Raw genomic sequence first — 82,473 nt, forward strand, 5'->3', positions numbered from 1 at the left:
CATTCCCACGCGGGAGCGTGGGAACGAGAAAATAATGAGATGATATTACGCTCCATCTCATCGTTAACCGAGTCTGATACTTCTTAACGGTCTGCGGCTCGAAAGAGCCGTTGCGATCACGGGGCGTGTCTAGTTCGAACGAGCCTGAAGCGGTTTTGATGGTTTTCTGAGAGACACCGTTTTTGCGGTTAGGCTAACCCTCTTTGGTCAGGTGTTCATCCATCTCAGCGGCCACAGCAGCTTCGGTGATCTGTTTAATCAACGGCGTTAGCAGTCCATCTTTCCCGTTGAGGTCTTGTCCAGATTGCAGTGCCTTAGCAAAAGCTTGAATATCAATTTCGTATTTGTCGGACATTGAGTATCACTCCCTGTTGAGGGTTAACTATAGGAGTGACACAGACTTTTGAACACTACCAAAGTGTTAGGTAAGCCATATTTTGTGAGGTGGGTACAAGAAGTGGGCTAGAACACAAGGAGCGAATTGGGTTGGTGGGGTGAAGTGCGCGATTAGAACGACTTTAGTATGTCCGTTTTAGCGGCGATAGTCAGCGTAAATGGCTTCATTGCGTGTCTTCGGCATCGATTTCTTGGATAAAGTTATCGATGTCATACTCAGCATCGCCACTTTGTTCGCCCTCTACGAGAAGTTGACGCAGTGTATGCAGTTTTGTCTCTTGGTTTTCGAGTAAACGCAGTGCGGCGCGAACGACTTCACTTGTCGAGCTGTAACGCCCCGTTTCGATTTGGCTAGCGATAAAGCCATCGAAGTGTTCACCTAAGGTAATACTTGTATTCTTTGCCATGGTTAGAACTCGTTGATACCAATATATACCTAATTATGGTACTTGGCGTGCGTGAAGGCAAGATGACGGCCATGGGCGATAAAACCTATGCGACGAGCAATGTGCGCGAGCTCTATCTCGCGCACTGCGGAGGCTGGGGTGTTGCTGTATCCGTCGCGAAGCCGGTCAGTGCGATTGCGCTGAATGCGTTGTCGCAGAGCGCGTTGCTTTTGTAGCTTGGTGCGTCGGCTGTGAGCGTTGTTGGTTGCGGTGGATTTGATATTGCTGCCATGCAAAGGTCACTACAAAGCAGCCGGTGAGCAGCAATACAATGGTCGGGCCGGGTGCGCTGTCAAGGTAAAACGACAAGGTCACGCCGCCCACGGCGGTGACTAAAGCGATGGCACAGGCAATCCATAACATGCGGCTAAATTGTTTGCTGAGCATAAAGGCGGTGACGCCCGGTGCAATCAACATCGCCACCACTAAGATGATCCCCACTGCATGTAAGCCGGCAACAATAGTGGCAATCATTACCGAGAGCAGGAGCCAGTGAAGCTTTTGTACGGGGAGCCCGAGCACGCTAGCTTGTGCGGGGTCGAACGAGAGCAGCATTAAATCTCGCCCTTTAAGGAGTACCAGCGCAAGCACGACTAAGCCAGTGATCGCGGCGGTGAGCAGTTGTTGGTGGTTAATTCCCAACAGGTTGCCAAATAGAATATGATCAAGGTGCAAATCAGACGGGAACTGGCCTTGCAAAATCAGCCCCAGCGCGAAAAAGCCAGAAAACACAATTCCCAGTAAGGTGTCCTCTTTCACACGGCTATTTTGCTTGAGCCAATGCACACTGGTGGCGCATGCGGAGCCCGCGGCAAAGGCGCCGACAATCAGCGGCAGGCCAAATAAGTTTGCTAGCACCAACCCCGGCAGCACCGCGTGTGCCACGGCATCGCCAATTAATGACCAGCCTTTTAACACCAAATAGCAAGAAAGCAGCGCACAAGGCAGCGCGACCAAGACGGCCATCAGCAAAGCATCTTGCATAAAAGTCAGTTGATACGGATTCATTGCAGTGCCTCCTGACGTTTGGCGCGCCGCGCGAGGATCCCGTGTTTGGGGCCAAACACAAAGGCGGCTAAGAAGAGTCCCACTTGGGCCAGCACAATCAGTGCGCCGGCGTTAAGGTTGGCGAAATAGCTGATGTACACCCCAAATAGTGAGGTGAATGTACCGATGACACCGCTCAGTACCAACACGGGCCCGAAGCGATCACTCAATAAATAGGCGGTGGCGCCGGGGGCGATCACTAAGCAAATCACCAAAAAGGCACCGACACTTTTAAGTGCCGCCATGGTGCAAGCGCTGAGCAGCGCAAAAAACAGCACTTTGAGCCCCACTACGGGTAAACCAATGCAGCGGGCGTGACTTTCATCAAAAAAGGTCAGCATAAAATCACGCCATTTCACCGCGAGTACGGTGAGGCTCACCAAGGCAATGATCAGCATTTGCACCGCATCGAGCGGGGCAATGGCGAGCAAGTTGCCCAGCATAATTTGTTGAATATCGACTGCGACGGGCGAAATCGAGACTAAAAAGAGCCCGAAGGCGAAAAAGCTCGAGAAAATTAAACCGATGATCGCATCTTGTTTGATGTGGCTACGTTGATGCAAAAACAGCATCACGCTCGCGGCCATGCCGCCGGCAACAAAGGCGCCGAGTGAAAAGGGTAAGCCCAGCATATAAGCGCCGGCAACGCCCGGTACAATCGCATGAGAGAGGGCATCGCCCATTAGCGACCAGCCTTTAAGCATCAAGAAGGCGGAGAGCAAGCCGCACACGCCACCAATCAAGGTAGTGACCAGCAATGCTTTTTGCATGTATTGATAGGCGAGGGGATCGAGTAAGCTCATTCGCGCCGCTCCTGCGCGCTTTGTTCGCGCTTGCCATACACCACCAAAGGTCGTTCATCGTCGGAAATAACCGACAGTTCGCGCGGGTCGGCGTCTTGGTGGAGCTGATCGCTAGGCATGACATACTGGCGCAGTTTGCCGCCAAAAATGGCACTCAGGTTCTCGGTGGTAAAAACATGCTCGGTGTGTCCGCCTGCCACCACCGCGCGATTGACCAACACGGTACGATCGCAAAAGTCGGGCACGGTGCCAAGGTTATGAGTGGCAATTAAAATGGTTTTGCCTTCGTCTTTGAGCTCGAGCAGCAAACGCATAATCGACTCTTCACTGGTGACATCTACGCCAGTAAAAGGCTCATCCAGTAAAATCAGCGGGCTGTGCTGAGCCAGCGCACGGGCGAGGAAAACGCGCTTTTTCTGTCCGCCGGACAGTTCACCAATTTGCCGCTGGCGAAAGGCTGTCATACCAACCCGGGCTAAGGCCTCATCCACCGCTTGATGATCCGCCGCTTTGGGGCGACGCATAAACGACATCTTGCCGTAGCGGCCCATCATCACCACGTCTTCCACTAACACCGGGAACGACCAATCAATCTCTTCCGATTGAGGCACATAAGCGACCAAGCCTGCTTTTTGCGCTTGCTTGATTGGTGTGCCGTTGACTGCAATGCTGCCACTGCCGGGATTCACAAACCCCATGATCGCTTTAAACAAGGTGGATTTGCCGCTGCCATTGGCACCGACTAGGGCAGTAATGGTTTGCGCGGGCAGCGAGAAGCTGGCGTGTTCAAGGGCACACAGGCCGTTTCGATACACGACACGCACCTCGTTGACATCTAACACACTGGGCGTGCCGTCGGTTAAATCATAGTGCGTCATGGCGTAACCCCGCTAACACGGTTTCTGTGGTAACTGTCAGTAAGGATAGATAGTCAGGCACGGGTCCGTCAGCGCTGCTGAGCGAATCGACATATAAAATGCCGCCATAGTGTGCGTCGGTTTCTGCGGCGACTTGTTTGGCGGGCGCATCAGACACGGTACTTTCGGAGAAGACAGCGCGCACTTGGTGTTCTCGCACGGTATCAATCAGCGCACGAACTTGTTGCGGTGTGCCCTGGCGCTCGGCGTTAATCGGCCATAAATAGGCTTCGTTGAGGTTTAAATCACGCGCGAGATAAGAAAAAGCGCCTTCGCTGCTTACTAGCCAACGCTGGGATTCGGGGACAGCGGATAAGGTATCTTGCGCACGCGCGAACACGGCTTGAATTTGCGCCTTGTAGGCTTTGGCATTGGCTTGGTAGTGCGTTTGGTTGGCAGGGTCGTACTTAGTCAGGGCTTGCTCGATGTTATCAACGTATCGCATGGCATCGGAAGGCGACATCCACGCGTGGGGGTTGGGCTTGCCACGATATGGGCCCGAGGCAATCACAATCGGCTCCACCCCGTCAGATAAGATCACATTCGGCACCTTATCAATGTGCTGGAAAAAACGTTCGAACCAGCGCTCTAAGCCTAACCCGTTCCACATCACCACATCCGCACCTTGCGCACGCAGAATATCTCCCGGAGTGGGTTGGTAATTGTGGATCTCCGCGCCGGGTTTAGTGAGAGACACTACCTCGGCATGCTCGCCCGCTACGTTGGCGGCCATATCAGCCAAAATGGTAAAGCTGGTCACCACTTTTAGCTTGTCCGCGTGTTTTAATTGGTCGGCGTGCGCCATCGGAGAGAGCAAGAGCGCCGCAATAATTAGCAGGTGTTTTCTCATAAGCGTTAATCTCGTTCATTATGCGTGTGACTACGGCGTGAGGTCGCCAGCCGATCATACGTTAAAGATAACGGTTATGATAATCATTCTCAAGTAGGTGTTGAAAAAAAGGCGCCGATAGCGCCCATTCATTGCGGCAATCAATCATTGCCACCGCCCATATGGGGTTGCTGACAGTGAGCATGCGCACTCAATCACGAATGGTGTCGTGCCTGGCCCACTCCATTATAGTCCAATCTTTTTCTTGCGCATGCAGGCTTAAGTGTGGGTCGGGGTTGACGGCAAATGCGTTATCAACTTGCTCAAGCAATGGGACATCCCAGTGCGAATCACTGTAGCCGTAGGTATGGCCCACGGTATCATGGCGGTCAGATAGCCATGCCTGCATATAGTCATGCTTACCACGAAAATCGCGCACACAATGAGAAATGGAGCCGGTATACACACCGTTTATGGTTTCTAGCTCAATCGCAATCACGGTGTCGAGCTTGAGTAGTTCGCCAATCGGTCTTGCCAAGTGCGCGGCGGTATTAGACACCAGCACACAGTGGTCACCACGGTTGCGATGCCACTCAATCCGCTCTAATGCTTGGGGCACCACGACCGGTGCGACCTGTCTATCGATAAAATCAGTGACCCAGCGCTCGACAGTTTGGGTCGATTGCCCCTTCACTGGCGTGAGCTGAACGTGCATGTATTGCTCAAGGTTAATCCGCGCTTTTTTGAAATCGAGATAAGCTTGCCGTTCTTGTTCAACCACATTGTGTGGGGCGAGATCGCGCTGGCGAAGATACTCAAGCCACGCTTGCTTGGTGTCAGTGGCGATAAGGGTTTCGTCGAGATCGAAAAATGCGATGTTGATAGGTGCCGTCATAGCTACTTGCTGATTGTTTTTCATGCCGTCCATCCTAGCCAACAACTATGACGATTGGGTTTCACTCTGCAGTGGTATCGTCTGGTAAGATCAGCCCGTATTTCTTTTTCAAATCGTCAAATGTGCCATTTTGTTTGATTATTTCTAATCCGCGATTAAACGCTTGGATGTATTTGCTGGCGTTGGGGTTGGCTTTGGCGGCAGTGACATGGATGTGCTTTTTGATCATCGGCGTGGGTGAAAAGTGAAAATCATCAGCGTCGAGGTTTAACGGTTTGAGCTCTTGTAGCATCACAAAGCGATTGCCAATCGCAATATCAATACGATCGGCGGCGAGCATTTGTAAGCTCGACATCAGCGATGTTGTTTCCACTCGCTGAAAATATTCTGCGTCTAAAAACCATTGATCATAGCCGTAGTCACGTACACTGGCGATCCGTTTTCCCGTGAGGCTTTTAGGGCCGTTATAATCAAAAATTGTATCTTTTCGCATCATAATATCGATATTGGTTGCGAAATAGGGATCACTGTAAACGAGATATTCACTGCGTGCGTCGGTGTACCAGGTGGTGGTAATTAAGTCGATGCGTGCGTTTCTGACTTCGTGTAAGCCGCGCGCCCAAGGGAAGAGTAGAAATTCGATATCGTAGCCTTGCGTATGGAGTGCCGCGGTGACAATTTCAACAGAAAAGCCCGGTCTTGCATTATCGCGGGTGACGTAAGGTGGCCAGGCGTCGTTCACTGCGGTAATGATTTTAATCTTGCCATACGCAGAGAGAGTGAAGATACAGAGAGCAAAAACGAGGAAAAAACGCTTAAAAAAGGTGGGCCTCATAGACAGTCATCCTTATCGAACAATGGATATCATCGCCAGACCAAGGCGTCGCTTTTCATGAGTATAGTGAATGTTTTAGTGGTCGATAAAAAACACCCCAGCAGATGCCGGGGCGTTTGTATTCGGATGGTGAGAGACTCGCCGCTTATTGACGGATACCTTCGACGTGAAGCTCCATATCAACATAGGTGGCAGGGCCCATGGTAGGAATCCCGAAGTCTTCTAGCTCCAGGCGGGTGTTACCCATAAAGCCTGCGCGGTAGTTGCCCCAGGGATCCTCACCGTGACCAACCAGCTCTGCGTCGATTTCAATCGGCTTGGTTTGACCATGCAAGGTGAGATCGCCTGCAATGGTCATCGAGCCGTCGCCGTTGTCGGTGACCTTGGTGCTTTCAAAGGATGCTTGGCCATATTCGCCCACATCCAGGAAATCACCGCTACGAATGTGCTTATCACGCTCGGCGTGGTTAGAATCGACACTGGTGGTATCAATAGTGACAGAGACACTGGATGCGCCAATGTTGTCTGGGTCGAATTCAAACTGGCCGTCGAACTGATTAAAGCGACCTTTGATAAAGCTGTAACCTAGGTGTGGCACTTTGAAGTTGACCGAGGCGTGTGCGCCCTTGGTGTCAATCATATAAGTGTCTGCCAGTGCAGGCCCAGATAAGAGTGTCGCGGCGCTCATTCCCATGGCTAACATGAGTTTTTTCATTTCGAGTTTCCTCCGATCATCTTCCGTAACGTGTTGTCTTTATCAATAAAGTGGTGTTTAAGTGCCATGACTGCATGGCCAGCGGCCAACACAATCAAGGTAATGGCAACGTAGTAATGTACATCCCCAGCAATGTCTGACTGATTGGGGAAAAGCTCACCGGCGCTTGGCACGGTAAACCAGGTGAATACATCGATGCCTCGTCCATCTGATGTTGAGATCAGATAGCCGGAGACAAATAAAATAGCGAGCAACAAATAAATAGTATGATGCCCAGCCGTTGCCGCTTTACGCTCCCACGCTTTGCCCTCGACCGCCGGCATGGTGTGTGTCGCTTTCCACACGAGCCTAAACAAGGTGGCAAGGGCGAGCAATAACCCGATTGATTTATGCCAATGCGGCGCCGTCTGGTACCAACTACTGTAATAGCTGAGATCGACCATCCAGAGACCAACAGCGAAAAGGCCGATAATCACAATCGTTGATAGCCAGTGTAGCGTACGCATCACCAGATCGTAGCCCGTTTTCGTTGTCATCGTTGCTGCTCCTATTCACTATGCCAACACAGTATATAGGGTGAATGGTAATTCAGAACCGTTTCCCCTTGAACAAGATGTTCGAATAATTCTAACGAACTCTTGACTGAGTTAGGACTCGTCGGCGGTCCAGCTTAAACTGAGTGAAACAGAATCGGCGAACCGGAGTGCGTGGGGTTTATCAATGGTGACTTGCGCATAACGCACCCAATGATGATCACGCGCAATGTCTAGCACGCCTGCCACAAGCTTCTCCAGCAATAAAAAACGACCATTTTCGACATAATCGATGATTGCTTTGGTGATCACTTTATAGTTGAGCGCATCATCCACGTTGTCTTCTTCACAGGCTTTGTGGCCGGGATAGTGGATCTCAACATTGATCACTACATCTTGCTTCTTCTCTTGCTCGTCAGGATTAAAACCAATGTAAGTACGCAGGCGCAGGTTCGTTACTTTAATAACAGCGTCGTTCATAATCTTTCCCTGGTCACAAAATTAAATGAGATGGCGTCCGCCATCCAACTTGATAGACTGGCCAGTCATATGCTGACTGGCGAGAATAAATTCGCAGGCATTCACTACCTCTTGTTCACCCGGTACAGTGCCTAAAATCGATTTACGACGAGCTTTGTCACGATAGGCGTCATCATCTCCCTCGTTAAACATAATCAACGCAGGTGAAATGCTGTTTACCTTGATATGTGGCGCTAGCTTTTGGGCGAACGAGAGTGTGAGATTTTCTAACGCGGCTTTGCTAGTCGCGTAGGCAGTATGTTTTGCGCTGCCCTTTTGTGCGACATAGTCGGTAAGGTGAATAATATCGCCCTGCTGCATCCAGCGCGACGCAGCCATATTTATGAGATAAGGTGTTTTGGCATGAATTTGCATCATGTTATCGAATAACGTGGCAATATCTTGGCTTTGCGTTTCGCTATCCCACGACGATGCGTTGTGTATCACGGTATCAAAGGTCGGGTGCATCGCATCGAGCGACGTGATAAATGCGTAAACGCCCTCATCAGAGGAAAAGTTCGCTTGCAGGCAGTGTGCGCCGCGCGCCCGTAAGTCAGCTACTTGAGGGCGCTCGGTACGATAAGATAACGTTACCTGGTGACCCTGATTGAGAAAGTGGCAGGCCAGTGCATAGCCGATACGCTGCCCGGCGCCGGTGATCAAGAAATGCTTTTTTGTCACGGAGTTTCCTTTCTGTTTATGAGTGTCATCAACAACACGGAGCAACCGATCTATTACGTTTCAAAAACTTATCGCGATCAAAGATAGCGTGATCTTCCGAGAAACGATAGCCTTTACATGGTTAAGTCGCTGATTTCGTGCCACAAGCAACAAAACGTTGGCGTAAATTTGTATAACAAGGGTGAGGTCAAAGATGGACATTTGCCAATGGGCACAACAAAGCGAGGCTGAGCGTGCGTACCACGATAGCGAGTGGGGCGTGCCAACGTTTGATGATCAAGCGATCTTTGAGTTTATTTGTTTAGAGGGCGCACAAGCAGGACTGAGTTGGCGTCTCATCCTACAAAAGCGTGCGGCTTATCGTGCCGCGTTCTCCGATTTCGACTTCTATCAACTCGCCAACGTGGCCGAGCCGAACATCGCGGCGATCATGGCCAACCACGAGATTGTCCGCAATCGCTTGAAAGTGGCCTCTGTGTTTACCAATGCTAAGGCGGCGATGACGCTGGTGGAAGAGTATGGATCCTTGGCGAAGGCACTGTGGCAGTTTACCGGCGGTGTACCGATTGTGAATCAGCACCAATCGGATGCCGATGTGGCGACCGCGACCGACGAGTCCCGCGCTATGAGTCGCTTTTTGAAAAAGCGCGGGTTTAAATTTGTGGGCGAGACGATTTGCTATTCGCTGATGCAAGCGCTTGGTATGGTCAATGATCATGTCGTCACGTGTCCGCGCTACCAACCCTGTTGCGAACTGGCTAACTCGGTAAAAGCTTCGCCTCAGAAATAACGGCGGAATTGCCAGAAGCGCGCTTGCCAATAGGGATTATCCAATCGTGACACTGTCACGCCTTTTGAGGCGGACGCATGCATAAACCGCTGTCCACCTAGAAAGATGCCGACATGGCGAAGGCCAGGGCGAATATGAAAAAACACCAGATCGCCTTGGCGTGCAGATTGATAGTCAATGGCATAGCCGGTTTTTGCTTGGCCGTGGGTGGTGCGCGGTAGTGGTGTGGCGAGCGCGTCTTGATAGACGCGTTGCGTATACGCTGAGCAATCGATGCCTTGGCGTGAGGTGCCTCCCCAACGATAAGGTGTGCCTTGCCACTGTCGATAAAGTTGAGTGAGTGCCTGGTCTAGCGCGTGATCGCTAATTGTTTTGTCCGAACTGGGCATGTCAGCTGTCGTTGCGGCGTCACGCTGCGTCGCACAGCCTGCCAGAAAAACGGTAAAAACAAATATCACTAACCAATGTTTCATACACTGCCCTTAATGCAGTTACGCCCGGCCTCTTTGGCTTTGTACAAGGCTTTATCTGCCAACTGTAATACCTCGTCGGGGGTGTCGGCTTGCGAGGCATCAGCATAGCCAATGCTGACAGTTATATTGACCGGTTTGTTTTGGCTTGCATGTCCGCGCTTTTGCCGGCCTTGTTTGTCATCATGGGGACGAGACGTATCACGTAGAACCAAGGGGTAATTGGCGATATCCTCACGCAGGGCGTCAAGAAACGGTAGGCAGTGCTCGGTGGTTTTTCCTTTAAACAACAAGGTAAATTCTTCACCGCCGTAACGAAAGGCACTGGCGCCTCCTTCACAATGTGCCATATGTTTGGCGACGAGCTTAAGGACATCATCGCCTGTTTCGTGACCGTATTTATCATTAAATTTTTTAAAGTGGTCAACGTCGAGCATCGCGAGGGTATATTGGCGGCCCAGATGTTTGAGCTCGTCTTCAAGTGCGCGACGCCCCGCAATTTCGGTAAGCCCATCAATAAAGGCCAGTTGGTGGCTGAGCGATACCTGGTTGGCAATCAATAACACACCTGCCAACGAAAATATCAGCGAAGAGATAAAAGGCACATTAAAAAACACCAAGGTTGTGACACCGCATAACACGCTGACAAAAGCAGCATGATCCTCAATGCTATTTTTGCGCAACAGTCGAATGATACTGACACAGACCAAAATAGAAAGCAGCACGATCAGCAGCAGTGGCATGGGGCTCACTGACGTTATTCTGACTAATACCGGGTGTTGATGGAGAGAGATAGACAGCTCACCGAATTGCTGCACGAGAAGCGCACACCAGCCGATTTCCATACCAATGGCGAGGAAAAAGAACAGGCCAAATCGAGAGGTGAGTTTTTGATCGCGCACGATGATCATATACAGCAAGTTAATCGGTAGCGCGACCGTGAGCAGCAAGTACTCCATATAGGTCGTGCCATGGTTGAGTGGCGATTGTAGTCGCGTGAGGATCACTGTGTATCCCACTAATAAGATCACCACCATCATACCGACGCGGGCGCTTTTGAATAAGTGGCTTAAAAGGAGCGCGGTGAATAACAGAAAATACGGCGCTGCGTAAATTAAGTTGTAATAGGGAGCTAGCGAGGCAATCAAGGGTTGATAGCTCGCGGCAAGCAGCAGCAGTAAAACAATGGGCGTCCCCATACGGACCACGGATGAACGCAAAAATCCCATGAAACCTCTTATTGGGTTGAGGTAACACCATTAACGTACCACGGATAGCTGCTTAGGGAGTGGCCTGACGCTGAGAATGTGATAACTGTAATGGTCTAGCGAGTCAGTTTATTTTAATGATTAGACTATCATTTTGGGGGCAAAAAGAAAGCCAAGCGATGCTTGGCTTTCTGCGGACATTTTGCACGACGGGCGCGGTTAGAGTGAGAACAGGTCTATTCGCTCTGTGACGCCTCAGGCAGGGTAAATACTTGGGTCGGTTTGGCCACAATCGAGCGTGTTGTCTCTTTAATATCGGCAATTACCACTTCTAGGCTATCACCGAGCTTGAACTCAACATTATCGTCGATAGTCACTGTGCCCGTCTCTTTATCACAAGCAATCCGCGTTTTGTTATCCATAATCAACGACGATGGAATAAAGGCAGGCGCGCCATTTTCCAGCAAGCGTACACGCATTCCGGCTCGGTTGATGTCAAAAATCTCCGCGGTGTAGCGGGTTTGCGCTTCCACTTCTGGCTTGAGCAAGCGGGTATAGAGCCAATCAGCGACATCGCGCTCGGCCATCCGGTGATGCTTACGATGACCGGCAAGCTCTTCACCCACGGTATCGGCCGGGGCATTGGCCTCTGTTTCGCCGCGAATAATCGCTTTGAGCAAACGGTGGTTGATCATATCGCCGTATTTACGAATAGGTGATGTCCACGTGGCGTAGACATCTAGGCCCATCGCGTAGTGTGGTGCTGGCTCATGACCAATTTCGCTGTAGGCTTGGAAACGGCGCAAGCGATTATCGAGATAGGTGGTATCTAGGCTGTTTAACCAGCGACGGAGTGCGCTGAAGCCTTCGACGGTGGCTAGGCTTTCGCTGTCCGCCTCGCCGTCGTGCGCTTTCACCAGCTCGACCACGTCGTCGAGCTTTTCACTATTAAAGCCGGCGTGTGTGTTAAAGATACCAAATCCGAATGCGTCACGAAGCTTGCGGCCTGCGCAGATGTTGGCGCTGATCATCGACTCTTCCACGATCCGATTGGCAATGCGGCGCTGATCGGTGTGGATGGCAATCACATCGTTGTCTTCGCTGAGCTCAAAGCGATAATCAGGACGGTCGGGGAAGGTCACCGCATGCGTCTCACGCCACTCAATGCGAGCAAGTGCAAACTGGTGAAGCTGATGAATTTGGTCGGCGATGGCCGGTGTTTCTGGTTGCCATGCAGCCTGTTCGCCTTGTTCGATATAGTCAGATACCTTGTCGTAGGCCAGCTGGCCATGTGACTGAATCCAAGCCGAGAAGAACTCTGCGTCATCGGCAATGGTACCATCGGCAGCGATATTGAAGGTACAGCAAAGCGCCGGACGCTTTTCGTTGGCTCGCAGTGAACATAAGTCATCACTCAGATCACGCGGCAGCATTGGTATATTGCGCCCAGGCAAGTAAATCGTGAACCCGCGGTCACGCGCGACTTTATCAAGCGCCTCATCGGCATCAATGTATGCCGTTGGATCAGCAATGGCCACTGTCATGGTAGAGCCACCTTGCGAGTTAGCTTTCACATACAGGGCATCATCCATGTCTTTGGTGGATTCACTGTCGATGGTCACAAACGGTAAATCAGTCAGGTCGCGACGTTCGAGTCCTTGCTCCAGCAGTGGCCACTCATCTTTTGGGGCCGGCTCTTGGTTGGGCAAGTTATGTTTTGCCAGCGTGACCCACCAAGGCGCAATTTTATCGTCCGCATCAGTGATTTTTTCACTGACCTGGCACATAAAGTTGTCATCGCCTTTCAGTGGATGGCGGATGAGGGACGCGACGACCCAGTCACCTTCTTTCAAGTTGTCTTGCGACAAGCCACGCTGGGTCTTTGCGCGCAGGGCGTCTTTCATTTGCGGGTGATCGGGAACCACGTTGAGACGATTACGGATCCACTGCACACGGCCAATAAAGCGATCTAAGCTGGCTTCTACCAGCGTATCCGGCTCAGCCACTTCGCGGTCTTTCTCGGTGCGAACAAAGGCTTCAACACGGTCACCGTGGAGCACTTTCTTCATATAAGGAGGCGGAATGAAAAGGCTGGTCTTGTCATCAACTTCGAGGAAGCCGAAGCCTTTTTCGGTGGCTTTTACCTGGCCTTCTTTTTTCGGCAAGGTTTCTTGGATTTGTTGCTTTAGCTGTGCTAGCAGGGGATTGTCTTGAAACATAACTCGGGTCTCGATAAACGGATCGCCACACTATACGGATTCACTGTTTCAAAACCAACCCGTGACACTAAAATCCTGTGACTCGATTTAAACGTATGGAAAGTGCGGAGAATGACCGCGACCTTTGTTGCCTCTATGTACAAATTGCTATAAACCTGCTCACATGCCGCAAATTTTGTGAACTTGTTCAACTTTTTCTGGCTTTTTTAGTGTAAATAGCGCAGAATGCACATCCTTAATGACCGAGGCCCATGGCGCTGGTGACTGACACTGTATGACAGACAGTGTTGCATGGTTGAGCAGAACGCTTGAGGGGCCCCGTTTCGCTACACTCTATAGATTGGGATCCCAATGCAAGAATCTGTAACCAAATTTCGCCAGTTAGATCTGGCCGACACCCTTTTGTCTGCGCTTGACTCAATGGGCTTTGAAACCCCCACACCTATCCAAGCCGCTTCTATCCCTGTACTCCTCGAAGGCCGTGATGCGCTCGGTAAAGCACAAACCGGTACGGGTAAAACCGCTGCATTCTCGCTGCCGCTGTTGAACAAAGTCGACTTAAGCCAGCGTAAGCCACAAGCTATCGTTATGGCACCAACGCGTGAGCTTGCCATCCAAGTCGCGGCGGAAATGAAGACGCTGGCACAAAACATCAAAGGCTTAAAAGTCCTTGAGATTTACGGCGGTGCGTCGATTGTTGACCAAATGAAAGCGCTGAAAAGCGGCGCGCATATCGTGGTCGGTACGCCAGGACGTGTGAAAGACTTGATCAACCGCGATCGCTTGAAACTCGACGAAGTGCATACCTTTATCCTCGACGAAGCGGATGAAATGCTCAAGATGGGCTTTGTGGACGATGTTACCTGGATCATGGAGCAAGCGCCTGAGAGTGCACAGCGCATCCTGTTCTCGGCAACCATGCCGCCTATCGTTAAACAAATCGTTGATCGCTTCTTGCGTGAGCCGGCGCGTATCGACGTCGCGGGTAGCAACCGTACGGTTGAGAAGGTTGAGCAGCAGTTCTGGGTGGTTAAAGGTGTTGAAAAAGACGAAGCGATGAGCCGTCTGCTAGAAACGCAAGACACTGATGCGTCTATCGTCTTTGTGCGCACCCGCCAAGACACCGAGCGTCTTGCTGACTGGTTGTCAGCGCGTGGTTTTAAATCGGCGGCACTGCACGGGGATATTCCACAGTCACTGCGTGAGCGCACGGTTGATCACTTAAAGCGTGGCGTGATTGATATTTTGGTCGCGACTGACGTCGTGGCACGTGGCCTTGATGTACCGCGCATCACTCACGTATTTAACTATGATATTCCGTTTGATGCTGAATCTTACATTCACCGTATTGGTCGTACTGGCCGTGCTGGCCGCGCGGGTAAAGCGATTCTGTTGGTGCGCCCTAACCAAATGCGCATGCTGCGCACGGTTGAGCGTGTCACGCAGACCAAGATGGAAGAAATTCAGCTGCCAAACCGCGATAAAGTGGCGGAAGCACGTGTCGCTCAGCTAGCCGGTGAGTTGGCTGAAAAGAAAGATGGCGATGCCATGGCACCTTTCGTTGAGCTGATTGAGCAACTGCAAAACGATATCGACGTGGATGCAACCACCTTGGCAGCGATGCTGTTACAACGCCAGCAAGGCAAGCGTCCATTGTTCTACAAGGGCCCAGACCCGATGATTGCAGCGATGGAGCGTGAGAAACAACGCCGTGAACGTCGTCGTGACGATCGTCAAAATGGCACTGACCGTCGTGACACCAACCCAGCTGATTGGGATACGTACCAATTGGACGTGGGTCGTGAGCAAGGTGTTCAGGTTAAAGATATTGTGGGTGCTATCGCGAATGAACTTGGCCTAAACAAGCAAAACATTGGTGCGATCAAACTGGCCCCGGCACATACGTTTGTACAGTTGCCGAAAACCATGCCGAAAGACGTGTTTGCACAGTTGCAAAAGCTGCGTATTCGCCAAAAAGAGACCAACGCACAGCGTGTTGAAGGTCAGATCATGCGCGAGCGTCGTGGTGGTGACCGCAATGGTGGCGGTCGTGGCCGTAATGAGCGTGGCCGTGGCGAACGTCGTTTCAACCGCGACCGCGGCAACGAGCGTCGTGGTGGCTCTGCGCGCGGCGAACGTCGTCAAGCACAGTAAAATTAGGAAGCCGGGCAGTGAAGCCCGGCTTTTTTGTAACGTGTCTGCGATGTAATGCCTTGTATGCAGGGTATTAACGACGTAGATATGAGGTCTTTAATCCACCATGACATTCAGGAATAAGACCGATATAGTTAAACGGTGAGGTGATAAGCGTCACGCCACTGTTTGTCGCTACGCGTGGTGGCGATGGATCGATAAACCACGAGCGTGTTAATGATGAGTTGCCTCTGTCATGATTAACTTTAAAAATACCCTGCGTCTGCTTGGCATGCCTATTTTATGGATGGGTGTTGTCCAATTTGTTTTTGGACTCTTATCGCTTTTTATTTTCCGCGATGGTGTCTCAACCGACTTCTTTTACCCTTCCTTGCTAATGATGATTTCATCATTGGCCATCTCGTGGCTTTTTCGGCAAAGCAAACTCAATCAGGTCACCTTTCGCGATGCCTTACTGTTTTCGACGCTGACCTGGATATTGGTGGGGTTGCTGGGTGGTATTCCGATAGAGTTGGTCACTGGGGTTAACTTTACTGATGCCACGTTTGAGTCGATCAGTGCCTTGAGTACGGCAGGGGCCACCATTTTAAGTGGCTTGGACAATATGCCTGCTTCGTTCTTGCTCTACCGCCAATTTTTGCAATGGATGGGGGGGCTTGGCGTGGTGATCTTCGTGGTCGCGGTATTGCCAATGCTCAACGTGGGTGGCATGCGGCTATTAAAAGCGGAAACGCCCGGGCCAATCAAAGACGAAAAACTCTCCCCCCGCATTTCAAAAACAGCCCACTATTTGTGGGGGGTATATGTGGTGATCACCATCGCATGTGCGCTGGCCTATTATGTGGCCGGGATGAGCGCGTACGATGCGATTGCACATAGCTTTTCTACCGTCTCAACGGGGGGGTTTTCTACCCACGATGCCAGCATGTGGTATTTTCAAAGCCACCTTATTTTAATGATTTCTAATGTGTTTATGCTGCTGGGCGCGATCAATTTTGGTTTGCATTTTCGTATTTTCCGTCTCGGTTGGCGCGGTTTAAAACTGTATATCGATGATGAAGAGTCACGGGTATTTTTGATTGTGGTGGCGTGTCTCTCCCTAGTGCTGGGTTTTTACCTTTATGGTGAAGCGCGTTATGAATCGCTCTGGGTATCACTAAGCTTTGCGGCGTTCCATGTGGTCTCTTTTATTACCAGTACCGGGTTTGGGGCCGCGGATCTTAGCTCGTGGCCAGCGGCAACCGCCTTATTCTTGGTGTTTTGTGCCTATCTTGGCGGCTGCTCGGGGTCTACTGCCGGCGGCAATAAAATGATCCGTGATATTGTCACTTTTAAAATCATTCGTCGCCAATTACACCAACTGGTACACCCCTCGGCCGTGATCCCGATTCGTTATCAAGACAAGGTGGTCTCGAGCGATGTGACTCAAGCGGTGATGGCATTTATGTCGCTGGCAGCGCTGACTACCGGTGTGTTTACCCTATTAATGATGATGACCGGGCTCGATTTTTGGTCGGCATTTACTGCCGTGGTCGCTTGTATCAATGTGCTTGGGCCAGGTTTTGGTGAAGTAGGCAGTAACTTCCAACCAGTGACAGATACGGGCATTTGGATCCTAAATATTGCCATGATCTTAGGGCGTTTGGAGTATTTCACCGTATTGGCGCTGTTTATGCCGCACTTTTGGCGTTGGTAATTAGACCAACAAGCAGAGCCCCATGTATCGCCGGATCGCAGGGGGCGGTGATCACGTTTTCCACCGCACGGGGTGATGTCCAATCTTTGGAGTAGGTGGCGGCTTGCCGTGCCAGATGAGGCAGTGTCGTGGCGCTAATGTCACTTTGTTCGGGAACATGCGTTTGTTGGCTCAATGGATTCGCCGTGTCGGCCACAACAGGATGCATGCCGTTCTCCAACCAATGAGCCAGCTCTGGCGTCCGATAGACGGGCCAGCGATCAGGGTCACGATCGAAAAAGTGTTGGCGAATGGTTTGGTATTGTTGGGCAAACGTCGTGGTTAACGCGTGTGTTGGAAAAGAACGAGACATAGGTACAACCCTCGCCAATAGGAAGCAGGCAGTCATGTACTGCCTAATCGGGTGAACGTCAGCCATAGTCGGCTTGTGTCGTGCTGAGCCGAGTTTTGCTTGGTACGGGATATGGCGCCGCGGCCTTGCAACGCCAATCCCGCTGAGATACAGGGCTTTGCTGACTTATTGCAATTTAAAGTTGTGAACCATGCGGTCTAACTCTTCGTTCGAGTGAGTCAGCGACTTGGTGGCCGCGGTGGTTTGATTGCCACTGTCTACCAGCTTATTCACCATATCCCGAATCGACAGCATGTTTTTGCTCAGCTCTTCGGCGACAGAGCTTTGTTGCTCGGTGGCCGTGGCGATTTGGGTGCTCACATCGTCGATTTCCGTGACAGACGAACTCATGATGGTCAAGCTGTTAGACACTTCAGAGGTTTTGTCTGCCGTGGTCTGACACTGCTCTTTGGTTTTCTCCATGGCTTCGACCACACTCGAGGTGCCATCGAGTAACGCGGTAAGCATTTCGGAAATTTCCGTGGTGCTGCTTTGCGTGCGAGCGGCGAGGGCTCGCACTTCATCGGCAACCACCGCAAAACCTCGGCCTTGCTCGCCAGCGCGCGCCGCTTCAATGGCCGCGTTGAGCGCCAGCAAATTCGTTTGTTCGGAAATTTCGCCAATTACCGTCAGCACGTCACTAATCCGATTCGCATCTTTGTTCATGCTGGTGATTCGGCCAGACATTTCTTCCACTTCATCAACCAATGCACTGACCGTGACGACAGCGTTATCAACCACTTTGAGTGACTGGTTGGCCTCTTTACTGGCTGAGGCGGTGATGCTGTTTGACTGAGAAACGTTTTCTGCAATGTTTCGCGCGCTCTCACTCATTTGAGTGATAGCGGTGACCACTTGCTCGGTTTCAGAGGAGTGCGCGTCGAGCACAGATTCGTTTTCGCTGGTCGTTTGGGAAAGCTGACTGATATTGGCGGAGATCGCCTGACTCGACTCGGCGACGCTCAATATCATGCCTTGTAAGTTCTCGACAAAGCGGTTGAAGCCGTCACTGATTTGCGCCAAATCATCATTGCCGTTCACGTCAAGGCGAGCGGTGAGATCCCCTTCGCCGCGCGACAGATCCAATACCGCTTCTTTGAGTTTGAGTAAGGGGCGATACGAAAACTGAATTATCGCATAAATGGCACCCAGACTGGCGATAAGGAGGACAACACCGGTGCCAATCGATTCGAATTGGGCATCGCGAACTCCCGCCAAGGCGGTTTGTTGGTCGACAAAGACCATCAGCGTCCAATATCTGTCTTCGGTTAAATTCACGCGTTGGAAATAGCCATCAAACTGAATGCCTAAATAGGGGAACGTGAGGTGACCTTGCTCGCTACTGCGGAACATGCTTTCCATCTGTGCAAAGTTCGCGCTTACCTGCGAGGGGGTCTTGCCGATATCATTAGGATCATCACTCGCGAAAAACACGGCGTTTTGATCCGCCAGTGTAGCCGCGCCCCCTGCAAAGCGCATCTCACTGACTTGTGTGATGACATCTTCTAACGGAATATCACCAAGCAGCGCGCCGATAAACTGGCCGTTTTCAAACACTGGTGCCACGGCGCTGATCACTTTTTCACCGGTGACCTTGTCCGTGTAAATGTCAGTCAAGTGAATGGACTGATCGGATTTAACCGTGCGGTACCAGTCTCGGTCTCGGAAGTTATATTCATTGGTGGTCACACCATTACCATTGTGATTAGACATGTACGACGTACCGTTTTCGTAGGTCATGATCACATTGGCAATACCGGCGGTGTCCGCGAGCATACGGACTTGTGCGACATTCTCAGGCTCGGTCAAATTTCTCGAGAAGTGCCCGGCACCTTGCTCTACCGCAGTGAGCTGAGACTGAACTAATTGCTCTAATTCAAGCACATGGTGATCAACCTTGTTTTTCGTTTGTTCGACCAAGGCACTGACCATTTTGTCACGTAATGACATTGCATTGATCGAACCGAGAACCACCAGCGAGAGGGTGACGAGCAGCCCGACCCCCAAAATAATGCGTGATTTAAACCCTAAGGTCATGACAATTACCCCTTACTGAGCGCGTGTTTGCCTGTCTAAAAAGTAAGGGTGATTCCTGTGCTTGGTGTGCGTGTATTGTCCGCTTTTTTATGCGGTTTTTTGTTGCCCAACCAGGAGTCACCCAGCCAACGCTTATTTGAAATTAGTGCTTATATTGCCTTTGTGCCAAATAAAAAAAGAAATTTTTGATAAGAATAACAATAGAGGGAGGGGGCGGTTTTTGCTAGTTGATCGATGAAAAGTGTATAACAATTTGGTGCTGTTTTGATGAAGGAATTATTAGGCAATAAAGACAGAGATTCGGGTTTTAAACGCCGTGTAAGAGGCTTACTGATATAAGTGCTTTATTTTCAGCACCTATCAGCAGCGAGTAAGGTAAAACCAAACAGTGGTGAGGGGTTGAGACGTATGAAAGCTTGGCGTAATGATGTCGGCAATAAAAACCGTGTGGCGTACGCTGACTGACAGGTGCCAGCACCGATGCGAAGGTGCTGGTAAAACCTTATTCGGAGGAAGCGGTCTCAGGGATGATAAAGGCGTCAGGTTGTGCACGGTATTTTTCTACACTGGCGAGATACACCTCGCGCTGCCAATCGACTAAGGCGCTGGCTTCCTGCTGGTAAAGGGTTTGTGGCGCTTGGTTATTCACTACCTTCCATACGGCGTAGGCAGCTTGTTTATCGAGTTCAATTTTTTGTTTCTCGTCGGCAGGTAAATTCGCCAAGTTGACGTCCATAGCACATCTCTTATCTGATCAGGGCTCTTGGATCCTAACCGAGCTGCTCGATTCCAGCAAGATTTACTCGCCGTTTACCCCGTGCTGACATTGTGGCGTACTGGGTTGCTAGGCTAGTGGCTTTTAAACGATAGCCAGTGGACACCGTGATGACGTTTAATGATCAAGACAGACAGGCTTTGTACGAGACATGGATGTCTTATAAAGCGAAAGCTCGGATTACCCAGATAGAAATGGCGAAAAAGCTTGAGATCAGCCACCTTAGCTTTTCGCGGTGCATTCACGGCGATGCCGTCCTTGACAGCCGGTTTGTGTTTGCGTTTTGTCAGGCGATGGGCGTTGAACCGAACAAGGTTCTCCCCAGCTTACGCGACCGCGAACAGGTCGAGCAAGACGTGCTCGTGACCAGTAAAGTGATCGTCGATGGGGCGATTGAAGCCGTGCATTATGAGGGCAGTACGGTGATTATCGAGTATCGCAAACCGCTTGCCCCTTCAGCCAGTACGGCGCTTGAACGGGTTTCGTGAGCGGCGAGGCGGGTCAGTAGGGCAAGGGTCTGGTCGATTTCCCAGCTCTAACATAATGATTTCGCGCTCAGTGTCCGTCATTTTTCCCCAGCGAACAATTTCGTCAAGCGTGCGCTTGCAACCGAGGCAAATGTCTTCTTCACGCCGACAGTGACCAATGCAAGGTGTTAACACGCGACCTCCTCAAAACGACCAAACTAGCAGACAGACAGCTGATAGGCTGCCTGTCTGACACGAACATGACGCGTTAGTATAGCGAGTTTGCTATCGCGTCACCATGCCACGTACCTGCTCGGCCCGTTCATCGTCTGTTGCCTCATCAGGCGCGGGAGTCAGTAATGCTTTTTGACAAGCAGAACGCGCGGCGAGCTTGTCTAGCCACGCTTGTAGCGCGTCTAACCCGCTAACATCGACACCGCTCCATTCATGGATCCTCGCCCACGGCCACGTGGCCATATCAGCAATGGTATAGCTCTCTCCTGCCAAGTAAGGGTGCTGTTGCAGTTGCTTATCGACCACTTCAAGCAGGCGGCGCCCCTCTTTTTGATAGCGTTCAATCGCAGCGGGGATCGTCTCTGGGAAATAGCGATAGAAGACATTGGCTTGCCCCATCATTGGCCCCACGCCTCCCATTTGGAACATCAGCCACTGAATTGTCTGTGAGCGCGCCTTGGGATCGCTGGGTAAGAATTGCCCCGTTTTTTCGGCGAGATAAAGTAAAATTGCTCCGGACTCAAAGACAGGAAAGTCGCCATTGGCTCTATCGACAATCGCGGGAATACGACCGTTGGGGTTGATGGCTAAAAAATCGGGCTGTTTTTGCTCATTGGCCATGAGATCAACGCTGTGGAGTTGATAATCCAGCCCCATTTCTTCTAGCGCAATCGCCACTTTTTGCCCGTTAGGTGTCGCAGCAGAATAAAATTCAATCATATTGGCTCCTTGCTCGGGGGTGTCACGCGGTGAGTGATCCCGTAAAAAACCGGCCCCTTACCAATCCGGGGCTCCACTAATCAGTATTGGGGCCAATGTGGTTGAGATCAATCATCGTGTGAGCACCTGGCTATTTGACCACACTAGTGACAGTGTCACGCCATCTTGTTGCGGCCGATTCTCAGCTATTAGTGTCGCTTGGTGAAAATCGGCAATCAGTCGCGCAATATACAAGCCAAGGCCGAGATGCGGTTTATCGCTGCCATGACCGTCGGGGCGAACGCTGACCATTGAACTGAATAACTGCTCACGCATGTGCTCGGGAAGTAAAGGGCCGCAGTTGCTTACTGTCATGGCTGACTGATGGGCATCTTGTGACAGCGTCAGTGAGATAGGCGCTGTCCCATCATCAAATTCCACGGCGTTGGACACAAGCTTGTCTAGCAACTGCGCAAGGTAGTCGGGAACCCCCAATACTTCAACAGCATGATCGGGCAGCCGTAAGATGAACACCTTATCAGGGTATGCGCATTCGTAGCCTTGGGTACAGCCTTCTAGTAGGGCATTGAGATCCACTGTCTCCTTGTCAGCGTTATCAAAGCTCTGCTCTAGGCGGGTGGCCTCGGTTAACGTCGATAAAATCCCCGCGAGGCGCTGAACCCCATCTTGCGCGCGATTAATGTAGGTTAAATGCTCTGGGTTTTCCTGGGTGTAGGCCATGTTCTCAAGCGAGGATCGCACCACGGCAATCGGCGTGCGTAGCTCGTGGGATAACCGCGAACTCATGGCTTCCAAGTAGTGATTATACCCGGCAATTCGGCTGACCATGTCGGCCATGGTGCGTGACAGCCGGCCAATCTCGTCATGGCTATGCGTGGTGGTTATGGCGCCGGTGACTCGGCCTTGGCTATCGATAGCGTGGTCGGCCTCGTGTTGGAGGCGGCGTAAGCGCTTGGCGATATGGGATCCAAATAACAGCAGCAACAGCACTCCGGTACAAATCACTGCCAGCATGACGGAAAACAGGGTTTCCAATGCGTCATTACGTAAACTGCGAATGCCGTTGGTGGTCTCTTCGACGATCACCGCACCGGCGACACGGTCGTCGAGCCAGATAGGATAGGCGGCCGATAAGATCATCGCTTGGTTATCGTCCGAGCTGCGCCAACCCGCATAGGGCCGTCCTTGCAACGCTTGCTGTGCCTGCACGCCTTGGTAAATAGAGGCTTGCTGCATGGCGTCGATGAAGTGATCGGGTGGCGTCACGAGCAAGCGGTCATACCAGGGGCGCAGTAGTGTGTCGGTTATCCAGGGGATCAACCCCTCTGGTTGGTCTGAAGGCGACTGAGGCTGCCAAACGCCATTGGAGGTTTGAATATCGCCATCTTTGGCGAGCACGCGACTGTGTTTGTCGACGACCCAAACGCGCGAGGCGTCGTTATTCATTCGCTCAATCAGAGATTGGATAGCGGCCGAGGGCATCATAAAGCTGCCCAGAGTGGTGGGCGAGCGCGTTGAAGCACTGCCGATGATGGCGTTAAGTGGCCGCTCGAAACCATTGCCGCGATCATAATAGGCAAGCGCCAGCTGCTGGCCAATCCAATTGGCGGGGAGTTTCACTTCAATGCTGTACCCTTTTTCTGTCGCTTGCCATTTTGCCGCGATGGGCAAGGGCTGAGCGGGGCCTTCCATCGTGATCTCATCAGCCCGCTCCGGTAGCCCATTGGCGAGATGAGTGATATGGGCATTATCGCTGTTGCGGGCTTGGCTGAGCGCGACGCGATAAAACGCCCCTTGAGGGGATGTGAGCGCGATAATCAAGTGATCTTGGCTGGTTATATCTCCCTTTTTCTGAGCTGGGGTTGGCGTCGTATCGGTGACATTGAGACCGAAATAAACAGAATCGGTATTGCTGCCGGTGAGCACTGACAACGCCAATTGGTCACTCTGGTAGGGGACTTGGTTAAAAATCAGGCCATCACGCTGGTAAAGGCGTTGATGATGGCGATCTGGGTGCCAGTCGCTCAAGTCGCCATCCAACCTGATGGGGTGGTTAAGACGAAAAGCGTGGAGATCCTTTCCTGGTTCCAGCTTTGAGGGCGTTTGCCGATAAGCAAAGAGCGCCGGTCGGTCATTCATCCCCATGGCAAAGGCGCGTGCCGTCCCCATCAAGGTTTGCTCTTGCCCTTGTCGTAGTACGGTTTCCATCTCCCACACATATTGGTACCCCAGATAGGGCAACAGCAGCAAAAAGCTCGATAGCACCACTATTTTGGTACGGATCCCAGCCAGGTGTTGCCATACGCGACGCGCAAGCGGGTGTAACTTCGCGATCATTCGGGGGCCTCATCCCAACGGTAGCCCATGCCATAAACGGTACTGATGCAATCAAACTGCTTATCAACCACCATGAATTTCTTACGAATTCGTTTAATGTGTGAGGTGATAGTGCTGTCATCCACCACAGCATGTGCTTCATCCATGAGCGCTTGACGGCTTTTAACATGCCCGGGTCGTTTGACGAGGGCGTGTACCATCCAAAATTCGGTCACGGTGAGATCAATCAGTTGGTCATGCCAATAGACCCGCATCCGGTCCAGGTCGAGGTCAAGAGGGCCACACTGGAGACGCTTATCCGCTTTAGACGGGCTTTGTGCCAATAAGTCTGAGCGACGGAACAAGGCGGCAATACGTGCCATTAAATGCGGCAAAGACACATCCTTGGTGAGGTAATCATCCGCGCCCATCCGCAACCCAACCACGGTATCAATGTCACTGTCGCGCGCGGTGAGGAATATAATCGGCACCGTCGCCGACAAGGCGCGGAGGGATTGGCAAAGGGCAAACCCCCCATCGATTTCATTGCCTAAGCCTATATCAATGATCGCTAGGTCGGGCAATTGCCGCTCAAAGGCCACCTGCGCGCTGGGCCGGTCTTGGTAGGTATGGACTTGGTAACCCTGGCGGCGAATAACATCGGCGTAGTTTTCTCGGATCGCCGCGTCATCTTCCACTATCGCGATGTGTTTCATAACTCTGTCTTCGTATCTTGCGTTGTGATGACTATACCCAAACTGTGTGCAGAGAAAACCCTCTTCGCGCATGAAACGTCAATTGCCATTTTTTTGCCACTATTGATCGCCAGATTGCCATTTTTACTCCCGCAAAATGCCTGATCGGCTTGTTTTAATGTCCTCATCGCCAGCACGGCACAACAACCACACTTTCGAGGACATTATGGATATCAAAAAAGCACTTACACACTCTGTATTCGCCGTTTCAATGTTCGCGGTCGCCACACCACAAGGGATGGCCGCCAGTGAGGTTGAACGCAATAAACAGCCTGAGTTGATCGGGATGGGAAGCGGTGCCATCGCAGGAGCGGTGGTGGCAGGCCCTGTCGGCGCGGTTGCAGGGGCCATTATTGGCACCGTGATGGGACAAAATGCCAGCTATGAAGACTTGGCCGACGAGCAGGGTGAGACGATTCAAACGATCCGAGACGAGAATCAATCACTGAGTCGGATTAGCCAAAAATACAATGAAGCGCAGCTTGAACTCGCGCGTTTGCGCAGTGCGCAGCATCAGGTGGACGATCTTGCCTTGGCGATGAATATTCAGTTTCGCACCAGCTCAGCAGATATCGAGCCGCACTTTATGATCCAGCTCGACGAGCTAGCCGGGTTTATTCAACAAATGCCAAATGCGCAATGGCAACTCGCAGGCTATGCCGACCCAAGAGGGCGTCAAGGCTATAACCAAGCACTGTCGGAACGCCGCGTGCAGGCAGTCAAAGATTATCTCGTCTCGTTAGGTGTGGATCCGCATCAGCTCAACACGGTGGCGTATGGGGACAGTCAGCCACTGGATAATCAAGCGGGAAATGAGGGCTTTTTCTTTGACCGCCGTGTGACGGTAAGCCGTATGGCGGATACGCCAACCGCTCAGCGTTAGTCACCCATCCCCGCGCTTTTTACAACACAACGCCTCATCGGTAGATTGAGCCAGCAGTCTGCGGGTGGGGTAACCCAAACAAGGAAGACGATAATGATAAGACAAGCCATTGATAAAGACATCGATGCCATTAGCCAACTCTGCGCACTTTGCCAGTCAGATAACGTAGACAAGCGTCAGATGCAGCGCCATATCAGGCACTTACTTAATCAAGACTTGGTGTCAGTCAGCGTGGCCGAGCTTTGCGGCTTGGTGGCGGGTGTGGTGGTCTGTCAGGTGATCCCACAATTAGGTTTATCAGGCCACATGGGGCGCATTAGCACCATTATTGTTGACGAACCATTCCGTGATATGACGTTGGGGCGTCAACTGCTCGTCGCTGCCGAGCAGGCGCTGATAGCAAGAGGGTGTGATCACATTGAAGTGGTTCCAAGTTACCACAAGGAAGATGCGCAGAGTTTTTATATGCACTGTGGTTTTCAGCTGACCCCAGAACGGTTGATCAAACCGCTGGCCGCGTGAGCAGATGCTAAGGCAGGGCGGGATCTGTGCTGCTCAGTTCGCTCGAAACAGCGTCGGGCCACTTGCCTGTTGCTTCCCAAGTCAGCAATGCGCGTTTGGCGGTTAATCCCCCTCCATAGCCGACCAACTGTCCTTGGCGGCCAATAATCCGATGACAAGGGATAATAATAGAAATCGGATTTTTGCCATTGGCACTGCCTACAGCTTGGTTGGCTTTTGGATTACCGATCAGATGCGAGATCGCTTGGTAACTGGCCGTTTCACCAAAAGAGATCGATTGCAGTGCCTGCCATACGCGCTGCTGAAAGGCTGTCCCCTGCGGGGCAAGAGGCACCGAGAATAACTGTCGAGTGCCTGCAAAGTATTCATCAAGTTGGTGGCAGGCCAGCTCGAGAATAGCGCCGCTTTCTGGCGAACTGACGTGATCAGTATGATTCGGTGCGCGGTTAGGGAGGTACAGAGCGGTTAATCCCTGGTTATTGGCTAGCAATGTTAATGGCCCCAGAGGGGAAGAGTAGGCTCTCTTGCTCATGGTACCTCCGTGTTCGGCACGTTATTTCTTGTCTTGATTACAATAGGCGCAAGCGGTAAGAAAGGCATTTTCCTGAAATTGCTTTAAGCCTAGCTCTTTTAAGTTTACATCGATGGGATGACGTTTTAGCGTTTGTTTCATCACGTTGGAGGAGAAGACTTCGGCGTCAACGCCTTCGATCAGTTGCAAAACAGCTTCCATTTTAAAGCCCGCACTACTACCTGCAAATTTGCCTTTGGTCTGGCGCTCACGGATAACGATTTTATCCACTTGATAGTCTTCGATGAGCTTGCTCATGGTGCGATGGAAATGTTGAATACTCTCTTGGGCTTCTGGCGAGGGCAGCGTAATTTTCTTGGCTCGACACTCAGGCACCGAAAACAAATGATTGTCACTATCTAGCAAGACCAGGTTCGCTTCATTCGCTTTTAAATCAACCGCGCAAACTCTCATTTTTCTCTCTCTATCTTAAGGCATTGTCACTGAGGGAGGGCAGTATACGCAAAAGCCTTCGCCTCGTCACAGGATTAACGAAATGCATCGACATTGATATCAAGCGCTTTCTCGCTGGTGGCGCGGGCGATACGCAAATCATGGCGCTTATCGAGATCAATATACTCGACGTCGCGAAAATGGTTACTGCGCACGGAGTAGAAGGTTTTCACAACTGGACGCGTGATGTCATCAAGGTTCTCTTGCCACACTAAACCAATACGCCCATCGACAAGTTCCACTAACGAACCAATCGGATAAAAGCCAATACACTGAATAAACGCACGCAACAAAGTGGGATCCAAATGAAACGGAGTCAGTCCCATCATGATTTTAAACGCTTCTGCCGGTGACATGGCTCGCTTATAGCAACGATCGGCGGTGAGCGCATCATAGATATCGACAATGCCACTCATGCGGCCAATCGTATGTATTTCTTCACCTTGTAATCCGTTAGGGTAGCCATTGCCATCAAGCTTTTCATGATGCATCAAGCTTACATCGCGAGCGATTTGTGAGAGGTCAGGGATACTATCCAGTACTGGCTGAGAAAAAACTTGGTGGAGTTTCATGTGGTCGAACTCTTCAGCGGTCAGTTTTCCCGGTTTATTGAGCACGTCATCGGCAACCAGCACTTTACCGATATCGTGCACTAATCCACCGACGGCAAGCTCTTGCAAAGTCGCGTGATCAAACCCCAGATGCCTGCCAAAACTCACCAACAAAAAGGCTACATTGAGCGAGTGCTCCATCAGGTAAGCACTCTTGTCGCGAATACCGCTGATCCAGGCAACGGCGTGCTGTCGTTCAAAGATATTATCAACAATACTGAGCCCTAAATCCTCGATAGGCGTCATATCGATAGGCTTATTGGCGTAGATATCTTTTAATAACCGACAAAGCTGTTGTTTTGAGGCATCGATTAATTCTCGGGCTTTTTCCATATCCGCGCCTGTCGCGGCATACTTCCCTCTGACCAAAGGGCCTTTGTAGTGGATCTCATCCAGGTTTAATAGTTGGTCCGCATCAACCCAAATATGCTTCACCCCACTTTGACGCAGCTTTTCAATCGTTTCAGGTCGACGCACATAGCCAGGTTTTGCCATACGTGTGCGGGAGTGTTCAGTTTCGATGTGTTCAACATACATGCCAAGGGTTAGCTGCTGTATACCAATTTTTTGCAACATCCTAGATTGTCCTTCCTACATAATCATCCCGATATGAATATCGGAAACAGTATTGCTCAAAGGGCGTACCCACGCTATTTAAATGCGGCGAAAATTAAGTTTTTGTGCGCGCAAGATCATCCGCTCTGTAATGCGCTATGTGTGGTATCCTTGTGCGCCTTTTTTTTAATGACGCGAGTAACTATGCAAATCATAGCCAAACATACGGATGAGCGGGTGCTACCGCTGGAAGACAAAGCCATTATCAAGCGAAATGCTGCGCGAGCCATCGCGTTAGATGGTGATGAGATTTTGCTGATGTATACCGCACGCTATGATGATTACTCACTGCCAGGTGGCGGTATGGATGAGGGCGAAACGCCAGAGCAAGCTATGATCCGTGAGTTAGAAGAAGAGACAGGCGCGCAACAGATTCGAGATATTCGCCCGTTTGGCTGTTTTGAAGAGTACCGCCCTTGGTATCGTGATGGTGCGGATGTGATGCATATGCTGTCGTATTGTTTTTACTGCCGCGTTGATCGTGATCTCGGCACACCGACCTTTGAGCACTATGAAATCAATAACGGTATGCGGCCGGTGTGGGTGAGCATTGACCATGCAATTGCGCATAACAAAGCAGTGATGGCGAACAGCGAGAAAGCTGGCCAGTCGTTGGTGCGAGAAACCATGTTGCTTGAAATGATTGCTCAGCAGCGTGAGAACACCCAACAAGCCACGGCGTAATCGACAAGGTATGCTTCATGGACAAAGCGCAACTGATTAAACTGGCCAACATGCCCATGCCGTTTGGCAAGTACGCAGGCCGTGTATTGATTGATCTGCCTGAAGAATATCTATTGTGGTTTCAAAACAAAGCCGAATTTCCGAAAGGCGAGTTAGGAGAACTGATGAAGCTGTGCCTGGCCCTCAAAGTGGAAGGGCTTGAGGAAGTGGTTCACCCTCTCAAGAATCTTCGTCCCGCCCACTAGCGGTCGATGACCCACACCCTGTCGTCGCCGTTGATCTTCTGACTGAGTGCATAAAGAAGTTGTGCGCGGGCGTCGTCACTGGGGGCAATCAGATCATAAATACCACTGACTGCTTGACCGTCTAACACTGTATCGACTCGCATGGCGGCGGCACAGGTTTCCCCGTTTTGAGTGCCGATGCATAGCGTTACCGTGGCGTCGTCAATTTCAACGCCATCTTCAAGCGCAAGCTGGGCAAAGTAAGCGAGCATAGTGGCGCGATCTGATTCTGGCCACTGTTGCGCCTGAAGCTTGGCGTATTGAATCATCAGTGGGTGGTTGTTGACCCAATATAGCGTTAGCGGTTGTTTGTCCGGTACGCTGGGTGGCTCGAAAGGTTGAGGAGGCTGAGCGGCGGCGTAATAGATATCAAAGCCCGCGAGGCTTTCTTGGGTTGGGAATTGCGCTTTTTTTACGTGGCATGCCATCCAGCGTTGTTTAACATCAAAATGGGAAATAATTTCAGACGCGTCCATAAACACCACATGCGATAACAACAATCAACAGGCATCATAACGGAGTGAGCAGAAATAACAATCGCTGCGCGATAGCACCCGACAATAAAGCCTGCCAGAGATCACAGCCCCAATCTGATTGCGTTTAAACTGGGCAGACGGAGCGGCTGTTGTCGCGTAAAATAGGAAGTATCGACAATGACTGATACTGCATTTAGGTTCCCCTTTTATGTCTGGACAGCGGCTACGTGCACAGTTCTCCCGCCTTTATCATCATTTCAATGGTGAAAGCACTGATACAACCTTGCAAGCTGTGGCGGATATTTTGGTCTGTACGCGGCGTAATGCGCGAATGGTGCTCAGCAAGCTAGAAGAGCAAGGGTGGCTGACCTGGCAGCCTTCCGTAGGGCGAGGGAAGCTCTCTCGTTTGGCATTTTTGCGAAGTGAAATGGCACTGCGAGAAGAGCAGGCAGCACATTGGTTGGCGCAGGGCAAAATGGATCAAGCGTTGGCGTGCCTTGATCATGACTCCACCAAGCTCGCCGCCTTAATTCAAAAACAGATGGGGCCGAGCACGCAAAATGGGCGGCAAATTGTTCGCCTGCCCTATTACCGTCAACTCGAGACGCTGGATCCACGCGAACCTTTGCGTCGTTCAGAGCAGCACTTGGTCGGGCAAATTTTTAATGGCTTGGTGCGTTATCGTGGTAGTGAACGTATCGTAACGCCGGACTTAGCCCACCATTGGGAGGCGTTGTCGCCGACTCATTGGCGGTTTTACCTGCGTCCTGGTGTCCGCTTCCATGATGGTCAGCTAATGCGCGAGCAGGATGTGATAGCGAGCCTATCTGCGCTTTCTACGCGGCGTTTTTTTGCTCATCTTTCGCGCGTTGACTCGCCGGGTCCGCGGATGATCGATGTGCACCTTTCGTCCCCCGACCCAAGGTTTGATCACGCGCTTACCTTGCCAGAGGCAGTCATTCGTCCTGCCGATCGCCACCAAGCTCAATCCAGTAGTTATCAACCGATTGGGACGGGCCCTTATCGCGTGGCAGAGAAACAGCCACACCGCTTAGTTCTCGAGGCATTTGATGATTATTTTGGTTATCGTGCCCTGACCGATGAGATCCAGATTATGGTGTTTGATGAGGCGGCAATGTGCTATCTCACTCCCAGTACCTCACTGACGCCGGAGCGATTAGCCAGCCATCAAACGACGTTGAGTCAAAAGTTAGAGATGGATCAGGGGGCCGGTTATTTATTGTTGAATTGTCGCGATGGATTAGCAAAGCAACCCGCATGGCGTGAATACCTACATGCCAAGCTGTCGTCGCTGCAACTACTTCCACGCTTGGCGCATTGTGGCATGGGTGAATACCGATTGTTCAATGCGTATGGACTGATGCCAGGTTGGATGCATCATGGCCTTTCGTCCATGTCACCGGTCGTGCCGTCGCCAACGTCATTGACCGTGGCGTATTTATCTGATCATCCTCTCTACCCCCTTATCGCCAAGGCAATACACGCGCACTTACTTGAGGATGGTATTCAAGTGAAAACCCTGGCATTGTCACCTACCGACTATTTTAGTGGTCAATATGGCCGCAAAATCGATATCTGGTTAGGGGCGATGAGCTTTGGAGAACGCGGACAGGCAGGGTTATTCAACTGGCTGGGGACGCATGATCTGGTATTGAGTGCCTGCACGGATCCCATGCTCAAAACCATTGAAAGTCACACGCAGCGTTGGCGAGACACGCAAGATGATAGCTGTGCTGAGCACCTAGCCCGTTGTCTGGTTGAGCATCAAATGGTGCCGTTGTTTCATATTTGGATGGGTGTCATGGCAACGCCAGATCTCCAAGATGTGGCATCGAATGCAGTGGGGTGGTTTGATTTTAAATCTGTGTGGCACAAACCACATTAAAGACTGTTATTGTCCTCTTCAACACCGAGCGGAAACGTGGCGGTGAGTAAAAGGTATTTGTGCAACGGTAAGCCATCTTTTTTGCGAAAAAAAGGGTGAAAGATACGATATCGCCCCTCAGTTAACCCTAAGGGTGCGATGGTCTCAGCAAGGCTCGATGTCGCGCTGGTCAGGCGTATTCCTTGCGCGCGATAGGCGTCTGCGTGAATAGGCTGGTGTCCCAACCACCATGAAGGAACGGCCTTACTGGCGTTGGTGCGATCAATCCAGTGATCACTGACCACAATCACGCGTCCAGGCTCAGCCGGGTTGGTGATGCCATGATTCAGTAGCCAAGCAACGTCACGCACCAGGGCATCACGACAAGCGTTATTGCCGCTGAGTAGGCGATGGGCGAGTATGTATATCGCGCTGCCATCAAGTTGTAGTTGATAGACGGTTTGGCTATGTGGGCGGGTATCGTCGAGCAAATGAAACGTTGCGGGCTTGTCGTGTGCATCAAGCACTCGCATGAGTCGGCGTGCGAGTGCTTTGCCCATGTGGGGATCACGCATTCCCCGGTTGTGAACCGTCGGATAGTGATGCTCGCACAATTTGACACAATCTTGCTGAAACTGGCGCAGTGCCAGCGAGACCAGATCATCTAACAAAAACCCGTTACTCCTACCAAAAACGTCTTGAACGCGGATGCCACCCTGTTGCGCGGACTCATCAGGGCACACAGCCTAAAGTATGCAGTATATCACTTAAATCGCCCAATAAATCAGGGAGAAACGCTACTTTGTGCGCACTTTCTCATCGCGGGGAGGAGCAGAATGGCGATCGGTACCATGTTGTGACCAATCAAGCGGCATGGTTTGTATGTTTTTGTCTACCCGTATTGGCAGATTATTGCCTCCTTCGGAAGGGACGGGGTGATGCGTTGACCCAGTCACCTTGACGATCACCGACTCATTGCCTTGTTTGGAGACACACCTGAGCCTATTCAATTGCTATCTTATGTTGGCACTAAAATTGCTTTTGTCTGTGTGCATGTCACAGTAATACAACGGAATACCATGAATTTAAACCTTTGGCTTCGTGCAGCAGTCTGGTTGACGGTTGCCTCATTTCCCGTTTCTTCATACGCGGCTGATGGCCTTGCCGCGGGGGTTTTCCTTGGTTCGCCGATGTCGGGCGTGACCTTGAAACAAAACCAATTTAAAATTCAAGCGGGCATCGACAAGGTGGGCGTTGCCGTCGATGGGACTTGGAATTTGGGTGAATGGCTTGGGCGGATGGAATATGCGCCTATGTATGTCTATGCGGGGGGTCAGTGGGTAGATGATTCAACGCACCAGTGGGGACCACGCGCAGGGCTCGGCGTCACGCTTCCGGTGGGTACGGGGGATGTGGAACTGTTCGCCGAGGCGGGCACCACTTGGTATTGGGAGGAAAAAGGCGATATTGAGTTTGAAGGTGCCGCTGGGGCGCGGATTTATTTCTAGCCGACTCTCGTCTGTGATTAATAAAAAGGTTGCATCGCTGGGGTTAGCCTGTGCGATGCTTTGGGCGTTAGCGGTGCCAACAGCGTTTGCCACCCAGTATCCGTTACCCACCGACGGCAGTCGACTGGTTGGCTATCCAGAGGCGCACATCGTCAAAGAGGGCGAGCACTTAGAAGCCATTGCCAAACAATATGATGTGGGGTTTCTAGCGCTTTTAGCGCTCAACCCAGGAATGGATCCCTACTTGCCTGAGCCCGGCGCTTTGGTGCGCTTACCCAATCAGCTCTTGCTGCCCTCACCGCCTCACTCGGGGATCGTGATTAATCTTGCCGAGTTACGCCTTTACTATTTCCCTGAGCCAGCCGCTAGAGCAGGAGGGGAAACAACAGACGCTCAACGTGCTGTTCATGTATTCCCCATCGGGATTGGTAGAGTGGGGCGCGAAACCCCCACCATGAACACCTATATTAGCCAAAAGCGCGAACATCCGACGTGGACGCCACCGCAGAGCATTCGTGAGGAATATAAAAAACAGCGCGGCATCATTTTGCCTGATGTGGTGCCGGCAGGACCAAACAACCCCTTAGGTGAGCATGCGTTAAGGTTGGGCTTCGGTAACGGTGAGTATTTAATTCATGGCACGAATAAGTCGTTTGGTATTGGGCTACGAGTCAGCGCGGGCTGTATCCGACTTCGTCCTGACGATGTGGCATGGCTGTTTGAGCAAGTGGACGTTCACACTCCCGTGAGGGTAATTAATCAACCCGCGAAGCTAAGCGTTGAGCCTGATGGGCGCGTGATGGTAGAAGCCCATCGTCCTTTGTCAAAAAATGAACAAGAGACCAAAGCGCGTTTGTCGATTGAGCCTGATCCTCAGGTGTTAGCGATGTTAGCGCGATTGGAATTGTCACCTCAGCGGTACCGAGCGGCGTTATCGGTTCAGGAAGGCGTGCCGATAGAGATCGCGACACTGACCCCAGCACAGTTGAGAGCCTGGCAACGTCTCGAGCGTGCGGACGTAGATGTCAAGCCAGTGAGGCGAACGGAGGAGTAAACGTCAGATAACAGCATGAAAACGGCGCATGGCGTTGCGCCGTTTTGTTTATTCAATGCGTCGTCGGTGCTTAAGTCGATACGCTACTTGGTATACGACTGCGCCATATTATCAATGCGCTTGTTAGCACGTTTGGCTTCGTCATAGGCCATTTGAGAGGTATCTTTGGTATCACTCACGTCGCTTTTCATCATAGAAACGTCGTTAGAGAGCGCATCGACTTTCGCGGATAAATCATCAACACTTTGTTGTAGTGCGGTGTTGCTAGTACAGCCGACGAGCAACACGGTTGAAGCTATTGCTGCTAGCGCCATTGGACGGATTTTCATAGAGAACCTCGCTATTGTTGTTGGAGATAGCAATCACGTCAAAAGGGTCACGCGCAAGCGCGACTACCTTTTACCATAGGCGGTGATAGGGGATTTTGCTGCTGAATCCTCAACTTGGCGGCCATACCTTGACACAGTTAACATTTAACGCGCTGTTCGACCCATCCATCGAGACACGTTAAAGACTATTCATGGTGATGATTTCCCTCATCGTTATGGTGCTGCATACCATCCATGACTGATTTCACTGGGATCTGCTTGGTCAGTGAATGACCGTCTGCGGTGTTTAAGGTCAACGAAATGTGCTCGCCTACTTTGAGTGGCTGGGTAAGATCAAATAGCATCACATGCAGGCCTCCTGGCTTTAATGTGACTTGCTCGCCTTTAGGTACCAGGATTTGCGCAATTTGTCGCATTTCCATCATGCCATCTACCATGGCATGCTCATGCAACTCTACCCGTTTCGCCGCCGGTGTACTCGCACTCACCACCCGTTTTAGCATCTTGCTTTGATTATCGAGCATCATGAAAGCGGCGCTATTTGGTGCGCCAGGTGCAGTGGCGCGCGCGTAGGCATCATGAATAAAAAACTCGCCATGGGCATGCACCAATGGGGCAACCATAAAAGCGATAGCGGCAATAAAAGATTTGAATGATTTCATTGTTATTCCTTGTTTTGATCAGTCACCCGTTCAATCGCTGCGATCAGCATCTCAGGGTTTAAGGTGTGAGGGACTTTCTCTACGAGTTCACCGTTCGGTGAGAGAAAATAAAAAAAGGAGCTATGGTCAACGGCATAGTCCATGGCGGAGTCTTCCAGCTCGGTGATGCGATATAAAACTCCGTAGCGCTTTGCCAGCTGGGCGATTTGTGCTTCTGAACCACTGACGCCGGTGATGGCCGGATGGAAAAAATGGGCATACTCCGCGGCTTTTTCGCTGGTATCACGCTTTGGGTCGAGAGTGATAAAGACTGGCGACACCGCGTTTCGTGTCGACTCAGGGAGCGATTTTAACGCAGCAGATAGTACGGCGAGCGAGGTGGGACAAACATCAGGACAATGGGTATAACCGAAGTAAACAATGCGCGGACGTGGGTCATCAGTATTGTAAAGGTTAAACGGTTGCCCTTGTGATTGTAATGCACCCGCTTGTGCCTGCTTTTGTGACGTTTGATAGTGATCAAATAGCGCGCGTGCACCCAAGCCAAAACAAACGGCAATAATGGCGACAAGCCAAGCTTTCTTACTCATAGTCGCTCCATGCTTACTTTAATGGGGAATAGCGTGTTTGCATCATCATTAAGTGTAATGGTTCCCGCCCAGGTCATGCTGTCTTCAGTGCAAACGGGCAGCATCAATTGCCCTTGGTAAGTCAGTTTATCGGTTTGTTTAAGCACCAGCCGATATTCCCCCATATTCATTTCGACGCCTTGGAGCTTCACGAGCAAGGTATCCGTGTTAAGCGCCTGGGGGGCGGTTACCGTGAGAGTATTGGCGTGTAGTGGATGAACCATTGGATTGCCTAAGTGGGCTTGATAACCCTTGTATTGGCACGTTTGCTGATTGAGCGAACAGTAGGCGGCTGGCGCGACGGTTGAACTCGAAGCGGTCGAGAAAAAGCCAGATAGCCAAGAGGGAAGAAAAAAAGCTATCACTGCCAGCATTAAGAGACCGACAGTGATAAACAATGGGCGACTCACGGGTGATTGTGAGGGTGATATATGCATTATTTAGTCCTGCTTAGGCGAGAAACGCTCCAGCAATAATACCAGCACAAAGCCACCTATCATGGCAATGATGGCCAAGCTAACTTGTGCCGGGTGTCCCACGATTGCCTCATAAGCACCGGGCAGAAGGTTATCTTGCATCAGAGGCACTTGCTCACCGGATGAGTTGGTACGCCATGTGAGCGTGTGTTTCCACGGCCAGATTTTACCTAGCGTGCCCAACATCAGGCCGGTCAGAAACGCGAGCGTTAGCGCGTAGTAGCGGCGCAGCAGCCATGACAACAGGTGCGAAAAGGTCAATAAGCCAGTCACCGCGCCCACCGCAAATAATCCCAGTAAGCCAAACTGCGTTTGATGAACCGCATCTAGTATCGGACTGTACATCCCCAGCAACAGCAGAATAAAACTGCCAGAGATCCCTGGCAAAATCATAGCGCAAATCGCGATGGCGCCGGCGAGAAAGACGGTGAGCGGCGAGGCGGTGAGCTGCAACGGGTTCGCAATAGTAATCCAATAGGCAAACCCGATCCCTAGCAGTGCGGCGAGAACGGTTTTAGGGCTTATTCTGGGGGCGGGCAATTGTTTGGCAATATGCAACGCTGAAGCGATGATCAAGCCAAAGAAAAACGACCACAGTGGGATCGGGTGATGGGTGAGCATCCAGCTTATCCCTTTGGCCAAACTGGCAATACTGGTCAGAATGCCGGCGAAGAGCACACAAAGAAAGGTGCCGTTGATATGGTGCCAGACGGCCTTGAAACCCTCCTTGTGCCAGAGTGTAAAAAGGCGCGGCGTGATACGCCGAATACTCTCAAGTAACTGCGTGTAGATACCAGTAATAAATGCGATAGTGCCGCCAGAGACACCAGGAACCACATCTGCAGCCCCCATCGCCATGCCTTTGAGGTAAGTTGAGACCAGGTTCTTGATCATAATGCTATTCATCGATAGAAGCCGAAACGCGCATTATACCGAGATAAATGAGCAGCGATAGGTTTAGCTATTTTTCCTTTGCTTAACTGCCCTCTTCATTGAGGTTTTGAAGCGCATCGGCTAATGCGCGAACGCGCTCGTTGGTTTGGTCGACCAGCCGGCGGATCTCTGCTGCAGACTCTCCTGAGCGCTGAGCCAGTTGACGTACTTCATCTGCAACGACGGCAAACCCTCGGCCTGACTCGCCTGCACGTGCAGCCTCGATGGCGGCATTTAACGCGAGAAGGTTGGTTTGATCCGCGAGCCCATTAATAACGCCAATAATCTGCTGAATTTCATTACTGGATGTTTCCACTTTATTCATTTCCTGTTCCGTTACTTCGACGGCTTGGGCTCGATTCGTGACATCGATTCCGTAGGAGACGAGGTATAAAGGATTGCCTTCTGAATCAAAAATCGGGGCAACCACGGTGTCAAAGCGGCGTTCACTGCCATCGGCGGCTTTAAAAGGAAGGACGTCTTTGATCTGAGAGCCCGCAATCACTTTTTGGAAGGTTTGTTCACCCAGCATTGTTTTCAGGTTGTTAGTCGCGATCTGGGCGTTGGTCGAGGTATCAGCGCGTAAACGTGTGAGCATATAGGAGTTAAAGGATTCAGGTGTCCCGTCAAGCCGCCATTGCATAATCCCGTTACTAACACTGATGGCTTCGAAACGTCTTTCTGCTTCCAATGAGCGTTGCTTGGCTTCGGTGATATCGGCTTGAATAGAAATAAAGCTAGATAAGTGCCCGTTGTCATCAAAAATCGGATTGATAGACACAGAAATCCAATAGGCCTCACCCTGTTTGTTATAGTTGAGCAGTTCGTCGTAAAAGGGCTCGCGATTTTTTAGTTTCTGTGAAATTTTTGCGACTGTCTCTGCGTTGGTCCCCGGCCCTTGCAACATGGTGCCTGGCTTTTTACCGCGCATGTCTGACATCGTGTAACCGGTGAGCTTTTCGAACCCTTGGTTTACATAGCGTGTACAGCCGTCGGCATCGGTGATGATGACTGAGTTATCGGTCTCATCCGCTACCATTGACAGCATTTTGAATTCTTCTCGACGCTCTACTTCTTCTGTCACGTCTTTCACAAATGCGGTGTATTGGATTTCGTTGTCGAGTTCTATTTTTGAAATAGAAAAGCTGCCCCAACGGTGCTCACCATTTTTACGCACTACAGGCACTTCTCGCGTTGAACCTACTATTTTATTGATGCCAGTCCGACGGTTTTTATTGACCAGTTCATCGTGCTCATGACGGTGTTGCTCTGGCACCAGCATCTTGACATTGTTTCCTAATATCTCGTCACGTGTGTATCCCCACAAGCGCTCTGCAGAGCGGTTGGCGAAGGTAACAATGTTGTTACCGTCAATGGTCACCACGGCATCTAATGCTTGGTCGAGCGTTTGATTGACTATTTCTTGGGCTTGTTTTTGAGCCGAAATATCGTGCACAAAGGCGGTATAAGTGTACTTGCCCCGATGTTTAATCTGGTTGAGTGAGATATTAACCCAAACGCGTGAGCCGTCTTTTCGTTCGAGCTGGACGTCGCGAGATGTACCCACGATACGATCTTGGTTAGTGGTACGATGATGTTCAATGAAGCTATCATGACTGGCGCGAATTTCGCTTGGAACGAGCATTTTCACGTTATTGCCCATTACTTCATTACGTTGATAACCCCACAGTGATTCCGCAGCGTCGTTGAAGTAGATAACTTGATTTTGCTCATCGATAGTGATGATGGCGTGTATCGACTGATCCAGCGTTTTTTTATAGCGCCCGTCAACGACCAAATCTTTTAACATTAACTTATTCCTTGTTGACCGCTCACTTTCATCGTTAGCGGCCGATTAAGTGTGATTTCGGTTCCAATTGAAGATAAATACCGTACCACATCCTGTACTCGGGTGTTGAGTGAACCGATCAGCATTTATACCAATAGCAATACAAAAACGAGGAAACACTGTCAAAACGTGTTCAAGTACTGATATCACTATGAATAACGCGAGCGCGGAGCAGAAAACTCGTGTATTTAACGGCTTTTTAAAGGAAGGCTAGGTTGATGATGATGGCGTTAAGCCTGTATGTCCGGGCGGCAAGTGGAGTGGGGGAGCCGCACTCCCCCAAATGATGGTTAAGGCTGATGAGGTTTCTCGAACACGGCGACGGACCAAGCGGGTACAGTGATCTTGCCGTTGGTTACGTGAGCGGCCTGTTGGTTATACGCGATCGAGCCGTTGCCCGCATTGGCTTGCAAGCTGTGAAGCTGATAGCCGGTGGCGTCGATGTTGGCAAAGTCATTGACGGCCAGGCTCGAGGCATTGATCGCGACGATAATGCCGTCACGCGTTGCATCCATCGAGCTGTCGTGCAGACTGCCACTGTTATCAAGAAGCATCACAATCAGCCCCGGGATTTGTGAGGCGCCCGTGTTGTGAAAGCTGACACATTGGTTGATCACACTGCCTTGGCCCAGGTTGAACAGCCCTGACGACGTACGCAGCGCCACCAGCTCATTAAAGTAGCTGTCCATGTTGCTGATTGCCTGTGGCGTTGGTTTGGCCTCGCTGTTGTGGTTGGCAATCACGGTTTCAATCGTTGGCCAGTTGTAGCCATCTTTATCTTCACGCGGCAGCCCTTGATCCCACTGCGTGGTTTGTTGGGTAAAGTCGACGTGGTTATACCAATCGCCCGAATCATATGAGTCACGTTGCATGGATTTTGAACGAAGCAGTTCGCTGCCCATGTGGATAAAAGGCACCCCTTGTCCCAACAGAGCGGTTGAGAGTGACACGGCTTGGGCGCGGACGCGTGTTGCGAGCGGCATCGCGTAAGGGAATTTGTATTGATGGTTATCCCACAAGGTTTGGTTGTCGTGCTTGGAGACATAGTTTTGAATCTCCCACGCATCTTGCGCGTAGCCAGCCGGTTGACCGTTGTAATCAACCTCGTCACCGCGCACGACATCACCATTGGCAATTTGTAACTGAAAATCTTTTAAGTTACCCGCCATACCCAAACGGACTAAATCGGCGTTATGCAGGGCGCTGGCTCTTTCCTCGCTGCTTTGCTGTTGCAAATCATTGGGGGCGACCCATTGACCATTACCAAAGCCTTGGTTTTTGCGCAGGTACTCGCCGCCATCGAACGGACCGCCGCCGCGAACCGCATCCCGAAGTCGATCAGAAAACGAGCCAATGCCGGTGCCTGCCAGGTTTGCTTGGGTGGCTTGGACAAACTGGCGACCGTTGGCGACTTCACCGAAGTTCCAACCTTCACCATAGAAATACACATCTGGGTTGATGGCGCGGACAACGGCAAGTGTGTGCTCGATCTGGGCCAGCGGATGATGACCCATTAAATCCCAACGGAAGGCATCGATTTTGTAGTCTTTCACCCAGGTGGCAATTGAGTCATCGATCAGTTTGGCAAACATACGATGCTCAGGCGCTGTATTCGAGCAGCAAGTAGATTGCTCAACGTCACCAGTGACGGGGTTTAGGCGCTGATAATACCAAGGCACGACTTTATCCAGCACAGAATAGGGCCCTAAGCCTGCTTGGTGGGTGTGGTTGTAGACCACGTCCATCACCACATTCATGCCGATATTCTGTTTGATGGCCATGATCATTTTACGAAACTCAAGGATACGCGCGGTGCCTTCAGGTTCGGTGGCATAACTGCCTTCGGGCACAGTGTAATGGAAAGGATCGTAACCCCAGTTAAAGCTGTCGTACTGACGCATCGCCGCCATTACCGTTTGCACATAGGGGGTATCAGCACTGTCTTGGGCGGCTAAATCCGTTAATGCCGCTTGGATGGTTTGATGGTTGTCGCACTCACTGGCCAGCCTCGGGGTATCTTTTAGCGAGGGTGCTTTGTCACATAGCGCGGAGAAGCGGTCGATTAAATCGATACGCTGCGCCGCGTCTTCGTTGATAGAGGCAATATCAAACACGGGGAGTAGATGTAAATGGGTGACCCCGGATTGCGCAAGCGCGGTTAAATGCTTGACCGGCTCAGTGGTGTTTTGTGTAAAAGCTAGGTACTTACCGCGCAGGTTTTGGGGGGTAGATTGATCGAGCGCGGAAAAATCACGCACGTGCGCCTCATAAATCACGCTGTTAGTGGGGTTTTGCTGTGAGTGAGGCGTACTCAGCGTATCCCAACCACTGGGTTTAAGCGCAGGCGCATTTAGATCGACCACCTGTGAATAGCTGGAGTTGGTCGACAAGCTATGTGAGTAAGGATCCGTGACTTCGAGACGCTCGATGCGATGTGTTTCAGGGTGATAAACCGACAGTTGATAACGGTAATAGTCGCCATGATTTAGCGCAGTGGTGGCGACATGCCAGCTTCCTGACTCGGCGTCGAAGTCCATTTTAATCGGCGTTTTGCGCTGCTTTGGCCCGTTTTTTTCGCTCGCCGATTGATAGGGCACCAGCGAGACTTGCTGTGCGGTAGGGGCCCAAAGACGAAACTCAGTGTGTCCAGTGTTAGGCGTGGCACCAAAGTTAAGTTTTTCCGCGTGTTCGGCATACAAGGCGTCGAGCGCGCGGGCCGGTTGCACATCGGTTGCGGTTAATACGGTATCACCGTCTTTGGCGATAGCGAGAAGCTGTCCTTTAAGCCATTGCTTTAGCGCAATATCGGCGCTAACAAAGTCAAAATCGAACCCTTTGACGTTACCTTGCAAATGGGGAAACGATGTTTGCCAATGATCGCGCGTAGCAAGGGTAGATTCGACACTCGCGGTGGCGTTTTCCACCTGCTGTGTGTCCGGGTTATAGTGCATCGTGCCATCAGCGGAGTAATACAAGGTGAGCGAGGTGGCGTTAGTTTGGTGGGTGAGCAGGGTATCGGCGTCAGCAAATAGCACACTGGCGTCTGTGGTACCGACTTCTCTTGGGGGGAGATTAGTTTCTTTATCGGTATTACAACCCGTTAAAGCGATGATAGTCGCAACGGCAAACGATGCGCCGAGCGGTTGCAAAAAGTGAGTGCGCTTCATTGATTATTCCTCATGTGTCAATACTGAGCGCAGCTTACTCAAGGTGAGCATCTACCATGCGTGATCGGGTTAAAATTCAGAGTGTCATGACAAAAAAGATGATGAAATTCAGCAAAATATCACGAAAGGTAGGGGGAGAGCGAAAGGCCACTACGCCCCCACGAAAAGTCTGGGGGCGTAGGCATAGCTGACTAGTTACCCATAAGCTGAAGGAGGTTTTCGGCGGTGACGACCGCTTCTTTACGGTTAGCAATATTGAGCTTTTGGTAAAGGTTACGGATATGGGTTTTGATGGTGGTGCCGGCGACATCCAGTTCATGAGCAATTTGCTCGTTACTAAACCCGGAATAAATCAAGCCGAGCACTTGCCATTCGCGTTGCGTCAGTGAGCTGGTTCGCACTAGCTCTGGCACGTTAGGGTGCTTGACCAGTTTTTCGACAAAGGCTTCATCAAAGTGGGTGGAGCGTGAGCGCTGATGGCTGGCGATTTCTTTTAATAGCTGCTGTGCCCGATGTCGCTCTAATGCGCCGAGCGCATGCTGTTCAATCAACGCGTGCAGCAATGATGAGAGCGCATCACCTTCGATTAAAAAGTTACCCATCATCCCGGTTTGATTGGTTAGGATCAGGGCATCTTGCAAGAGACTTTTGGCGTATTCCGTCTCTTGCACTTTACTGGCGAGCACGGCCTCGACGATGAGATTGCGGTTTTTATCCGTCACTAAGTTGGCCCGGTTCGCTTCGCGGCGCAGAAAATCGACCGCTTGACGTGCTTGATCATACTGACCCAAATGCAGGTGCGCGCGGGCAATGTTTCGCCACTGAAGCTGGCTAAAGTGGTTGCAGGCGGTCGCGGGGCGAACGGCTTGATGTAACCACTCATCCATATTGGTCAGTTCGTTTTTGGCGTGCCAATAGAGCAATAGCGAGAGTGACGCGTTAGCGGTCCAATCAACATGATAAACTGATTCTCGTAGAAGGTGCTCTATGTGCTCAATGCTTTTGGCCGCTTTATCTAACTCACCGCGACTAACAGCCACGCGCGCGAGCATAGAGTAACTATGCAAATGCTTGCTCGGCGGTTGGTTTTCCAAAACCTGTAGCCCCTTATACGCACAGGCTTCAGCTTCATCCAGACGGTTCCAACACCAGAGTATTTGGGCGCGAAGCCGTAGAGCAAATTCATGTAAAGGAACTTGATGCAATTGCTGATCTTCAATGAGCTGATCGGCGCTGTCGAGCAACTCAAACGCGGCTTGCACATAGCCTTGTGCCAGGAGAATTTCACTTTGCTGTAAAATGGCCCACAGCGCTTGGTGATATACCTGATGCTGGCGCGCTAACTTTTCCGTTTGTTGCATCATGGATAAAGCGCGATCCAGTTCACCGAGCACATGATTCACCTCGCCAACCACGGAGGTCGCGACAATACGCCCACGGTAATTGGCGCTATCGAGTTGCTCGAGTGCTTTTTCTGCCAGCCGCATCGCCTGCTCAGGCTCATTGGCATTAATGGCTACTTGGGCAAGTAGGGCATTGGCATTGCCTTGGTAATCAATATCCAGTGGAATGTCGCGGGCTTGATATGCCTTTTCGGCACTGGCCAATAACTCGCCAACTTCGTGATACCTGTGTTGGCTTTGTGCTAACCAAGCACGCAGTAAGCTCAAATTGGGGTATTGATATAAAAGCTCATCACTGAGCTTGATAATCGCGGATTCGAGTGTGGATAGTTCGCCACGATTGAACATACGCCAGCCGTGTTGATTGAGAATATCGGCCAGCAACGCATCGTCTTTGGCATAGCGTGCGTGGCGCAAGGCTTGATGAGGGGACTGCAGCTTTAGCCAAGCCAGTGCCGCGTGTCGATGCAAGGTTTGTTGCTGGTGGGGGATCCTGGCTTGGCGCTCGTGGGCCAAAAACTCCGCGAATAAATGGTGAAACCGGAACCAATTGTTATCCCCCTCCAGCGCATAGATAAACAAACCATAGCGATTCAGTGACTCAAGCATGCCCAGGGCGTCTTCTCGCTCGGTCAAGGCGAAAACCAGTTCATCATTGAACATTTCTAACACTGAGACTTTCATCAGAAACTGACGTGTCTCCGTGTCAAGCAAGTCGAAGACTTCTTCCGCTAGATAGTCCCAAAGATGGGCATGGTTAAATTCTGCACACGAGGCGGCGCTTTGCATTAGCGTGCGTTTTTGGTGCTGCGCTTGAATGGCGATCAGTTGCAGCGCGGATGGCCAACCTTCGACGTAGGTACATAAGGCATTCGCGGTCGATTCATCGACGCCATCGTCGATACGTTGGTTGAAAAACCGGGTTGTCTCTTCGTTATCGAACGCGAGAAGCTCGTTGCCTATCTCGATCATCAGGTCTCGCACGCGTAAGTTCGCGGTGCCCAGTGGTGGGTTAGCGCGTGACGTCACCACTAACGTGAGGTTCTCTGGCATGTGCTTGATGAAAAAGCGCATCGCTTCATGGATTTCTTCGTTATCAACCAGTTGATAGTCGTCCAGCACCAAATAGCTGGTGGCGTGAAACCCGGCCAGTTCGGCAAAAACATCAGACAAGAGCGCACGAAGTGATGAGAATTGGCGTTTTTCCGCCAGTTTTATCGTATTGGCACAGCCTTCTTGGGTGGCTTGGTGCAACGCTTGTAATAAATAGTTTATGAAGCGAAAGCTGTCGTTATCACTGTCATCAATGCTAAACCAACCGACATTGGGTTGATCGGCGAGCCACTGGGCAGCCATGGTGGTTTTGCCATAACCGGCCGGAGAGCGAAACAGCACCAGCTTATAGTGGGGGGCTTGTTGTAAAATATCGAGCACTCGCGGGCGCAATATCGCGTTATAAAGCCGTCCAGGCCGAGTCAGCTTTGATGGGATCCACATAAGACACTGTCCTTCACTACAAATGCGGTGCGTCATCTTTGGTGCGCACCTCTGTCCTGATTGCAGTGTATGTAACTTCAAAGACACAAACTATGATCTATCCCTGATCTCTTAACGGGTGCCCTAATTTAGTGCAACTACGCCTTATAATTGTGATAAATATCACTTAATTGCCTTTTTCTTGGCTTTTTTTATCGTCGGTGTACACATTGATGTTGGTTTGTCAGGGGTTAATTTGCGCTAGCGCACAAAAATCACCAAAAGCTAGACGGTTTTTTTCATCGCCGGCTTAGACAGGCTTTTGTCTCATAGCGTGATGAAGATCACCAGTCAGTGGGCTGTGCTTCATTTTGATGAGAGCCCGCTCACTGTTGATGTGTGACCTGGCTCTCTACGCCCTGTGGTCTCCTCCTTTGATGAGAACGACATGGGAGGATGTTTGCCGTGCTCGGGTTGGGCAGGATGACTAACCATCAAGGTTTCATTCCATTATCGAGAGCAACGACATGACACCAAAACAGCAACATGCGTTTGATAAAAGTGCGTTTAAAATCAGTATGGTTCAACACCTAACCCAGCTAGGTCACGCACCAGATACTGCTCAACTGCGTGACTGGTACCTCGCGCTGGGCCGTGCATTAGCCGAACACACGACGAGTGACTTGGTGGCCACTGAACACGATCAAGCCATTAAAAAAGCGAAAAGTGTTAACTATTTATCCCTCGAGTTCTTGATTGGTCGTTTAACCGGGAACAACCTCATTAGCATGGGCTTGTACGATGCTATCGCTGATGCCGTGAGTGAGCTTGGACTTGGGTTAACAGATTTACTCGAACAAGAGCGTGATCCGTCTCTAGGTAATGGCGGCTTGGGACGTCTGGCGGCCTGTTTTATGGACTCTTTGGCGGCACAGCAGTATCCGGCAGTGGGTTATGGCTTACACTATGAATATGGGCTTTTCCGTCAGTCTTTTCATGAAGGGGCGCAGCAAGAGGCTCCTGATGCGTGGCGTGAACCGGAAGGTTACCCTTGGGAAGTCGTCCGTCCGGATCTGACTCAAACCATTGGTTTTTATGGCCATGTTGAGGTCGTTGAAGAAGCAGGGCATACCTATCGTCAATGGGTGCCGAGCTTGAAAATCCAGGCAATGCCTTGGGACTTACCCATTGTCGGTTACCAAAGCAACACCGTTTACCCATTGCGTTTGTGGGAAGGTCGAGCACTGACACCGTTCGCGCTTGATGCTTTTAATGCAGGCGACTACACCCATGCGCAGCAAGCTGATATCGATGCGGGTAATTTGACCAAAGTCTTGTACCCGAACGATAACCACGACGCAGGTAAAACGCTGCGCTTGATGCAGCAGTACTTCCACAGTGCCGCTTCGGTCGCAGATATCCTCCGTCGTCACCTAGAGGCAGGTCATGCTCTAGCGGCGTTGCCAGAGTATGAAACCATTCAATTAAACGACACCCACCCCACCATCGCGATTCCTGAGCTGATGCGCGTATTGCTGGATGATTATCGTCTGGGCTGGGATGAGGCGTGGTCAATCGCCAGTCGTACTTTTGCTTACACTAACCACACCTTACTGCCCGAAGCGCTGGAAACCTGGAGTGAGGCGTTGATTGCGCGCTTGCTGCCGCGTCATATGGAGATCATTTTTGAGATTAACCATCGCTTCATGCAAGAGGTAGAAGCGAAGTGGCCCGGCGATGTGGCGAAAAAGCAGGTGTTGTCAGTGATTGACGACAAAGGTGAGCGCATGGTGCGTATGGCGAATCTTTGTGTGGTTGGCTCTTATGCGGTAAATGGCGTCGCGGCGTTGCACTCTCAGTTAGTTAAGCGTGATTTATTCCCAGAATTTGATGCGCTATATCCGGGCCGCATTCAAAATGTGACCAATGGCATCACACCGCGTCGCTGGTTGAAGTTCTGTAACCCTGACTTGTCCAACTTGATCAGTGAAAAAATCGGTGAGCAGTGGCCAGCGCAATTAGAGCAACTCGAGCAGATTGCTCAATACGCCGATGATACTGCGTTTCAAAAGACATTCATGGATGTCAAAAAGCGCAACAAGCAGCGTTTGGCAGGATGGGTTAAAGAGCACCTCGATATTACCCTCAATACCGATGCGATTTTTGATGTACAAATTAAGCGTCTGCATGAATATAAGCGTCAGCACTTGAATCTATTGCATGTGATTTCGCTCTATCAGCGCTTGCTTAACGAGCCAGACTTTGACATGGCGCCACGAGTGGTCTTTTTTGCCGCGAAAGCCGCGCCTGGCTATGAATTAGCAAAATCGATCATCTATGCGATTAATAAGGTCGCTGACACCATTAATAATGATCCACGGGTCGGTGACAAGCTCAAGGTCGTCTTCATTCCTGATTATCGTGTGAGCATGGCGGAAATCATTATTCCGGCTGCCGATGTGTCTGAGCAGATTTCTATGGCCGGTAAAGAGGCGTCTGGCACGGGTAACATGAAAATGGCACTCAACGGCGCGCTTACCATCGGCACCATGGATGGCGCTAACGTGGAAATCCGTGAAGAGGTGGGTGACGATAATATCTATATCTTCGGCTTAGATGTTGATGGTGTCACCGAATTACGCCAAAAAGGCTATCAGCCTGAAGCGGTCTATCACAGCCAGCCCCTATTGAAGGCTGCTTTGGATAGTTTGCTGGATGAGACGTTCACGCCAGGTCAGCCAGGGGCCCTGCGTCCTGTGTTTGACAGCGTGATGGGTAGCGGCGACCCGTACCTGTGTTTGGCTGACTTTGCCGATTACGTGCGCGCACACAATGACATTGACCGTGATTACCGTGACGCGTCGCAATGGGCACGTAAAGCGATTCTGAACACCGCGCTGGTCGGTAAGTTTAGTTCAGACCGCTCAATTCGCGATTACGTTAATAACATTTGGCAGTTAGAAGCGATTAAGCGCTAATTGCAATATAACGGGTTAACAACCTTATCGGTGGCAAGGAATGCGCCTTGCCACCTAACAATAATGACAACAATATTGCCCAATAAAAGAAGGGGGCAGACCCCTCGGAGAAAGCGATGAAAGAATCTGCATTGAAGACAGTCGCACAAATGGCCAACCTCGCTGATCGCTATATCAGTGCATGGGGCTCAGAAGCGGCTGTGCCGGACAGTACCTTACATGACTTACTAACGTCACTTGGCTATGACACACGAAACGACGAGGCGTTATTGGCGTCGGCGGAGAAAAAACACAAAGCGGATGTGCTCGCCCCCGTGCAGGTGGTGCAGGAGAATGAGCCGGTTGAAATTGCGCTTCATTTAGGTACCAGTGCGCGAGAAAGTGACTTTAGTTGGCGTTTGGAAACCGAACAGGGCGAATGCTTTGAAGGTTACTTACAGTCACAAATCGTTCGCGATGAGCGCAGTAATGGTGGCCCATTGGTGTTTAGCCTGCCTTGCTCCCTACCATGGGGCTATCACCGCCTTTCCGTGATACGTAAACGGCGCAAAGCCCCGTATCAAATGACACTCATCATGGCGCCCACCCAATGTTATAAGCAGCCAGAATTGGATCAACACAAGAAAATGTGGGGGCCGAGTATTCAGCTCTACACATTACGTACCCCTCATAACTGGGGTATCGGTGATTTTGGCGATCTCAAACAATTGGTCAGTGAGCTTGCCTCGCGCGGCGCTGACTTTGTTGGCCTTAACCCTATTCATGCGTTGTTCCCTGCCAATCCAGAAGCCGCGAGCCCGTATAGTCCGTCATCACGCCGCTGGCTTAATCTTTTGTATATTGATGTGAGCAACGTTCGAGAGTTTTGTTTGAGCGCCCGAGCCCAGCAACTCGTGGGCAGTGCCGAATTCCAGCGTCGCCTGCAAGCAGTACGCGACACGCATTGGGTCGATTATAGTGAAGTCGCCGCCTTAAAGATGGCCGTACTACCGCTTTTATTTCAAGAGTTTAAGCAACGCGAACTACTGCAACAGACACGACGTGGCCGTGCGTTTTTAGACTTTATCGAACAAGGGGGAGAGAGCTTAAAACAGCAAGCGACGTTTGATGCGTTGCACCAGTATTTACGGGCCGATGATCCTCACGCTTGGGGTTGGCCGGTGTTTCCTGAAAAATATCGCCGTTATGAAAACGCGGCGACGCAAGCATTTATCGAGCAGCATAGCGATGACATTCAACTGTACATGTATCTACAGTGGATTGCCGAAGGTCAAATGGAAGAGGTACAAGCCATTGCTGAAGAGCAGGGGATGTCGCTGGGCTTGTACCGTGATCTTGCTGTTGGGGTGTCTGATGCGGGAAGCGAAACCTGGTCGGATAATTCACCGTTAGTGTTGGATGCTAGCATTGGTGCACCGCCGGATGTGTTGGGACCGCGGGGACAAAACTGGGGCTTGCCGCCATTTGATCCGCAAGCGCTGCAACAAACCGGTTACCATGCCTACATCGAATTGCTACGTGCCAACATGCGTCATTGTGGGGCGTTGCGTATCGATCACGTACTGGGCTTGCTGCGCTTATGGTGGATCCCTAAAGGGAAAAATGCTACCGAGGGCGCTTACTTGTACTATCCCGTTAAAGACATGCTCGCGATTTTAGCGCTTGAGTCGCATCGTCATCAGTGCAGTGTGATTGGTGAGGACTTGGGGACGGTACCCGATGAAATTGGCGCGTTACTTGCGGATGCGGGCGTGCATTCCTACAAGGTATTCTTCTTTGAAACCTCAGAAGAGGACGGCGGCTTTATTTCTCCGGCGCATTACACCGAGCAAGCGATGGCGACGCTTGCCACCCATGACATGCCAACCATTCGTGGTTTTTGGCATTGCGACGATTTAAAGCTGGGGCAAGAGTTAGGCCTATACCCAGATGAAGCGCAACTCCAACAACTGTTTGATGATCGCTTAAAAGCCAAACAAGGCATATTAGACAGTGTAAGCTGGCACGGCATGCTACCGGATGGCGTGGGGGCTGATGCGCGCTATGTGCCGATGGATGGCCACTTGTGCCGCGCATTGCAATTACATGTTGCCGCCGGCCAATCGGCGCTGTTAAGTGTCCAGTTGGAAGATTGGTTGGAAATGGAGAAACCGGTCAACATCCCAGGCACGGTGGATGAGTATCCTAACTGGCGACGTAAACTCTCGGTCAGTTTAGAGGCGCTTTTTAGTCGAGACGACCTCAATCAACTTGCCAGAGATTTATCTCGGGTACGTATGCAAGCGAGCCGCCAAACTGTGTAACCACCATACCATGCTCTAACGCTCTATCCTCAGTGCCAGCCAACACGTACAGGATGGAGCGTTTTTTGTATAAGGAGCCTCCAGTGCCAGATTCTTCCCATTCGATACAGCCCCAATCTATTCAGCCTGATCACTTTGCAATGGATATGGCTGCTTTATATAACCCGAGCGTTGCACATCAGTATATGGGCGCGCATCCGGTGACGTTACCCGTCGCGGGTAAAGCGGTAGAGGGGGTTCGGTTTGTGGTTTTTGCCCCGCATGCACAATCAGTGAGTGTGATGGGTGATTGGAACCATTGGCAAGCCGACGCCGCCTACATGACGCCGATTGAAGATGGCTTTTGGGTCGGGTTTATTGCTCACCTTGGCATGCAGCAGCGCTATAAATACGCCCTAACGGGGCCCGATGGACAGTGCTTACCGCACAAAGCCGACCCTTACGGGGCGTATGCCGAGCAATACCCGTCCTTTGCCTCTCTGACCTATGATCAACATGCTTATCAATGGCACGACCAGCATTGGCAAGCGCGTCCCGTCACCGAAAAACACACGCAAGCGTTATCGTTTTATGAGCTTCATCTCGGCTCCTGGCAGCGAGATGCATCGGGTCAGTTCCTAGGCTATCGTGAGCTTGCTGACCGTCTCGTTCCTTACTTGGTAGAAATGGGTTATACCCATGTGGAGCTAATGCCAGTCAGTGAGCACCCCTTTTATGGTTCTTGGGGTTATCAGCCGGTTGGCCTGTTTGCGCCGACCAGCCGCTATGGCTCGCCAGATGATTTTAAGTATTTTGTCGACCAGTGCCATCAAGCGGGTATTGGTGTGATCCTTGACTGGGTGCCTGGACATTTCCCTACCGATGATCACGGTTTAGCTTTTTTCGATGGCACTCCGCTATATCATGACCCCGACCCACGACGTGGCTGGCACAACGACTGGCATTGTCATCTTTACGATATGAGTAAAGAGCATGTGCGTCGCTTTTTGGTGAATAATGCCTTGTATTGGCTTGACCAGTTTCACATCGATGGCCTGCGTGTTGATGCCGTCGCGTCGATGCTGTATCTCGATTACTCGCGCGAGCAGGATCAATGGGTCCCCAACGTGGATGGCGGCAACGAGAACTATGATGCCATCGCCACCTTAAAGTGGATGAACGAGTCGGTTTATCATTATTTCCCAAATGCGATGACCATTGCCGAGGAATCGACGACATTTCCGGGGGTATCGGCACCTACGTATGCAGGCGGACTTGGGTTTGGGTTCAAATGGAATATGGGCTGGATGCATGACAGCCTCAGTTATATCCGTGAAGAGTCGATGTATCGATGCTATCACCACGACACGCTAACATTTCCATTGGTTTATGCGTTTGGCGAGAATTACGTATTGCCACTGTCGCATGATGAGGTGGTGTATGGAAAAGGTTCGTTGATCGGTAAAATGCCCGGTGACGAGTGGCAGCAAACCGCCAACTTACGTGCCTTTCTTGGGTATATGTATGGTCAGCCAGGTAAAAAGCTTAACTTTATGGGGGCGGAGATCGGTCAGACCGCAGAGTGGAACCATGACAGTCAGCTTGAATGGCATTGGCTACAATACGGTCGCCATCAAGGTATCCAAGTATGGGTGAAAGCGCTGAACCATCTGTATGTCTCAACGCCGGCGCTGCATCGCCTCGACTGCGATCCGGCAGGGTTTGAGTGGCGATTAAAAGACGTTGCCGATCTCAGTGTCATGGCACACGAACGGCTTGGCGATGACGGCTCGCGGATGCTGGTGGTGAGTAATTTCACCCCGGTACCCCGAGATGGTTTTCAGCTGGGTGTGCCGATGAGTGGTGATTACCAATTGGTATTAAATTCGGATGATGAGGCGTTTTGGGGCAGTGGGTACCCCGTTTACGTAGCGCTTAGCACTGATAAAAGCGCGGCGCACGACCAGCCCCAATCGCTGACACTGAATCTCCCCCCATTAGCCACTGTGTTTTATCGCTGGCAAGGGTGAAAGCAATGACGCCCTTTGGGCGACAAAGTGAAGATTACGCCAAGTTAATCCTTGGCGTTTTTTCTGTCAGAGCCGATACAGTAAAAAGGCCGCGAATGCGGCCTAGTCGTTGTCTCTTACAAGGTGATATTAGGCGGCATCTTCTTCATCAACGAAGGTGACGCCATTTTCACGATGCAGGCGCCTGCACGCTCGACCGTCACTGTGGAACAGATGGCAGCGGTGAGCGGGAATACCAATGGCGTACTTGTCGCCAGGCTCAATCTCAACGGTATCGAGCTGGCGATAGATCACGTCTGCGTCTGCGCTTTCAAGGTTGAGATAAATTTGCGTCTCGTTGCCCAGCTTCTCAACAATGGTCGCTTCCCCTTCAATTTGCGCATCACCGTCTTTGGCGGCCACCAAATGCTCAGGACGAATGCCGAGAGACATGCGATCGCCGCGCGTGACGGTTTTACCATCGACTGGCATCCAGAAACTGGCCCCTTCACTCAGCTGTACTTTGACACGGTTTGGCTCGACATCTTCAATAAAGACACTCATGAAGTTCATTTTGGGCGAGCCGATAAAAGAGGCGACAAAGCGGTTTTGTGGGTAATGGTATAGCTCGAGCGGCTTCCCGACCTGTGCGACTCGGCCTTCATCCAACACCACAATTTTGTCTGCCATGGTCATGGCTTCAATCTGATCGTGGGTGACATAAATCATGGTACAGCCAAGCTGACGTTGTAACTTGGTGATTTGCGCGCGCATCTGCACCCGTAACCCAGCATCAAGGTTGGAAAGTGGCTCATCGAGCAAGAAGACACGAGGCTGAGACACCAGGGTGCGTCCAATCGCAACACGTTGACGTTGTCCGCCAGACAACGACTTAGGTTGTCTGTCGAGTAAGTGACCGAGTTGTAAGATCTCCGCCGCTTGATGCACGCGCTTATCGACTTCCGCTTTGTTCGTTTTTGCTAGTTTCAAGCCAAACGACATGTTGTCGTAGAGGTTTAGGTGGGGATATAACGCGTAAGATTGGAATACCATCCCGACGCCACGCTTAGATGGCTCAATATCATTTACTCGCTGATCATCAATGTAAAGGTCGCCCGACGTAATATCTTCCAACCCGGCAACGCAGCGTAATAGGGTGGATTTGCCGCAGCCAGATGGACCGACAAAGACAACAAATTCGCCATCTTTTATCTCTAGGTCAACGTTTTTTGAAATCATTACATCGTCGTCATACGCTTTACAAACGTTTTTAAACGTGACACTTGCCATGTCGCTCGCCCTCAATCGCTTTTCATTAATTCGGCTCAATACGCATTATAGGTGGCTGTGCTATTCAATATCGGCCATTTTCGAGCGTTATCGTTTTTGTTGAACGCTGTTTGGTCACTGACTAAGCACATTGGATAAATTCCACCCGATGCTTTTTTGATGTCAGGCAGTGTCGCGTATCTTTGCAAATGGCGCATCCTCCCGTGGACAATTATTACGGGGGGAGTAGGCGGGGAGGAGGATAATCTCCTCCCCAAATTGATTTGAGGGTGTACATCACAAAATTATGAGCAAATTAGTTGAAGTTGATCACGTACCGTTTATTTTTGTGAACCGCATCATTAGCGACGAGCGATATGGATCACGAATTCGCTCGCATAGAGGCAGGGCGTAGAGGCCAGGATGATGAGGAATGCGCGGGAATTACCCATGATAGACCGTGAAATACAGCTCATCCTCCATGGAATCGTGCTACACCTCAGTAGAAGAAGGATAGAAAGATGAAAAAATCACTTAGCGCTGTTGCTCTCGGTACCTTGATTGCACTGGGTTCATTTGGCGCCAATGCCAATATCGAAGAAGGCCAACTAACGATTTGGATTAACGGAGACAAAGGTTATAACGGCCTTGCCGAAGTGGGTGATCGCTTTGAACAAGACACGGGGATCCCTGTCACCGTCGTTCACCCTGATGGTCTGCAAGACAAGTTCCCTCAGACTGCTTCAACGGGCGATGGTCCAGACATTGTATTTTGGGCGCACGATCGCTTTGGTGGCTATGCAGAATCAGGCTTGCTGGCAGAGATTCGTCCATCTGAGCGTCTTAAAGACGGCATGGTCGACTTTGCTTGGGATGCGGTGAAATACAAAGGTAAATACGTCGGTTATCCGGTGGCCGTGGAATCGCTTTCGCTTATCTACAACAAAGATTTGGTGCCTAACCCACCAGAAACGTGGCAAGACGTGGTTGAGATGGATGCCAAGCTCAAAGAGCAGGGCAAGTCAGCCATCATGTGGAACCTGAAAGAACCGTACTTCACATGGCCACTGATGGCAGCTGATGGCGGTTATGCATTTAAGCAAACGGCAAACGGCTATGATGTGAAAGACGCGGGTATCAATAACCAAGGTGTACATGACGCGCTACATTTCATGAAGCAGATGGTCAAAGATGGCGTGATTTCATCAGATATGGACTACTCGGTTTCTGAGTCTTCTTTTAACCAAGGTGATACAGCGATGACCATCAACGGCCCATGGTCGTGGGGCAACATCGAAAAGTCAGGTATCAATTATGGTGTCACCACCTTACCTACCTTCCAAGGTGAAGCGTCCAAGCCTTTTGTTGGTGTGCTTAGTGCCGGTATTAGCACCGCGTCGCCAAACAAAGCGCTGGCGGTCGAGTTTTTGGAAAACTATCTGTTGACTAATGACGGCCTCTCGACGGTGAATGCTGATAAACCTCTGGGTGCGGTGGCGTTGAATAGTTATCAGGCGGAGCTTGCCAAAGATCCGCGTATTGCGGCAACCATGGAAAACGCCAAACATGGCGAAGTGATGCCGAATATTCCACAAATGAATGGGTTCTGGGCAGCGGCCAAAAACGCCATCATTAATGTGGTCGATGGCCGTCAAAGCGTCGAGGAAGCACTCGACGATGCGGAAACGCAAATGGTCAAATAAGCTCTATCTGCAGGGGGGCTTGCCTCCCTGCATTTTTTAAAAACTATGTGAGTAGCGTTCCTTATGCAGTCAGTCCAAGGTTCCCAAGCTATGACAACGTCAGGCTCTTCTTTGCCCAGTAGCACAAAAGCGTTCATAAAATGGGCGTTACTGGCTACTGTGGCCATTATCAATGGCTATGCCACCGTCTTGATGTATTCGCGTGGTGAAACCGCCTTTGCCCTGTTAACTGTGGTATTAACCGCATTAGCGCTGTACATTTTTGGCAGTAAAAAAACATACGCCCATCGCTATATCTATCCAGGTATCGCGGGGATGATCCTTTTCATTATTTTTCCGTTGGTTTATACCGTTGGGCTGTCATTCACCAACTATAGCGCCAAAAATCAACTATCTTTCGAGCGTGCCCAGTCCGTATTATTAGAGCGAACCTTTCAAAGTGGCGACAGTTATCCTTTCTCGTTATATCAAACGGATCAAGGCGTTCGCATTGTGGTGGAGGGCGAGAACACACGCTATGCCACCAAGCCATTTGAATTTGCAACCTTGGCTGATGACAACTTGTCACTTAGCCCCATTGACAGTGTTGAGGGACAAAAAGCGTCACTACGCGATGTGATTCAAAATCGCGACGCGCTTGGGGAGTTAGACCTGGCATTGCCTGGTGACAAAACCATTCGTATGAGTGGTTTGCGCAAGTTCGCCGCCATTCAGTCGCTTTATAGCTTGCAGGTCGATGGCCGCACGCTGATCAACAATAAAACGGGTGAGACGCTCAAACCTAACGATGAGGTAGGTTACTATCAACCGGTTAATGCCGCCGGTGAATTTGTGGGCGATACTGTGTCACCCGGTTATGTGGTGCAAATTGGCACGGATAACTTTGAGCGCGTATGGACGGACGAGGGCATCAAAGAGCCGTTTATTGGCATCTTTATCTGGACGATTGTCTTTTCTGTACTCACCGTAGTATTCACCCTGTTTATTGGCTTGATATTGGCGAGTTTGGTGCAGTGGGAAGAGCTGAAAGGTAAGTCGATCTACCGTTTGTTATTGATCCTTCCTTACGCGGTACCAGCTTTTATTTCGATTCTGATTTTCCGCGGTTTGTTTAACCAAAGCTTTGGTGAAATCAACATGGTATTGGAAGCCCTGTTTGGCATCAGTCCGAATTGGTTCTCTGACCCGTTATTGGCGCGGAGTATGGTGCTCACCGTTAATACCTGGCTGGGCTTCCCTTATATGATGATCCTCTGTATGGGCTTGCTTAAAGCGATTCCTGATGATCTCTACGAGGCATCCGCGATTGACGGCGCGAATTTCATTCAGAACTTCACCCGTATTACGCTGCCGATGATGATTAAACCACTGACTCCTCTGCTGATTGCGGCCTTTGCCTTTAACTTCAATAACTTTGTGATGATTATGTTGTTGACAGAGGGTGGGCCAAACCGTATCGGCACCACGGAGCCGGCTGGTTATACCGATTTGCTGGTTAGCTATACCTATCGCATCGCCTTTGAAGGCAGTGGTGGTCAAGACTTTGGCTTGGCAAGTGCCATCGCCACACTGATTTTCTTGATTGTCGGGGCATTGGCGTTAATCAACCTCCGCATGACGCAGAAAAACGAGCACTGAGGGACGTAAATATGGCAATGGTACAAGGTAAATCCTTAAAATATCGCGTCTGGGCAACCCATATTGGCTTGTGCTTATTTTTGGCGCTGATCCTATTCCCGCTGTTAATGATTATTGCGATTTCATTCCGTGAAGGGAATTTCGCTACCGGGAGTTTGATCCCGAAAAACCCATCACTTGAACATTGGAAATTAGCATTGGGCTTCCCGGTGACTAATCCGGATGGCTCGGTCACGCCACCGCCATTTCCCGTTCTATTATGGCTGTGGAATTCGGTAAAAGTGGCCGGGATCACCTCGCTGTTTATCGTGGTGCTCTCAACCACCTCGGCGTATGCCTTTGCCCGTATGCGATTTAAAGGCAAGCAAACCATCTTGAACGCGATGATGATCTTTCAAATGTTCCCCGCGGTGTTGGCATTGGTAGCTATCTACGCCTTGTTTGATAAGTTGGGGCAGTACATTCCGTTCTTGGGGCTCAACACGCACGGTGGCTTGATCTTTGCCTACTTGGGCGGGATTGCATTACACGTTTGGACTATTAAAGGTTACTTCGAGAGCATTGATGGTTCATTGGAAGAAGCCGCAGCACTGGATGGCGCCACCCCATGGCAGGCGTTTAGGCTGGTGCTGCTTCCGCTCTCCGTGCCTATCTTGGCTGTGGTCTTTATTCTGTCGTTTATCATGGCGGTAGGTGAGGTGCCCGTTGCTTCGATTCTTTTGTCGGATGTTGATTCGTATACCTTGGCGGTCGGCATGCAGCAGTACTTGTATCCGCAGAACTATCTGTGGGGCGACTTTGCGGCGGCAGCCGTACTGTCAGCGGTACCGATTACCGGGGTTTTCTTACTCGCCCAACGTTGGTTAGTGGGTGGTTTGACCGCAGGGGGCGTGAAAGGCTAAGGCGTTACGCCCTTAGGCGAAGCAAGAGCGCGAACGTAAAGGCAGCTAACATTAGCTGCCTTTTTGATGCGGGTAATATTGGGCTACAGCCAGTCACCGTCGATACAGACCAAAAAGCTCTTTGCTGCCAAGCGTTGGCATGACGCTAGTGGAGCGACGGTTGTCTCACCGGTCGCGGTGTCACAGACAATGCGCCACTGGTGATCATTGGGTAGCTGTAACGCTTGCGTAGTGTCGCTGCTATTAATGGCAATCAGCATCGATTGACCCGCGTCAGGGTGATGCGCGCCGAGCGTGATCTGACAGCTGAGCGCTTGCAGCTTTGACCATTGATGATCGTGAATCGGATCGCCATTTGGATGTCGCCACGTAATACGATTGCAATGGCGCTGTGTGCCACTTAACGCATCGATAAAGCGTGGTACGATGGCATTGCGGCGTGCAATCATAGTGGCTAGCCAGTTTGACCAAGTGTGATCCTGCGTTTGCCAGTTAAACCAACTGATAGGATTATCTTGGCAATAGGCATTGTTATTCCCTTGTTGCGAGTGGCCTAACACATCGGCCATTAGAATGTGTGGCGTCCCCAGCGAGAAGAGGATGCTTGCCATCATATTCCGTTTTTGCCGACTCCTTACCTCAATAATGTCAGGATTGTTTGTCGGCCCCTCGACACCATAATTGGCGGAGCGATTGTCACCATGACCATCCCGGTTATTCTCGCCATTGGCATGGTTATGCCGCTTGGCATAACTGACCACATCCTGCAGGGTAAAACCATCATGGTAGGTTACATAGTTAATCGGCAAATGATCGGGCCAATGGGCTGCGCTGAAAACGTCGCGCGAACCCATCAATCGCGTGGCGAAATCTTGCAATATGCCTGGATCTCCTCGCCATAAACTGCGGGTGGTATCGCGGATTTTATCGTTACATTCTGCCCAGTTAATCGGAAATTGTCCTAGCTGATACCCATCGGGGCCTATATCCCAGGGTTCTGCAATCAACTTGACCTTAGAAAGGATCGGATCCTGGGTAATGGCGAGGAAAAACGCATTTTGGGGGTTAAAGGTATCGCCATTTCGCCCCTGGGTCGCGGCGAGATCGAACCTAAACCCATCCACGTGATAGTCGGTAACCCACATGCGTAAGGTGTCGAGCACCTGCTTTAGTGCAGCAGGATGGCGTATATCAAGGGTATTACCACAGCCGGTATAATTGCGCAGTTGTTGGCCATCATGTAAGTACATGGTATGATCAAACGCTTTATAATGAAGAATCGGCCCACCTTCTCCGCCTTCCGCCGTGTGATTAAATACCACATCCAAAATGACTTCGATGTCGTGGCGGTGTAGTTCGCGTATTGCCGTCTTTAGCTCGTTAACCGCATTTTTCTCCGCGTAGCGTGGATCCGGTGCCATCCAAACATATGGGTTGTAGCCCCAGTAGTTGGTTTTTTGCTGGCTGAGTAAATGCGGCTCAGGTAAGCAAGACGTAATCGGAAGCAGTTGCAGGCAATTAATCTGATGTTGTTGATAAAACACCAACATCGCTGGTGAGACTAAACCCAAATAACGTCCTTGCTGCGCTGGGGCGACACCTGGATGCTGCTGAGTCAGCCCTTTAACATGGGTTTCGAAAATCACAGTGTCTCGTATGGCGCGTTGAGGCGATGACACGCCTTGCCAATCAAAAGACTCATGATCGACGACTTGGCAACGCGCCAGCAATGTGCTTTGCGATGGTGTATAAGGAGGCTGATAGCGTAAGGGACCAGTCACCGCTTGCGCATACGGATCTGCCAAGTACCATGTTTGACCATCCTGTAAGACCTCAAAACTGTATTCTTGCCCCGCAACCACATCAGCGACATCTCGTGTCCAGTAGCCACGCTTGTATTCGCGCATGGCGAGCCGCTGAGGCTGGTGCCCTTGATGCCACAACAGTAAATGCACGCAGTCCTGATCGGGTGCATACAGCGTAAACCGACAGCCTGATGGGTGTAGTTGCGCCCCTAATACATAAGGGGATGGGAAGCAAACCGACATAAATAACACCATTAAATGAGATGAATCGCTATTAGAGCGTTTACCTATAAATAATTCAATCTGACGTCACATTTATGATCATTGTCCCTCATGTAATAAAGTTTCACACCTTTAAGAATAAATCTATTAATAGTGATCGTGTCGACATTTTGTAGGCCTGTTTAGCGAAAAATAATTACCAATTACGCCCTCGTTCAGTGACCCAGCTCGACAAGTTTAGATAATCAGCTCTCACTCCTCCTTTCTCCTCCTCCCCCTGAAATCGCACGGTTGGATGACGCGAAAATGACCGCTCAGGGATAGGATAATTCCAGGATAACGAAGAAAGCTAAGCCTTGGACACACTGTCTTTTTCCACTACCCACTGCCGGTGTGAAGAGACACGTAAAAAGGCGCATTATGGAGTAAGGTATGAGAAAAGTAAGTTTAATTGCCGCGGCTGTCGCAGCTGCTGTCACTGCCACCTCAGCATTTGCTGTAGATTTTAATGGTTATGCTCGTGCGGGTGCTGCGATCGGTGGTGATGGTGCAGGTGATAGTGCTTTTGAAAAGAATAAAGTTGGTCGTTTGGGTAACGAAGACGACAACTATTACGAGTTCGGTTTTTCAGAAGAACTTCAAACGGGTGAGCAATCATGGAAGCTGGAATCGATGATTGCCTCCAGCGATAAAGGCCAAAGTGGTTGGGAAAGTAGCGAAATAAACGTCGCGCAATTTAATGTCCAAGCCAAAGGTGTGATTGCATCCGACCCTGAAGCCGTTATTTGGGCGGGTAAGCGCTATTATCAACGAAAAGATATCCATATTACTGACTTCTATTTCTTGAACACCTCAGGTACCGGTGGTGGTATTGAAAATATTTCACTGGGCGATCAAAAACTTTCTTTAGCGTTTATTCAAGATGGAGAAAATGATCAGTCTTCAGGCTATATTTTTGATGCGCGCTTAGCCAATATCGGCTTGTGGGAAGACGCGAGTTTAGAGCTTGCCACTGCCTATAACTTTGCAACAGAAAAAGATGACCAAACCGAAGCCGCTGATGATGGTATTATGCTTACCGGTATTGTGCATCAAAATATGGACAACGGCTTCAACCAAACAATCTTGCAATATGGCTCTGCAGGATACGGTGATCAGATTGCTGGCTTTGGATCTGGTGCATGGTACAGCCGTGGCTCCGACGATAAAAACGATGCGAAAGGCTACCGTATTATTAACTGGGGTGTGATGAATGTTGGGTCGTCGATGGAACTTGGACATCAGCTTTCTTATCACAACGGGTCGGACTTAACAGATGGTGAGGGTGACTCTGATATGTTCACCGCGGTTGTGCGCCCTGTTTATAAGTGGAACGACACGATGCGCACCATCGGTGAGGTCGGCTTCTTTGATGGAGAAAATCAAGGAACAGACCAAGGAGGTCACAAGTTTACTTTAGCTCAAGCATGGGCAATGGGTGATAGCTTCTGGTCGCGTCCTGAGATTCGCTTCTACGGTACGTATATTACGGATGAAGAAGGAGATACGTTTGGTGACAAAGGTGACTCAGAGTTCGTAACGGGTGTGCAATTGGAAGCTTGGTGGTAAGCCTTTTTTAAACTGTCTTTTTTCATAGCCGACAATTGTCGGCTATTTTTTTAGGTGTTTTATATGAACCAAAAAGTGTTATTTATCTCTGGGTTATTACTGCTTAATGGGTGCTCGACGATCGTTGATAACCAATATCAGATTGCACCGAAAGGAAAGGCAGTGACGCAGATTGAGAAAGCGAAACAACTACCGCTAGAGATGGATAAAGAGATCAAAGTAGCGGTCACCACACAAACACAAGTCCTAGATATCCATAGCATTGATAGCCCTGGCGTTATTTTTGAATTACCGATGGTAAAAAATGGATTGGATATCAATATCGAGGCAGAAATCAACGATAGTGTTTTTGTCCCAAGTGCTAAAGTCATTAACCAGTCTGGCGATATTCGCGCTGAGCTTGATGATCGAGGTTTAGTTTATCTAAAGCCCCGTCTAGCTGATGGAAACCGTTTGCAAGGTAATATTAAAGTCCACCCACAAGTAGGTGACAGTGCGCTCTATTTGGTTATTTTTACTGATAAAGATAAATTTGATGAAACGGTGGCGGTCAGCCACCCAGCGAAATTGGACGCAGAGGGAAGAGGGAATTACTTTCCAGAGGTAGGCGATATTCAAGTACCGCGCGCGTTGACCGGTACGTTTTCCATCGAAGCGGCAGCATTGGGCGCACGTACCAGCGATCAGTCTATCGTACTACCAGCACTCTCCGCCACTGAACGTCCGCAACAAGAAAGCGTGACTTTTTACCACCAGGCTATTCGAACCGCGATTGCAGATAACGATGTCGACAAAGCAATGGGATTACTGCGTGATGCGGAGCAATTGGGTATCACTGACGCTGACCAAGTCTTTCGTGACGCGATGAAAGCACAGTTAGACAAGCAGTAATCTCATCATTTAATCTACATTTTACATCGCGTCTTTAACAAGACGTAACCTCAAAAGGGCAACGTTGGTTGCCCTTTTTTAATATGAGAGAAAAGGCTGGGGACTAAACGGTAAACGTATCGACCAGTTGGCGAATCGTTTTGGCCTCGTGGTTGAGTGTTTGGTTTGCGCCTTGTGCTTGCTCACTGAGTGACAAGGTTTGTTCTATGCGTTGTGACAGTGCCTGGATGTTTTCAGCCACCTGCTGAGAGACGGCACTTTGCTCTTCCGCCGCGCCTGCGGTTTGGTAATTGATATCGCCTAGCTGCTGCACCAAATCAACAATCTCGGTTAAGGTCTCCTGCACGGAAACACTTGCTTGATAACCCTCCGCCGCACCACGTTCACCTTGTTGGATGACGGCTTCAATATCGGTCAGTAGTTGGTTGAAGGTCTCAAGCGTCGAGACGATTTGGTCGACAGATTTTTGTGAATGCTGGGCCAAGGCGCGCACCTCGTCAGCGACCACCGCAAATCCTCTACCAGCTTCACCGGCGCGTGCCGACTCAATCGCGGCATTGAGCGCTAATAAATTGGTTTGATCTGAAATGCCGCGAATGTCGTCGAGCAATGTGGCAATGTCGGTACCGCTGGTTTTGACTTCGCTAACAAAACTGTTGGCTTTTTGCAGATCCGTGTTGGCGGTTTGGTTGCGTGCCACATTATTAGCAACATTCTCCATGCACTGATTCAGCGATGAGACGACTGCGGCGTTTTTCTCTTTGGAGGCTTCAGAGTTGGTTGCCACATCTTTTGAGGTCGCGGTCAGTTGCTCCATTGCCGTCGCGGCTTGGTGTAATGTCTCGGTATTATCAGACAGGGCTTGGTGGGCATCGGTGATGGCGTTATTGGCGGTCGTTGATGTGTCGGACAAACGTCCACCCGCTTGTTGAATTTGTCCCACCATTGATTGCAGCGCATCCAGCATCTGATTGACTGAGTGTTTAATCCGATCAATCTCGGTTTGACCGTTAACCGATAAGCGTTGAGTTAAGTCACCACCACCTTGGGCTATCGCTTGGATAGACTGCTCTACGCTGGTCAATGGTGCTAATTGGCGTTTGATAACGACTTGAATGATCCCAAAAGCGAGAACAAGGACGAGGCCACTCACCCAATAAATGGTGTTTTGAATATCGCTTTCGGCGTTAGTCATCATCTGATTCAGTTGTGTGACGGGTGCCATCGCGGCTTGCTTGGGGGTCACAATCATCACTGACCACGTCTGAGACATATTGCCAAACTCGATCGGTTGCGACACATAAAAGTGCGAATCGGTTTGTTTGAATTGGTTTGTTGCGTTCTGGCTTAGAAGGTTAGAAAGTGGTTGGTAAGCAGGAGAGGAAAATCCCGAGACCGCAGCGCCATGTTGAACGTGCTGATCGGTGCTAGCAACGACTCGTCCATCTTGACTGATAACAAATAGTTCCCCGTTATTATCGGCACGTTTGGCTAAGAGTGATTGGATTTGCGAGGTTTTGAGCGTACTTCCCACCATAGCAACCGTTTTATCAAAGCGAAAAACGGGAGTTGTCACGTCGAACACCGTTTGCGTCTTACCATTAATCTGAGTCGTTCTTGGATCAGTAATACAATCTTTTTGGGTGCTCACTGGGCATTGATACCAAGGATTGGTTTCAGAGAAATTTTGTGCAGCGGTAAGGCGCATTTCCCCGTTTTCATCCACTGACACCGACGGCACATAGCGGCCATCCGCTGCACTGGTTGGATCGCCGTAGTAAAAAGCATCGGCGCCTAAGACGTTTTTTTGCCACTCGGTATAGATGTTGTGCCATTCAGGTTGGCGTTTCAAAATCGAATACATGATCCGAGGAATATCATCTCGGTCGAGGATCCGGGCTGACTTATTCTTTTCCGCTTCAGAGGTATAAATCTGGGCGATAGTTCGCACCGTATCGAGCGGAGAAGCAATGTAAGCATGGATCTCCTCGCTAATCGCAGTCGCGCGATTTTGCATCTTGATCACTTGATCACGCTTTACGTTTTCAGTGACCTGGGATGACATGGCCGACTGGCTGCTATTCAGCGTTGATAAAGAAACCGCACTCACTGCCCCAAGACCGATCAGAACGATGGACGAGGCAGCCAAACTTATCCGTTGACTTATAGAAAGGTTACGCAACTTTTTCATAATCACTATCCGCACAAAGAAAACCGCACAAAGAAATATTCTGAGTCGTCGAGTGGCGAGACAATGGCGTCGTGCGAAATGTGATGGCACAACGGGTAGCGCGCCGACGGAGACGATAATTGACACTAGTGTTACTTAAATAAGAAAAGGGCACATCCTCCTAAGCAACGAGCGAAGAGAGGAGGAGAACAAAGGGAGGAGAGGATATACGCACAACATAAGTGGTAGTGGATCGAGTGCACACCTTGCGCGTGTTGTCGTGTTTAGCGTGTCGCGATGATCACATAATTTCCGCTCTAAAGCTGTTCGGATACGGTGCTATTCACATTTTTATCACTAAACGCGCGAGGTGGATCGATATGGAGGAGGTTAGATCACTGAGTATCTGCTAGCCCACTACCGTCTCATTATGTGGAGCTAAATACCTAAAGGTAATAAGATAATTATTAATTTCATTAGAGGTTATTTAATTATATTCCCGTAGAAAAACAAGGGTATCTACCGCCATTCTAGAGTTATTGCTCACTAACGTATTATTTACATTAAGCTATGTCATGAAATTGTCAATATGTCAGAAAACAGTATCTTTTTGACCAAAAAAAATAAAAATGAGGCATTGCTCCAAAATTGTGCAATTTTAATTAATGTCTAATTTTTCGTTATGTATGCTGGCGCACGATCAGTGATAGCAGCACAGCGAGTCATTGATGTTTTTAAGATGTTAACGCAGTTCAGTGTGACAGGATCACTCCTGGCTGTGCTGTCATTTTGGTGAAGGTATCGAGGGTTCAAAGTGTCCAAAGAAGGAAGCGTAGCGCCTAAAGAGCGCATTAATATCAAGTACGTCCCCGCGACGGGTGACCAGCAGGCGGAAGTAGAGCTCCCACTAAAAACCTTGGTTGTTGGTGACTTTAAGGGGCATACAGAAGAGACACCCGTTGAAGACCGTGCAACAGTTTCGGTAGATAAAAACAATTTTGAAGATGTAATGCGCGAGAGCAATTTGCGTCTGTCCACCACGGTAAAAAATCAACTTGTCGATGATGAAGATGCGGAGCTCCCTGTCGAGTTATCTTTCAAGTCAATAGGTGATTTTGCACCAGACTCGGTTGCTGACCAAGTTCCTGAGCTCAAAAAGCTGATTGAGCTTCGTGAAGCTTTGGTTGCATTGAAAGGTCCTCTAGGCAACATCCCTGCTTTCCGCGATCGTTTGCAGGAGCTGCTCAACTCTGAGGAATCTCGTGAAAAGTTGCTTGCTGAGCTAAATATCGTCGGTGGCGATGATGATGCTCCGAAAGAGTAATTGATTCAAATTAGTAGTTAATTAAGTCTTAGGAAATAGAAACATGTCTACAAGTGAATCAGTCGTAGAGTCGCCTGAAGTAAAAGAAGGTGGCTTGCTTGACGAGATCATGGCGCAAACGCGTATTGAGCCAAGCGAAGAAGGCTATGATGTCGCAAAGAAAGGCGTTGCAGCCTTTATTGAAAATCTCGTGGGTAATGATCAAACACAAGAGCCAGTGAATAAGTCTCTTGTCGATCAGATGCTCGTTGAGCTTGATAAAAAAATCAGTGCTCAAATGGACGAAATTTTGCACGATACGTCTTTCCAAGAAATGGAATCAGCGTGGCGTGGGCTTAAATTATTTGTTGATCGCACTGACTTCCGCGAGAACAACAAAGTTGACATCTTGCACGTTACCAAAGAAGAGTTGTTAGACGACTTTGAATTTGCGCCAGAAACAACACAATCAGGCCTGTATAAACACGTATACTCGTCAGGTTATGGTCAGTTTGGTGGTGAGCCCACAGGCGCTATTATTGGTAACTATGCCTTCACACCATCAACCCCAGATATGAAGCTGCTGCAATACATGGGGGCGTTGGGTGCCATGGCACACGCGCCATTTATTTCAAGCGTTGGGCCAGAGTTCTTTGGCATTGAGTCGTTTGAGGAGCTTCCAAACATCAAAGATGTCAAATCTATCTTTGAGAGCCCTAAATATACGAAATGGCGTTCATTACGTGAGTCTGAAGATGCACGTTACCTGGGATTGGCCGCGCCACGCTTCCTATTACGTGTGCCTTACGATCCAACAGAGAACCCGATCAAGTCTTTCGTTTACCACGAAAACGTCAGTCAAGATCATGAGCATTATCTTTGGGGTAATACCGCGTTTGCATTTGCAACACGCCTAACGGATAGCTTCGCCAAATACCGTTGGTGTCCAAACATCATCGGCCCACAAAGCGGCGGTGCAGTAGAAGATCTGCCTGTTCACGTTTATGAATCAATGGGTGCGCTACAGACTAAGATCCCAACCGAAGTCTTGATCACTGACCGTAAAGAGTTCGAACTTGCGGAAGAAGGCTTTATTGGTCTGACAATGCGCAAAGGCAGTGACAATGCGGCGTTCTTCTCTGCTAACTCCATTCAGAAGCCTAAGGTTTTCCCAAATACCAAAGAAGGTAAAGAAGCAGAGACGAACTACAAGCTTGGTACACAGCTTCCTTACATGATGATTATTAATCGTCTAGCCCACTACATCAAGGTGCTACAACGTGAGCAAATTGGTTCTTGGAAAGAGCGCCAAGACCTTGAGCGCGAGCTAAACACCTGGCTGAAGCAATATGTTGCTGACCAAGAGAACCCACCAGCAGACGTGCGTAGCCGTCGACCACTTCGTGCTGCCAAAATTGAAGTAAGCGACGTGGAAGGTAACCCTGGCTGGTATCAGGTGTCGTTAGCTGTTCGTCCTCACTTTAAGTATATGGGTGCGAACTTTGAACTGTCTCTTGTTGGTAGGCTTGATCAGTAATCATGTCATACGTTGCGCTAGAAGACAGTGCATTTGGTGTCGGCTTCTTGGAGCGTCTAGAAGCCGACGCTAAGCCTGTATCCATCACTCAAGGGCCGAGTAGTCCAGACGTAGTGAGATCGATAAAACGTAATATCGCTAATGTGTTGAATACGCGTATTGGTGGTGCTCAAAGTTCCCCTGGGTTGGGACTAATCGATTTTAACGACGCGACACTCGAAAGCCTAGATCTGTCGCTGAGGGTCAAGTTAGCCATTAAAGGATGTTTGGAAAAATATGAGCCTAGGCTAACCAATATTTTGGTGACATCAGATTTTGATTCGCACTCGCCACTTATGCTGCGATTCAACATTGTTGCCACCGTTAATAGCGAAGTGCTCCACGAGAAAGTTCAACTTAGCTTGCTTTTAGACCAGAACCGCCAATATCGAGTGTTGTAAACCGCATGACGCAAGACAAGTATTTTCGAGAAGAGCTCGCGTTTTTAAAAGAGCAAGGTAAAGCCTTTACTGAACTGCACCCCCAGCTCGCACGTTTTTTACATGGTCGACACACGGACCCAGATGTAGAGCGTTTGTTGGAGGGGTTTGCGTTTTTAACCGGTAAGTTGCGCGAAAAAGTTGATGATGATTTTCCTGAGCTGACTCACTCGATTATCAATATGCTCTGGCCGAATTACTTGCGCCCAGTGCCAAGTATGTGCATTACGCAATTCAAGCCAGAAGGGAGCTTGAGCGAAAAGCAAGTTGTTGCTAAGGGGACGGAGCTTGACAGTAAGCCTGTTATGGAAACCCAGTGTCGCTTCCAAACTTGCCGAGAGGTTGAGTTGTATCCGCTGTATTGCTCTAACGTTCACGCTGAACACACACGTGAAGCGACGACAATTCAGCTGCAAATGACCTTAGACGGTGATATGTCGGTACGAGATGCCAACATTAACACGCTGCGTTTTTACATTGGTGGTGATAAATATAGCGCACAAATGATCTATTTGTGGCTGAGTCATCACCTCGATAAACTCACGGTACATGTCGATGGCACTGAGTTCTCGCTACCAAGAGATGCGTTTTCATCGGTTGGATTTAATCCTGGCGACGGCCTGTTACCATACCCACAAAATGTGTATGACGGTTATCGTGTCCTACAGGAATATTTGTCATTTCCTGAAGCGTTTCATTTCTTTGATATTAGTGGCTTGTATAAGGCAATACCGAGTAATGTCTACGGCCAGTTTACGGTGCAGTTACATTTGTCTAAAACGTTGCCGTCAGATGTAAGAGTGAGGGCAGAGAGCTTTCAGTTATATTGCACCCCCGCTATCAACTTGTTTGATCATGATGCTGACCCGATCGACTTAACCGGGAAAAGCTCGGAATACAAAGTGATTCCGTCAAGCGGTAAACCGGCGCATTATGAAGTGTTCAGTATAGACAGTGTCACGGGTCGACAAGATAAAGTCATTGATGGTAGACCAGTACGTGGTCAAAAGCGAGTTTATACTCCGTTTGAGAGCTTTCAACATGAAGTAGAGCGGGTGCGCAATAGAGAAACCCTTTATTACCGCTCACGGGTAAAAGATAGCATCCGTGGGGATGGTTTTGATTCCTTTATTTCGTTTATTCGCGGTGATGAATCCGCATCAGTCGATGTCGATGAGGCGGTTTCAATTAAGCTGACCTGCACCAATCGTCAACTTCCATTGGACTTAGGTGTGGGCGACATCTGCTATCCAACGGACAGTTCACCGCCATTTGCAGAGTTCGAAAATATTACCATTCCTACGCAAGCACTAAGGCCAGTGTTAGACGGCAGCTTGCTATGGATGTTGATTTCTAACTTATCGTTGAATTACTTGTCGCTTTTATCAAAAGACGCATTGAGCTGTGTATTAACCGCTTATGACTTTCGCGCATTGGTGGATCGTCAAGCTGAGCGAGTGGGTAAGAAGCGCCTAGACGCCATTGAAGATATTCAATCCAAGCCGATGGATAAGTTATTACGTGGCATGCCGGTTCGAGGCTTACAGTCTACGATTTATCTCAATCAAGACGGCTTTGGCTCGGAAGGCGATTTATATTTATTTGGAACGGTGCTCAGCCACTTTTTCTCGTTATACGCGAGTATTAATTCTTTTCATGAGCTTACCGTTATCAACACAACGAATAACGAGACCTATACATGGCAGACGAGAGTCGGGATGCAACCACTCATCTAGAGGAGTTGGCACCTAGTGCGGCTGATCTTGTTCAAGATGCGCGAGTGTATAGCTTCTTCCAACTTGTTGAGCTTTTACAAAAGCATAAAGGGTTGAACCCAGAGGAAGAAGAGTGGGAGCGCGAGTGTCAGCTGGTGTTTAGCGCTAATCCCAGTCTTGGATTTGCTGCGTCAGATATATCATCGCTTGATCAGGTTAACGATCACACGGTGATGTTAACGAACTTTTTAGGGCTAGCAGGTTCGCAATCACCATTGCCGGCATTTATTACAGAACAGCTTCTCCATGAAGAGCCTGGCGGTATAAAAAGACCATTTTTGGACTTTTTTAATAATCGGCTAATCGCGTTGGTGTACCGGATCTGGCGTAAATATCGTTATTACGTCAGGTTTCAGCCAGGTGCAGAAGATCAGTTCTCTGCGCAGCTCTTCGCGCTTGTTGGGTTAGGAGATCCACAACTAAGGGGTGAGACCCCAATCAACTGGTGCAAAATGTTGGCCTATGCCGGCACGCTAGCGGGGAGAAGTCGTTCGCCAACTGTGGTCTCCGGCATCATTGCGCATTGTTTTGACCTTGAACAGGTTGAAATCCGCCAATGGGTGACTCGCAAAGTGAAAATAGCCAAGGAGCAGCAAATGTCTCTTGGGTGCATGAACGGACGCTTGGGCGAGGACACCGTGATTGGCGAGTCGGTTTTTGATTGCAATGGCAAATTTGTTATTTGCATCAAAAACCTGACCCGAGAGCGCTTTAACGACTTTCTGCCTGTGGGTAAAGAGTATCAGCCACTGTGCAAATTAGTTGAGTTCATTTTACGTGAGCAAATGGCGTTTGACATAGAGCTGTCGATGACAGATGAAGAAACGCCCGCGCTTCAATTAGGAAAACAGGTTGCGCTGGGATGGACGTCTTTCCTCGGGGAAGACTTGCAAGACAAGCGCGTACTCATTCAGGTAAGGCAATAAACATGGTCTCTCAGCATCAAAACGGCATAACACTCGTAGTCGCGAACGCGCAAACCCTAGAGTCTGGGTTGTCGGCACAGATTCGCTTTGTTGAGACGGGTGGCACCATTGGATCTTCTGCAATGGCGAGCTGGCGATTGAAAGATCGAATGGCGCGTGTTCATGACGTGCATTGTGAAATCTTGGTGGTTGATGGCGCTTTTTGTGTTCGTGATGAGTGTGGACAAACGTTTGTTAACGGCACAGAGATGCCGTTAGGAAAAGGGCAGCTTGCACGATTGGCACATAAGGATGAAATGCAAATTGGCCCTTACCAAGTGCGCGTGCTGACGGGCGAAGAGGGTGACGTTGATACGGGTCATATTGATACGCTTTTTGACAGCAATCATACCGATTTACTGGCTCACGCCGATGAGCTCGTAGATGTAGAACCCGAGCCAGAAGATGCCTCTGCGCCTATTGATCCCCTCGTGGAGCTAGAAGCGAAATCATCCTCTCAGGGAGCAAATTGGTTGCTGGATGACGGTCCATCAGCGCAAGACACAGAGACAGATAGCCTAGTCTCGAAAAAAAACCTAGTCGAAAAACGACCTTCTTTTACACCGCAAGCGGATAGCGAAGATGTGATGTCGGCCTCAGTGAAGTTAAAACGTATTTTCGGGTTCGGCCAAAAAAAGCAACGCGATAGTCGTTATCACGCAGACGAGACAGTGCAGAGTGCGCCTCGAGTTGAAACGGCACCACAGACTCCATCGAAATTGACAGACAGTGAGACGAAGCCAATGGATGAAAAAGAATTAGGACTTCTCGAACAAGAAGTGGCGAAAAGTTTGAATAGTGATGCACCCTCATCGAGAGATGAAGGTGGCCATGGTCAGCACTTATTGACCGGGCCTATGTTGGAAGGGTTGGGAGTGCGTGTCACCAATGAACAAGACGTTCAACGTATGCACTTCCTCTCTCAGGAGATGGGACAGTCTTTGCAAGCGTGTTTAAAAGGGCTACTTGCATTGCATGAGCAGGCGGCAGAAGGGCGTTTTGGCACCATGAACCGCAACTTGCAACCGATTGAAGATAACCCGTTACGCTTGGGGCTTTCGTACGAGGAAACGGTTCGCACCATGTATGACGCGGATAAAAGCCTCGTTCATCTGTCTGCACCGGCAGCGATTGCTGAAAGTCTGAAAAACGTCAGAGATCATAATGAAGCGACTCAAGATGCGATTTCGGAAGCTCTAGATCAAATCTTGAACGCTTTTTCACCGGACGTGCTATTACGCCGCTTTCAACACTGCCGACGTAATACCGATGCACATGAGGAAGGTGAGTCTGCGTGGGCGTGGGAAATGTATTGCAATTACTACAAAGAGTTAACGTCTAACCGTCAGCAAGGTTTCTCCAAGCTGTTTTGGGAAATTTTTGAGCAGGTATACGACAAGCGTATTCGCGAAAAACAGCTGGAGGGCTAATTATGTTCAAGAAGCTCAGCATTCTGTGCGCATTTTTGTTATTAACCGCGTGTAGCTCTTCAGATGAATATAAACCTGAAGAGCAGCCAACCACCGTGACATTTAGTCTGGTGAGTGATGAAGGGGTTAACCCGAATATTGCGGGGGACCCGGCATCGATCGAGGTACAAGTCTTCGAGTTGGAAGATGATTCCATGTTTATGTCGGCTGGGTTCGATCAATTGCGCGCTGATTATGAAGATGCACTCAGTAGTAACTTTATTAAAAACTACGACTATGTGCTCACACCGGGCCAGTTTAAATTCGTCAACGCGTTCGAGATTGATGAAGACACCAATTACATCGGTGTGATGGCACATTTTTCAGAGCCGAATCTGGGTGAATGGAAAAAAGCCGTCAAGGTATTGAATAAAGGCCGGGAATATCACTTGCTTATGTTATTCCAAGATTATGACGTGAAGTTAGAAAAGGTTGAATAAAGTTAATGTTTGCACGTAATCGGGTGATATGGAGCGAAGGGCTCTTCATTAAGCCACAGCATTTTCAGCAGCATCAGCGATACAGTGAGTATTTATTGGATGAGCGACTGACTTCGGTAAGCAAGTACTTGTATGGAATTTCTGAGCTATCACTGAACCCAGAGTATTTAGCGTTTGGTCGTATTGCGATAGAACGCGCCGTGGGTGTGATGCCAGACGGCACAACCTTTCGCATTCCACAAGAAGATGTGATGCCTGATGCACTTGAAATCGAAGATGGTTCACTGTCTAACCAGCTGGTTTATTTAGCGATTCCGTTGCGCAGTGAATCGATAATGGAAGTGAACTGGCCAGAAGAAAAAGGTTCAGGTCGCTATGAAAGTCGTCGCATTGATGTGCGCGATGTACAAAGTGTTCAAGGAGATACGACCACGTTAGATGTGTCACCAGTGCACTTGCAGTTGATGCTAGAGAAAGAAGATCGCAGCGCTTATGCGGCGATCCCTATTGCGCGTATTTCCGAAAAGCGTCCCGACGGCAGTGTGGTTCTGGATCAAGACTTTATTCCTTGTCATTTCAATGTGGCGGGCAATGCAACGCTGCATCGCTTTATCAACGAAATGGCAGGGTTGATGCAGGAACGCGCCAAAAACATCGCCCAACGTATTAGCTCCCCTTCTCAAGGTGGTGTCGCGGATGTATCAGATTTTATGCTATTGCACTCGTTAAATCGCCTGTATCCGCAAATGAAACATCTTGCATCGTTAGGTAGCTTGCACCCTGAACGCCTGTATGAGTGTTTATCGTCAATCTGTGGGGAAATGGCAACTTTTACCGATGAAAGCCGATTAGCGCCTGCCATGCCTGCTTATAACCATGATATGCCGGGTGACGCGTTCTGGCCGGTTATTCGCTTCTTGCGTCAAAGTCTCAGCGTGGTGTTGGAGCCGCGTGCAGTCTCCATTCAACTGGACAAACGCAATTACGGGCTTATGGTTGCGCCGATTCAAGACCCGCAACTTATGGAATCTGCGGAGTTCATTGTGGCGGTGAAAGCGCGGATGCCACTCGACGAGCTACGACGCTTATTTACTCAGCAAACCAAGGTGTCTTCTGTTGAGAAAATCCGTGAGCTGATCTCTTTACAACTCCCTGGTATCCCACTGATCCCGCTGCCTGTTGCACCACGCCAGCTGCCATATCACGCGGGTTACACCTATTACCAGTTGGATAAAGAAAGCGCGGCTTGGTCGATGCTGGCTAACTCCAGTGGCTTTGCCTTCCACGTCGCGGCGGCGTTTGAAGACCTTGACATTCAATTCTGGGCAATAAGAGATTGATTATGGCTGCGACTGACGAAAGTGTGTTTAACGATCTTCTTTTTGATGACGTTGAGAAAATTAATCACGACCAAGATTACTGGTTTCAGCTGCGTGGGCATAACCCCAATGCGCTGGTGGATGCCGCAACGCCTCTGTTTGGCCTTGCTCTGCGTGTTCGTTCACTTTCAAGCTGTGAGAGTATTGAACAAATCTACCACCAGACCATTGAAGAAATAAAGGCGATTGAAATCGAGCTTTCCGAACAAGGCTACGAGCATGCCGTATTGATGGCTTATCGCTATATCTTGTGTACGTTTCTCGACGAAGCCGTGATGGGAACGGCATGGGGGGCTTCAACCTGCTGGGCAGAGCACTCCATGCTTTCTCGTTTCCACAATGAAACATGGGGTGGTGAGAAGGTATTTACCATTTTAGGTCGCTTGGAAAGCGAGCCTGACAGGTACCGACCGTTACTGGTCTTTATTTATCACTGCCTGTGTTTGGGCTTTGAGGGTAAGTACCGCGTCATTGACGGTGGAAGTGCTCAACGCGAGAAAGTGATTAAAAGACTGCACGATCAATTGCTAGGTGATGAAAGGCAGCCGAAGCAATTAGGTGAGGCGAGTGATCATGTTGTGAGCACTCGTTATACACTGAGCCGACAAATGCCGCTTTGGTCTGTGTTTGTGGGGTTTATCGTGCTTTGGGCCGGTATTTTTGCCGGCTACTCATACTTTCTCCACGAGAAATCTGAAAACGTGCTCCACCAACTGAATCAGTTGCTGTAAGCCGAATAACATTACATTGATTAGAACTAGGTGTCCCCGTGATTCGAATTGAATTGTCTACGCTCATCTCGAAGCTAAATGAGCAAAGTAAATTGGCGCTAGAACAAGCAGCTTCTCTGTGTATTGAACGCCATCACCCTGAAGTGTTGGTTGAGCACTTTCTTGAAGTTTCGTTAGACAACCCCCTGTCTGACGCTCGCCTTATTGCCAAGCAAGCCAATATTGATACTGACCAGTTAAAGCAAGCACTGGCGGGTAATTATGAGCGTGATACCACGCTCGATACCTATCCAGCATTCTCGCCGTTGTTGGTTGAGGTTCTGCAAGAAGCATGGCTGCTATCAACCACAGAGCTAAACCAGTCGGAATTGCGTTCCGGAAGCGTCTTTTTTGCGGTATTAAATCGCGCCGACCGCTACCTATCGCGTGCGGCATCCAAGCTATTAGCAAGTATTAATCGTGAGAGCTTGAAAACGCACTTTGACGCTATTGTTGCAGACTCTGCGGAAACTGCCGTGGAAAGTGACAATAAAAAAGGGTCAAAGGCGCCATCAATGGAAGGAAGCGAGTCACCACTTTACAAGTATTGCTCAAATATTACCGCGCAAGCTAAAAATGGCGAGCTTGATCCTGTGCTTTGTCGAGAAGAAGAGCTCAACCTCATGGTTGATATTCTTTGTCGCCGCCGCAAAAACAACCCGATCGTGGTTGGTGACGCTGGGGTAGGTAAAAGCGCGATGGTTGAAGGGCTGGCTCTTCGTATTGCCGCTGGCAATGTACCTGATCGTTTGCAAAACGTTGAGCTTTTTTGTCTGGACTTAGGTTTGCTGCAAGCCGGTGCATCGGTTAAGGGCGAATTTGAGAAGCGCTTGAAGGGCGTTATTGACGGGATAAAAAGTGCTCCAAACCCTATCATTTTGTTTATCGATGAAGCGCATACACTCATTGGCTCAGGTAACCAAGAGGGCGGCAGTGATGCAGCAAACTTGCTTAAACCTGCTTTAGCGCGTGGTGAGTTAAGCACCATCGCTGCAACGACTTGGAAAGAATATAAAAAGTATTTCGAGAAAGATCCAGCGCTGACTCGCCGTTTTCAGTTGGTGAAGCTTGAGGAGCCATCTGTCGATCAGGCCGTTGATATCATGCGAGGGCTTGGCAGTGTGTATGAAAAAGCTCACGGTGTATTGATTGCTGATGATGCGCTCAAAGCAGCTGCCGAGCTGTCTGCACGGTATTTGTCTGGACGTCAGCTACCTGATAAAGCCATTGACGTGCTCGACACCGCTTGTGCACGCATTGCGATTAACCTGACGACGCCTCCTAAGCGTCTGGCGCTACTGGAGACTCTTTGCCATCAGCGTCAGCAAGAAATCGAGATGTTGAAGCGCGCACAATTTATTGGTCAACCTGTCGATCAGGCTCGCTTAGACGAATTAGAAACTCAAGAGCAAGCGGACGAAGCCGAGAAGCATGCACTGCAAACACGTTGGAATGAGCAGCGTTTGTTGGTTGAGGAAATCATCGATCTGCGCGCAACACTGTTAAACCCGCCAATGTCAGCTGAGCGTGATGAAGAGCAAAGTGATGAAGTATCACAAGAGCAAGACCGTGACGCGTTAGCAAAGACATTGGCTGACAAATACGAAGCATTGAATGCTATTCCGCATGACCAGCAGTTGATGCACCCTCACGTCGATGCCGAACAGGTGGCAGAAGTTATCTCGGATTGGACGGGTGTGCCTATCGATCAAATGAACAGCGATGAACTCTACAAAATCACAAACCTGACAACGTTACTGGGTCAGGCGATTAAAGGGCAAGATATCGCGATAGAGCGTGTGCATCGTCATTTGTTAACCGCACGTGCGGATTTGAGACGCTCTGGACGCCCCAAAGGCGCGTTTTTGCTCGTGGGCCCAAGTGGTGTGGGTAAAACAGAGACAGTGGTTCAATTGGCTCAACAGCTCTATGGCGGTAAACAGTTTTTAACCACCATCAATATGTCCGAGTACCAAGAAAAACACACGGTCTCTCGCCTGATTGGTTCGCCCCCAGGCTATGTAGGATATGGTGAAGGTGGCGTCTTGACAGAGGCCATTCGCAAAATGCCGTATTCAGTGGTCTTGCTGGATGAAGTGGAAAAAGCACACCCAGAAGTACTGAACATCTTTTATCAAGCGTTTGATAAAGGTGAGCTGGCTGATGGCGAAGGGCGCATGATCGACTGCCAAAACACCGTGTTTTTCCTGACCTCGAACTTAGGCTTTCAAACCATCGTTGACCATGCGCATCAACCGGATACGATTGATGATGCCTTGTATCCAGAGCTTGCTGCATTCTTCAAACCGGCGTTGCTCGCGCGGATGGAAGTGGTGCCTTATGTGCCGCTTGAGCGTGACGTATTGGCGGAAATTGTTCGTGGGAAGCTCACGCACTTGGAAAACACCTTCTCGCAACGCTATGGCGCGACGGTGGACGTTGACGATAGCCTGATTGAAGAGATCTTAAAACGGGCCACGCGCAGTGAGAATGGCGCACGTATGCTTGAGGCGATTATCGAAGGGCAGTTGTTGCCGCCTGTGTCTCTTGAGCTATTGAACAAGCTGGCAGATAAAGCAGAGATCACGCACGTGCGTTTATTTGCCGAAGAGGGCGACTTCAAAGGCGAGGTAGAGTAAGAATGCGTAACTGGCTAGCTTATGTTACTGACCTTGCTCGGGAAAGGCGAACAGCTGATTTACAGGATCGCTTTATTCAAGTGTTGGTCAAGGAGCTCAAGCTGCGCAAGGGAATGTTGCTGGTTCCTAGTTGCGATGGCAGACAACTCGTCTGCCATGCCAGCGGGGAATCTTGGTCTGTAACAGATTTTGATACCCCATTTGCTCACGTTTTACAAAATGCGGTACCAAAGCACCTCGAAGCGGAAGAGATTGTTTTTTGGCAATCTAATCGTGATTTTTGTCAGGCGATAGGTGAGCTCGGCTTTTTTGAAGCTGTATCTATCCGGCCGCTGATCCGCCATGACAAAAATGTAAAGCTGTTACTTTGCTTGGTTGGTGACAGCCAAGCACTGTCCGCGCTTTGGCATGATGAAGGCTTTTTACAGGTAGTCGATGTCTTTCAACACCAGTGGTCATTGCTCAGTGACATGGAAGGAGAAGAGAGCAATCGTCGCGCCTTAAAAGCATCGCTGACGGATATTGAAAAACAAACGCGTCAACAAGAGCGAGCGGCCAGTCTGGCTTCAACGCTAATCGGTGATAGCGGATTGATGGCTCGCCTACGTGAACAGATTGCCAATGCCGCGTCATCGCAACTTTCGGTATTGGTGCAAGGTGAAACAGGTAGTGGTAAAGAGCTGGTCGCGCGAGCAGTCCACGATTTGTCTCCTCGTCAGCATCAGCCCTTTGTACCTATAAACTGCGCAGCCATTCCAGAGCATCTGCTTGAGAGTGAACTGTTCGGCTATGAAAAAGGCGCCTTTTCCGGGGCCGTGAGTGACAAAGAGGGATTAATTGCACAAGCGAACGGGGGCACGCTATTTCTGGATGAAATTGGTGATATGCCGATGAGTTTGCAAGCAAAATTACTGCGTGTGCTTGAATTAGGGACGTTTCGCCCGGTTGGAGGAAGCCAAGAACGCCAATCAGACTTTCGTCTGGTCTCAGCGACGCATGTGCAATTACTCGACAAAGTCAAGGCAGGAACATTTCGCCAAGATCTTTACTATCGATTGCTTCAATACCCCATTCATGTGCCTGCATTGGCGCAACGTAAAGAGGACGTGCGCCAACTGAGTCACCATTTTATTACGCGATTTAATCAACAACATGGCACGAGCATTGGAGAGTTGCAGCCTCAAACACTTGATATGCTGCTGCATTACTCTTTTCCTGGGAATGTCAGAGAGTTAAAGCACCTTGTTGAATACGCCTGTGCGCAAACACGGGATGGTGAATCCATCGATAGAGCGGCGTTTAGTGGGCGAGTGGGGGGAGCCCCTCCTCCAGCACGCGAGAGTATATCGTCCGCTGCGTTTGAGCATGGGATGTCGAATGTAAGCAGCGTATTAAACATTGATGCGGCGTCTATCGCTGATCTCAAACAAGCCTTGCTGGATTTTGAACAATGTATTATTGCCGATCGGCTATCCATATTCGATGGCGATAAGAGTAAAGCTGCCGAGAGTTTGGGCATTCCTCACCGAACCCTAACCTATAAGTGCCGAAAACTAGGGATAAAAGCCCCATGAATAAGCAAAACTATTGTCTACTAGCCGGGGTCATGTTGGCGTCAGTGATGACCTCGTCCACGGTGATAGGTGCCCCTATTTCTGCTCAACAACAAGTTGAGCAAGCTAACCAATGCCGCGCAGTGACGTCACGACTCGATCGTCTTGCCTGCTTTGATCGTGTATTTAACACCCAAGTGGCGCCGGCCGAACCAACAGACAATCAATCTCAAAAGCCGTTGCAATGGCGACGTGCGATGACAGCCGCACAAGAAAGTGCTCCCCAGTCTTGGTCGTTGACCGAGAAGGGCGAGGGCCGAGGCAGCAGCGCGTGGATTACATTGCGGGCAAGTAATCTTTCGACTGGTTTCCGAGGCAGTGAACAGCCGCTTTTAATGCTTAGCTGTATCGATAATTTAAGTCGTATTGAACTGATGCTTCCCGAGCCAATTGAGGATGGGCGAATGAAGTTGACTTTCCCAAATGGCCAGACGCAATACTGGCGTAACGGTGATTTAGGGATCGTGCTTTCCTCGTCGCGGGGGTTACCTGCGATTCGTTTGATGAAGGCTTTGGCCAGAGAAGATCGCTTAACCATTCGTTCAAACTCCCAATACGTTGATGGTTTAACTTTTGATACCCAGCCGTTACCTGAGACGCTGGGTGCGCTTCGTTCTCGTTGTGGTTGGTAAACATGGAATTGAAAGACTATAAACGCTGTATTTCGCAACCAATCTCCGAGAGCAGCGCCGTAGGCGAGCGGTTAGTAGACGATCCATTGTTTGATTTTATTGAAGATCAAATGATGAAGGTTGGCTCGCTGTCCCATGCCGATGTGCAATGGGATGAGGTAGAGCACAGCGTCGTAAAACTGTTGGCGGAGAAGAGTAAAGACATTAAGTTGTTGACTTACCTACTTCAGTGCCTGCACAACCAAGCCTCGCCGGCGCGTTTTATTCTCGCGTTTGAGGTGATGGCCAGCTTCATGACCCAGTATTGGGAAGACAGCTTTCCCGCCCCTGGCAAACGCGGCAATCTACCGCGTCGTAAGTTCTTTAGCCAAATGGCACAACGTTTTTCTATCGCGGTAGACAAAACCGACTTTGGTCAGTTTGATGCACAAGACAGAGAGGCGCTTAACCAAGCGGTGGAAGAGTGGGAAAAGGCGGTTGAAGAAAAAGCGCTCGCGAATGATGTCGTAAGCAGAGTCGTTAACAGTATTCGCGCCGAATTGCGCAAAGCGGAAGAGCGCCAGCGTGCGAACCAGGCAGCTAAAGAAACACCGACGTATTCATCGCGCACGGCCACAACCACATCCACCAGTAGCGCTGGCTTAGATGTTGATCACTCCAGTGATAAGGCAACTAAGCAAACGCTACTTAAAATAGCTTCATTTTTGGCTGAGCAAGAAGACGGCGTGCCTTTGGCGATCCGACTTCGCCGCTATGCGGTCTGGTACGGCATTACCGCTTTACCCGATCATAAAACCGGGGGAGAAACGCAACTCCGTGGTATGCAGCAAGACCGAGTCAAAGATTATCAAGATAAGATGCGTCACCCGGATCTCGCACTGTGGCGTCAGGTTGAACAAAGCCTCACCATGGCGCCTTATTGGTTTGAAGGCCATCTGATGAGCTACACCATTGCGCAGAAGCTCGGCCACGCCAACTGGTGTGAGGCGATTCAATCGGAGGTCAGTCAATTTCTCGAGCGTCTTCCCGGACTGAAAGACTTACAGTTCAAAGGGGGAGAGCCGTTTGTATCGGATGCGGTTAAAGATTGGCTTGCCAGTGGGACTGGCGGTCAAGCGGCTGGCAAAGCGGTTGGCGGTGACTGGCAAGAGAAGAAAAAAGAAGCGCTATCGCTCGCCAAAGAAGGTGGGATAGCCGTGGCGTTATCCATGCTCAATGATGGATTACAAGAGGCTAGAGAGCCTCGCGACCATTTTTATTGGCGGATGATCTCGGCGGATTTGCTGCAAGCGAACCAACTGAACAGCATGGCTCAGGAGCAGTATCAAACGCTACACCAAGAAATCAAAACCATGAGCGTCACCGACTGGGAACCCAGCTTGGTTGAACAACTTGAACGCAATACAACGTCAGAGTGATTAAGGGCGAAAATTCATGTGGAAAAACATTTTTAAAATAGCGAAAAAGCTCAAGCCTGGCATGGTCGCAGCGTTTCCTATTTTATTGGCAGCGATTTTTATACTCGTTAATGTCGCCATTTGGTGGGCTGGCCCTTGGTTAACCATTGGTGAACAAAAGCCTCTTGCCTCGGTGACAGCACGTGCAATATGTAGTGGTTTTATTACCCTAGGCGCACTGGCTATTTGGGGTGTGTGGCAATGGCGCAAGTTGCAAAGCATTCAAGCGGAGCAAGCGCACACCGAACGGCTGCGAGAAGACCCGATTCAAGTCTACGAAGAGCGCCAAGAGAAAGAGCTAAACCAGGTTGTTGCCAACATGAAGCAAAACCTGAACAAGCGTAATCATCTGTATGCGTTACCTTGGTATTTGGTGCTCGGGCTTGAAAATGCGGGCAAGACTAGCCTGATTAATCGTTCCGGACAAAACTTTGTCTTTTCGTCTGTGATGCGTGCATCCGGGAAAAAAAGCGAAAATCCTTTTTCCTTTGATTGGTGGATAGGGGATGAGTCTGTGCTTATCGACCCTGATGGTGAATTGCTCACACAAGGCAATAAAGATGAAAACAATGATGGTGAGCTGGAGCGTCGTCTTTGGTCTCACTTCGTTAAATGGTTGGAGCAGACCCGCAGTCGCCGTCCGCTAAATGGTATTGTATTGACTCTTGATGCTTCGCATCTCGCGACGGCGACAGCGTCAGAACGTAAAGCATACGCCAATTTACTGCGCGCTCGGTTGCGTGAGTTAATGGAGACCCTTTCGACGCGCTTGCCTGTTTACATTGCGCTAACCAAGCTTGATTTACTCTATGGGTTTGAACCCTTTTTTAAGCACTATTCAAAGCAGCAACGCGACGAAGTGCTTGGCTTTACTTTTTCGCTAAACTCGGTTGATGATCTTGATTCTTGGCTTAAAGAATTTGATGAAGACTACTCTGCCTTCATTGAGCGGATTAATGCCATTGTTCCTCACGCATTAGCTGCCCCGCTGGATTTTGAAGATCGTAAAGCAATTTACAGCTTTTCACGCCAAGTGGCAGGGCTGAAAGACATTCTCGCGACCTTCTTTAATGAAGCCTTAGCCAGTGATCAGTTCTCGACCTCTGCTTTAGTTAGGGGCGCATACTTTACCTCTGTGTATCAACAGGGCGTGCCGACCAACGCGTTTGATGATGCCGCTTCTCGTCGTTATGGGTTGTCACACGCGGTCAACCACGCGC

69 protein-coding genes and 2 pseudogenes are annotated in these 82,473 nt (G+C 50.0%); 33 read left to right on the forward strand and 38 right to left on the reverse strand.

All coding sequences use genetic code 11. The annotated features are described in order from the left end of the window. The 12 genes and pseudogenes from C7A19_RS15715 to folM form a co-directional block, all read right to left on the reverse strand. Positions 1-355, reverse strand: a pseudogene (locus tag C7A19_RS15715) (transposase); the annotation flags it as partial. A gap of 205 nt (positions 356-560) precedes the next feature. Next, positions 561-803, reverse strand: a complete 243-nt coding sequence (locus C7A19_RS00805; protein ID WP_069588744.1) for a type II toxin-antitoxin system ParD family antitoxin — start codon at positions 801-803, stop codon at positions 561-563. 165 nt (positions 804-968) lie between these two features. Beyond that, on the reverse strand, positions 969-1,850 hold the full coding sequence (locus C7A19_RS00810) for a metal ABC transporter permease (protein WP_116643889.1): 882 nt from the start codon (positions 1,848-1,850) through the stop codon (positions 969-971). Then, positions 1,847-2,692 carry a metal ABC transporter permease gene (locus C7A19_RS00815; RefSeq protein ID WP_116643890.1) on the reverse strand — a complete coding sequence of 282 codons (846 nt, stop codon included), beginning with the start codon at positions 2,690-2,692 and terminating at the stop codon, positions 1,847-1,849. Before C7A19_RS00815 ends, C7A19_RS00810 begins: the two co-directional genes overlap by 4 nt. Then, a complete protein-coding gene (locus C7A19_RS00820) occupies positions 2,689-3,570 on the reverse strand; it encodes an ATP-binding cassette domain-containing protein (RefSeq protein ID WP_069362891.1) in 882 nt (293 codons plus the stop codon). Before C7A19_RS00820 ends, C7A19_RS00815 begins: the two co-directional genes overlap by 4 nt. Further along, entirely contained in the window at positions 3,557-4,414 is an 858-nt protein-coding gene (locus C7A19_RS00825; protein WP_275937822.1) for a metal ABC transporter substrate-binding protein, read from the reverse strand. Before C7A19_RS00825 ends, C7A19_RS00820 begins: the two co-directional genes overlap by 14 nt. Before the next feature lie 235 nt (positions 4,415-4,649). Next, positions 4,650-5,357 carry an HAD family hydrolase gene (locus C7A19_RS00830; RefSeq protein WP_158014697.1) on the reverse strand — a complete coding sequence of 236 codons (708 nt, stop codon included), beginning with the start codon at positions 5,355-5,357 and terminating at the stop codon, positions 4,650-4,652. Between the two features lie 37 nt (positions 5,358-5,394). After that, on the reverse strand, positions 5,395-6,168 hold the full coding sequence (locus tag C7A19_RS00835; protein ID WP_116643892.1) for a transporter substrate-binding domain-containing protein: 774 nt from the start codon (positions 6,166-6,168) through the stop codon (positions 5,395-5,397). 145 nt (positions 6,169-6,313) lie between these two features. After that, positions 6,314-6,883 (reverse strand): YceI family protein, encoded by a 570-nt coding sequence (locus tag C7A19_RS00840; RefSeq protein ID WP_046075932.1) that lies wholly within the window; start codon positions 6,881-6,883, stop codon positions 6,314-6,316. Further along, on the reverse strand, positions 6,880-7,419 hold the full coding sequence (locus tag C7A19_RS00845; protein ID WP_116643893.1) for a cytochrome b: 540 nt from the start codon (positions 7,417-7,419) through the stop codon (positions 6,880-6,882). Before C7A19_RS00845 ends, C7A19_RS00840 begins: the two co-directional genes overlap by 4 nt. A gap of 111 nt (positions 7,420-7,530) precedes the next feature. After that, complete coding sequence (gene folX, locus C7A19_RS00850) at positions 7,531-7,899, reverse strand: dihydroneopterin triphosphate 2'-epimerase (protein WP_197075784.1); 369 nt, start codon at positions 7,897-7,899, stop codon at positions 7,531-7,533. A gap of 18 nt (positions 7,900-7,917) precedes the next feature. Then, positions 7,918-8,616 carry a dihydromonapterin reductase gene (gene folM / locus C7A19_RS00855; protein ID WP_116643894.1) on the reverse strand — a complete coding sequence of 233 codons (699 nt, stop codon included), beginning with the start codon at positions 8,614-8,616 and terminating at the stop codon, positions 7,918-7,920. Positions 8,617-8,809: 193 nt separating this feature from the next. Between folM and C7A19_RS00860 the strand changes: the two genes are divergently transcribed. Continuing rightward, positions 8,810-9,406 (forward strand): DNA-3-methyladenine glycosylase I, encoded by a 597-nt coding sequence (locus C7A19_RS00860; protein ID WP_116643895.1) that lies wholly within the window; start codon positions 8,810-8,812, stop codon positions 9,404-9,406. Here the strand turns inward: C7A19_RS00860 and C7A19_RS00865 are convergent. The 3 genes from C7A19_RS00865 to C7A19_RS00875 all read right to left on the reverse strand — a co-directional run bounded on the left by C7A19_RS00865 (position 9,397) and on the right by C7A19_RS00875 (position 13,303). Next, on the reverse strand, positions 9,397-9,879 hold the full coding sequence (locus tag C7A19_RS00865; protein ID WP_116643896.1) for an NlpC/P60 family protein: 483 nt from the start codon (positions 9,877-9,879) through the stop codon (positions 9,397-9,399). The genes C7A19_RS00860 and C7A19_RS00865 overlap by 10 nt on opposite strands. After that, positions 9,876-11,105 carry a GGDEF domain-containing protein gene (locus tag C7A19_RS00870; protein WP_116643897.1) on the reverse strand — a complete coding sequence of 410 codons (1,230 nt, stop codon included), beginning with the start codon at positions 11,103-11,105 and terminating at the stop codon, positions 9,876-9,878. The genes C7A19_RS00865 and C7A19_RS00870 overlap by 4 nt, the downstream gene beginning before the upstream one ends. Before the next feature lie 215 nt (positions 11,106-11,320). After that, a complete protein-coding gene (locus C7A19_RS00875; RefSeq protein WP_116643898.1) occupies positions 11,321-13,303 on the reverse strand; it encodes an exoribonuclease II in 1,983 nt (660 codons plus the stop codon). A 351-nt stretch (positions 13,304-13,654) separates the two neighbouring features. Between C7A19_RS00875 and C7A19_RS00880 the strand changes: the two genes are divergently transcribed. Together C7A19_RS00880 and C7A19_RS00885 are read left to right on the forward strand one after the other, a co-directional pair. Then, entirely contained in the window at positions 13,655-15,457 is a 1,803-nt protein-coding gene (locus C7A19_RS00880; RefSeq protein WP_116643899.1) for a DEAD/DEAH box helicase, read from the forward strand. A 235-nt stretch (positions 15,458-15,692) separates the two neighbouring features. Further along, positions 15,693-17,153, forward strand: a complete 1,461-nt coding sequence (locus tag C7A19_RS00885; RefSeq protein WP_116643900.1) for a potassium transporter TrkG — start codon at positions 15,693-15,695, stop codon at positions 17,151-17,153. On the opposite strand, the gene C7A19_RS00890 is transcribed toward C7A19_RS00885, so the two are convergent. From C7A19_RS00890 to C7A19_RS00900, 3 genes are all read right to left on the reverse strand, one after another. After that, a complete protein-coding gene (locus tag C7A19_RS00890; protein ID WP_116643901.1) occupies positions 17,128-17,505 on the reverse strand; it encodes a hypothetical protein in 378 nt (125 codons plus the stop codon). The genes C7A19_RS00885 and C7A19_RS00890 overlap by 26 nt on opposite strands. Positions 17,506-17,670: 165 nt before the next feature. Beyond that, positions 17,671-19,581: a methyl-accepting chemotaxis protein gene (locus tag C7A19_RS00895; protein WP_116643902.1), complete on the reverse strand. Its 1,911-nt coding sequence runs from the start codon at positions 19,579-19,581 to the stop codon at positions 17,671-17,673. Between the two features lie 502 nt (positions 19,582-20,083). Continuing rightward, complete coding sequence (locus C7A19_RS00900) at positions 20,084-20,317, reverse strand: DUF3283 family protein (RefSeq protein ID WP_077486630.1); 234 nt, start codon at positions 20,315-20,317, stop codon at positions 20,084-20,086. A 149-nt stretch (positions 20,318-20,466) separates the two neighbouring features. On the opposite strand from C7A19_RS00900, the gene C7A19_RS00905 reads away from it, so the two are divergent. Then, positions 20,467-20,844 carry a hypothetical protein gene (locus C7A19_RS00905; RefSeq protein WP_077457877.1) on the forward strand — a complete coding sequence of 126 codons (378 nt, stop codon included), beginning with the start codon at positions 20,467-20,469 and terminating at the stop codon, positions 20,842-20,844. Here the strand turns inward: C7A19_RS00905 and C7A19_RS00910 are convergent. From C7A19_RS00910 to pdsR, 4 genes are all read right to left on the reverse strand, one after another. Further along, positions 20,812-21,018, reverse strand: coding sequence for a DUF1289 domain-containing protein (locus C7A19_RS00910; RefSeq protein ID WP_116643903.1), 207 nt, complete (start codon positions 21,016-21,018; stop codon positions 20,812-20,814). The genes C7A19_RS00905 and C7A19_RS00910 overlap by 33 nt on opposite strands. Before the next feature lie 90 nt (positions 21,019-21,108). Further along, entirely contained in the window at positions 21,109-21,777 is a 669-nt protein-coding gene (locus tag C7A19_RS00915) for a glutathione S-transferase N-terminal domain-containing protein (protein ID WP_116643904.1), read from the reverse strand. A 111-nt stretch (positions 21,778-21,888) separates the two neighbouring features. Continuing rightward, complete coding sequence (gene pdsS / locus C7A19_RS00920) at positions 21,889-24,114, reverse strand: proteobacterial dedicated sortase system histidine kinase (RefSeq protein WP_116643905.1); 2,226 nt, start codon at positions 24,112-24,114, stop codon at positions 21,889-21,891. After that, a complete protein-coding gene (gene pdsR, locus C7A19_RS00925) occupies positions 24,111-24,809 on the reverse strand; it encodes a proteobacterial dedicated sortase system response regulator (RefSeq protein ID WP_077486633.1) in 699 nt (232 codons plus the stop codon). Before pdsR ends, pdsS begins: the two co-directional genes overlap by 4 nt. 205 nt (positions 24,810-25,014) lie before the next feature. On the opposite strand from pdsR, the gene pdsO reads away from it, so the two are divergent. Together pdsO and C7A19_RS00935 are read left to right on the forward strand one after the other, a co-directional pair. After that, a complete protein-coding gene (gene pdsO / locus C7A19_RS00930) occupies positions 25,015-25,731 on the forward strand; it encodes a sortase-associated OmpA-like protein PdsO (protein WP_158011734.1) in 717 nt (238 codons plus the stop codon). Between the two features lie 93 nt (positions 25,732-25,824). After that, on the forward strand, positions 25,825-26,253 hold the full coding sequence (locus tag C7A19_RS00935) for a GNAT family N-acetyltransferase (protein ID WP_077486635.1): 429 nt from the start codon (positions 25,825-25,827) through the stop codon (positions 26,251-26,253). Positions 26,254-26,260: 7 nt separating this feature from the next. Here C7A19_RS00935 and C7A19_RS00940 read toward each other — a convergent pair whose 3' ends face one another. From C7A19_RS00940 to C7A19_RS00950, 3 genes are all read right to left on the reverse strand, one after another. Then, on the reverse strand, positions 26,261-26,785 hold the full coding sequence (locus tag C7A19_RS00940; protein WP_116643906.1) for a methylated-DNA--[protein]-cysteine S-methyltransferase: 525 nt from the start codon (positions 26,783-26,785) through the stop codon (positions 26,261-26,263). A gap of 21 nt (positions 26,786-26,806) precedes the next feature. Then, on the reverse strand, positions 26,807-27,238 hold the full coding sequence (locus C7A19_RS00945; RefSeq protein ID WP_077457841.1) for a DUF3010 family protein: 432 nt from the start codon (positions 27,236-27,238) through the stop codon (positions 26,807-26,809). A gap of 74 nt (positions 27,239-27,312) precedes the next feature. Continuing rightward, the gene (locus tag C7A19_RS00950; RefSeq protein ID WP_077486637.1) at positions 27,313-28,464 is read right to left on the reverse strand and encodes an HD-GYP domain-containing protein; all 1,152 of its coding nucleotides are present in this window, start codon (positions 28,462-28,464) and stop codon (positions 27,313-27,315) included. A gap of 183 nt (positions 28,465-28,647) precedes the next feature. Here C7A19_RS00950 and C7A19_RS00955 point away from each other — a divergent pair, with 183 nt between their 5' ends. Next, positions 28,648-29,187 (forward strand): NUDIX hydrolase, encoded by a 540-nt coding sequence (locus C7A19_RS00955; protein ID WP_069362915.1) that lies wholly within the window; start codon positions 28,648-28,650, stop codon positions 29,185-29,187. Positions 29,188-29,204: 17 nt separating this feature from the next. Further along, positions 29,205-29,432, forward strand: coding sequence for a DUF3820 family protein (locus tag C7A19_RS00960; protein ID WP_077457835.1), 228 nt, complete (start codon positions 29,205-29,207; stop codon positions 29,430-29,432). Here the strand turns inward: C7A19_RS00960 and C7A19_RS00965 are convergent. Next, the gene (locus tag C7A19_RS00965; RefSeq protein WP_116643907.1) at positions 29,429-29,947 is read right to left on the reverse strand and encodes a hypothetical protein; all 519 of its coding nucleotides are present in this window, start codon (positions 29,945-29,947) and stop codon (positions 29,429-29,431) included. The two genes, C7A19_RS00960 and C7A19_RS00965, sit on opposite strands and share 4 nt — an antisense overlap. 208 nt (positions 29,948-30,155) lie before the next feature. On the opposite strand from C7A19_RS00965, the gene C7A19_RS00970 reads away from it, so the two are divergent. Continuing rightward, complete coding sequence (locus C7A19_RS00970; RefSeq protein WP_116643908.1) at positions 30,156-31,853, forward strand: SgrR family transcriptional regulator; 1,698 nt, start codon at positions 30,156-30,158, stop codon at positions 31,851-31,853. Here the strand turns inward: C7A19_RS00970 and C7A19_RS00975 are convergent. After that, positions 31,850-32,503, reverse strand: a complete 654-nt coding sequence (locus C7A19_RS00975; RefSeq protein ID WP_116643909.1) for a hypothetical protein — start codon at positions 32,501-32,503, stop codon at positions 31,850-31,852. The two genes, C7A19_RS00970 and C7A19_RS00975, sit on opposite strands and share 4 nt — an antisense overlap. A 408-nt stretch (positions 32,504-32,911) precedes the next feature. Between C7A19_RS00975 and C7A19_RS00980 the strand changes: the two genes are divergently transcribed. Further along, entirely contained in the window at positions 32,912-33,340 is a 429-nt protein-coding gene (locus C7A19_RS00980; RefSeq protein ID WP_077457829.1) for a hypothetical protein, read from the forward strand. Beyond that, complete coding sequence (locus C7A19_RS00985) at positions 33,312-34,394, forward strand: L,D-transpeptidase family protein (protein WP_346330219.1); 1,083 nt, start codon at positions 33,312-33,314, stop codon at positions 34,392-34,394. Before C7A19_RS00980 ends, C7A19_RS00985 begins: the two co-directional genes overlap by 29 nt. 83 nt (positions 34,395-34,477) lie before the next feature. On the opposite strand, the gene C7A19_RS00990 is transcribed toward C7A19_RS00985, so the two are convergent. From C7A19_RS00990 to malT, 8 genes are all read right to left on the reverse strand, one after another. Further along, positions 34,478-34,723: an Lpp/OprI family alanine-zipper lipoprotein gene (locus C7A19_RS00990; protein ID WP_077457827.1), complete on the reverse strand. Its 246-nt coding sequence runs from the start codon at positions 34,721-34,723 to the stop codon at positions 34,478-34,480. A gap of 185 nt (positions 34,724-34,908) precedes the next feature. Next, positions 34,909-35,385, reverse strand: a complete 477-nt coding sequence (locus tag C7A19_RS00995) for a copper chaperone PCu(A)C (protein ID WP_116643910.1) — start codon at positions 35,383-35,385, stop codon at positions 34,909-34,911. Between the two features lie 2 nt (positions 35,386-35,387). Further along, positions 35,388-35,975: an SCO family protein gene (locus tag C7A19_RS01000; RefSeq protein ID WP_077649850.1), complete on the reverse strand. Its 588-nt coding sequence runs from the start codon at positions 35,973-35,975 to the stop codon at positions 35,388-35,390. Beyond that, positions 35,972-36,451, reverse strand: coding sequence for a hypothetical protein (locus C7A19_RS01005; RefSeq protein WP_116643911.1), 480 nt, complete (start codon positions 36,449-36,451; stop codon positions 35,972-35,974). Before C7A19_RS01005 ends, C7A19_RS01000 begins: the two co-directional genes overlap by 4 nt. A gap of 3 nt (positions 36,452-36,454) precedes the next feature. Then, the gene (locus tag C7A19_RS01010; RefSeq protein ID WP_116643932.1) at positions 36,455-37,384 is read right to left on the reverse strand and encodes a DUF368 domain-containing protein; all 930 of its coding nucleotides are present in this window, start codon (positions 37,382-37,384) and stop codon (positions 36,455-36,457) included. A gap of 82 nt (positions 37,385-37,466) precedes the next feature. Then, positions 37,467-39,233 carry a PAS domain S-box protein gene (locus tag C7A19_RS15835; RefSeq protein ID WP_116643912.1) on the reverse strand — a complete coding sequence of 589 codons (1,767 nt, stop codon included), beginning with the start codon at positions 39,231-39,233 and terminating at the stop codon, positions 37,467-37,469. 329 nt (positions 39,234-39,562) lie between these two features. Further along, positions 39,563-42,439: a pullulanase-type alpha-1,6-glucosidase gene (gene pulA, locus C7A19_RS01020; protein ID WP_116643913.1), complete on the reverse strand. Its 2,877-nt coding sequence runs from the start codon at positions 42,437-42,439 to the stop codon at positions 39,563-39,565. A gap of 191 nt (positions 42,440-42,630) precedes the next feature. Further along, positions 42,631-45,339 (reverse strand): HTH-type transcriptional regulator MalT, encoded by a 2,709-nt coding sequence (gene malT, locus C7A19_RS01025; protein ID WP_116643914.1) that lies wholly within the window; start codon positions 45,337-45,339, stop codon positions 42,631-42,633. Between the two features lie 506 nt (positions 45,340-45,845). On the opposite strand from malT, the gene C7A19_RS01030 reads away from it, so the two are divergent. The 3 genes and pseudogenes from C7A19_RS01030 to glgB form a co-directional block, all read left to right on the forward strand. Beyond that, positions 45,846-48,296, forward strand: a complete 2,451-nt coding sequence (locus tag C7A19_RS01030) for a glycogen/starch/alpha-glucan phosphorylase (protein ID WP_116643915.1) — start codon at positions 45,846-45,848, stop codon at positions 48,294-48,296. 116 nt (positions 48,297-48,412) lie between these two features. Next, positions 48,413-50,599, forward strand: coding sequence for a 4-alpha-glucanotransferase (gene malQ, locus C7A19_RS01035; RefSeq protein WP_116643916.1), 2,187 nt, complete (start codon positions 48,413-48,415; stop codon positions 50,597-50,599). A 176-nt stretch (positions 50,600-50,775) separates the two neighbouring features. Next, positions 50,776-52,608, forward strand: a pseudogene (glgB, locus tag C7A19_RS01040) (1,4-alpha-glucan branching protein GlgB); the annotation flags it as partial. 129 nt (positions 52,609-52,737) lie between these two features. Here glgB and malK read toward each other — a convergent pair. After that, entirely contained in the window at positions 52,738-53,877 is a 1,140-nt protein-coding gene (malK, locus tag C7A19_RS01045) for a maltose/maltodextrin ABC transporter ATP-binding protein MalK (protein ID WP_116643918.1), read from the reverse strand. A gap of 500 nt (positions 53,878-54,377) precedes the next feature. On the opposite strand from malK, the gene malE reads away from it, so the two are divergent. The 3 genes from malE (at position 54,378) to malG (ending at position 58,099) form a co-directional block, all read left to right on the forward strand. Beyond that, positions 54,378-55,559, forward strand: coding sequence for a maltose/maltodextrin ABC transporter substrate-binding protein MalE (gene malE / locus C7A19_RS01050; RefSeq protein WP_069362930.1), 1,182 nt, complete (start codon positions 54,378-54,380; stop codon positions 55,557-55,559). Between the two features lie 63 nt (positions 55,560-55,622). Further along, positions 55,623-57,197, forward strand: coding sequence for a maltose ABC transporter permease MalF (malF, locus tag C7A19_RS01055; protein ID WP_116643919.1), 1,575 nt, complete (start codon positions 55,623-55,625; stop codon positions 57,195-57,197). Positions 57,198-57,208: 11 nt separating this feature from the next. Next, positions 57,209-58,099: a maltose ABC transporter permease MalG gene (malG, locus tag C7A19_RS01060; protein ID WP_046075898.1), complete on the forward strand. Its 891-nt coding sequence runs from the start codon at positions 57,209-57,211 to the stop codon at positions 58,097-58,099. An 83-nt stretch (positions 58,100-58,182) separates the two neighbouring features. On the opposite strand, the gene C7A19_RS01065 is transcribed toward malG, so the two are convergent. After that, complete coding sequence (locus tag C7A19_RS01065) at positions 58,183-60,147, reverse strand: alpha-amylase family glycosyl hydrolase (protein WP_162300222.1); 1,965 nt, start codon at positions 60,145-60,147, stop codon at positions 58,183-58,185. Positions 60,148-60,558: 411 nt separating this feature from the next. Here C7A19_RS01065 and lamB point away from each other — a divergent pair, with 411 nt between their 5' ends. Together lamB and C7A19_RS01075 are read left to right on the forward strand one after the other, a co-directional pair. Beyond that, on the forward strand, positions 60,559-61,734 hold the full coding sequence (gene lamB / locus C7A19_RS01070) for a maltoporin LamB (protein ID WP_069362934.1): 1,176 nt from the start codon (positions 60,559-60,561) through the stop codon (positions 61,732-61,734). Between the two features lie 63 nt (positions 61,735-61,797). Further along, entirely contained in the window at positions 61,798-62,625 is an 828-nt protein-coding gene (locus C7A19_RS01075; protein ID WP_116643921.1) for a MalM family protein, read from the forward strand. Positions 62,626-62,728: 103 nt separating this feature from the next. Here the strand turns inward: C7A19_RS01075 and C7A19_RS01080 are convergent, their stop codons facing one another. Then, on the reverse strand, positions 62,729-64,816 hold the full coding sequence (locus tag C7A19_RS01080; protein ID WP_116643922.1) for a methyl-accepting chemotaxis protein: 2,088 nt from the start codon (positions 64,814-64,816) through the stop codon (positions 62,729-62,731). A gap of 793 nt (positions 64,817-65,609) precedes the next feature. Between C7A19_RS01080 and tssB the strand changes: the two genes are divergently transcribed. The 14 genes from tssB to tssM all read left to right on the forward strand — a co-directional run. After that, positions 65,610-66,119, forward strand: coding sequence for a type VI secretion system contractile sheath small subunit (gene tssB, locus C7A19_RS01085; RefSeq protein WP_077457795.1), 510 nt, complete (start codon positions 65,610-65,612; stop codon positions 66,117-66,119). A gap of 43 nt (positions 66,120-66,162) precedes the next feature. After that, on the forward strand, positions 66,163-67,635 hold the full coding sequence (gene tssC, locus C7A19_RS01090) for a type VI secretion system contractile sheath large subunit (protein ID WP_077457793.1): 1,473 nt from the start codon (positions 66,163-66,165) through the stop codon (positions 67,633-67,635). Positions 67,636-67,637: 2 nt separating this feature from the next. Further along, a complete protein-coding gene (gene tssE / locus C7A19_RS01095) occupies positions 67,638-68,075 on the forward strand; it encodes a type VI secretion system baseplate subunit TssE (protein WP_116643923.1) in 438 nt (145 codons plus the stop codon). A gap of 5 nt (positions 68,076-68,080) precedes the next feature. Next, positions 68,081-69,850, forward strand: coding sequence for a type VI secretion system baseplate subunit TssF (gene tssF / locus C7A19_RS01100; RefSeq protein ID WP_077457789.1), 1,770 nt, complete (start codon positions 68,081-68,083; stop codon positions 69,848-69,850). Further along, complete coding sequence (gene tssG, locus C7A19_RS01105) at positions 69,814-70,815, forward strand: type VI secretion system baseplate subunit TssG (RefSeq protein ID WP_077600697.1); 1,002 nt, start codon at positions 69,814-69,816, stop codon at positions 70,813-70,815. Before tssF ends, tssG begins: the two co-directional genes overlap by 37 nt. A 2-nt stretch (positions 70,816-70,817) precedes the next feature. Next, the gene (tagH, locus tag C7A19_RS01110) at positions 70,818-72,284 is read left to right on the forward strand and encodes a type VI secretion system-associated FHA domain protein TagH (protein WP_116643924.1); all 1,467 of its coding nucleotides are present in this window, start codon (positions 70,818-70,820) and stop codon (positions 72,282-72,284) included. Between the two features lie 2 nt (positions 72,285-72,286). Then, entirely contained in the window at positions 72,287-72,763 is a 477-nt protein-coding gene (gene tssJ, locus C7A19_RS01115) for a type VI secretion system lipoprotein TssJ (protein WP_116643925.1), read from the forward strand. A 5-nt stretch (positions 72,764-72,768) separates the two neighbouring features. After that, positions 72,769-74,103 carry a type VI secretion system baseplate subunit TssK gene (tssK, locus tag C7A19_RS01120; protein ID WP_077600694.1) on the forward strand — a complete coding sequence of 445 codons (1,335 nt, stop codon included), beginning with the start codon at positions 72,769-72,771 and terminating at the stop codon, positions 74,101-74,103. Between the two features lie 2 nt (positions 74,104-74,105). After that, positions 74,106-74,873 (forward strand): type IVB secretion system protein IcmH/DotU, encoded by a 768-nt coding sequence (gene icmH, locus C7A19_RS01125; protein WP_116643926.1) that lies wholly within the window; start codon positions 74,106-74,108, stop codon positions 74,871-74,873. 38 nt (positions 74,874-74,911) lie between these two features. Further along, positions 74,912-77,551: a type VI secretion system ATPase TssH gene (tssH, locus tag C7A19_RS01130; protein WP_116643927.1), complete on the forward strand. Its 2,640-nt coding sequence runs from the start codon at positions 74,912-74,914 to the stop codon at positions 77,549-77,551. 2 nt (positions 77,552-77,553) lie between these two features. Continuing rightward, positions 77,554-79,125, forward strand: a complete 1,572-nt coding sequence (locus C7A19_RS01135; protein ID WP_116643928.1) for a sigma-54 dependent transcriptional regulator — start codon at positions 77,554-77,556, stop codon at positions 79,123-79,125. Beyond that, positions 79,122-79,796: a type VI secretion system-associated protein VasI gene (gene vasI / locus C7A19_RS01140; protein ID WP_235614234.1), complete on the forward strand. Its 675-nt coding sequence runs from the start codon at positions 79,122-79,124 to the stop codon at positions 79,794-79,796. The genes C7A19_RS01135 and vasI overlap by 4 nt, the downstream gene beginning before the upstream one ends. A 2-nt stretch (positions 79,797-79,798) precedes the next feature. Further along, positions 79,799-81,214 carry a type VI secretion system protein TssA gene (gene tssA / locus C7A19_RS01145; RefSeq protein ID WP_116643929.1) on the forward strand — a complete coding sequence of 472 codons (1,416 nt, stop codon included), beginning with the start codon at positions 79,799-79,801 and terminating at the stop codon, positions 81,212-81,214. Positions 81,215-81,275: 61 nt separating this feature from the next. Continuing rightward, the coding region (tssM, locus tag C7A19_RS01150; RefSeq protein WP_201264050.1) for a type VI secretion system membrane subunit TssM at positions 81,276-82,473 on the forward strand (1,198 nt) is incomplete at its 3' end.

This window comes from Salinivibrio sp. HTSP (genome assembly GCF_003390965.1).
GTDB lineage: Bacteria > Pseudomonadota > Gammaproteobacteria > Enterobacterales > Vibrionaceae > Salinivibrio > Salinivibrio kushneri.

Coding starts and splice junctions, on each gene's coding strand:
- tagH (WP_116643924.1), top strand. CDS start 70,818: ATGGTCTCTCAGCATCAAAACGGCATAACACTCGTAGTCGCGAACGCG.
- pdsO (WP_158011734.1), top strand. CDS start 25,015: ATGGATATCAAAAAAGCACTTACACACTCTGTATTCGCCGTTTCAATG.
- tssA (WP_116643929.1), top strand. CDS start 79,799: ATGGAATTGAAAGACTATAAACGCTGTATTTCGCAACCAATCTCCGAG.
- C7A19_RS01005 (WP_116643911.1), bottom strand. CDS start 36,451: ATGCATATATCACCCTCACAATCACCCGTGAGTCGCCCATTGTTTATC.
- C7A19_RS01135 (WP_116643928.1), top strand. CDS start 77,554: ATGCGTAACTGGCTAGCTTATGTTACTGACCTTGCTCGGGAAAGGCGA.
- C7A19_RS00980 (WP_077457829.1), top strand. CDS start 32,912: ATGAATTTAAACCTTTGGCTTCGTGCAGCAGTCTGGTTGACGGTTGCC.
- C7A19_RS01000 (WP_077649850.1), bottom strand. CDS start 35,975: ATGAGTAAGAAAGCTTGGCTTGTCGCCATTATTGCCGTTTGTTTTGGC.
- tssF (WP_077457789.1), top strand. CDS start 68,081: ATGACGCAAGACAAGTATTTTCGAGAAGAGCTCGCGTTTTTAAAAGAG.
- C7A19_RS00820 (WP_069362891.1), bottom strand. CDS start 3,570: ATGACGCACTATGATTTAACCGACGGCACGCCCAGTGTGTTAGATGTC.
- C7A19_RS00870 (WP_116643897.1), bottom strand. CDS start 11,105: ATGGGATTTTTGCGTTCATCCGTGGTCCGTATGGGGACGCCCATTGTT.
- C7A19_RS00940 (WP_116643906.1), bottom strand. CDS start 26,785: ATGAGCAAGAGAGCCTACTCTTCCCCTCTGGGGCCATTAACATTGCTA.
- malT (WP_116643914.1), bottom strand. CDS start 45,339: ATGTGGATCCCATCAAAGCTGACTCGGCCTGGACGGCTTTATAACGCG.
- C7A19_RS00875 (WP_116643898.1), bottom strand. CDS start 13,303: ATGTTTCAAGACAATCCCCTGCTAGCACAGCTAAAGCAACAAATCCAA.
- C7A19_RS00835 (WP_116643892.1), bottom strand. CDS start 6,168: ATGAGGCCCACCTTTTTTAAGCGTTTTTTCCTCGTTTTTGCTCTCTGT.
- lamB (WP_069362934.1), top strand. CDS start 60,559: ATGAGAAAAGTAAGTTTAATTGCCGCGGCTGTCGCAGCTGCTGTCACT.
- C7A19_RS01010 (WP_116643932.1), bottom strand. CDS start 37,384: ATGATCAAGAACCTGGTCTCAACTTACCTCAAAGGCATGGCGATGGGG.
- C7A19_RS00905 (WP_077457877.1), top strand. CDS start 20,467: ATGACGTTTAATGATCAAGACAGACAGGCTTTGTACGAGACATGGATG.
- C7A19_RS00990 (WP_077457827.1), bottom strand. CDS start 34,723: ATGAAAATCCGTCCAATGGCGCTAGCAGCAATAGCTTCAACCGTGTTG.
- malE (WP_069362930.1), top strand. CDS start 54,378: ATGAAAAAATCACTTAGCGCTGTTGCTCTCGGTACCTTGATTGCACTG.
- C7A19_RS00950 (WP_077486637.1), bottom strand. CDS start 28,464: ATGTTGCAAAAAATTGGTATACAGCAGCTAACCCTTGGCATGTATGTT.
- C7A19_RS00860 (WP_116643895.1), top strand. CDS start 8,810: ATGGACATTTGCCAATGGGCACAACAAAGCGAGGCTGAGCGTGCGTAC.
- C7A19_RS00815 (WP_116643890.1), bottom strand. CDS start 2,692: ATGAGCTTACTCGATCCCCTCGCCTATCAATACATGCAAAAAGCATTG.
- tssC (WP_077457793.1), top strand. CDS start 66,163: ATGTCTACAAGTGAATCAGTCGTAGAGTCGCCTGAAGTAAAAGAAGGT.
- C7A19_RS00890 (WP_116643901.1), bottom strand. CDS start 17,505: ATGTCTCGTTCTTTTCCAACACACGCGTTAACCACGACGTTTGCCCAA.
- C7A19_RS00995 (WP_116643910.1), bottom strand. CDS start 35,385: ATGAAATCATTCAAATCTTTTATTGCCGCTATCGCTTTTATGGTTGCC.
- C7A19_RS01080 (WP_116643922.1), bottom strand. CDS start 64,816: ATGAAAAAGTTGCGTAACCTTTCTATAAGTCAACGGATAAGTTTGGCT.
- pulA (WP_116643913.1), bottom strand. CDS start 42,439: ATGAAGCGCACTCACTTTTTGCAACCGCTCGGCGCATCGTTTGCCGTT.
- malK (WP_116643918.1), bottom strand. CDS start 53,877: ATGGCAAGTGTCACGTTTAAAAACGTTTGTAAAGCGTATGACGACGAT.
- C7A19_RS00880 (WP_116643899.1), top strand. CDS start 13,655: ATGCAAGAATCTGTAACCAAATTTCGCCAGTTAGATCTGGCCGACACC.
- pdsR (WP_077486633.1), bottom strand. CDS start 24,809: ATGAAACACATCGCGATAGTGGAAGATGACGCGGCGATCCGAGAAAAC.
- C7A19_RS00900 (WP_077486630.1), bottom strand. CDS start 20,317: ATGGACGTCAACTTGGCGAATTTACCTGCCGACGAGAAACAAAAAATT.
- icmH (WP_116643926.1), top strand. CDS start 74,106: ATGGCTGCGACTGACGAAAGTGTGTTTAACGATCTTCTTTTTGATGAC.
- C7A19_RS00885 (WP_116643900.1), top strand. CDS start 15,693: ATGATTAACTTTAAAAATACCCTGCGTCTGCTTGGCATGCCTATTTTA.
- tssK (WP_077600694.1), top strand. CDS start 72,769: ATGTTTGCACGTAATCGGGTGATATGGAGCGAAGGGCTCTTCATTAAG.
- C7A19_RS00955 (WP_069362915.1), top strand. CDS start 28,648: ATGCAAATCATAGCCAAACATACGGATGAGCGGGTGCTACCGCTGGAA.
- C7A19_RS00810 (WP_116643889.1), bottom strand. CDS start 1,850: ATGAATCCGTATCAACTGACTTTTATGCAAGATGCTTTGCTGATGGCC.
- C7A19_RS00945 (WP_077457841.1), bottom strand. CDS start 27,238: ATGAGAGTTTGCGCGGTTGATTTAAAAGCGAATGAAGCGAACCTGGTC.
- C7A19_RS00915 (WP_116643904.1), bottom strand. CDS start 21,777: ATGATTGAATTTTATTCTGCTGCGACACCTAACGGGCAAAAAGTGGCG.
- C7A19_RS00825 (WP_275937822.1), bottom strand. CDS start 4,414: ATGGCGCACGCCGACCAATTAAAACACGCGGACAAGCTAAAAGTGGTG.
- C7A19_RS00895 (WP_116643902.1), bottom strand. CDS start 19,581: ATGACCTTAGGGTTTAAATCACGCATTATTTTGGGGGTCGGGCTGCTC.
- tssE (WP_116643923.1), top strand. CDS start 67,638: ATGTCATACGTTGCGCTAGAAGACAGTGCATTTGGTGTCGGCTTCTTG.
- pdsS (WP_116643905.1), bottom strand. CDS start 24,114: ATGATCGCGAAGTTACACCCGCTTGCGCGTCGCGTATGGCAACACCTG.
- malG (WP_046075898.1), top strand. CDS start 57,209: ATGGCAATGGTACAAGGTAAATCCTTAAAATATCGCGTCTGGGCAACC.
- C7A19_RS00865 (WP_116643896.1), bottom strand. CDS start 9,879: ATGAAACATTGGTTAGTGATATTTGTTTTTACCGTTTTTCTGGCAGGC.
- C7A19_RS00970 (WP_116643908.1), top strand. CDS start 30,156: ATGTCTGGACAGCGGCTACGTGCACAGTTCTCCCGCCTTTATCATCAT.
- C7A19_RS00805 (WP_069588744.1), bottom strand. CDS start 803: ATGGCAAAGAATACAAGTATTACCTTAGGTGAACACTTCGATGGCTTT.
- C7A19_RS00830 (WP_158014697.1), bottom strand. CDS start 5,357: ATGAAAAACAATCAGCAAGTAGCTATGACGGCACCTATCAACATCGCA.
- C7A19_RS15835 (WP_116643912.1), bottom strand. CDS start 39,233: ATGTTAAAAGATTTGGTCGTTGACGGGCGCTATAAAAAAACGCTGGAT.
- tssJ (WP_116643925.1), top strand. CDS start 72,287: ATGTTCAAGAAGCTCAGCATTCTGTGCGCATTTTTGTTATTAACCGCG.
- vasI (WP_235614234.1), top strand. CDS start 79,122: ATGAATAAGCAAAACTATTGTCTACTAGCCGGGGTCATGTTGGCGTCA.
- C7A19_RS00845 (WP_116643893.1), bottom strand. CDS start 7,419: ATGACAACGAAAACGGGCTACGATCTGGTGATGCGTACGCTACACTGG.
- malQ (WP_116643916.1), top strand. CDS start 48,413: ATGAAAGAATCTGCATTGAAGACAGTCGCACAAATGGCCAACCTCGCT.
- C7A19_RS00965 (WP_116643907.1), bottom strand. CDS start 29,947: ATGGACGCGTCTGAAATTATTTCCCATTTTGATGTTAAACAACGCTGG.
- C7A19_RS00935 (WP_077486635.1), top strand. CDS start 25,825: ATGATAAGACAAGCCATTGATAAAGACATCGATGCCATTAGCCAACTC.
- C7A19_RS00840 (WP_046075932.1), bottom strand. CDS start 6,883: ATGAAAAAACTCATGTTAGCCATGGGAATGAGCGCCGCGACACTCTTA.
- C7A19_RS01075 (WP_116643921.1), top strand. CDS start 61,798: ATGAACCAAAAAGTGTTATTTATCTCTGGGTTATTACTGCTTAATGGG.
- malF (WP_116643919.1), top strand. CDS start 55,623: ATGCAGTCAGTCCAAGGTTCCCAAGCTATGACAACGTCAGGCTCTTCT.
- C7A19_RS01030 (WP_116643915.1), top strand. CDS start 45,846: ATGACACCAAAACAGCAACATGCGTTTGATAAAAGTGCGTTTAAAATC.
- tssG (WP_077600697.1), top strand. CDS start 69,814: ATGGCAGACGAGAGTCGGGATGCAACCACTCATCTAGAGGAGTTGGCA.
- C7A19_RS00960 (WP_077457835.1), top strand. CDS start 29,205: ATGGACAAAGCGCAACTGATTAAACTGGCCAACATGCCCATGCCGTTT.
- C7A19_RS01065 (WP_162300222.1), bottom strand. CDS start 60,147: ATGTCGGTTTGCTTCCCATCCCCTTATGTATTAGGGGCGCAACTACAC.